At 70.3% G+C, this 115,343-nt stretch carries 96 protein-coding genes, 3 tRNA genes and 1 pseudogene (2 of these 100 only partly in view); 58 read left to right on the top strand and 42 right to left on the bottom strand.

Features of this window, described 5'->3' with window-relative positions; genetic code table 11:
* Positions 1-1,810 carry the 5' portion of an AfsR/SARP family transcriptional regulator gene (locus AC5L36_RS01555; protein WP_441215997.1) on the bottom strand. 1,208 nt of this gene lie to the left of the window's left edge, so 1,810 of the gene's 3,018 nt are visible here — the first part of the coding sequence; its start codon is at positions 1,808-1,810; its stop codon lies off the left edge, out of view.
* Between the two features lie 150 nt (positions 1,811-1,960).
* A complete protein-coding gene (locus AC5L36_RS01550; protein WP_494907260.1) occupies positions 1,961-2,743 on the bottom strand; it encodes a tetratricopeptide repeat protein in 783 nt (260 codons plus the stop codon).
* A 693-nt stretch (positions 2,744-3,436) separates the two neighbouring features.
* Here AC5L36_RS01550 and AC5L36_RS01545 point away from each other — a divergent pair.
* From AC5L36_RS01545 to AC5L36_RS01530, 4 genes are read left to right on the top strand one after another with little or no spacing between them, the layout of a single operon-like run.
* Positions 3,437-5,965, top strand: coding sequence for a putative bifunctional diguanylate cyclase/phosphodiesterase (locus tag AC5L36_RS01545; RefSeq protein ID WP_441215999.1), 2,529 nt, complete (start codon positions 3,437-3,439; stop codon positions 5,963-5,965).
* The gene (locus tag AC5L36_RS01540) at positions 5,962-7,236 is read left to right on the top strand and encodes a glycosyltransferase family 87 protein (RefSeq protein ID WP_441216000.1); all 1,275 of its coding nucleotides are present in this window, start codon (positions 5,962-5,964) and stop codon (positions 7,234-7,236) included. The genes AC5L36_RS01545 and AC5L36_RS01540 overlap by 4 nt, the downstream gene beginning before the upstream one ends.
* Complete coding sequence (locus AC5L36_RS01535) at positions 7,191-7,850, top strand: phosphoribosyltransferase (RefSeq protein ID WP_441216001.1); 660 nt, start codon at positions 7,191-7,193, stop codon at positions 7,848-7,850. Before AC5L36_RS01540 ends, AC5L36_RS01535 begins: the two co-directional genes overlap by 46 nt.
* 26 nt (positions 7,851-7,876) lie before the next feature.
* Positions 7,877-8,254, top strand: a complete 378-nt coding sequence (locus tag AC5L36_RS01530; protein ID WP_441216002.1) for a TFIIB-type zinc ribbon-containing protein — start codon at positions 7,877-7,879, stop codon at positions 8,252-8,254.
* Between the two features lie 54 nt (positions 8,255-8,308).
* Here the strand turns inward: AC5L36_RS01530 and AC5L36_RS01525 are convergent, their stop codons facing one another.
* Positions 8,309-10,963, bottom strand: a complete 2,655-nt coding sequence (locus AC5L36_RS01525; RefSeq protein ID WP_441216003.1) for a replicative DNA helicase — start codon at positions 10,961-10,963, stop codon at positions 8,309-8,311.
* Between the two features lie 366 nt (positions 10,964-11,329).
* On the opposite strand from AC5L36_RS01525, the gene AC5L36_RS01520 reads away from it, so the two are divergent.
* The gene (locus AC5L36_RS01520) at positions 11,330-13,336 is read left to right on the top strand and encodes a hypothetical protein (protein ID WP_441216004.1); all 2,007 of its coding nucleotides are present in this window, start codon (positions 11,330-11,332) and stop codon (positions 13,334-13,336) included.
* 544 nt (positions 13,337-13,880) lie between these two features.
* Here the strand turns inward: AC5L36_RS01520 and rplI are convergent.
* The 5 genes from rplI to AC5L36_RS01495 all read right to left on the bottom strand — a co-directional run bounded on the left by rplI (position 13,881) and on the right by AC5L36_RS01495 (position 16,587).
* On the bottom strand, positions 13,881-14,333 hold the full coding sequence (gene rplI, locus AC5L36_RS01515) for a 50S ribosomal protein L9 (RefSeq protein ID WP_441216005.1): 453 nt from the start codon (positions 14,331-14,333) through the stop codon (positions 13,881-13,883).
* A gap of 14 nt (positions 14,334-14,347) precedes the next feature.
* A complete protein-coding gene (gene rpsR, locus AC5L36_RS01510; RefSeq protein WP_173040721.1) occupies positions 14,348-14,587 on the bottom strand; it encodes a 30S ribosomal protein S18 in 240 nt (79 codons plus the stop codon).
* Positions 14,588-14,634: 47 nt separating this feature from the next.
* Positions 14,635-15,180: a single-stranded DNA-binding protein gene (locus AC5L36_RS01505; RefSeq protein ID WP_441216006.1), complete on the bottom strand. Its 546-nt coding sequence runs from the start codon at positions 15,178-15,180 to the stop codon at positions 14,635-14,637.
* Between the two features lie 73 nt (positions 15,181-15,253).
* On the bottom strand, positions 15,254-15,544 hold the full coding sequence (rpsF, locus tag AC5L36_RS01500) for a 30S ribosomal protein S6 (protein ID WP_441216007.1): 291 nt from the start codon (positions 15,542-15,544) through the stop codon (positions 15,254-15,256).
* 251 nt (positions 15,545-15,795) lie between these two features.
* Positions 15,796-16,587 (bottom strand): hypothetical protein, encoded by a 792-nt coding sequence (locus AC5L36_RS01495; protein ID WP_441216008.1) that lies wholly within the window; start codon positions 16,585-16,587, stop codon positions 15,796-15,798.
* 165 nt (positions 16,588-16,752) lie between these two features.
* Between AC5L36_RS01495 and AC5L36_RS01490 the strand changes: the two genes are divergently transcribed.
* Both AC5L36_RS01490 and AC5L36_RS01485 read left to right on the top strand, forming a co-directional pair.
* The gene (locus AC5L36_RS01490) at positions 16,753-17,529 is read left to right on the top strand and encodes a deoxyribonuclease IV (RefSeq protein WP_441216009.1); all 777 of its coding nucleotides are present in this window, start codon (positions 16,753-16,755) and stop codon (positions 17,527-17,529) included.
* Between the two features lie 11 nt (positions 17,530-17,540).
* The gene (locus tag AC5L36_RS01485; protein ID WP_441216010.1) at positions 17,541-19,625 is read left to right on the top strand and encodes a putative glycosyltransferase family protein; all 2,085 of its coding nucleotides are present in this window, start codon (positions 17,541-17,543) and stop codon (positions 19,623-19,625) included.
* Positions 19,626-19,643: 18 nt separating this feature from the next.
* Here the strand turns inward: AC5L36_RS01485 and AC5L36_RS01480 are convergent, their stop codons facing one another.
* The 3 genes from AC5L36_RS01480 to AC5L36_RS01470 form a co-directional block, all read right to left on the bottom strand.
* Positions 19,644-21,161 (bottom strand): glycosyltransferase family 87 protein, encoded by a 1,518-nt coding sequence (locus AC5L36_RS01480; protein WP_441216011.1) that lies wholly within the window; start codon positions 21,159-21,161, stop codon positions 19,644-19,646.
* A gap of 92 nt (positions 21,162-21,253) precedes the next feature.
* Positions 21,254-24,013: a transglycosylase domain-containing protein gene (locus tag AC5L36_RS01475; protein WP_441216012.1), complete on the bottom strand. Its 2,760-nt coding sequence runs from the start codon at positions 24,011-24,013 to the stop codon at positions 21,254-21,256.
* Between the two features lie 197 nt (positions 24,014-24,210).
* On the bottom strand, positions 24,211-24,690 hold the full coding sequence (locus AC5L36_RS01470) for a DUF5318 domain-containing protein (protein ID WP_441216013.1): 480 nt from the start codon (positions 24,688-24,690) through the stop codon (positions 24,211-24,213).
* A gap of 173 nt (positions 24,691-24,863) precedes the next feature.
* On the opposite strand from AC5L36_RS01470, the gene AC5L36_RS01465 reads away from it, so the two are divergent.
* Positions 24,864-25,499 carry a PadR family transcriptional regulator gene (locus tag AC5L36_RS01465; protein ID WP_441216014.1) on the top strand — a complete coding sequence of 212 codons (636 nt, stop codon included), beginning with the start codon at positions 24,864-24,866 and terminating at the stop codon, positions 25,497-25,499.
* 23 nt (positions 25,500-25,522) lie between these two features.
* Positions 25,523-26,602 carry an inositol-3-phosphate synthase gene (locus tag AC5L36_RS01460; protein WP_441216312.1) on the top strand — a complete coding sequence of 360 codons (1,080 nt, stop codon included), beginning with the start codon at positions 25,523-25,525 and terminating at the stop codon, positions 26,600-26,602.
* Positions 26,603-26,646: 44 nt separating this feature from the next.
* Here the strand turns inward: AC5L36_RS01460 and AC5L36_RS01455 are convergent, their stop codons facing one another.
* The 5 genes from AC5L36_RS01455 to AC5L36_RS01435 all read right to left on the bottom strand — a co-directional run bounded on the left by AC5L36_RS01455 (position 26,647) and on the right by AC5L36_RS01435 (position 30,069).
* Positions 26,647-26,826, bottom strand: coding sequence for a hypothetical protein (locus AC5L36_RS01455; protein ID WP_441216015.1), 180 nt, complete (start codon positions 26,824-26,826; stop codon positions 26,647-26,649).
* Between the two features lie 42 nt (positions 26,827-26,868).
* The gene (locus AC5L36_RS01450; RefSeq protein ID WP_441216016.1) at positions 26,869-27,075 is read right to left on the bottom strand and encodes a hypothetical protein; all 207 of its coding nucleotides are present in this window, start codon (positions 27,073-27,075) and stop codon (positions 26,869-26,871) included.
* Between the two features lie 45 nt (positions 27,076-27,120).
* Positions 27,121-27,600 (bottom strand): methylated-DNA--[protein]-cysteine S-methyltransferase, encoded by a 480-nt coding sequence (locus tag AC5L36_RS01445; RefSeq protein WP_441216017.1) that lies wholly within the window; start codon positions 27,598-27,600, stop codon positions 27,121-27,123.
* Between the two features lie 35 nt (positions 27,601-27,635).
* Entirely contained in the window at positions 27,636-28,514 is an 879-nt protein-coding gene (locus AC5L36_RS01440) for a hypothetical protein (protein ID WP_441216018.1), read from the bottom strand.
* A 109-nt stretch (positions 28,515-28,623) separates the two neighbouring features.
* A complete protein-coding gene (locus AC5L36_RS01435) occupies positions 28,624-30,069 on the bottom strand; it encodes a CCA tRNA nucleotidyltransferase (protein ID WP_441216019.1) in 1,446 nt (481 codons plus the stop codon).
* A gap of 38 nt (positions 30,070-30,107) precedes the next feature.
* Between AC5L36_RS01435 and AC5L36_RS01430 the strand changes: the two genes are divergently transcribed.
* The gene (locus AC5L36_RS01430; RefSeq protein ID WP_441216020.1) at positions 30,108-30,956 is read left to right on the top strand and encodes a hypothetical protein; all 849 of its coding nucleotides are present in this window, start codon (positions 30,108-30,110) and stop codon (positions 30,954-30,956) included.
* A gap of 1 nt (position 30,957) precedes the next feature.
* Positions 30,958-32,724: a murein biosynthesis integral membrane protein MurJ gene (murJ, locus tag AC5L36_RS01425; protein ID WP_441216021.1), complete on the top strand. Its 1,767-nt coding sequence runs from the start codon at positions 30,958-30,960 to the stop codon at positions 32,722-32,724.
* Positions 32,725-32,736: 12 nt separating this feature from the next.
* Here the strand turns inward: murJ and AC5L36_RS01420 are convergent, their stop codons facing one another.
* The gene (locus tag AC5L36_RS01420; RefSeq protein ID WP_441216022.1) at positions 32,737-34,308 is read right to left on the bottom strand and encodes a helicase HerA-like domain-containing protein; all 1,572 of its coding nucleotides are present in this window, start codon (positions 34,306-34,308) and stop codon (positions 32,737-32,739) included.
* Between the two features lie 286 nt (positions 34,309-34,594).
* Between AC5L36_RS01420 and AC5L36_RS01415 the strand changes: the two genes are divergently transcribed.
* The 6 genes from AC5L36_RS01415 to AC5L36_RS01390 all read left to right on the top strand — a co-directional run bounded on the left by AC5L36_RS01415 (position 34,595) and on the right by AC5L36_RS01390 (position 40,342).
* Positions 34,595-36,172, top strand: a complete 1,578-nt coding sequence (locus AC5L36_RS01415) for a protein kinase domain-containing protein (protein WP_441216023.1) — start codon at positions 34,595-34,597, stop codon at positions 36,170-36,172.
* Positions 36,173-36,181: 9 nt separating this feature from the next.
* A complete protein-coding gene (gene sigM / locus AC5L36_RS01410) occupies positions 36,182-36,826 on the top strand; it encodes an RNA polymerase sigma factor SigM (RefSeq protein WP_441216024.1) in 645 nt (214 codons plus the stop codon).
* Positions 36,823-37,701 (top strand): RsmA family anti-sigma factor, encoded by an 879-nt coding sequence (locus tag AC5L36_RS01405; RefSeq protein WP_441216025.1) that lies wholly within the window; start codon positions 36,823-36,825, stop codon positions 37,699-37,701. Before sigM ends, AC5L36_RS01405 begins: the two co-directional genes overlap by 4 nt.
* Before the next feature lie 84 nt (positions 37,702-37,785).
* Positions 37,786-38,739, top strand: coding sequence for a thioredoxin-disulfide reductase (gene trxB / locus AC5L36_RS01400; RefSeq protein ID WP_441216026.1), 954 nt, complete (start codon positions 37,786-37,788; stop codon positions 38,737-38,739).
* 16 nt (positions 38,740-38,755) lie between these two features.
* A complete protein-coding gene (gene trxA, locus AC5L36_RS01395) occupies positions 38,756-39,079 on the top strand; it encodes a thioredoxin (protein ID WP_441216027.1) in 324 nt (107 codons plus the stop codon).
* Between the two features lie 123 nt (positions 39,080-39,202).
* The gene (locus AC5L36_RS01390; protein WP_441216028.1) at positions 39,203-40,342 is read left to right on the top strand and encodes an N-acetylmuramoyl-L-alanine amidase; all 1,140 of its coding nucleotides are present in this window, start codon (positions 39,203-39,205) and stop codon (positions 40,340-40,342) included.
* Position 40,343: 1 nt separating this feature from the next.
* Here AC5L36_RS01390 and AC5L36_RS01385 read toward each other — a convergent pair whose 3' ends face one another.
* Entirely contained in the window at positions 40,344-41,003 is a 660-nt protein-coding gene (locus tag AC5L36_RS01385) for a GNAT family N-acetyltransferase (protein WP_441216029.1), read from the bottom strand.
* 246 nt (positions 41,004-41,249) lie between these two features.
* On the opposite strand from AC5L36_RS01385, the gene AC5L36_RS01380 reads away from it, so the two are divergent.
* Complete coding sequence (locus AC5L36_RS01380; RefSeq protein ID WP_441216030.1) at positions 41,250-42,566, top strand: aminotransferase-like domain-containing protein; 1,317 nt, start codon at positions 41,250-41,252, stop codon at positions 42,564-42,566.
* An 8-nt stretch (positions 42,567-42,574) separates the two neighbouring features.
* The gene (locus AC5L36_RS01375) at positions 42,575-43,528 is read left to right on the top strand and encodes a D-alanine--D-alanine ligase family protein (protein ID WP_441216031.1); all 954 of its coding nucleotides are present in this window, start codon (positions 42,575-42,577) and stop codon (positions 43,526-43,528) included.
* A gap of 68 nt (positions 43,529-43,596) precedes the next feature.
* Here AC5L36_RS01375 and AC5L36_RS01370 read toward each other — a convergent pair whose 3' ends face one another.
* The 9 genes from AC5L36_RS01370 to rpmH form a co-directional block, all read right to left on the bottom strand.
* Complete coding sequence (locus AC5L36_RS01370; protein WP_441216313.1) at positions 43,597-44,445, bottom strand: hypothetical protein; 849 nt, start codon at positions 44,443-44,445, stop codon at positions 43,597-43,599.
* Between the two features lie 2,100 nt (positions 44,446-46,545).
* Positions 46,546-47,586 (bottom strand): ParB/RepB/Spo0J family partition protein, encoded by a 1,041-nt coding sequence (locus AC5L36_RS01365; protein WP_441216032.1) that lies wholly within the window; start codon positions 47,584-47,586, stop codon positions 46,546-46,548.
* A gap of 34 nt (positions 47,587-47,620) precedes the next feature.
* Complete coding sequence (locus AC5L36_RS01360) at positions 47,621-49,063, bottom strand: ParA family protein (protein WP_441216315.1); 1,443 nt, start codon at positions 49,061-49,063, stop codon at positions 47,621-47,623.
* A gap of 282 nt (positions 49,064-49,345) precedes the next feature.
* Positions 49,346-50,107, bottom strand: coding sequence for a 16S rRNA (guanine(527)-N(7))-methyltransferase RsmG (gene rsmG / locus AC5L36_RS01355; RefSeq protein WP_441216033.1), 762 nt, complete (start codon positions 50,105-50,107; stop codon positions 49,346-49,348).
* Positions 50,108-50,111: 4 nt separating this feature from the next.
* Complete coding sequence (locus AC5L36_RS01350) at positions 50,112-50,696, bottom strand: Jag family protein (RefSeq protein WP_441216317.1); 585 nt, start codon at positions 50,694-50,696, stop codon at positions 50,112-50,114.
* Between the two features lie 169 nt (positions 50,697-50,865).
* Entirely contained in the window at positions 50,866-51,879 is a 1,014-nt protein-coding gene (yidC, locus tag AC5L36_RS01345) for a membrane protein insertase YidC (protein WP_441216034.1), read from the bottom strand.
* Positions 51,876-52,133, bottom strand: a complete 258-nt coding sequence (gene yidD, locus AC5L36_RS01340; protein WP_441216319.1) for a membrane protein insertion efficiency factor YidD — start codon at positions 52,131-52,133, stop codon at positions 51,876-51,878. Before yidD ends, yidC begins: the two co-directional genes overlap by 4 nt.
* A gap of 44 nt (positions 52,134-52,177) precedes the next feature.
* Complete coding sequence (gene rnpA / locus AC5L36_RS01335) at positions 52,178-52,582, bottom strand: ribonuclease P protein component (protein WP_441216035.1); 405 nt, start codon at positions 52,580-52,582, stop codon at positions 52,178-52,180.
* A gap of 31 nt (positions 52,583-52,613) precedes the next feature.
* Positions 52,614-52,751, bottom strand: a complete 138-nt coding sequence (gene rpmH / locus AC5L36_RS01330; protein WP_441216036.1) for a 50S ribosomal protein L34 — start codon at positions 52,749-52,751, stop codon at positions 52,614-52,616.
* Positions 52,752-53,286: 535 nt separating this feature from the next.
* Between rpmH and dnaA the strand changes: the two genes are divergently transcribed.
* The 5 genes from dnaA to AC5L36_RS01305 all read left to right on the top strand — a co-directional run bounded on the left by dnaA (position 53,287) and on the right by AC5L36_RS01305 (position 59,470).
* Positions 53,287-55,020 (top strand): chromosomal replication initiator protein DnaA, encoded by a 1,734-nt coding sequence (gene dnaA / locus AC5L36_RS01325; protein ID WP_441216320.1) that lies wholly within the window; start codon positions 53,287-53,289, stop codon positions 55,018-55,020.
* Positions 55,021-55,738: 718 nt separating this feature from the next.
* Positions 55,739-56,872 carry a DNA polymerase III subunit beta gene (gene dnaN, locus AC5L36_RS01320; protein WP_441216037.1) on the top strand — a complete coding sequence of 378 codons (1,134 nt, stop codon included), beginning with the start codon at positions 55,739-55,741 and terminating at the stop codon, positions 56,870-56,872.
* 61 nt (positions 56,873-56,933) lie between these two features.
* On the top strand, positions 56,934-57,809 hold the full coding sequence (gene gnd, locus AC5L36_RS01315; protein ID WP_441216038.1) for a phosphogluconate dehydrogenase (NAD(+)-dependent, decarboxylating): 876 nt from the start codon (positions 56,934-56,936) through the stop codon (positions 57,807-57,809).
* Between the two features lie 7 nt (positions 57,810-57,816).
* Entirely contained in the window at positions 57,817-58,944 is a 1,128-nt protein-coding gene (recF, locus tag AC5L36_RS01310) for a DNA replication/repair protein RecF (protein ID WP_441216039.1), read from the top strand.
* Complete coding sequence (locus AC5L36_RS01305; RefSeq protein ID WP_441216040.1) at positions 58,934-59,470, top strand: DciA family protein; 537 nt, start codon at positions 58,934-58,936, stop codon at positions 59,468-59,470. Before recF ends, AC5L36_RS01305 begins: the two co-directional genes overlap by 11 nt.
* 175 nt (positions 59,471-59,645) lie before the next feature.
* On the opposite strand, the pseudogene AC5L36_RS01300 reads toward AC5L36_RS01305, so the two are convergent.
* A pseudogene (locus AC5L36_RS01300) lies at positions 59,646-60,743 on the bottom strand (MFS transporter); the annotation flags it as partial.
* A gap of 160 nt (positions 60,744-60,903) precedes the next feature.
* The gene (locus AC5L36_RS01295) at positions 60,904-61,458 is read right to left on the bottom strand and encodes a hypothetical protein (protein WP_441216041.1); all 555 of its coding nucleotides are present in this window, start codon (positions 61,456-61,458) and stop codon (positions 60,904-60,906) included.
* Between the two features lie 470 nt (positions 61,459-61,928).
* Between AC5L36_RS01295 and gyrB the strand changes: the two genes are divergently transcribed.
* From gyrB to AC5L36_RS01260, 7 genes are all read left to right on the top strand, one after another.
* Entirely contained in the window at positions 61,929-63,872 is a 1,944-nt protein-coding gene (gyrB, locus tag AC5L36_RS01290; protein WP_441216042.1) for a DNA topoisomerase (ATP-hydrolyzing) subunit B, read from the top strand.
* Positions 63,873-63,964: 92 nt separating this feature from the next.
* Positions 63,965-66,487, top strand: a complete 2,523-nt coding sequence (gene gyrA, locus AC5L36_RS01285; RefSeq protein WP_441216043.1) for a DNA gyrase subunit A — start codon at positions 63,965-63,967, stop codon at positions 66,485-66,487.
* Between the two features lie 3 nt (positions 66,488-66,490).
* Positions 66,491-67,336, top strand: a complete 846-nt coding sequence (locus AC5L36_RS01280; protein ID WP_441216044.1) for a DUF3566 domain-containing protein — start codon at positions 66,491-66,493, stop codon at positions 67,334-67,336.
* A gap of 90 nt (positions 67,337-67,426) precedes the next feature.
* A tRNA-Ile gene (locus tag AC5L36_RS01275) sits at positions 67,427-67,503 on the top strand.
* Between the two features lie 48 nt (positions 67,504-67,551).
* On the top strand, positions 67,552-67,680 hold the full coding sequence (locus tag AC5L36_RS01270) for a DLW-39 family protein (protein ID WP_218577294.1): 129 nt from the start codon (positions 67,552-67,554) through the stop codon (positions 67,678-67,680).
* A gap of 29 nt (positions 67,681-67,709) precedes the next feature.
* Positions 67,710-67,785 (top strand) — tRNA-Ala (locus AC5L36_RS01265).
* Positions 67,786-67,813: 28 nt separating this feature from the next.
* On the top strand, positions 67,814-68,470 hold the full coding sequence (locus AC5L36_RS01260) for a TRM11 family SAM-dependent methyltransferase (RefSeq protein ID WP_441216045.1): 657 nt from the start codon (positions 67,814-67,816) through the stop codon (positions 68,468-68,470).
* Here AC5L36_RS01260 and AC5L36_RS01255 read toward each other — a convergent pair.
* Both AC5L36_RS01255 and AC5L36_RS01250 read right to left on the bottom strand, forming a co-directional pair.
* Positions 68,445-69,242 (bottom strand): endonuclease/exonuclease/phosphatase family protein, encoded by a 798-nt coding sequence (locus AC5L36_RS01255; protein ID WP_441216046.1) that lies wholly within the window; start codon positions 69,240-69,242, stop codon positions 68,445-68,447. The two genes, AC5L36_RS01260 and AC5L36_RS01255, sit on opposite strands and share 26 nt — an antisense overlap.
* A gap of 38 nt (positions 69,243-69,280) precedes the next feature.
* Positions 69,281-70,087, bottom strand: coding sequence for an alpha/beta fold hydrolase (locus AC5L36_RS01250; RefSeq protein WP_441216047.1), 807 nt, complete (start codon positions 70,085-70,087; stop codon positions 69,281-69,283).
* An 82-nt stretch (positions 70,088-70,169) separates the two neighbouring features.
* Between AC5L36_RS01250 and AC5L36_RS01245 the strand changes: the two genes are divergently transcribed.
* Both AC5L36_RS01245 and AC5L36_RS01240 read left to right on the top strand, forming a co-directional pair.
* Complete coding sequence (locus AC5L36_RS01245; RefSeq protein WP_494907240.1) at positions 70,170-70,940, top strand: SDR family oxidoreductase; 771 nt, start codon at positions 70,170-70,172, stop codon at positions 70,938-70,940.
* Positions 70,940-71,509 (top strand): YbaK/EbsC family protein, encoded by a 570-nt coding sequence (locus AC5L36_RS01240; protein WP_441216321.1) that lies wholly within the window; start codon positions 70,940-70,942, stop codon positions 71,507-71,509. The genes AC5L36_RS01245 and AC5L36_RS01240 overlap by 1 nt, the downstream gene beginning before the upstream one ends.
* Positions 71,510-71,512: 3 nt before the next feature.
* On the opposite strand, the gene AC5L36_RS01235 is transcribed toward AC5L36_RS01240, so the two are convergent.
* Entirely contained in the window at positions 71,513-71,938 is a 426-nt protein-coding gene (locus AC5L36_RS01235; RefSeq protein ID WP_441216049.1) for a CBS domain-containing protein, read from the bottom strand.
* A 28-nt stretch (positions 71,939-71,966) separates the two neighbouring features.
* Complete coding sequence (locus AC5L36_RS01230; RefSeq protein ID WP_441216050.1) at positions 71,967-73,673, bottom strand: proline--tRNA ligase; 1,707 nt, start codon at positions 73,671-73,673, stop codon at positions 71,967-71,969.
* Between the two features lie 75 nt (positions 73,674-73,748).
* Between AC5L36_RS01230 and AC5L36_RS01225 the strand changes: the two genes are divergently transcribed.
* The 3 genes from AC5L36_RS01225 to AC5L36_RS01215 all read left to right on the top strand — a co-directional run bounded on the left by AC5L36_RS01225 (position 73,749) and on the right by AC5L36_RS01215 (position 78,056).
* Positions 73,749-74,534, top strand: coding sequence for an SGNH/GDSL hydrolase family protein (locus AC5L36_RS01225; RefSeq protein ID WP_441216051.1), 786 nt, complete (start codon positions 73,749-73,751; stop codon positions 74,532-74,534).
* A 100-nt stretch (positions 74,535-74,634) separates the two neighbouring features.
* The gene (locus AC5L36_RS01220) at positions 74,635-76,746 is read left to right on the top strand and encodes a hypothetical protein (protein ID WP_441216052.1); all 2,112 of its coding nucleotides are present in this window, start codon (positions 74,635-74,637) and stop codon (positions 76,744-76,746) included.
* 23 nt (positions 76,747-76,769) lie between these two features.
* Positions 76,770-78,056, top strand: coding sequence for an aminotransferase class V-fold PLP-dependent enzyme (locus tag AC5L36_RS01215; RefSeq protein WP_441216053.1), 1,287 nt, complete (start codon positions 76,770-76,772; stop codon positions 78,054-78,056).
* Position 78,057: 1 nt separating this feature from the next.
* On the opposite strand, the gene AC5L36_RS01210 is transcribed toward AC5L36_RS01215, so the two are convergent.
* Entirely contained in the window at positions 78,058-79,299 is a 1,242-nt protein-coding gene (locus AC5L36_RS01210; RefSeq protein WP_441216054.1) for a YncE family protein, read from the bottom strand.
* A gap of 210 nt (positions 79,300-79,509) precedes the next feature.
* Here AC5L36_RS01210 and AC5L36_RS01205 point away from each other — a divergent pair, with 210 nt between their 5' ends.
* From AC5L36_RS01205 to AC5L36_RS01175, 7 genes are all read left to right on the top strand, one after another.
* Positions 79,510-80,106, top strand: coding sequence for a TetR/AcrR family transcriptional regulator (locus AC5L36_RS01205; protein WP_441216055.1), 597 nt, complete (start codon positions 79,510-79,512; stop codon positions 80,104-80,106).
* Positions 80,106-81,443 carry an acetyl-CoA carboxylase biotin carboxylase subunit gene (locus tag AC5L36_RS01200; RefSeq protein WP_441216056.1) on the top strand — a complete coding sequence of 446 codons (1,338 nt, stop codon included), beginning with the start codon at positions 80,106-80,108 and terminating at the stop codon, positions 81,441-81,443. The genes AC5L36_RS01205 and AC5L36_RS01200 overlap by 1 nt, the downstream gene beginning before the upstream one ends.
* Positions 81,444-81,573: 130 nt before the next feature.
* Positions 81,574-82,698: a hypothetical protein gene (locus AC5L36_RS01195; RefSeq protein WP_441216057.1), complete on the top strand. Its 1,125-nt coding sequence runs from the start codon at positions 81,574-81,576 to the stop codon at positions 82,696-82,698.
* 307 nt (positions 82,699-83,005) lie between these two features.
* A complete protein-coding gene (locus AC5L36_RS01190; protein ID WP_441216058.1) occupies positions 83,006-84,319 on the top strand; it encodes a chaplin family protein in 1,314 nt (437 codons plus the stop codon).
* Positions 84,320-84,461: 142 nt separating this feature from the next.
* Entirely contained in the window at positions 84,462-85,994 is a 1,533-nt protein-coding gene (locus AC5L36_RS01185) for an acyl-CoA carboxylase subunit beta (protein WP_441216059.1), read from the top strand.
* A gap of 14 nt (positions 85,995-86,008) precedes the next feature.
* Positions 86,009-87,148 (top strand): acyl-CoA dehydrogenase family protein, encoded by a 1,140-nt coding sequence (locus AC5L36_RS01180; protein ID WP_441216060.1) that lies wholly within the window; start codon positions 86,009-86,011, stop codon positions 87,146-87,148.
* 934 nt (positions 87,149-88,082) lie between these two features.
* On the top strand, positions 88,083-90,581 hold the full coding sequence (locus AC5L36_RS01175; protein ID WP_441216061.1) for an ATP-binding protein: 2,499 nt from the start codon (positions 88,083-88,085) through the stop codon (positions 90,579-90,581).
* Positions 90,582-90,846: 265 nt separating this feature from the next.
* Here AC5L36_RS01175 and AC5L36_RS01170 read toward each other — a convergent pair whose 3' ends face one another.
* The gene (locus AC5L36_RS01170) at positions 90,847-91,344 is read right to left on the bottom strand and encodes a MarR family winged helix-turn-helix transcriptional regulator (RefSeq protein ID WP_441216062.1); all 498 of its coding nucleotides are present in this window, start codon (positions 91,342-91,344) and stop codon (positions 90,847-90,849) included.
* 97 nt (positions 91,345-91,441) lie between these two features.
* On the opposite strand from AC5L36_RS01170, the gene AC5L36_RS01165 reads away from it, so the two are divergent.
* Complete coding sequence (locus AC5L36_RS01165) at positions 91,442-92,017, top strand: YceI family protein (protein WP_441216063.1); 576 nt, start codon at positions 91,442-91,444, stop codon at positions 92,015-92,017.
* A gap of 221 nt (positions 92,018-92,238) precedes the next feature.
* Positions 92,239-93,717 (top strand): glutamate-cysteine ligase family protein, encoded by a 1,479-nt coding sequence (locus tag AC5L36_RS01160; protein ID WP_441216064.1) that lies wholly within the window; start codon positions 92,239-92,241, stop codon positions 93,715-93,717.
* 671 nt (positions 93,718-94,388) lie between these two features.
* Here AC5L36_RS01160 and AC5L36_RS01155 read toward each other — a convergent pair.
* Complete coding sequence (locus tag AC5L36_RS01155; RefSeq protein WP_441216065.1) at positions 94,389-95,987, bottom strand: MFS transporter; 1,599 nt, start codon at positions 95,985-95,987, stop codon at positions 94,389-94,391.
* 114 nt (positions 95,988-96,101) lie between these two features.
* Between AC5L36_RS01155 and AC5L36_RS01150 the strand changes: the two genes are divergently transcribed.
* The gene (locus AC5L36_RS01150) at positions 96,102-96,722 is read left to right on the top strand and encodes a TetR family transcriptional regulator (RefSeq protein WP_441216066.1); all 621 of its coding nucleotides are present in this window, start codon (positions 96,102-96,104) and stop codon (positions 96,720-96,722) included.
* 52 nt (positions 96,723-96,774) lie between these two features.
* Here the strand turns inward: AC5L36_RS01150 and AC5L36_RS01145 are convergent, their stop codons facing one another.
* Positions 96,775-97,956: a hypothetical protein gene (locus AC5L36_RS01145; RefSeq protein WP_441216067.1), complete on the bottom strand. Its 1,182-nt coding sequence runs from the start codon at positions 97,954-97,956 to the stop codon at positions 96,775-96,777.
* A gap of 113 nt (positions 97,957-98,069) precedes the next feature.
* On the opposite strand from AC5L36_RS01145, the gene AC5L36_RS01140 reads away from it, so the two are divergent.
* On the top strand, positions 98,070-98,843 hold the full coding sequence (locus AC5L36_RS01140; RefSeq protein WP_441216068.1) for a PASTA domain-containing protein: 774 nt from the start codon (positions 98,070-98,072) through the stop codon (positions 98,841-98,843).
* 12 nt (positions 98,844-98,855) lie between these two features.
* On the opposite strand, the gene AC5L36_RS01135 is transcribed toward AC5L36_RS01140, so the two are convergent.
* Positions 98,856-99,935, bottom strand: a complete 1,080-nt coding sequence (locus AC5L36_RS01135) for a hypothetical protein (protein WP_441216069.1) — start codon at positions 99,933-99,935, stop codon at positions 98,856-98,858.
* Positions 99,936-100,035: 100 nt separating this feature from the next.
* Positions 100,036-100,323, bottom strand: a complete 288-nt coding sequence (locus AC5L36_RS01130; RefSeq protein ID WP_441216323.1) for a hypothetical protein — start codon at positions 100,321-100,323, stop codon at positions 100,036-100,038.
* A 488-nt stretch (positions 100,324-100,811) separates the two neighbouring features.
* Between AC5L36_RS01130 and AC5L36_RS01125 the strand changes: the two genes are divergently transcribed.
* The 4 genes from AC5L36_RS01125 (at position 100,812) to AC5L36_RS01110 (ending at position 104,658) form a co-directional block, all read left to right on the top strand.
* A complete protein-coding gene (locus AC5L36_RS01125; RefSeq protein WP_441216070.1) occupies positions 100,812-101,693 on the top strand; it encodes a helix-turn-helix domain-containing protein in 882 nt (293 codons plus the stop codon).
* On the top strand, positions 101,657-101,884 hold the full coding sequence (locus AC5L36_RS01120; RefSeq protein WP_441216071.1) for a DUF397 domain-containing protein: 228 nt from the start codon (positions 101,657-101,659) through the stop codon (positions 101,882-101,884). The genes AC5L36_RS01125 and AC5L36_RS01120 overlap by 37 nt, the downstream gene beginning before the upstream one ends.
* A 241-nt stretch (positions 101,885-102,125) precedes the next feature.
* Positions 102,126-102,605: a hypothetical protein gene (locus tag AC5L36_RS01115; protein WP_441216072.1), complete on the top strand. Its 480-nt coding sequence runs from the start codon at positions 102,126-102,128 to the stop codon at positions 102,603-102,605.
* Between the two features lie 178 nt (positions 102,606-102,783).
* On the top strand, positions 102,784-104,658 hold the full coding sequence (locus AC5L36_RS01110; RefSeq protein WP_441216073.1) for a S8 family peptidase: 1,875 nt from the start codon (positions 102,784-102,786) through the stop codon (positions 104,656-104,658).
* A 70-nt stretch (positions 104,659-104,728) separates the two neighbouring features.
* Here AC5L36_RS01110 and AC5L36_RS01105 read toward each other — a convergent pair whose 3' ends face one another.
* The 3 genes from AC5L36_RS01105 to AC5L36_RS01095 form a co-directional block, all read right to left on the bottom strand.
* The gene (locus AC5L36_RS01105; RefSeq protein ID WP_441216074.1) at positions 104,729-105,502 is read right to left on the bottom strand and encodes a 3-ketoacyl-ACP reductase; all 774 of its coding nucleotides are present in this window, start codon (positions 105,500-105,502) and stop codon (positions 104,729-104,731) included.
* A complete protein-coding gene (locus AC5L36_RS01100; RefSeq protein ID WP_441216075.1) occupies positions 105,499-106,857 on the bottom strand; it encodes a hypothetical protein in 1,359 nt (452 codons plus the stop codon). Before AC5L36_RS01100 ends, AC5L36_RS01105 begins: the two co-directional genes overlap by 4 nt.
* Before the next feature lie 90 nt (positions 106,858-106,947).
* A tRNA-Leu gene (locus AC5L36_RS01095) sits at positions 106,948-107,033 on the bottom strand.
* 150 nt (positions 107,034-107,183) lie between these two features.
* Between AC5L36_RS01095 and AC5L36_RS01090 the strand changes: the two genes are divergently transcribed.
* The 7 genes in view from AC5L36_RS01090 to pknB are tightly spaced (at most 35 nt apart) and all read left to right on the top strand, a layout consistent with a single transcriptional unit that may run on beyond the window.
* A complete protein-coding gene (locus AC5L36_RS01090) occupies positions 107,184-108,017 on the top strand; it encodes an FHA domain-containing protein (RefSeq protein WP_441216076.1) in 834 nt (277 codons plus the stop codon).
* 5 nt (positions 108,018-108,022) lie between these two features.
* Complete coding sequence (locus AC5L36_RS01085; protein ID WP_173057320.1) at positions 108,023-108,505, top strand: FHA domain-containing protein FhaB/FipA; 483 nt, start codon at positions 108,023-108,025, stop codon at positions 108,503-108,505.
* On the top strand, positions 108,502-109,959 hold the full coding sequence (locus tag AC5L36_RS01080) for a PP2C family protein-serine/threonine phosphatase (RefSeq protein WP_441216077.1): 1,458 nt from the start codon (positions 108,502-108,504) through the stop codon (positions 109,957-109,959). Before AC5L36_RS01085 ends, AC5L36_RS01080 begins: the two co-directional genes overlap by 4 nt.
* 35 nt (positions 109,960-109,994) lie before the next feature.
* A complete protein-coding gene (locus AC5L36_RS01075) occupies positions 109,995-111,491 on the top strand; it encodes an FtsW/RodA/SpoVE family cell cycle protein (protein ID WP_441216078.1) in 1,497 nt (498 codons plus the stop codon).
* Positions 111,488-112,993 (top strand): peptidoglycan D,D-transpeptidase FtsI family protein, encoded by a 1,506-nt coding sequence (locus AC5L36_RS01070; protein WP_441216079.1) that lies wholly within the window; start codon positions 111,488-111,490, stop codon positions 112,991-112,993. The genes AC5L36_RS01075 and AC5L36_RS01070 overlap by 4 nt, the downstream gene beginning before the upstream one ends.
* Positions 112,993-114,384, top strand: a complete 1,392-nt coding sequence (locus tag AC5L36_RS01065) for a serine/threonine-protein kinase (protein ID WP_441216080.1) — start codon at positions 112,993-112,995, stop codon at positions 114,382-114,384. Before AC5L36_RS01070 ends, AC5L36_RS01065 begins: the two co-directional genes overlap by 1 nt.
* On the top strand, positions 114,381-115,343 hold the 5' portion of the coding sequence (gene pknB / locus AC5L36_RS01060; protein WP_441216081.1) for a Stk1 family PASTA domain-containing Ser/Thr kinase. Its footprint extends 780 nt past the window's final position; the window shows 963 of its 1,743 coding nt (coding positions 1-963); its start codon is at positions 114,381-114,383; its stop codon lies beyond the right edge, outside the window. Before AC5L36_RS01065 ends, pknB begins: the two co-directional genes overlap by 4 nt.

Below are 115,343 nucleotides of genomic sequence, written 5' to 3'. Positions count from 1 at the left end.
GGAGCGCGGCCATGGCGGCCTCCCGCTGCTGCGCGTGATCGACGGCCTGGGTAAGGGCGTTGGCGTACTCGCTCATCAGGTCGTGCAGGCGGAACCGCCCCGCGTCGGGCTCCTCCACGAGATGGCGGTCGACAAGCTCGTCGATCACCTGCGCGGTCTCCGGCAGGGAGAGGCCGGACAGCGCCGCCGCCGCCTCGACCGGGAAGTGCTCACCCGGCCACAGCCCGAGAAGCCGGAACATCCGCTTCGTCGGCGAGCGCAGGGGAGCGTAGGACAAGCCGAACGCGCTGGCGATCGAGCGGTTTTCCGCGGTCAGCTCGGCGAGGACCGTCGCCTGGTGCCCGAGCCGGTCGGCGAGATCCGCAAGGCGCCAGCCCGGACGGTGGGCCAGCCGTGCGCCAGCCAGCCGGATCGCCAGCGGCAGGTATCCACAACGCGCCACCACCTGGCCGGCCGCCTGCGGCTCGGCCCGCACCCGCGCCGGTCCGACGGTGTTTGCCAGCAGCTCGACCGCCTCCTCAGCCGAAAGCTCGGGAAGCGACTGCGGATGCCCGCCCTCCATCGCGGCGAGGCGGCGCCGGCTTGTCACCAGGACCATCGACGCACCGGTCGTGGGCAGCAGCGGGGTGACCTGGTCGGTGCTCGCCGCGTTGTCGAGCACGACGACGGCGCGGTGCCGGGCCAGCTCGGTGCGCCAGAGGGCGATCCGGTTGTCGACGTCCGCCGGGATGCGGTCGCCCGAGACGCCGATCTGCCGGAGCAGGGTGACCAGCGCCGGGGCCGGCTCGACCGGGCTGCTTTCGCCGTGGCCCTGTAGGTCGATGAAGAGCTGCGCGTCCGGGTAGTGCCCGGCGAGCTGGTGCGCGACGTGGACCGCGAGCGTGGTCTTTCCGCTGCCGGCCATGCCGTCGATCACCTGGATGACCGGGTGGTCACCGGCCTCCCGCCCCGCGCCGAGCAGGCGCGCCACGAGATCCGCCCGGCCGGTGAAGTCGGCGACCCGGCGCGGTAACCAGCTCGCCACCGGCGCCGGCGGCTGGGTGGTCACGGCCGGACCTGGCTCCACGGCGGGCTTCAGCAGGTCTCGGTGCAGCCTGCGCAGGGCCGGACCCGGCTCGATGCCGAGTTCCTCGCCGAGTGCCCGCCGCGCCGCGGTGTAGGTGCTCAGCGCGCCGGGGACGTCGCCCGCGGCGGCCCGCGCCCGCATCAGCAGCCCGTACGCCCGTTCGCGCAGGGGGTGCATCTGGGTGTGGTCGCGCATCAGCCGGGCGGCCTCGGCCGGCTGGCCCAGCTCGAGGTGGACGTCGGCGAGATCCTCGGTGGCGACCAGCCGCTCCTCTTCCAGCGCCGCGCTACGGGCCGCGAGCACCGGGCCCTGCGTCACGCCGGCCAGCATCGAACCGCGCCAGCGCGCCAACGCACCGGCCAGCACGGTGGCCGCCTTGGCCGGCTCGCCTGCGGCCCGCAGCTCACGGGCGCCCTGGCACTCGTCGAGGAAAGCCTGAAGGTCGACGCCGGATCGGTCGGTCCGCAGCACATACCCGTCGCCCTGCCGGCGGATCAGGCCCCGGGCGGCGTCGGTGGCGTCGAAGAGCCGGCGTAGGTTGGCGGCGTAGGTGCGTGTGTTGGGCACGGCGGAGGCGGGCGGATCGTCCGGCCACAGCTCGTCGATCAGCTCCTCGACACCCACCACGCGACCGGCTTGGACCGCCAGCATCGCCAGCACGGTCTGCTGCTTTCGGGTGCCCAGCGGCAGCGCCGCGCCGTTGGCTCGCACCTCCAACGGCCCTAGGACCCGCACCTCCAACACCGTTTGTCTCCCAGAGAGAAGGATCGATATAGTGTCGGGCCTGCCTAACGCCTGGTCGAGCCGGACGCCGCGTTCCCGCTGATCATAGGCTGTGCCGCACAGAGGCGACCAAGCGTCTCGTCGCGCCGCCGGCCCGCATGAGCGCCGCGACTAGTCAAGACGCCGCTCGATGTCGAATTGCTCCGGAACCTTCATCTGTCTGAAGAGGACCAATGCCCGGCGGGCCTCGGCCGGATCGTCCTTTTCGATCCAGGATGCGATGCCGGCGAGCGCTTTCTGCTGTGCCTCGTGGAGGACCACCACCGCGTCTTCGGGGCGGCCCAGCCAGAGGTACACCAGGCCGAGGTTGGCGCGGGCGGTGCTCGCGCCGAGCGGGTCTCCGCTGCGCTCGTACAGCTCCAGCGCCGCCTTGAGGTGCTTTACCGCTTCCTGATGGCGCCCCATCCGCTGATGGCCCGAAGCGATGTAATTGTGCATGACCGCGGTGCCGAAAAGATCGTAAAGCCCTGCCTCGTCCGCCCGGTGTACGAGCGCGCGGATGTTGGAACGCAGGTAGCCGCACCGCCGGGCCACCTCGTCGGCCGCGCTCGGCTCGGCACCGACCCGATCGGATCCGACCACCTTGCCCAGGAGCTCGATCGCCTCATCGCGGGACATCACGGGCAGCGACTCCGGGCGTACGCCGTCGAGCGGCACGAGACGGCGGCGGCTGGTCTCCAGCGTCACCGACGGCCTGGACACCGGCAGAAGCGGACCGGCCTGCGCGCCGGTCGCCGCGATGTCACCTCCGCCGGCCAGCGCTGTCGCCGGCTTGGCCGGCCACCGCTCGTCGATCAACTCTTCGACGCTCGTGGCCCGACCGGCTTGGACCGCCAACCTCACCAACTCGGTCTGCTGCTTCCGGGTGCCCAGCGGCAAAGCGGCACCATCCACTCGGGCCTCCAACGGCCCCAGGACGCGCACCTCCAACACCGTTTGTCTCCCAGAGAGAAGCATCGATATAGTGTCGGGCCACCAACTATGCAGGGTAACCGGGACAGGGACGCGATCAAGGCGGCGGGTTGCGTTTTCGACCGGTTGCAGGCGAAGGCTTTGGCGCCTCTCGCCATAACGGGATGAAGGCCTAATCGATCTGATCAAATAACCGGCCGAACCGACCTTGCATCCGCATGTGAGAGCCGGCCCACAACACGCGAATCGGACGAGCCGCTATGGTGATAGCGCTTTGCGCGACAGCACGTGATCAGGCCATCTACAAGATCGAGTCTTCCGCCCGGCGACGAAACGCGTAACTGTAGATGGATCGGAAACGCTTCTGATAGAGGCGCCATCGCGCTCCGTCCGCAAACGGGGACAGCCCGTGACAATCCGGGCTAGAGTTACTGATACTGCGCATTACGACACTAATCCGTGTGAACCGCGCGACGTTTACCTTAGGCTCCTTCTCAGTAAGACGGGGGCCAGATCGGCACATAGCGGCGAAACAATTTTCCCGCTTAGTGCATCGAAAGAAGGGGAGACGTCATGCGCGGCAGCGACTGGCAGTGAAGTAGTCCCTGACATCCCCCGACCGAGTAGGCTACCCAGTCAGATCACCGGACTTCTCGGCACCGCGAGGATCTGGCTTTGGCCGACAGACTTCGACGTGACATTGGGACCGATCGGCGGCTGCTGCTGCTTGTCGGTCTCGTCGTCGGGTTTGCCTCCGCCGCGGTCGTGGCGGCTCTCTACCTAACCTCCCACCGTCCACCCGAGCACGCGTCCGACGTCGCGACGATCGTGGCCATCACCGGCCTGATCGCGGCCGGGACTGTCGTCAAGGTGCCCCTGCGCATCCGGTCGACCACGCACGCCATCACGTGGGTCGAGGCCGCCGTCATGATCGGCCTCGGTGTCGCACCGGCTGAGTGGGTGGTGCTGAGCACCGCCGTCGGCGTGGCGGGCGGCTCGATGTTCCTGCGGTTGTCGCCGCTCAAGACGGCGTTCGGCGCGGGAAAGAACGCGTTGGTCGCGGCCGCCGCCGGTGGAGTCCTCCATCTCTTCGGATGGCAGGGCGCCGCCGCCGAGCCGCTGGAGATGATCGTCCCGCTGGCCGCGGCGTACGCCGTCGCCGCTGTCGTCGACGACGTCCTCGCCATCCCCGTGATCGCGCTGGCCGCGCAGGCGAGCATCGTCCAAAAGTTCCGCAGCAACTGGGATCTGCGTCTCGCCGGGTTCGCCGTCCGCTTCGTCGTGGTGCTGTGCACGCTGGTGCCACTCCACGCCGACCGGCGCTTCCTCATCGCGATGCCGTTCCTGATCCTCAGCCTTCACCTCTCGTATTCCGCGCGGGTGCGCTACCGGGTCGAGCGCGAGGCGTGGCAACGGCTGGCACAGGTCACCGACGCGCTCAACGACGTCGACCTCGACGCGGTGCTGAGCAGCGCCGTCACCCGCGCCGCCGAGCTCTTCTCGGTCGACGAGGTCGAGGTGGAGCTGCACGACCGGCCCAGGCTCGTGCGGGGCAACGCCCGGGGCGTCACCTACGACGGGCCCGCCGACCGGGCACCGGCCACCACGGGCTCCGTCATCCCGCGCGCCCTGGAAGGGCACGACGGTCGCGCCGACGTCGGCGAGCTGCGGCTACGGGTGCGCGGCCAGGTAAAGCTCTCCGAGCGCGAGCGGTACACGCTGCGCACCTTCGCCTCCGCGCTCTGCACGGCCGTCCGCAACGCGTCGGCGTACGAGGAGCTGACCAGGGTCGCCGACGAGCACGCGCGGGCGGCCGCGCACGACGCGCTCACCGGGCTGGCCAACCGGCGTCAGCTGCTGGAGCACGGCACCGAGCTGCTCGCCAACCGCCACGCCGACGGGGTCACCGCGCTGGTGCTGATCGACCTCAACCACTTCAAAGAGGTCAACGACACGCTCGGCCACGCCGCCGGCGACCGGGTGCTCGTCGAGGTGGCGTCGCGGCTACGCCAGGAGGCCCGCCCCGACGACCTCGTCGCACGGCTGGGTGGAGACGAGTTCGCCGTGCTCATCACCGGGCTGCCCGCGCCCGCCATCGCGGCACACCGGGCCGAGGGCCTGCTCGCCGCGCTGCACGTTCCCATGGCGCTCGACGGCATGCGGATCAGCGTCGAGGCCAGCGGTGGCATCGCGGTCGCGCCGGGCAGCGGCGGGATGCCCGAGCTGCTGCGCCGCGCCGACGTCGCGATGTACCAGGCCAAGCGCTCGGGGCAGCGCACCGCCACGTACGCCCGGGCCCGCGACACCGCCGACGTCGGCCGCCTCGCGCTCGGCGGCGACCTGCCGCGGGCGCTGACCCAGCACGAGTTCACCGTGACCTTCCAGCCGATCGTCGACCTGGGCAGCGGGGAGGTGCTCGCCGCCGAGGCGCTGGCCAGGTGGCACCACCCCGACCGGGGCAACCTCGACCCCCTGCGCTTCCTGGAGACGGTCGAGCGCTCCGGCCTGCTGCCCGCGTTCGCCGACGCGGTGCTCGACCAGTCGCTCGTTGCGGCCGGCGCCTGGCGCGACGCCGGATTCGACCTGCCGGTCGCGGTCAACGTCTCGCCGCGCAGCCTGCTCGACCCGCGCTTCCCCAGCTCCGTGGTGGCCCGGCTGCGCGCACACGACCTGCCGCCCGACCGGCTCTTCCTGGAGCTGACCGAGACGCTCACGATCAGCCAGCTCGAAGTCGTCGACCAGGTGCTCGGCCAGCTGCGCGACGCGGGCGTGCGGCTCGCGCTCGACGACTTCGGCACCGGCTACTCGTCGCTGTCCGTGCTCTCCCGCATCCCCGTACACGAGCTGAAGATCGACCGCGGCTTCGTGCGTGAGATGGAGAGCTCGCCTGAGGCGGCGGCGGTCATCCGCTCCACATTGGACCTCGGGCGCAGCCTCAACCTCGTCGTGGTCGCCGAAGGCGTCGAGAGCGAGCCGCAGCGGCGGGCGCTGTGGGAGATGGGTTGCACCGCCGGCCAGGGCCACCTCTTCGCCCGCCCTATGCCGTCGGCCCGCCTGCTCGCCGCACTGCACCGCGGCTCCGGCGGCCGCCCCGGCACGCTCGCCCCCGCGCTGCACGACGAGGGCTCGGTCATCCGCCTCTCGCCCGGCCGCCGGGCCGGTGGACGCAACCGCGGTGATCGCCTGCCACACTTGCCCGCGTGAGTGCCGCTGCCAGGGATCGCACCCTCGTCGTCGACCTCGCGCTCTACGGGCTCTCGGCCGCTTTCGCCGCCGTCACCGCGGCCACCTCGACGCTGCTGCCACACCGCGCCTGGGGCGCGGTCGCCGCCGCCGGCTACGCGGTCGCGGCCATCGCCGTCGTGGTCCAGCTCGTCGCCCACCGATCGGGTACCCGGCAACGAGCGCTCATCGCCGGGTTCGCGTTCGTCACCACGGCGCTGCTGCCGATGGTGATCCAGGCGGTGCAGCGGGCCGGCGGGCGCACCGACCGGGCCCAGGAGGAAGTGATCGTCATCGAGCACGGCGGCCAGCGCCTGCTCGACCACGGCACGCCGTACCTGTCCAGCGACACCATCGCCACCCTGCCACCGGGTGAGCAGCTGCTCGGCTACCTGCCGTACCAGCCCGGGATGGCCCTCTTCGGCCTGCCCCGCGCGATTGCCGGCGACGCCTGGTGGACGGACGCACGCATCTGGTTCGCCCTGGTCACCATCGCCGCGCTGGGACTCGCGATCCAGCTGCTCGATCGGGGACCCGCGCTGCTGCGCGCCCTTCAAATCGGCACCGTCCTCCCACTCGTACCGCTCACGATGGCGACGGGCGGTGACGACGTGCCGGTACTCACGCTGTGTCTTTTGGCTCTGGCCTTGTGTGCCGCGCGCCGTTACGGCGCGGCGGGGATCGCGGTGGGACTGGCCGCCGCGCTCAAACTCTTCGCGTGGCCGGTCGTGGCCGTGCTGCTGGTCCACGCGCTGACCGCCGGCCGTCCGCAGGTGGTCCGGCTCGCCGCCGGCGCCATCGGCCTGCCTGCGCTCGCGCTGCTGCCCGCAGTGCTGGTGGATGCCACCGCGTTCGTCGACAACGTGATCCGCTTCCCCCTCGGCGAAGGCGTCGTCACGAGCCCCGCGCAATCCCCGTTCCCCGGCTATCTGATCGCCGACAACCTGCCCGGCGGCCGGGTCATCGCGGGCGCGCTCCTCGCCGTGGCGGCGGTGGCCATCGCCGTCTGGCTCACCCGCCGCCCACCCCGCACTGCCGCCGCGGCCGCCACCATCTGCGGGTACGGGCTGCTGGCCGCGATCCTGCTGATGCCCTCGACCCGGTTCGGGTACCTGCTGTATCCGGTCGCGTTCCTGGCATGGGTGCCCGCGCTGCGCCGCCCGTCCGCACCTGGCGTGGTCGCCGGCAACGGCGTACACCTAGAGGGATGGGAGCCGCCTACCGAGACCGGCGGACGGCCGGCGCGGCGCTAGCCGACCGGCTGTGGGCCTACGCCGGCCGGCCCGAGGCGGTCGTGCTCGGTCTGGTCCGCGGCGGCGTGCCGGTGGCCGCCGAGGTCGCGACCCGGCTCGGCATCCCACTCGACGTGCTCGTGGTGCGCAAGCTCGGCGTGCCGTGGGCACCCGAGGTGGCGTTCGGCGCGCTCGGTCCGCACGGTGTGCGCGTGCTCAACGACGACATCGCCGACCGGCTCGAGCCGCAGCAGATCGCCGAGGTCACCCGCAAGGAGGAGGCCGAGCGGTCGCGGCGCGAGGAGCGCTACCGGGCCGGCCGCCCACCCCTCGACCTGGCCGGCCGGGTCACCGTGATCGTCGACGACGGCCTCGCGACCGGCGCCACCGCCCGCGCCGCCGTGGTGGTCGCGCGCCGCCTCGGCGCCGAGCGCATCGTGCTGGCCGCACCGGTCGGCTCGGCGGATGCGTGCGCCGGCCTCGCCTCGGTGGCCGACGAGGTGGTCTGCCCGGTGTGCGCGAACGAGTTCGGCGCGGTGAGCCGCTATTACCACGATTTCCACCAGGTGACCGACGACGAGGTCGGCACGATACTCGCCCGCACCGGTTCGGGGGATCGTGCCTCAGAGCCGTGAGTGGCGTCACCCGGTACCGTCGAGGGATGCAGATGACCTGTCCGAAATGCCGCGGCGAGATGCGTCAGTATGAGCGCAGCGGCGTCACCGTCGACCAGTGCGGCGAGTGCCGCGGGATCTTCCTTGACCGGGGCGAGCTGGAGAAACTCTTCGAGGCCGAGGCCAACTGGAACCAGCAGCACACCGCGCCGCCCGCCGGCCAGCGCCCGCCGGCCCCGGCCAGCGGTGGATACGCACCGCCGCCCCCGCCGCCGCCCGGTGGCTACGCTCCGCCGCCTCCCGCGCCTGCCCACGGCTACCCCGCGCCGGCCCCGGCGTACGGGGGTGGTCAGCAGCACTACGGCTACCACGGCCACTACCGCCACAAGCGTCGCAAGGGCTTCCTCGGCGAGCTCTTCGACTGAGACCCACGCTCGTCGCCTCCCGGTCCGGCGCACGCCGGACCGGGATGGCCCGCGTCAGACAATCGCCATGTCGACGAAGCGAGACAGGTGAAGCTGGGCCGCCACCGTGACGGTGTCCGTCGGACCATTTCGATGCTTCGCCACGATGAAGTCGGCCTCTCCCGCCCGCGGCGACTCCTTGTCGTAGTAGTCGTCGCGGTGAAGCAGGAGGACGACGTCGGCGTCCTGCTCGATGCTGTTGTGGGTGGCGATGCCGTTCGCGATGAAGTTGTGAGTGCCCATCACCGTGGCGTCGTAGACCTCTCGCTCGCCGAGCGGCTCGATCGAGACGATCTCATCCCAGAAGACGTCATTTGTGGCGTGCAACTCCAGGTCTGCTGACTCCAGCACCGCCGCGATGCGGGCCAGCCGCTGTCGGCTCGGCGCGCGTTTCCGGACGGCGAACTGGCGGTGCGCCATCTTCTGCTCGGCGAGAACCTCCCGAACCCGTTGCCACACGTCCGTCGGCACGGTGTCGATGTTCGTATTGCCCGCCACGTCCTCGAGCACGGACAGCAGTCTCTGGCACGCGGCGCCCCAACCGCCGTGGACGCCGATCTCACGTAAGAAGCGCAGCTGGTCATCGCGCCCGGACACGTCGAGCGCGTACTGCGGTCGGTAGGCCACCGGTCGGATCTCTCGAAGGCGGGCGGTAATGCCGAACCTCAGCAACAGCCGTGCGACATCCTCGGCCATCCGGCGACTTGTCGAACCGAAGTAGATCCGTCCCGCACGACCGGCGGTCGTCACAGATCCATCTGTCGCCCACAGGTGCCGGAGAAACATCGACACCTGCTTCTTGGGCAGCGAGAACACCCCGGCCGGCACGAACTTCTCATGCGACCGCAGTCCGAACAAGCCGAGCGCGTCCAGCCACGCCGCGATTGGGTTGCGACGGCCCCGAGCCAGCCGATAGGGCGCTGGCAGCCGAAGCGTCGTCACCCTTGCCGCCGCGTACTCGTCACGGACGGCGGTGATGCCGAAGTGCTTTGCTGCCTCTGCGACCGCCCGCAGGTTTTCCTCGTCTACGCTCGCGTATCGGATCGGCTGCCGCCGGACGAAGGAACCGTCACCGAGGAGATGGGCCAGCAGCACTATTTCCTCGTCCGCCCAAGGCTTGATGGTCAGCGGGGGCGGGATATGCCGCGGCGTGGCGAGGCGCATCCCCGCCGCCAACTCGCCGAGTGGCCGCCACCCGTCGAACGTGAGGAATGGGTGGTTGGCGGTCGCTTCGATCTCCTTGCCGGAGGCGAGCCGAAGCTGAAAGACCTCCTTGCGCCCACTGGGGAACGCATGCGTCATGGTGCGGGGCGTATATCTCAGGCTCTCGTCCAAGGCCCATACAGGGACGTCTTTGGCGCCAGAGGAGAGCAACTCGCCGAGCGTGACCTCCGCGTTGGTGTCTGCACGAATCAGTCGGGTGTCAGCGGTCACACATCCCGACTCACGAAGATCGGACAGCTGGGGGCGCTTGTCGGTGCGCTGCTCGGGACCTCGGTTGAGCTGGCTCACCGCGATCACCGGGCACTCGACCTCTTTGGCCAGCAGCTTGAGGCCACGCGACAGCTCCGCGACCTCCTGCTGGCGGCTCTCGGTGCGCTTGGGCGAGGACATCAGCTGGAGGTAGTCGACGACGATCAGCTTGAGATCGTGGCGCTGCTTGAGACGGCGCGCCTTCGCCCGGATCTCCATGAGGTTCATGCTGGGCGTGTCGTCGACGTACAGCGGGGCCTCGCTGATCTCGCCCATGCGGCGGGCCAGCTTGGTCCAGTCGTCATCGGACAGTTGGCCGGAGCGGAGCACGTGCAGCGGCACCCGCGCCTCGGCCGAGAGCAGTCGCATCACGATCTCGACCTTGCTCATTTCCAGCGAGAAGATCGCGCTCGCGCAGTTATGCCTGATGGCGGCGTTTCGGGCAAAGTCCATAGAAACTGTTGATTTGCCCAGACCGGGTCGGCCGGCGACGATCACGAGCTGGCCGGCGTGCAAGCCGTTGAGCAGGCGGTCGAGGTCGGTGAAGCCGGTCGGCACGCCGGTCATCACGCCGCCCTGGGCGCCGACCGCCTCGATCTCGTCGAGTGTGGGCTGGAGCATGTCGGCAAGCACCGCGAAGTCTTCGCTGACCCGCCGCTCGGTCACGTCGTACACGGCCTGCTGGGCCAGGTCGACCACGTCGTCGACATCGCGCCCGGCACCGGACGCGGCGCCGTAGCCGAGCTGCACGATGCGGGTGCCGGCCTCGACGAGGCGGCGCAGCACCGCCCGCTCGCCGACGATGCGCGCGTAATACGCCGCGTTGGCGGCGGTCGGCACGCTGGCGATGAGCGTGTGCAGGTAGGGCGCGCCGCCGACGCGGCCGAGGTCGCCGGTGTCGGCGAGCGCGGCGGCGACCGTGATCGGGTCGGCCGGCTCTCCCCGCCCGTACAGGTCGAGGACCGCGTCGAAAATGGTCGCGTGCACCGGGCGGTAGAAGTCGCCGGGCTTGAGGATCTCGACCACGTCGGCGATCGCGTCCTTCGACAGCAGCATGCCGCCGAGCACGCACTGCTCCGCCGCCACGTCTTGCGGTGGCGTCTTGTCGAACTGCCCGTCGAATCCGCCTGGACCGCCGGGCGGCGGGGGATCGGCAGGTGGGCGGCCAGCCGGCCGCACGTCGTCGCTGACCGACACCCGTCCCCCCTCCCCCCACGTGATCGACTCCGCGCAAGCGAACCGCACGGGTACGACAGTTTGCACGAAGGCCGAGCGGACACCATACGAAAACCCTGGTCAGCACCTCAAATACGCCGGTGGACGAGTCTTGGGACAACCTGTGGACAGTCACCCGCGGGGGTGTGTGCAGCCTGTGCACAGGCTGTGTATAACCACTGGGGATTACCCGCCCGGTAGGGTGTGACGTGGGCGGACTCGGTCCCCAAGGTGTGGAGGAAGAATTCAGGGTCTGCCGAGGCCCTGATTACGGCATATCATGACCATCGACGGATGTGCCCAGGGGCCAGTTGCGGTCTGAAGACATCAGGAAAGGTCAGCTTGACCGTGGACTACCGGGACTGGGGGTTCGACTCTCGCGACCGGCGTGAGCGCCGGTCTGCTGACGAGGCTCGCCCCCAGAGCTGGGACTACACCGGCGAGAGCGGTGCGCACCGGGCCGATCTCGGCGGCGCTGGTGGCTACCCGTCTGGCGGCTCCTCCTCCTATTCGTCCGGCGCCTCCGGCAGCATCTACCGCGGCCGCCGCCGCCAGCAGGATGACGCCGTCGCCGACGACCGGCCATATGGGCGGCGCAGTGCCCGCACCCGGTGGCAGCAGGGCGACGAAGACAGCACCGGCACCTTCAGCCGCTACGAGGAGCCCGACGACCGCGGTGGCCGCCACGCGAGCGGGTGGTCACCCGAGGTCGCGCCGACGAGTGGCTGGACCCCGTCGTCGGCGCCGACGAGCGGGTGGGTCGGCGCGGCGAGCACGAGCGAGTGGACCCGCGAGGCCTACACAGGCGAGTGGACTCGGGGCGATTTCACCGGCGAGTGGCATCGCGACACCGGCGAGCCGCTCATGCCGTCCAGATCGGACAGTGGCCGCCGCGCCGCGCCGGACGGCCGCCGCCGGACCGCCCCCGACTGGCGCGAGCTGCCCGACGAGCCCAGCGGCTACGACGACCGGCGTCCGGCCGTTCCGCCGCAGCGTGACGGCTTCACCGACACCAGCGAGTGGGTGCCGCCCGCCGGCGAGCAGGCCGGCGACGGTCAGGCGTCCCGCCCCCGGCGGCCAGAGTGGGCGGTCGGCCTCGACCCGGCGTCGACGGGGCGCCGGCGCCGATCCTGGCAAGACCAGACCGAGGCGCGGTGGCCGAGCACCCGTTCTGACAGCGGCCGCGCGGAGGAGCCCTCCGGGTCGTGGTCGAGCAGCGCGCCGGTTTCCGGCCTGTCCAGCACACCCGGGTGGTCCGGCCGGAGCGAGGTGCCGGCGGCCCGCCTCTCCGACGACGACCCGCGGTGGGTTGGCATCCCGTCGTCAGCCCCGCGGTCGCCGGCGGTCGCGTTTCCGGATGAGCCCGACTACGACGACCGGCCCGGCGCCCGGAGCACACCCACGACCTTCCGCGGCGACGACCTCAGGGGAGCGGCACCGCGCCGCGACGACCCCCCGACGACCTATCGCGCCCGCGCCGAAGCACCACCGGCCGACTGGCGCGCACCCGCCACCCCGGAGATCGAGCGCGGCGTCGCCGACGCACCTACGCGCGACTGGCGCGCACCGATCGCCGCCCCGGAGATCGAGCGCGGCGTCGCCGACGCACCTACGCGCGACTGGCGCGCACCGATCGCCGCCCCGGAGATCGAGCGCGGCGTCGCCGACGCACCTACGCGCGACTGGCGCGCACCGATCGCCGCCCCGGAGATCGAGCGCGGCGTAGCCGACGCGCCCACCCGCGAGTGGCGGGCGGCCGCCGCCGCCCCCGAGATCGAGCGCGGCGTAGCCGACGCACCTACACGCGACTGGCGCGCACCGACCGCCGCTCCGGTGACCGAGCGGGGCGTAGCCGACGCACCTACGCGCGACTGGCGCGCACCCTCGACCGTCGCCGGTGCCGAGCGTCCCGCCGCCCTGGCGCCTGGCCGCGCGGCGGCGGCAGCGCCGGCCGGGTGGCGTGCACCAGCCGCTGACGCCGGCCGCGAGCGCGCCCTGGGTGCGGCTGTCCGGCGGGTAGCGACGCCCGACGAGCTCGAAGACGAGTACATCCGCGCACCAGGCGGTGTAATGGCGGCGATCCTGGCCACCCTCGCCTGGTACACGGTGCCGCTGCTCCTGTTCGCCGTCTACACGGTCGTGCAGGGCGAGGAGTCCCAGGTGCTGGGCTCGCTCTCCGGCGGCCTGACCCGCTTCGCGGCGGCCCTGGCGGTCAGCCTGGTCGTGGCGGTCCTGCTGCGCTGGGTCAGTAATACGTGGCGTTCGGTCAGCGTGGGTCTGGCGGCCGCCGTCGTGGGCGGCGGACTGTCCACTGTGCTGCTTTCCGCGATCAGCGGCCAGCCGCTCGGCGGCTAGCGCCCGCCGGAAACCAGCGGCCAGCCCTTCTACGGCTAGGGCGCGGCGGTGTCCCGCGACGACTGGAACACCAGTGCCGTTAAACCGCCGCTATAACAGCACTGGTGTTCCAGTCGCGCCGCCGCGGGGAGCGGCGCGGGCACGCCGCTCCCCGCTTGGCTCTAGGGCCTGTTTCAAAAGGATTGTCGAGGCGAGCCGGAGTCCAGGCCGCGTCCGGTGGTGGCGGGCGTAAGGTCGCATACCGGTGTTGTACGCGGCCCTACGCCCGACGCCGCTGGTCGTGTCTGGGCTCGGCGAGCCCGGCAAGGACTTTGTAAACAGGCCCTAGCGCCAGCCGGAAACCAGCGGCCAGCCGCTCGGCGGCCAGCGCCCGCCGGAAACCAGCGGCCCCCCGGCGGCCAGCGCCCCGCGGAAACCAGCGGCCAGCTCCCTCGGCGGCCAGCGCCCCGGCGGAAATCAGCGGCCAGCCCATAGGCGGCTGGCGCGCGGCGGACGAGTAAACGAAAACGGGGGCGCCGAAGCGCCCCCGTCTGTCGTGCGTGCCTTACTTGGCCTTGACCACCGTCAGGTCGAAGCGGGCCGTGACCTCCGGGTGCAGCTTGACCCGGATCTGGTGCGCGCCGAGCGACTTGATGTGCCCGGAGAGCTCCAGCCGGCGCCGGTCGAGAGCCGGGCCGCCCGCGGCGCGCACGGCCTCGACGACCTCGGTCGGGGTGACCGAGCCGAAGAGGCGGCCGCCGTCGCCGGCGCGAGCCGACAGGCTGACCTTGGTCAGCCCTTCGAGCTGGGCCTTGATCTCGTTGGCGTGGCCCAGGTCGCGGATCTCCCTGGCCTCGCGGGCCCGTCGGATCACGCTGACCTGCTTTTCCGCGCCCTTCGACCACGTGATGGCGAAGCCCTGCGGGAGGAGGTAGTTACGGCCGTAGCCGTCCTTGACCTCCACCACGTCGCCAGGGCTGCCGAGGCCGGACACCTCCTGAGTCAGAATGATCTTCATCGTGGTGCCTCCCCTCAGCGCGCCGTCGTGGTGTACGGCAGGAGCGCCATCTCGCGGGCGTTCTTGACCGCACGGGCGATCTGCCGCTGCTGCTGGGACGTCACCCCGGTCACCCGCCGAGCGCGGATCTTGCCGCGGTCGGAGATGAACTTGCGCAGCAGCGCCGTGTCCTTGTAATCGATGTAGGTGATCCCCTCCTTGTCGAGCGGGTTCACCTTCTTCTTCGGCTTGCGAAGTGCCGCAGCCTTAGCCATTGCTCGTGCTCCTGATGATCCTGTGCCGCCCCGTCGGGGTCCCGGCATTAAAACGGAGGCTCGTCGTCGAAGTTGCTGCCGCCGCCCGAACCGGAGCTGGACGAGGCTGGAGTCGCCGTGGCCCACGGGTCGTCGAAGTTTCCTCCGCCGCCACCGCCGCTCTGGCCACCGCCACCACCGGAACCGAAGCCGCCGCCGCTACCGCCGGAGCGCGACATCTTCTGCACCTTCGCCGTGGCGTACCGCAGCGAGGGGCCGATCTCGTCGACCTCAAGCTCGTAGACGGTGCGCTTCTCACCCTCGCGCGTCTCGTACGACCGCTGGCGCAGCCGGCCCGAGACGATCACGCGGGCGCCCCGCTGGAGCGACTCGGCGACGTTTTCGGCCGCCTGCCGCCACACGGAACAGGATAGGAAGAGCGGCTCGCCGTCCTTCCACTCGCCGGACTGGCGGTCCATGACCCGGGGCGTCGATGCGACCCGGAACTTGGCGACCGCCGCACCCGACGGGGTGAAGCGCAACTCGGGGTCATCGGTCAGGTTTCCGATGACCGTGATGATGGTGTCTCCTGCCATGACCAACTCCTCGCGCACTCATCGTTTGCCGGAAGGCTGCCAGAGCCGTACGACAACACGACGAGGCTGATCCGGGCGAGCCGGCGCCGCGTCAGCGGACGTCCGGCCGGATGACCTTGGTACGCAGAATGGACTCGTTGAGCCGGAGCTGACGATCCAGCTCTGCGACCGCCTCAGGGGATGACTGCAAGTCGATGACCGCGTAGATGCCCTCGGCCTTCTTCTTGATCTCGAATTGCAGTCGCCTGCGACCCCAGACGTCGAGCTTTTCCACCGAGCCACCCGCGGTGCGGATCACGTTGAGGTACGTGTCCAACGACGGGGCGACGGTGCGCTCCTCGAGGCTTGGATCGAGGATCACCATGATCTCGTAATGACGCAAGACGTGCTCACCTCCTCTGGGCTAGTGGCCACGGTCCGTCCGTGGCAGGAGGTCGTGCGTCTGTCCGCACAAGTGACGCCGTGGGATATGCCCACGGCGACGAGGCGAACCGAACCAGGATACCGGGCTGGCCCGGCATGAAGAGCCGCGGGGCGCCCTATCCGCTTCTTTGGGTGGGACCTGGGGAGGAACGACCACACCGACGAGGTTGGATAGAAGGCGCCCCGCGGAGCCTTGTGTTGACTTGTATATTACGCGACACCCGTCCGAGTTGCACGTTGAGCGATAATCGCCCGAATTGCACCGGCTGAGACGCCCACCACGCAAACTGAGGCGATCAGCGCTAGAAGTCCAATTGGTCCGCTCTTGCGCACCGGCTGCACCGAGGAGAGCGCTTCGGCCGCCACACCCTCGTCGGTACCTGATGTGTCGTCAACGGTAGCCACGGCCTCACCCGAGTCGCCACCGTCTTCGCTGGCCATCGCTGGTTCGGGTGTCTCCGTCACGGCGGGGGAGGGTGTCGGCGTCGCCGTCGGCTCGGCCTCCGGCCGCTCCTCCCGCTGGTCGCCTTCGCCGTCAGCCGGTCGCGCCGGCGAGCCGGGCCGTGGCTTGGAGCCAGGCGCCTTGGCGCGCGGCGCCGGGACGACCTCGACCCGCACCGCCGACTCGTCGGAGAGCATGCAGCTTGGCTTGAGTCCCAGCGTGACCGGCCCGCGGTGGAACACCACCGGCGCCGCCGCGCCGTCCGCGATCTCACCCTGCGCGGCGCCGTCCAGCATCAGCTTCGCCCGGTACCCCGTCTTGTTGACCACGCGCAAGGTGGTCTCCGCCGGGATCGTGACCGAACTCGTGCTGGGATTGGCCGCACAGGAGACGCCGAGGAGCCCTCGGTCGCCGCTGAAGACGACCTCCTTGCCGCTCTCCGCGGGAAGCTGGTCCGGCGCCGGCGCGGCCTGCGCGGCGGCGGTGACCAGCAGCGGCATGGCGGCGAAGAGCGCGGCGACCGCGGTGGCGGCGGCGCGGTGTCGTGCCGGCGGCGGCATTCACCATCTCCCAGGTCGGCGGCGCGCCCGGGAGGCCGCGCTGAGGGACCTCCCGGGCTGGGTCTACTCCGAGTAACGAATTGGGCGAGTCGCCGGTGACGGGTGATTTGTCAGGAACGGCCGCTCGATGACGGACCGTCAGACCACTTCAGTAGGCTCGGCCCCATGCGTATCGGAGCCCACGTCGATTCGACCGACCCGCTGGGCGCCGCGACCGCCCGCGACGCCGACACGGTGCAGTTCTTCCTCACCGATCCCCAGGCGTGGAAGGATCCGTCGCCGCGTGCCGACGCCGAGGCGCTGCGCGCCTCCGACGTCGACGTCTACATCCACGCGCCCTACCGGATCAATGTGGCGACGCTCAACAACCGCATCCGCATCCCCAGCCGCAAGCTGCTGATGAGCCACGCCAAGGGTGCGGCCGACGTCGGGGCGAAGGGCTTGATCGTCCACGGTGGACACGTCGACAAGGTCGAAGACATCGCCACCGGCTTCGACAACTGGCGCAAGGCATTCGAGTACGCGGCGAAGGAGGGCGGCTTTGCCACCCCGGTGCTGATCGAAAACACGGCCGGCGGCGACAATGCCTGCGCCCGCCGCTTCGACGCGCTGGCCCGGTTGTGGGACGCGATCGGCGACTTCGAGCCCGGCTTCTGCCTCGACACATGTCACGCGCACGCGGGCGGCGAAGACCTGCTGACCGCCGTCGACCGGATCAAGGCGATCACCGGCCGCATCGATTTGATCCACGCCAACGACTCCAAGGACGACTTCGACTCCGGGCGAGACCGCCACGACAACCTCGGGAGCGGCAGGATCGACCCCGAGCTCGTGGTCGCCGTCGTGCGCGCGGCCGGCGCGCCGGTTGTGGTGGAGACCCCGGGCGGCGTCGACGGCCAAGCCGCCGACATCACCTTCCTGCGCGACCGAGTCGGCCGATAGGACCCCATTCCATGAGTACGGAGCAGCCGCAGGTCGTCGATGACGATCCGACGGTTCCGGAGTCGAGCGCGGCGCCCGAGGCCGACCAGGCCAAGCGCGACGAGACCGCCGTCAGCGAGCCCAAGAGCGACAAGGCCACCGACGCCGAGGGGACCACGGTCACCCAGGCCGGCGAAAAGACCGAGGCTGACGAAAAGACCGACACTGACGAAAAGGCCAAGGCCGGCGAAAAGACCGAGGACAAGACAGCCGAGGCCGAGCAGGCCGGGGACAAGGCAGGCGACGCCAAGGGCGAAAAGGCCACGGTGGAGGGGCGGCCGCGCGACCCGTTCGCGGCGTTCGCGCCGGAGCCTGAGCTGCCACCGACCAGGCGTCAGCGGGTCGGGCGGGCGATCGGCCGGTTCCTGATCCACGAGTGGACCCTCGCCGTCCTCGGCTGCATCGTGCTCGCCGTGCTGATGACCTGGCCGACCCTGCGCTATCCGCTGCACACGCTCCCGCAAGACTTTCACGACCCGGCGCTACAGGCCTGGCAGATGGCCTGGTCCGGCCACATCCTGCTGAGCGACCCGGCCCACCTGTGGGATTCCAATACCTTCTTCCCGGAGCGGCTCACCTTCGCGTTCTCCGACACCCTGCTCGGATACGCGCCGGCCGGCATGCTGGGCGACGGCCCACAGGCGGCCATCCTCCGATACAACATCATTTTCGTGCTGGCCCACGCGCTGGCGACCTTCGGGGCGTATGCGCTGGTCCGCCAGCTCGGCGCGGGTCGCACCGGCGCGATCGTGGCGGGGGCCGCCTACACCTACGCGCCCTGGATGCTGGCGCAGGCGGGACACCTGCACATCGTCTCCAACGGCGGCATCCCGCTCGCGCTGGCGATGCTGGCCCGCGGGCACGGCTACTCGTTCGCGCACGGATATCGCGACGACCGGCGCCACGCGGGGTGGGCGCTCGCCGGCTGGCTCGTCGCGGCGTGGCAGCTCAGCCTGGGTTTCGGCATCGGCCTGATCTTCGCGTACGTGCTTGGCGCGCTCTCGCTCGTCGCCCTGTTCACCTGGTATTGGCGCAAGGCGTTGCGGTGGGCGGTCAGGCGGCGGTTCGGTGCGCGCCTGGCGCTGGCCGACCTTTTCGGCGGCCTGATCTTCGCGGCGACGGGAGTGCTGCTCGCCCTGCCGTACTTCGAGGTGGCACACCTGCACCCGGAGGCGACCCGCCGTGTGCAGGATCTGGAGGCGTACGCGCCGCCGCCAAGCGGCCTCTTCATCGCGCCGCCAGAGTCGCTGATCTGGGGTGACCTGCACGAAAACGTGCGCGACGGCCTCCGGTGGCCGGCCGAGATGGCCGTCCTGCCCGGATACGTGCTGTACGCGCTCGCCCTCGCCGGCCTGTTCTTCTCGATCTGGAAGGTGCGCCACCGGCTCCTGCTGCTCGGCGGCGTGCTGGTCACCGGCATCCTGGCGCTCGGCCCCAACTTCTTCGGCGGCAAGTACACGTATCTGCCGCTCTTCGAGTACCTGCCGGGTTGGGACGGCCTGCGTACGCCGGGCCGGCTCATGCTGTGGACGACGCTGCTGCTGGGCATCCTGGCGGCGGGTGCGGTGAGCGCGCTGGTGCGCCGGGTCAACGAGATCGCCGCCACGCGGTTGACGCTGCGCCCAGGCGTACTGCTCCGCATCGTCACGCTGGTGCCACTGCTGCTGGTGCTGGTCGAGGGCCTCAACACCACACCGCACCCGGCCGTGCCCCCGCAGCCCGCGGTGATGCGCACCGACCCCGGGCCGATCCTCGTGCTGCCCTTCAACCTGACCTACGAGCAGACCGTCATGCTCTGGTCGACCACGCGTTTCCAGCCGGTGGTCAACGGCGGGAGCGGATTCACGCCGGTGCGGCAGGAGCGCACGCGGGAGGCCGCCAAGACGTTCCCCGATCAAGCCAGCGTCGACTACCTGCGCGAGCTGGGCGTCAAGACGGTCGTGATGCTCCGCGACGAGCTCGACGGCACACCGTGGCAGGCGGCCGTCGACCTGCCCGTCGACGGGCTCGGCATCCAGCGCGAGGAGATCGGCGACACGATCGTGTACCGGCTCTGACCCCGGCTGGCCGGGAGCTCAGACGGTCACCGGCTCCCGGTCCGGCGGCGGCGGAGCCTCGCCGGCCTCGCGTCGCGCGCGCCATCGCACCAGCCACGGCGCGTCGTCCGCACCGTCGAAGACGCCACCGTCCGGGTCGTCCTCGTACGTCTGCCGCACCGGGTCGCGCTCGGGCGTCACGATGTCGCGCACGATCAGCCCGCACAGGACGGCGACGGTGACCAGCCGCAGGGTGGAGGCGAGCACGAAGACGCCCTCCGGGAAGACCGGCTTGCCCGAGGCGCCGAGCAGCTCCCCGTAGAACGAGACGAAGTAGAGCACCTCGGCGATCTGCCAGGCGAGGAACGCACCCCACCGCGGACGGGCGAGGACGGCGAGCGGAATCAGCCACAGCACGTACTGCTGGGACCAGACCTTGCTGAAGATCAGGAACGAAGCGACCACGAGGAACGCCAGCGCGGCGACGCGCGGCTTGCGGGGCGCGAAGAGGGCCAGCGCGGCGATCGCGAGGCAGGAGAGCCCGAACAGGCCGTACGTCAGGAGGTTGAGCTGCGGGACATGGTTGCTCAGCCACTGGAAGGGGCCTTGGTCACCCGGTGAGCCGGAGTTCCACTTGCCGTCGAGGTAACGGCCGATATACCACAGCGTGCCCCAGTCGATCGGCCGCTCGGTATTGAGCTCGAAGAAGCGGTCCCAGTTTTCCCGGTACGGAATCGCGGCCGGCAGGTTGACCGCGACCAGCGCGGCGAGCGCGGTGCCGGTGGCCACGAGCGCCTGCCGGAGCCGATTCGTACGCAGACCGAGCACCAGCAGTGGCCCGAGGATGAAGAGTGGCCACATCTTCGCGGCGCCGGCGAGTCCTAGGAGGATGCCGGCGACCACGGGATGTCGTTTGGCCCAGGCATACATGCCGAACGCGGCCAGCCCGATGGCGAGAAAGTCCCAGTTTACCGTCGCGGTGACGAATAGAGCGGGGGAGAGCGCGAACATCGCCGCGTCCCACGGTCGTCGCCGACGCACGGCCAGGATCGTGGCGACCGTCGCGATCGCGAGAGCACCGAGCACCAGGGCGTTGGCATCGTAGAACCACAGCGCCTGGTTGAGCTCCGGACGGCTTTCCCCGAGCGCGTGCACCGGCAGCCCGAGGGCGCCCATGAAGTAGCCGGTCAGCACCGGGTACTCGACCGGGTGGTCACGGTAGGGGACCTTGCCCTCGTTGAGCCCTTCGGCGTAGTAGAGCGCGAGCACGTCGGTGTAGCAGAACCGCGTGTACTGGATGTGGTCTGCCCAGGCACCGTCGCGGCACGGCGACTTTTGCACCCAGTGCAGGGCGAGCGTGAGGCAGGTCAGCGCGATGACGATGCGGGTGGCGGTCCAGAAGCGCCCGCCCCACTGCGCCTGCGGCTTGTCGGAGCCTGCGGCGTGCTCGCCGATCGGCCCCCCGATGGCCTCGGACAGCCCGCGCACGAACCCGTCCGACTGCGCCGGATGATCTACACGTTCAGATCCATCGATGTCGGTCGTGCGCACGCTCATAAAGAGGCATCATGCCCTATCGACGGCGGGATCCGCGCGGCCCAGCCGCGCGGATCCCAGCAATCGTCGAGTCGACACCCGGTCGGGAGAGGCTAACCCCCCGGGAGCGTGTTGCCCTGCTGCGGCGGTGGCGTGGTCTGAGTGCCCGGGTTGGGCTGCTCGTTGTCGTTGTCGTCGTCGTTGCCATTGCCGTTGCCGTTGCCATTGCCGTTGCGGTCGTTGTCCGGGCAGAGGATGTCAGGCAGCAGGCCACAGTTGCCATTGCCGTTGCCATTGCCGTTGTCCGGCCCCTGGGTCGGCGGCGGTGGCGACGCGCCGTTCGGGAACGGGCTGTCCGGATCGCCGGTGTTCTTCCGGTCTTCGAACCGCTTGACTTCCAGCGCCATCCGCTCATGCACCAGGTCCATGAACATTTCCCAGATCGAGGCGGGTGTGCCGGAGCCCGACATCTTCTTGGTGCCGCCCGGTTCTTTGATCGCCCGGCGTTTGCCCTCGGTGCCGACCCAGACCGCAGAGGCGATCTGCGGCGTCGCGCCGACGAACCAGGCGTCGCCGTTGTCGCTGCGGTCCTGGTTGAGCTCCCAGGTGCCGGACTTGCCGGTGGCCGGGCGGTCGCCCTTCAGATCCTTGTCGATGTTGTCGGGGATCTTCTGGAGCACGGCGTTGATGTCGTCGATCTGGTTGGCCTCGAAGCGCTGCTCCGGCTTGAGCTTTTCGCCCTTGCCCGGGACCGGCCCGAACTTGCCGGTCGCGTCGCGCTTCTCCACCTTCTTGATGAAGTGCGCCTTGTTGTAGATACCCCGGTTGGCGAGGGTGGCCACACCGTTGGCGTGGTCGAGCACCGTGATCGGGTACTGGCCGAACGCCACCTCGTTGTCGAACTCCGCCGGCGCCAGCTTCTCCGGGGCGGTCTTGGTGAGGTCGTGCGGCTTGCCCTTGTTGGTGTCGAACATCGTGCGGATGCCGGCATCGCGGGCCGCCTCGACCACCTTGGCCGGCCCGATACCGTCGGCGATCCAGTAGAACGGGACGTTGTACGACGAGATCGTCGACTGCTCGAGCGTGCAACTGCGACCGCACCTGATGTCACCGGCGTCGCGGCCCGCGTTCGAGATCTTCCGCCCGTTGTCGTCGTCCTTGAGGGCGTCCCAGCGCGAGTCCATCGGGATGCCCGCCTTCATCGCCGCCGCGAGCGTGTAGATCTTGAACGTCGAACCCGCCGCGTGACCGCCCGAGTTGCCGCCGTCGTTGAGACCGGCGTAGTCGTAGCCGGTGCCGTTTTCACCGCCGTAGTACGCCAACACCTGGCCGTTGGTCGGATCGATCGCGACAAGCGCTGCCTTGTAGTACTTCGGCAGCTTGTGCATCGGCGAGGTCGTGGACGCCCAGCGGGCCGCCTCCTCCGCCGACTTCTGCGCCTGCTGGTTGATCGTGGTGGTGATCCGGTAGCCGCCCTTCTTCCACTCGGCGGCCGGGATACCCATCTCTTCGAGCTCGTCGCGGACGTAGTTGACGACGTTGCCGCTCGGCTTGTCGATGCCGCAGCCGATGTTGCAGCTCTTCGCGTCGTACTTTTGCAGCGTCTTGGTCGGGTAGACGGACTTGGCCCGCTCATCGGCCGTCATCCACTTCTTCTCGACCATGTTGTTGAGGGTGTAGCCCCACCGCGCCTTGGCCTCTTCGGGGTTGGTCTGCGGGTCGAAGCCCTTGTGGCCGGTGGCCTTGTCGGGCTCCGGCTGCTTGATCACCGCGGCGAGGACGGCGGCCTCTTCCTTGGTGAGCGCGCCCTTCTTACCCGGCTGGACCAACACCGACTTGCGGAAGTACATCTGTGCGGCGGCCTCGATGCCGTGCGCGCCTCGACCGAAGTAGATCGCGTTGAGGTAGTAGCCGAGGATCTCGTCCTTTTCGAGGTCCTGCTCCAGCTTTCGGGCCAGCACCGCCTCGCGGATCTTGCGGTTGTAGTTGATGCCGCTGAGGTCGGCGGCGTGCCGCGCGTACTGCTGCGTGATCGTCGAGGCGCCTTGGGTGTTGCCGCCGGTGAAGTTGTTCCAGGCGGCGCGAGCGATGCCCTTGAGATCGATGCCCTCGTGATCGAGGAAGTTCTTGTCTTCGGCGGCCATCACGGCTTCCTTGACCACCGGCGAGATCTTGTCGGCCGGCACGACCGTGCGGTTGACCTCGCCGAGCTTGGCCAGCTCCTTGCCGTTGGAGTAGACGATCGAGGTCGCCTGGGCCTCGAATGTGTCGTAAGTCGGCACGTCGTCGTAGAACCAGGTCAAGGCGACCACGCCGGCGCCGGCCATCATCACGACGACGGCGAACGCGGCGACGATCCAGTTGATCCTCTTGCGCCGCTTGGCTCGCTTGATCGCGGCCGGGTCGCTGGGGCCTCTGCCACCCTTGGCGGCCCGGCGACCGGGGCCGGTCGGCCCGCTCGGCCCACCGGGACCCTCCAGCACGTCTGGCCGGCCGAACTCAGGCCCGGCCGGCGAGACCGGCCGCACCGCGGCGCGACCGACGGTGGCCCGGCCGGCCGCGCCGGCGACGGGCGGCCGCCCTGCCGTGCCCGGTGAAGCCGAGCCGACCGACGCGGAACCAACGGAGGCCCGGCCGGCGGAGGCCCGCCCGGACGATGCGCCGACCGATGCCCGGCCTGAGGAGCCGGCGGCCGCGCGGCCCGAGGTGGGGCGGGGCGCCGGCTCGGAGCCGTACCCGTCGCCGTTTCGGGCCCAGCCACCCTCGGAGCCGCCGCGTGCCGACCCACGGGCGCGGGGGGCCCCGTAGTCGTCGGACGGGCCTGAAACATTGGCCCGACCGCGCGCGGAACTAGGGTCGTCGTACGAGTTCATTCGTCACACCCTGCCGGTCGCGATGACGCGCTCTCGCGACGCCACCGTGTTGCGGTGAGTTAGGACACCTTCTGACGCCAGCCCGGCCACATGACCGAGCAAGGCTTCGCCCGACAAATTCGGACTTATCCGATTAACGAGTGATTGCTTGCCCCGCCACTTCGGGTCCTCCACCCCGTCGTTCGGGCAAGCATCGGTCACCGTCGGGCCTCTCGCCTTCGTTTGGTCGCCGGCGCCCCAACGCCGGTAGCGGATGAACCAGAAGTGGATGAGCCGACGGCAGCCGCCGTCTCTGCGGCGGGCTCATCGGTCAGCCCGTCGCGGCCGAGCAGGAACTGCTCGACGAGATGATTCCAGTCGCAGGCGCGGCACACCTCCACCACGTACACCTGGAACTCACGGAACGTCATCGCCAGCACCGGCAACTCCGTGCGGGTGCGGGCCTGTCCGGCCGACTGCTTGAGCTCATCGCCATAGATGTAATGGACGAGCGTCAGGTTTTCCCGGCGGCAGATCGGGCAGCGCCGGTCGGTGGGCTCGCCGTGGAAGCGGGCGGCGTTCTTCAAGTAGGGAGACGCATCGCAGACTTCGTACGTACCCACGCGGCCAGAAAGGACCTCACGCAGCAGCGCTCGCTTCTGGAGCGAGTAGTCGACAACCTGCCGCTGCGTGCGCATGCGGACGAGGGTACGCGGTTCCGGGCGAGGAGGCGACAACCGTCACTTTCTGCTACCAGACGACTCGATTCTGATGTTTGCCGTCCGGCCACCTCCGCGATACCGTGCGATGTATCGGGGCGATACATCGCACCGGTTAACGCGAGTACACCAGTGGGTAAGGAGGGTGAGACGTGCTCGAGCTCGCCATCCTCGGCCTGCTCCAGGAGTCTCCGATGCACGGCTATGAGCTGCGCAAAGAGCTCGCCACAAAGCTCGGCGCGATCCGCGCGGCGATCAGCTACGGCACCCTGTACCCCACGTTGCGGCGGTTGCAGGGCGTCGGCTGGATCACCGAGGCGGGGGAGGCGGCCGTCGGTGCCGAAGAGGTCCCGCCGCTGACCACCCGCCGCGGTCGCGTTGTTTACAAGATCACAGCGGAAGGCAAGGAGCGTTTCGCCGAGCTGCTCGCGCAGGCCGGGCCAGAGACGTATGACGATGCCGGCTTCGGCGTCCACTTCGCGTTCTTCGCGCGCACCGACCGCGCCACGCGGCTGCGCATCCTCGAAGGTCGCCGCCGAAAGGTGGAGGAGCGCCGGGAGGGTCTGCGCGACGTGCTGGCCCGGGCTACCGAGCGGCTCGACGCCTACACGCTCGAGTTGCAGCGCCACGGACTCGACGCCTGCGAGCGCGAGGTCCGCTGGCTGGAGGAGCTCATCGCCAACGAGCGCTCCGGCCGGGCGCCCGAGGGCAAGCCCTCGGCCAGCCCAACAGATAAAGACAGCCCGCCTCCGCCTGGACCTACCAGGGACATCCCGGAGCGGCCGTGATGAACAAGAAGGAGGCAAACGCGATGGGCTCCGTACGCGTGGCCATCGTCGGTGTCGGAAACTGCGCCTCGTCTCTGGTGCAGGGCGTGGAGTTCTACCGCAACGCCGACCCCACCGACCGCGTCCCGGGTCTCATGCACGTCACCTTCGGCGACTACCACGTGTCTGACGTGGAGTTCGTCGCGGCGTTCGATGTGGACGCCAAGAAGGTGGGTCGAGACCTCGCTGAAGCGATCGTCGCCAGCGAAAACAACACCATCAAGCTCTGCGACGTGCCGCCCACCGGCGTGCAGGTGCAGCGCGGCCCGACCTTCGACGGCCTGGGTCAGTACTACCGCGAGATCATCGAGGAGTCCGACGAGTCCCCGGTCGATGTCGTCAAGGCACTGCGCGACGCGCAGGTCGACGTCGTCGTGTCCTACCTGCCGGTGGGCTCCGAGGCGGCCGACAAGTTCTACGCCCAGGCGGCGATCGACGCGGGCTGCGCCTTCGTCAACGCGCTCCCCGTGTTCATCGCCTCCGACCCGGTGTGGGCCAAGAAGTTCGAAGACGCGGGCCTGCCGATCGTCGGTGACGACATCAAGAGCCAGGTGGGCGCCACCATCGTGCACCGCGCGCTGGCCAAACTCTTCGAAGACCGCGGCGTCGAACTGCTCCGCACGTACCAGCTGAACTTCGGCGGCAACATGGACTTCATGAACATGCTGGAGCGCAGCCGGCTCGTGTCGAAGAAGATCTCCAAGACGCAGTCGGTGACGTCCCAGGTGCCGCACGAGATGGCCAAGTCCGACGTCCACATCGGGCCGTCCGACCACGTGCCGTGGCTCGACGACCGCAAGTGGGCGTACATCCGGCTCGAAGGCAAGTCCTTCGGCGACACCCCGCTCAACGCCGAGCTCAAGCTCGAGGTGTGGGACTCGCCCAACTCGGCCGGCGTCATCATCGACGCCCTCCGCGCCGCGAAGATCGCCAAGGACCGCGGCATCGGCGGCCCGATCCTGTCGGCGTCGTCCTACTTCATGAAGTCGCCGCCGGTCCAGTACGCGGACCACGAGGCGCACGCCGCGGTCGAGGCCTTCATCAAGGGCGAAGTCGACCGCTGACCACCGCACGAAGACGGGCCGGGACGCGACGTCCCGGCCCGTTTTCACTCGATGACCCGTAGGTACGGGGCAAGTCGTCGTGTGACCTCGTCAACCGAATCGATCGCGCCGGTGGTGAGGTCGTCGGTGAGCTTGCTCCGGTCCGCGGCCGGCATCTCGAGCACCAACCCGACGCGTCCGAGACTTACCGCGAGCGCGCGCCAGGCCAGGCCCGCATTCGACATATCCAGTGGTTGCCACCGGATCACTCCGTGTTGCACCGAGGCTCATAGGTCGCCCAGCTCTCGGTAGAACTCTGCGTTTGCCTCCTCTTCACGGCGCAGGATGCGCAACAGCTCCTCTCTCCGCTGAGCGCGGTTCAGGTACCCCTCGATCGCCTCCTCCGCGAGCTTTTCTTTGTAGCGCTGCTCCTCCTCGGCCAGGTCCCGCAGGCGCTGCGCCACTTCTGGTCTGATCATCAGCTCTAAATCCATACAGATGTTCTACAAAGGACCTAGGGTTGGCTCAAGAACACCAACTCAGGAACCCCAAGAAAGCTGGAGGGCGACGCGGGCCTCCAGCTCCAGCAGGTAGCGCTTGCGGGGGAGGCCGCCGCCGAAGCCGACGAGCTTGCCGCCGGCGCCGACGATGCGGTGGCAGGGCACGATGATCGGGATCGGGTTGCGATTGCATGCGACGCCGACCGCCCTCGCGCCGCCGGGGTCTCCGACCGCGGCCGCGACCTCGCCGTAGGTGCGCATCTCCCCATAAGGAATCAGAGTCATCTGGTGCCACACCGCGCGCTCGAAGTCGCTGCCCCGGCGCACCGACAGCGGCAGGGTGAAGTCGGTGAGCTCGCCCGCGAAGTAGGCCCTCAGCTCCGCGACCGCGGCGTCGAGGCGGGGATCGCTCACCTCGGCGGCGTCGGCCACCGCGCCGAAGTGCACGCCGCAGACGCCCGTGTCGTCCACGGCGACGGAAAGCTCGTCGATCGGCGAGTCGATCACCACCCAACGCATCCACCTATTGTGGCCGCCGGGTGTGACAGCGACGCTCAGCTGACTCGCTCGTACTCGGTCGTGAGGAGCCCGGTGTTTTGCGTCAGCCGGTCGGTGGAGCACGTGTAACTCGACGAGTCGTCCTTGGTGTCGAGGACGTTGGGGACGTCGTACTCCTCGCCGCCGAGGGTGACCTTGCCGCTCACGTTCGACTCCACGTCGGTGACGTTGACCCGGCCGGCCCTGGTCGTGAAGTTGTAGGTCAGCCGGCCGGAAATCTCCAGCCGGACCGTCGAGCCGTTGAGCTCGCCGCTGTACTCGGTGCTGCTGCCGTAGTCGGTCTCGCCGGTGCCGTCGCGGTTGAGCCGCAGTGTCGCGCCCTCGCCGCCGGTGAAGGTGACGCTGTCTCCCTGGACCGCCACCGTCTCCTTGTGAGACGTCACCCGCCAGGTGCCGATCACGCACTCGTCGAGGTCGGAGCCGGGCGCGGCGCTCGTGCTCTCCACCGGGCCGCCGGTGGTCGGGTCGCCGGTCGGTCCGGCGATGGGGTCGTCACCGCCACCCCGCGCGGCCACCACGATCACGATCGCCACAACCAGGGCCACCAGCACCGAGCCGAGCGCGAAAAGAGGGACCATGTAGGACCGGCCGCGCTGCTGCTGCGGCTGCGGCGGATAGCCGGGGTAGCCGCCGCCGCTGGTCTGCTGGGCGTACGCCGGCGGCACGCTCGTCGGATATCCCGCCGGGGGCACGCTCGTCGGGTAGGCCGGCGGGCTCCCGGGCTGTGGATAACCGGGGTACCCAGGCGGGGGTGCCTGTGGATAAGCGGGTGGCGGTGGCGGCGGCTGCTGGGGAATCCCCCGGAACGTGCCGCACTGCGTGCAGTAGCCGGCGGCGTTCACCTGTACGCCCCCGCAGACCGCACACGGCTGCATCAGCTGCCTCCCCCTCACACACCCTCTACGGCCGCCGACCGGAGTCGGCTCACTTCGCGAGCGACGGTAGCCGAGACGCGCCACGGCTTGTAACCAACCAACCGGCTGGCTAGATCACACCTTCGTCGCGCGCCCAGCGCAGCAGCTCTGCCTCGGCCTCGTCCCGGTCGAGCGGGCCGCGCTCCAGCCGGACCTCCTTGAGATGCCGCCAGGCGCGGCCGACGATCGGGCCGGGCGGCACGCCGAGCAACTCCATGATCGCGTTTCCGTCGAGGTCGGGCCGGACCCGCGCGAGATCCTCGGCCTCCTGAATCTGCGCGATCCGGGTCTCCAGCGCGTCGTAGTCGGACGAGAGCTGGGCGGCCTTGCGCCTGTTGCGGGTGGTGCAGTCGGAGCGGGTCAGCTTGTGCAGCCGGGAGAGCAGGTCACCGGCGTCGGTCACGTACCGCCGCACCGCCGAGTCGGTCCACTCTCCCCGCCCGTACCCGTAAAAGCGCAGGTGCAAGGCGACGAGCTTGACCACGTCGGACGTCACGTCCTTGGGATAACGAAGCTCCTTCATGCGCAGCTTGGTCATGCGCGCGCCGACCACCTCGTGGTGGTGGAAGCTCACCCTGTTGTCCGGGCCGACCGCCTTGGTGGCCGGCTTGCCGACGTCGTGCATCAGCGCGGCCATCCGCAGGATGAAGTCGGGGCCCTCGCCGCTCTCCAGCCGCACCGCGTTGCTGACCACGGTGAGGGTGTGCTCGTACACGTCCTTGTGCTGGGCGTGCTCGTCGATCGCGAGCTTGAGGCCGGGCAGCTCGGGCAGGAAGCGGTCGGCCAGGCCGGTGTCGACCAGCAGCCGCAGCCCGGTCACCGGGTCGGCGCCGCAGAGTAGCTTGGTGAACTCGTCGCGGATCCGCTCGACCGTGATCCGGCCGAGGTCGGCGGCCATCGCGCCCATCGCCGCGACCACGTCCGGGTCGACGGCGAACCGCAGCTGGGCGGCGAAGCGCGCGGCCCGCAGCATCCGCAGCGGGTCGTCGCCGAACGACTCCTGCGGCGTGCCGGGTGTACGCAGGCGCCGGGCGGCGAGGTCGTCGAGGCCGCCGTACGGATCGGTGAACCGGTGCTCGGGCAGGCTCACCGCCATCGCGTTGACCGTGAAGTCGCGCCGGCGCAGGTCGTCCAGGAGGTTGTCGCCGTACTGGACGACCGGGTTGCGGGTCACGCCGTCGTACGCATCGGAGCGAAACGTTGTGATCTCCAGCCGCAGCCCATGCCGCTGCGCGCCGATCGTGCCGAACTCGCGGCCGGTCTCCCAGGTGGTCTCGGCCCAGCCCTCGAGCACCCGGAGGATGTCGTCCGGCCGTGCGTCGGTGGTGAAGTCCAGGTCGTCGCCGAGCCGGCCGAGCAGCGCGTCGCGCACGGATCCGCCGACCAGGTGCAGCTCGTACCCGGCCTTGGTGAAGCGGCGGCCGAGCTCGTCGGCGATCGGGGAGACGCGCATCAGCTCAGCCACGGCGTTGCGCTGCGCATCGGTAAGCCCCGTGGCGTTCGAAGTCTTGGACATGGGACAGCCAGCCTATCGGTGGGGCAGGATGATGCCTCGTGCCGGTACCCGACGCCCTGCGGACACTTTGCCACGACCCGGCGTTCTGGGCCGACTACTTTTTTCGCACCACCCCCCACGCCGATCCCGACCCCGCGGAGCTGCGCGCCACATTCCCGATCGCCGGCGGGTACGCGCTGGTGCTCGACCTCGACCGGCGGTACGGCACCTACGCACTCGGCCTGCGCACGCCCACCAGCATCGAGCCGATACCGATGGCGTGGGACGACCGGTCGCGGTGGCATCCGCACGGGCTGCTCTGGCCCGAGCTGGAGCTGATCGGCCAGGTGGTGGCGCTCGACGACCCGTCGCTGCCGCACCCCGGGCTGACGGTCGCGCTGCTGTGCCGGTTCGCGCCGATCACCGCCGAGGACGACGCCGTCGCGGTACGTGGCCTGCTCGGCGCGGCGCTGCGCTCGCTGCGGGTACCGGTGCCGCCGGCTGAGCAGGAGCCGCTGTTCCCGTACTCGCCACGGGTGCTGACCGAGGCGCAGGTGACCGACTACCTGGAGGTGCCCGGCGAGGGAGTGGCTGGCACGCTGCGGTACGCCGGCAGCGACGTCTTCCCCTTCGACGAGCTCGCCACGCTGGTGCGGTTGGCGCGCCGGCGGGTCGACCGGGTGGCCGCCGAGCCGTGGTGCACGGAGCAGGTCCGGGCGCTCGCCCGCCGCCGTGACACCGCCGCTCTCCTGGCCGCTCTGGAGTCCGCCGGCTGCGATCACCCGACCCTGCTCGACGCGCTGGCCGAGCCGGTCACACCCGCCGAAGCCGCCTGGGTCGCGGACGTGCTGGCAGGCGATGGCCCCGTACCCTTGCGCTGGTACGGCATCGACCAGAAGCGGGGTTGAGATGGGCGGCGGCCTCTATAAGAGCGCCAACGCGGGGCACAGCGCGCACCAGCAGTACCCGGACGGTGCCGTGCTGATCTCGACCCAGCCGATGCCGTACGGCATGCATCCCGCCCCCGGCGTGGAGTCCGCTCCCGACCTCGAGCCGGCCGTGGAGGTGGAGCAGGGGAGCGCGGCCAGCAACAGCGCCGTCATGGCGATCGGCAGCCTGGTCAGCCGCGGCACCGGCTTCCTGCGCACCGTCGTGCTCGCCGCCGCGCTCGGCGGCGCCGCGATCAACGACGCCTACACGACGGCGCAGGTGCTCCCCGGCATCGTGTACGAGCTGCTGCTCGGCGCGCTCCTGAGCAGCACGATCATCCCGGTGCTGGTGCGGCGGCGGAAGGCGGATCCGGACCGGGGCGAGGCCTACACGCAGCGGCTGGTGACGCTCACTGTGGTGGTGCTGGCGGCCGCCGCGCTGATCGTCACGGTGCTGGCCTCGGTGCTGACGCTCCTCTACACGAGCAGCGACCAGTCGGATGCCTTCAAGGGCCTGGTCACGAAGATCTCGTACCTGACGCTTCCGATGATCTTCTTCATCGGGCTCTCCGGGATCCTCACCGCCGTGCTGAACACCCGCGGGCACTTCGCCACGCCGATGTTCACACCGATCCTCAACAACCTCGTCGTCATCGCGACCGGCGGCGTCTACGTCCTTATCTACGGGGCGAAGGCGATCCGGCCGGAGCAGATGACCAACGGCCAGATCCTGCTGCTCGGCGCCGGCACGCTGCTCGGCGTGGTGATCCAGAGCCTGGGGCTGCTGCCCGCGCTGCGCAAGGTCGGCTTCCGCTGGCGGTGGCGCTTCGACTTCCGCGCGCTCGGCCTGCGCGAGCTGGGCCGGATCGGGGTCTGGGCGCTCTGCTACGTCATCGTCACCCAGATCGGCCAGATCGTCGCGTTCAACCTGCTCAACCGGGCCAGCGGCAAGGGCGCCGCGGGCCCGGCGATCTACAACAACGTGTTCCTGCTGATGTACATGGCGCACGGCATCATCTCGGTGTCGATCATCACCGCGCTGACCCCGCGGATGAGCGCGGCGGCGGCCGACCACCGGCACTCCGACATGGCCGCCGACCTGGCCCGCGGCACCCGCATGATCACGGCGGTGCTCACGCCGGTCGCCATCTGCTACGCGGTGCTGGCCGCGCCGATCGCGGTGGCGCTCTTCCGCCGCGGGGCGTTCACGCAGGAGGACGCCAACCGGACCGCCATCGTGCTGGTGGTGACCGCGGTGGCGCTCGTGCCGTTCTCGATCAGCCAGCTATTCACCGTCGGGCTCTACGCGCGGCAGGAAACCAAGACCGCGGCTCTCGTCAACCTGCCGGTGGTCGGCCTGCGGATCCTCGTGCAGGTCGTCATCTTCCTGCTGTTCTCGGCGGCGTTCGCGGCGCCCGGGCTGATGTTCGCCAACGCGCTGTCTTATGCCGCCTCCGGGCTGATCACCGCCATACTCATGCACCGGCGCATCGGGGCGATCGGGCTCGGCGGCATCCTCGTCACGGTCGTCAAAGTGGGCGTCGCCGCCGTCGGCGCGACAGTGGTGGGGCTCGCCGTCATCTACGTGCTGCCAGGCGGCTGGACACCGAGCATGGGGGAGGCCTTCCTCCAGCTGGCGGTCGGCGGGCTGGCGATCAGCGGCACCTACGTGGCCATCGCCCTCGGCCTGAAGGTCACCGAGATCAATAGCGTCTTCGCACTGGTCCGCCGCAAGATCCGCCGCTAGGAGCCTCCCGGGTCAGCGGCGGCGGCGCTTCGCGGTGCCGAAGATCTGGCGGGCGATGGCGGCGCCGGCGGCGGTGGCGGCCGCCCGGATGAACGACTTGGTAGCGCTGGAGCCGAGCACCTTCTCCATCATGTTCGGGCTCTCCTTCTCTCCGCGCGGTGCCTTCCGCTCCTGTGGATAACTCTGTGCGGGAGGCGTCTCGGGCGCGGGAGAGCCCTGTGGATAACCACCTGTGGACGGCGGCGCCAGCCGGGCGGCCAACTTCTCGTACGCGGACTCCCGGTCGACCGGCTCGGCGTACTTCGCGTGCAGCGTCGACCCCCGCACCACCGCCGTCATCGCCGCCGCGTCGGCCGCGGCCATCAGCGACTGGGGAGCGCGGAGCCGGGTCCAGGCGACCGGGGTCGGCGCGCCGTTCTCGGACAGCACGGTCACGATCGCCTCGCCGGTGCCGAGCTTGGTGAGCACCTCCTCCAGGTCGTACGCCGAGTGCGGGAACGTCGACGCGGTCGCCTTGAGCGCCTTGGCGTCGTCCGGCGTGTACGCCCGCAACGCGTGCTGGACCCGGTTGCCGAGCTGAGCGAGCACGTCGGGGTGTACGTCCTTGGGCGTCTGCGTCACGAAGAAGACGCCCACCCCCTTCGAGCGGATCAGCCGCACGGTCTGCGTGATCGACTCCAGGAAGTCCTTCGACGCGTCCTTGAAGAGCAGGTGGGCCTCGTCGAAGAAGAAGACGAGCTTCGGCTTGTCGACGTCGCCGACCTCAGGCAGGTCCTGGAAGAGGTCGGCCAGCAGCCACATAAGAAAAGAGGAGAAGAGCGCCGGCTGGGTCACGACTCCGGGCAGCTCCAGGATCGAGGCCACGCCCCGCCCGTCCGGCGCGGTACGCATCAGGTCGGCCGTGTCGAACTCCGGCTCGCCGAAGAAGTCGTCCGCGCCGGCGTCCGAGAACGCCACCAGCTCCCGCAGCAACACGCCGGCCGTCTGCTTGGAGAGCCCACCGAGCGAACGCAGTTGTTCGGCTCCCTCGTCGGAGACCAGGTACTGGATGACCGAGCGCAGATCCTTGATGTCCAGCAGCGGCAGCCCGTTCGCGTCCGCGAAGTGGAAGATCAGGTTTAGTGACGAGGACTGTACGTCGGAGAGCCCGAGCACCTTGGACAGCAGCACCGGGCCGAACGACGTGATCGTCGCGCGCACCGGGATGCCGGTGCCGCGCCCGCCGAGCGCGTAGAACTCCACCGGGAACGCAGCGGGCTGCCAGTCCTGCCCGATGTCGGCGGCCCGCGCACTGATCTTCTCATTCGGGCTGCCCGGGGCCGACATGCCCGACACGTCGCCCTTGATATCCACGAGGAAAACCGGCACTCCGGCCGCGCTGAGCTGCTCGGCGATCACCTGGAGCGTCTTGGTCTTGCCCGTACCCGTGGCGCCGGCGACGAGACCGTGCCGGTTGAGCATGCCGAGCGGGATGCGCACCTTCGCCTCGGGGTCGCCTCGATCGTCCACCACCAGGGCGCCCAGCTCGAGTGCCGCCCCCTCGAAGGCGTACCCGTCGCGCACCTGCCCCGCAAGATCAGACATGGCGAAAGCGTACCTATAACGCACTATTTGCAGGAGGCTTCAAACTGGGATGATTGCAACTTACCTCCCAAGGTCGACCCCGTTGACTCGCATCAGGCCGGCTGCCACGCCAAGATGACGTGTTGAGAGGTCGCATGACCCGGGTAAGGTCGCACTCGTCGGGTGCGGGTAGCGCCTACGCTATTAGTTGTGCCCGCCGCCGGGTTGCCGGCTGCGGCGAAGCGGCCAGATCACAGGCAGCACACACGGGTCCACTTGATCCAAACGATCACCGAGGGAGGACGGGGTGACCCAGGTCGGCGAAGGTCAGGAGGCGAGCGAGAGCGCGCCCCAGGTCATGACCTTCGGTGCGCCCACCGTCGGTGAGATCCTGGCCGAGAGGTACGAGCTCGCGGAGCACATCAACAACGACAGCGCCGGGCGGCAGGTCTGGCGCGGCGTCGACGTGGTGCTCCGGCGTCCGGTCGCGGTGGTGCTGCGCTACCCCGGCGGCGACTCCGCGATGGAGATGCTCCAGGCCGCCGTCGCGGCGAGCCGTGTGATCCATCCCAGCCTTGTCGGCGTCTACGACGCGATCGACGAGGCCGAGCGGGCCTACGTGGTGCGCGAGTGGGTCGACGGCGAGTCGCTGCGCGAGATCGTGGCCGAGGAGCCGCTCGATCCGACCCGCACCACCACGGTGGCCCACTCCGTGGCCGACGCGGTCGCCGCGATGCACGCCACCGGCATGGTCCACGGCAACATCCACCCCGGCACCGTCCTGATCGGCGACGACGGCCGCGTCGTGCTCGCCGACGCCCGAGCCGACAACGCCGACACGCAAGATACCGACGTGCGGGCGATCGGCGGCATCCTCTACTTCGCGCTGACCGGCCACTGGCCGCACACCGAGGCCGGCCGTTCGGCGCTGCCCGACGCGGTGCGCGACGCGAGCGGCGCGGTCGCGGCGCCCCGCCAGATCCGGGCGGGCGTCCCGGCCTACCTCGACGACCTCACGATGGACCTGCTCGACAGCCGGCTCGCGCTGCCCGCCGCCGATGTGCTCGCGGCCGAGCTGGGCCGCCTCGACAGCGCCGGCGACGAGCCGTATTACGAAGAGGCCGGGCCGCTGCGGTTCCTGTCCGGCCCGCGCGGCGACGTCGCGGCCACGGTCGACGCGGGCGTTGGGCGCCCCGAGCCCCAGCGGGCGACGATCCGCAAGATCGCCGCTGGTGTGGCCGGGCTCCTCGCGATCGCCGTCGCCGGCCTGCTCTTCGGGATCAGCGCGCTGGGCGACGGCGACGGCGACAACACCGCCGCGCCACCCTCCAACGCGCCGGCCACTTCCGGCAGCGATCCCACGACCGGCGGCGGCGCCGTCGCCGGCAAGCCGCAAAACTTCACGATCAGTGCCAACCAGGTGCGCATCGTCGACCCGCCGGACGGCGACCGCCAGGAGCTCGAGGGCGCCGACAAGGTCGTCGACGGCAATGAAAACACCGGCTGGGAGCCCAATGGCTACCGCACTGCCGACTTCGGCAACCGCAAGCCGGGCATGGGCATCCTGATCGATCTGGGCCAGCCCCGCACGGTCAGTTCGGTGCAGGTGACCCTCTCCGACAGCGGCGCCTCCGCGGAGCTGCGGGCGGGCACCACCGACCCGGGCAGCAGCGCGGCCGGCGACGAGCAAATCGTGAAGTCGTACAAGCGGGTGGGCGACCCGTTCGAGGCGTTCGACGCGACGAAGATGAGCTTCACCGACTTCGACCCCGACCAGAAGTACCAGTATCTGCTCTTCTTCATCACCGAGCTGCCCGAGACCAGCGACGGCCAGTGGCCGTTCAAGGTCGGCGTGCAGGAAATCGTGGTCGCCGGGCTGAGCTAGTGTGCAGCCGTGACCGACAGCTCGCGTAGCGACGCCGAGCTGCTGCGCGCCCATGTCGACGGCGATCGAGACGCCTTCGCCGAGCTGTTCCACCGGCACCGCGACAGGCTGTGGGCCGTGGCGCTGCGCACGCTCGCCGACCGCGAAGAGGCAGCCGACGCGCTTCAGGACGCGCTGCTGTCCGCCCACCGGGCGGCGGCCCGCTTCCGGGGCGAGTCGGCGGTCACCACCTGGCTGCACCGCATCGTGGTCAACGCCTGTCTCGACCGGGCCCGCCGGCGTCAGGCCCATCCCACCGTGCCGCTGCCGGACGGCAGCCGCACCGAGCCCGACCGGCCGGTGGCCGCCGAGCCCGCCGCGCCGTCGGTCGACCACGACACCGCTCTCGACGTGCGGCACGCGCTGGCCCAGCTGCCGGAGGAGCAGCGGGCCGCGCTGATCCTGGTCGACGTGCAGGGCTACCCGGTTGCCGAGGTGGCGGTGATCCTCGGTGTGGCCGAGGGCACGGTAAAGAGCCGGTGTGCGCGTGGCCGGGCCAAGCTGGCGGTTGTGCTGGGTCACCTCCGGGCCCGTGGGGGGAACCAGCAGTCCGGCGGTCGCGTCCGAACCAGTACGGCGCAGGCGCGCACGGCGAGCGTGGAGGACGAGAAGTGACCGGGCAGGAGTTCAGCGAGGTCGATATCGACCTGCTGGCCGACTATGTCGGCGGGGCGCTGGACGGCACGCCCGAGGAGGCCGTGGTGGCCCGGCGAGTGGCCGAGGAGCCGGCGTGGGCCGAGGCGCATTCAGCTCTCTCCGAGGCGACCGAGGGCGTGCGCGCCAGCCTGGCGTCCTGGGGTGCCTCGGCGGAGCCGATGCCCGCGGAGGTGGCGGATCGGATCACTGCCGCTCTGGCACAGGAGCCACACCGTCCAGCCCTCTCGCTCGTACCCGATGATCCAGATGGACCCCCACGGACCGCGTCTCGGTCGCGGCGCCGGCTGCCCGGATGGGCCGCTCCGGCGGCGATCGCCGCCGGTGTCGTCGCCATCGCCGGCCTCGGGTTGAGCCAGGCCGACCACCTCGGCAGCGGTGACGAAGGCAGCGCCGCCGGCACCGTGGCGGACGCGCCGGCAGGCACCGATAGCAACGCGGAGGCCGTGCCCAACGCGGTGCGAGGCGTGATGCCGGTCACGGTGAGCGGTCGAAATTACGGCGATTTGGCGAGTGCGGCCCCACCGGCGATGCCTGCCAGCGGTCCCGTGACGGCGCAGGACGAGGCGGAGCGCCAGTTGTTCGGCACGCTCACGACCCTCGACCGGCTGCGCGATCCCGCGGCGCGGGCCGCCTGCATCGAGGCCATCGCCACGGTCCACCCGCTCGGGGTGAGCAGCGTCGACGTGGTCGACCTCGCGTCGTTCCGGGGGTCACCGGCCGCGATCGTGTTTTTCACGGACAGTTCCGGGGCACGGTGGGTATGGGCGTCTGGTCCGGAGTGTGGCCTGGCGGCGCGGGGCGCGGACACCCGCGGCAGCGCGAAGATAGGGTGAGCTGACCCACCCGGACGAGGGGTCGGGAATCATCGCTGCCCGCGATGGGTTCTCCTCTGCGCACACACACTACGGGAGTCGGCAGTGGACGAGGTCCGTAATCTGATCATCATCGGCTCGGGGCCAGCCGGTTACACCGCCGCGGTGTACGCCGCGCGCGCCAGCCTCAAGCCGCTAGTCATCGAGGGTGCGCAGTCCGGTGGCGCGCTGATGACGACCACCGACGTGGAAAACTTCCCGGGCTTCCCCGACGGCATCATGGGTCCTGAGTTGATGGACTCGATGCGCAAGCAGGCGGAGCGGTTCGGCGCGGAGTTCCTCACCGACGACGTGACCCGGGTGGAGCTGGTCGACACCGGCGGGCTCGGCTCCGGCGCCACCCAGAAGGTGTATGTCGGCGAGACGGAGTACCAGGCGAAGGCGGTCATCCTCGCCACCGGTTCGGCGTGGCGGCCGCTCGGTGTCCCGGGCGAGCAGGAGCTGCTCGGCCACGGCGTCTCCTCCTGTGCCACATGTGACGGCTTCTTCTTCCGCGGCCAGCACATCGTGGTCGTGGGCGGCGGCGACTCCGCGATGGAGGAGGCCAACTTCCTGACCAAGTTCGCCGAGACGGTCACCATCATCCACCGCCGCGACGAGTTCCGGGCCAGCAAGATCATGGCCGATCGCGCACTCGCCAACCCGAAGATCCGCGTGGAGTGGAATTCGGTCGTCGAAGAGATTCTGGGAGACGACGGCAAGGTCGCCGGCGTGCGCCTGCGCAACGTACACACCGGCGAGAGCAAGGTGCTCGACGTCACCGGCGTTTTCGTCGCGATCGGCCACGACCCGCGCAGCGAGCTCTTCCGCGACACGGTGGAGCTCGACGAGAGTGGGTACGTCGTGGTGGACGCCCCCAGCACACACACCAGCGTGCCGGGCGTCTTCGCCGCGGGCGACCTGGTCGACCACACCTACCGCCAGGCCATCACCGCCGCCGGCACGGGCTGTGCCGCCGCGCTGGACGCCGAGCGGTTCATCGCATCACTGGAAGTCTGAGTTCAGGAGGGTCTTCGTGGGAACAACCAAGGCGGTCACCGACGCCAGTTTCACCAGCGACGTGCTGCAATCTGAGACGCCGGTGCTGGTGGACTTCTGGGCCGAGTGGTGCGCGCCGTGCAAGAAGGTCTCGCCGCTGCTTGAGGAGATCGCCGGCGAGATGGGCGACCGGGTGCGGATCGTCAAGGTAAACATCGACGAAAACCCGGAAACCGCGCGCGCGTACCGCGTCATGTCGGTGCCCACGCTGACCGTCTTCAAGGGCGGCCAGCCGGTGCAGTCGGTGGCCGGCGCCCGTCCAAAGGGCGACCTTGTCAAGCTCATCGAGGCCGCGCTGTAACGGCTGTTTGCTTCGGGGCGCTCCCATAGGGGGCGCCCCTTTTCTTGGGTGTGTTTTCGGGTGGCCGGCGGTGCGTCGCCGGTCGGGATAGGCTCCTGAAGCGTTCTCACAGAGGAGGTCCTCGTGCGTCCGATCCGGCGCGGCGACCGCGGCCCCGCGGTCATCGAGATCAACCAGATCCTCGCCGAGCTAGACCTCCTGACCGGTGGCGCCGACGAGTACGACAACGACACCGAGCGGGCCGTCCGCAGCTTCCAGCAGACCCGTGGCCTGTCCGTCGACGGTCTGGTGGGCGACGAGACCTGGCGCGCGTTGGACGCCGCTCGCTGGCGCCTGGGCGCGCGGGCGCTCTACCACGCGATCCCCGAGCCACTCGTCGGTGAAGACGTCCGGACGCTCCAGGAGCGGTTGCTGGAGATGGGATACGACGTGGGCCGCGCCGACGGCATCTTCGGCCCCAACACGGCGCGGTCGGTGGCCCAGTTCCAGCGCGAGGTGGGCCTCCAGCCAGACGGGGCGTGCGGGCCGCAGACCATGCACGCGCTCAAGCGGCTCGGCCGCAAGGTGGTCGGCGGGCGGCCGCAGTGGCTGCGCGAGGCGGAGGCGTTCCGCCGCTCCGGTCCCAACCTGATCGGCAAGGTCATCGTCATCGACCCCGGCCACGGCGGCTCCGACCCGGGCATCGTCGTGCCGGACGGGCCGCTGCGCTGGACCGAGGCCGACCTCGCCTTCGACATGGCCGCGCGGCTGGAGGGCCGGCTCGCGGCGGCCGGGATGCGGGTGCACCTGACCCGCGGGCCCGGTGGTGGGCCGGCGCTGACCGACCTCGCCCGCGCCGATCTGGCCAACGAGCTCGGCGGTGACCTCTTCATCTCGCTGCACATCGACGGCCACGACAACCCCGAGGCCGACGGCGTGGCCGCCTTCCACTACGGCACGGGCAACGGCGTGACCTCCACCGTGGGGGAGCGGCTGGCCGGGCTTGTGTTGCGCGAGATCGTCAAGCGCACGGGCCTGCGCAACTGCGCGACCCATCCGAAGACGTGGGAGCTGCTCCGGCTCACCCGCATGCCCGCGGTGCGGGTCGACGTCGGCTATCTGACGTCGCCGGCCGACCGGGAGCGGCTGATCGATCCGGCCTTCCGCGACCGCGTGGTCGAGGCGGTCGTGGCGGCGGTGCAGCGCATGTACTTCCCGATGGAGGCCGACGTGCCGACCGGTTCGATCGACGTGCGGAGCCTGCGCGCAGCCGCAGTGTCGTGATTTAGCCCGACGTTGATCGCGTAGCGGGGCGAACCGGACGTAGCAGGCTTTCCGGGCTCATCGATCCGAGCAGTTTCTCCAGCGCGTACTCCACATCGGACTTCCACGACAGGGCCGTGCGCAACTCCAGCCGCAGCCGGGGAAAGCGCGGGTGTGGCCGCACGGTCTTGAAGCCGACGGAGAGGAAAAAGTCGGCCGGTGCCAGGCAGCCGTCTTCGCCGTCGCCCGCCTCGCCGTACTTGGCGTCGCCGAACGCCTCGATCGCCTTGATGCCGCGCTTGGTGAGATCGCGCGCGACGCCCTGCACGAGCATGCGCCCCAGCCCGCCACCGGCGAACGCGGTGACGATGTGCGCCGTCATCAACAGCGCCGCGTCGGCCGAGACGGGGGACGTCGGGAACGCCATCGAGCGGGGCACGTAGGCCGGCGGCGCGTACATGACGAAGCCGGCGGGCATGCCGTCGACGTACGCCAGCTTGCCGCAGGAGCCCCACTCCAGGAGTGTCTGGGAGACCCACGCTTCCTTTTCCAGGCCGGGATCGCCGGCGGCGCACGCGCGCTCCGCGGCGACCGGATCCAGCTCCCAGAACACGCAGGCGCGGCAGGGACGGGGAAGATCCTCGAGAGTGTCGAGTGTCAGACTGACCAAGCGTCGCGACATCGCCGAATCCTCATAGCCTCGATTGCAGCCACGCGCCGCCTCCTTGCCCCCGACAGCAGATCGTACGCCGGAACTTCGCGTCAGGGGAGAGGTCGGGCAACCGGTCACCCTTGGGACCCGTCTGGTCGGCCCTTGGGCCCGGAATGTGGAACCAGCTGGGGAGGATTGTGCCCGAGGACTAGGATCGATCGGCCAGCAGTGTGGCTGGGCTCGGATGCGTGTTTGCACCCACGAGGCAGGTGAGTCATGACCGGCACGACGCTCGACGACTATACCGATCGCTACGCCCGGCGGGTGCGCGGCATGACGGCTTCGGAGATCCGCGCCCTCTTCGCCGTGGCCAGCCGACCCGAGGTCGTCTCGCTCGCCGGTGGTGCCCCCTACGTTTCCGCCCTCGCGCTCGACGCGGTGGGCGAGATGCTCGGCAAGCTCGCCACCGACCACGGTCACACCACCCTCCAGTACGGGATCGGTCAGGGCACGCTCGAGCTGCGCGAGCGGATCTGCGAGGTGATGGCCCTCTCCGGCATCGACGTCGGCTGCGGCGCCTCCCCCGAAGACGTCGTGGTGACCGTTGGCGGGCAGCAGGCCCTCGACCTTGTCGCGCGCATCTTCCTCGACCCCGGCGACGTGGTGCTCGCCGAGGGCCCCACCTACGTTGGCGCGCTCGGCGTCTTCCAGGCCGCGCAGGCGCAGGTCGTGCACGTGCCGATGGATGACGACGGCATCGTGCCCGAGGCGCTGGAGCTGGCGATCGCGGAGGTCGCCCGGTCGGGGCGGCGCGCCAAGTTCCTGTACACGATCCCCACCTTCCAAAACCCGGCCGGCGTGACGTTGACCGAGGAGCGGCGCGAGCGGGTGCTCGACATCTGCGAACGCGCCGGGTTGCTGGTGGTCGAGGACGACCCGTACGGCCAGCTCAGCTTCGACGGCGACGCGCCCGCCCCGCTGCGCTCCCGCCGCCGCGACGGGGTGTTCTACCTGAGCACGTTCTCGAAGACGTTCGCGCCCGGCATGCGGGTCGGCTGGATCCTCGCGCCGCACGCGGTGCGGGAAAAGCTCGTCATCGCCAGCGAGGCGCAGATCCTGTGCCCCAGCGCCTACGCGCAGGCGGCCGTCACCACCTACCTGGCCACGATGCCCTGGCGCGAGCAGCTGAAGACGTACCGGGAGATCTACCGCGAGCGGCGCGACGCGCTGCTGGGCGCTCTCGCCGACCTGATGCCCGCCGGCACCACCTGGACCGAGCCGAAGGGTGGCCTCTTCGTGTGGGCCACCCTCCCCGAAGGGCTCGACGCGAAGGCGATGATGCCGCGGGCCATCGCCGCCCGCGTGGCGTACGTTCCGGGCACCGGCTTCTACGCCGACGGCACGGGCGCGGGGCACATGCGGCTCAACTTCTCGTTCCCACCCCCGGAGCGGATCCGCGAGGGCGTGCGGCGGCTGGCCGGCGTGATGGAGCAGGAGCTGGCCATGCGGCAGGTGTTCGGCGCGATGACCGGGCTGGCCGCGCGCCGGCGGGGGCAGGCCGCGGCCGATGCCCCTGACCCCGGCTTGGCATGATCTGAGGCATGAATACGGACCTTCGCGTCCTCGTCCTTGCCGGCGGCCTCTCGTACGAGCGGGATGTGTCCCTGAAATCTGGACGTCGCGTGCTCGACGCGCTGCGCGGCGCCGACATCCAGGCCGACCTGCGCGACGCCGACGTCTCACTGCTGCCCGCGGTGCAAGCCGACCCACCCGACGCGGTGGTCATCGCGCTGCACGGCGCCACCGGTGAGGACGGCTCACTGCGCGGGGTGCTCGACCTGTGCGACGTGCCGTACGTCGGCTGCGACGCCCGCTCGGCACGCCTCGCCTGGGACAAGCCGTCGGCGAAGGCGGTGCTGCGCGAGGCGGGCATCCCCACACCCGACTGGGTCGCGCTGCCACATGACCGCTTCTCCGAGCTCGGTGCGGTGGCGGTGCTCGATCGTATCGCCGACCGGTTGGGCCTGCCGCTGATGGTCAAGCCCGCGCAGGGTGGTTCCGGCCTGGGCGCCGCGGTGGTCCGGGACGCGACGGCACTCCCAGCCGCGATGGTGGGTTGCTTCGCGTACGACTCCACGGCGCTCGTCGAGCGGTACGTCGCCGGCATGGACGTGGCGGTGTCGGTCGTCGACCAAGGCGAGGGACCGCAGGCGCTGCCAGCCGTCGAGATCGTGCCGCGCAACGGGGTGTACGACTACGCCGCCCGGTACACCGCCGGCCTCACCACATGGCACGCGCCGGCCCGGCTCGACCCGGACGTGGCGGCGGTGGTGGCCAAGACCGCGATCGCGGCGCACTCGGCACTCGGGCTGCGCGATCTCTCGCGCGTCGACCTGATCGTCGACCCGGAAGGCCAGCCGCACGTACTCGAGGTAAACGTGTCGCCCGGCATGACGGAGACGTCACTGCTGCCGTTGGCGGTGCAGGCGGCCGGGCTCGACTTCGGCAGGCTGCTGGCCACCTTGGTGGAGCAAGCGGCTCGACGCGGATCCTGAGCCTCCAGACACAAGCGCCCCCGTGCCGGGTAGTCCCGGTGCGGGGGCGCGTTGCTTGGTCGGTTGGTTCAGGTCGTGGCGCGCTGGTGTTCGGGTGTTCCTCCGCGGGCCTCGGACTGCTCGGCGGACCTGGCGGCCGGGACGGCGGGGGCGGGCTGGCCTTGGCGCGCCAGGTCGACGGTGGCGGCGTCTTCGTCGACGGTGGCTTCCGCCGGCTTGGCTTCGCCGGCTGGTGCCGGGTCGGTGGCTGGCGCGGCTGCGCTTGAGGTCGCCACTTGGGTTGCGGCCTTCCTGGTGAGGTCGGCGGTCGCGCCGTCGCGAGTCGCCTCGGCGGCGGTGTCCTCGGTGGTGGTGTCCTCGGCGGTGGTGGTGGCGGTGTCCTCGGCAGCAGTGTCCTCGGCGGTGGCGTCCTCGGCGGTGGCGTCCTCGGCGGTGGCGTCCTCGGCAGCGGTCTCCTCGTCGGCGGGTGCTTCGATGAGCGCCACTGAGGTGTCGTCGGCCTCGGCTTGCTGAGCGAGGCTGGCCGCCTCGGCCTCCGCTTGCTGCACCAGGCTCGACGGCGCCTGCCACTCGATCCGCGGCGGCTCGGCGAGCGGCCTGCCGCCGAACTCCGCCAACCACGCGGCGACGAGCGCGAGGTTTTCCCGCCACGTCGACTCGGAGATCGGCGGAAGGATGTCGTCCCACAGCGAGAGGAACGTGCCACGCAGTTGCAGCCGCCCGTACGGCCGGGCGAGGAACCACATGTGCAGGTGTGCCGACCCGTCTCCCCACCGGTTTACGTGGACGCGTGCCACGCCGTCGAGTGACCGGACAGCCCGCTCCAGCCGCACCGTCATCACGCCGAGCTCGGCCGCCAACAGGTTGGGCAGGTCGCCCAGATCGAGGTGCGAGCGGGACTCCAGGATGAGCACCATCGGCAGTCCGGTGGGCCGATCCATGGCGCGCACACGCCATCGCTCACTGACCCAGATGTACGACTCGTCGGGCGCGTTGCACGCGCTACAGTCCGCTGCGTCTTCGCCCTTGCGCGCCGGCTCGTTGTCCACCGGCGGGTCGAGTGGCTTGACCCGCAGGTCGCCCTCGAAAGGGAAGGAGGGCCACTTCGTGAAGTCAGGAACGGGGGATGCTGTGTCTGGCACGAGGCTGACCCTAACGGAGTTCAGGACCGCTGTCCTTCCCCGTTTCGGGCGGACGCCACCTTCTCTGTCCACAGGCAACCACCGTCCCCGACCGGCACTTTCTCTCGAATCTGGCCCGTCTGTGGATAACCTCTGTGGATTGTGCAGGCCCGTGGTTTCACGTGAAACGGGGGGCGCAGGCGGCGGCTCGTTTCCCGTGAAACATGAACCACGTGTTTGGTGATCGCCGGCTGGGGTGCCGTCCCTCGCAGGGCGATGGTTCCGCGCGAGGGAGGGGTCCTTCGTTCTCTAGGCGAGTCGTGGCGAGGCTGCTTCCATCGGGTGCGACGACGACCGGTGGAGGCGATGTTTCACGGGAAACATCGGTGATCGACTTCTCCTGTTCTCTGGTGACGCGGGGGCCCTCCGCTGGCGGTCGTGATGCTCTGCGACGGGCCGAGCCGTCCTGACTTCGCTCCCGCATCCTCTGGCGTCAGCCTCAGCGGCCGACGGGGATCGAGGCCGCTTGGTGGAGGACCATCGGTCGCCCAGATTTGGCAGGCCGCCGATGAGACCCGGCGCCCGTTCCGCGTGCGGGTGTCGATGGGCCTCGGCGTCATTTGGCGGCTGCGGTTTCGTGTGGTTCTCGGGGAGGCAGCCGGGTGGCGTTCCCCGCTCGGCGTCCCCGGCACATGCGATGGCGACCCGGCGGCGAGGGCCGATCTTCTTCGGTCACACGGTCTCGGTGCACCGCCGTGTCCGGCTCCCGAGATCGCCCCGGCGGTGGTGTCTCTATCGAGCGGGCTACAGCGACCGGCTCGCGTCTCGGCATTCGACTGAACCCGACCCAGTTGGACAGTTCCCTCACGACTGCCCGGACCCGGGGCGGGTGACCTCGCCTGCGCGGTGGAATCGCCGGCAGACCTGACGCCCCCGACGAGTCCGTCTCCGCCTCGGGCACACTGGCGCCGGCCCTCGGCCGTGGCGGTCAGCGCCGACGGCCGCCGCCGTTGGCTACTGGTGTCGCGGAGCCGGCCACAGATGCGCCGTTTCCCTAGAAGCCCGCCGCGGCCGAACCCACACCTCGGTGTCGCCGGGAAGACGGCGCTGACGGCTGGGTGCCCACGGGCCACACGGGGGAGCGGTTGCGAGACGGTGCTCCGAAGGCAACGGTGGCGCCCAAGGCCGTGTGCGGCCCACCCGTCTGGCCGCCGTCGCTGCCTCGGCCAGTCGCCATCGGCCTCCTCTGCCACCACCCGGAGCGCCGCCGTCCACACGCCGCCAGAAGCGCCACCCGCACAGCGCCGGAGCCACACCGCGGGCGCACCCGCCGCAGGGCGGCACTGCGACAGCGCCGCTGCCGCACCGCTACGGCGGCGTCGCCCTAACGCTCGGACTGCCACGCCGCATCACCGTCGGACTGCCAATACCGCACGACAACCGGAGCGCGCCATCACCGCGGCCGGCGCCGGCACCGCAACCGCCGCGCTGCCATCACCGCCGGGGAGTCGGGGAGCCGCCACCGCGACGTGGTCCCGCCGCTCCCGGAGATGAACCGCCGGCGAGATGGACAACGGGTGCGGATCGCGGCGCGTTCTCCACGGCCCGCCCACAGCTGGGCCATGTCCTCGGCTGCTCCTGCCACGGCCCAAGACGGCGCCCCAAGCCAACCGGCACGCGGTACCCGGACTCAGCAAACCTCCCGCGGGCGACCGCCGTTCGACCGGAGACCGCCACGAAGGGTCGAGCCTCGACCACAGCGCCTAGCCCACCGACCCACCCCGCCACGTCCGGCAGAGCGAGCAGCCCACGCCCGACCGTTTCACGTGAAACGACGGCGGCCGTGAACCCCCGAGTCGGGTTCACGGCCGCCACTAGACGACGGGGCGCTGCGGGCTACTCCGGTGGCTGCTCCGTCCGCTCCACTCCGATGATGCCCACGATCCGTTCGAGGTCGTCCACAGTGGCGAACTCGATCGTGATCTTCCCCTTACTGCGACCGATGTCGACCTTGACGCGGGTGTCGAAGCGGTCGGACAGGCGCTCGGCGAGATCGCTGAGTGCGGGTGCGTGTGCCTTGACGCGGCGCTTGGCCGGCTTGGCCGCGGGGCTCGGGCCCTCGGCGACGGCCAGCGCGACGAGCTCTTCGGTGGCGCGCACCGAAAGGCCCTCCGCGACGATCCGCAGCGCCAGCTCCTCCTGCGCCTCGTTGTCCTCCAGGCCGAGGAGCGCGCGGGCGTGGCCCGCCGACAGCACCCCGGCCGCCACGCGGCGCTGCACCTGCGCCGGAAGGTTGAGGAGCCGGATGGTGTTCGAGATCTGCGGGCGGCTCCGGCCGATGCGCTTGGCCAGCTCCTCGTGCGTCGCCCCGAACTCCTCCAGCAGCTGCTGGTACGCGGCCGCCTCTTCCAAGGGGTTGAGGTTGGCGCGGTGGATATTTTCGAGCAGCGCGTCCCGGAGCATCGCGTCGTCGCGCGTGTCGCGCACGATGGCCGGGATCGTGTCGCGGCCGGTCGCCTGGGCGGCACGCCAGCGGCGCTCGCCCATGACGAGTTCGTACTTCTCGCCGTCGAGCTCGCGCACCACGATCGGCTGGAGCAGCCCTACCTCCTGGATCGAGGTCTTGAGCTCCTCCATGGCCTCTTCGTCGAAGACGTGCCGTGGCTGCTTCGGGTTGGGCACGATCGACCCGACCGGGATCTCGGCGAAGCGGGCGCCGGGCACGGGGGCGAGGTGGCTCGTGGTGGCCCCGGGCGTGAAGGCCAGCTCGGCCGGCGACACGTGGGCAGGTGGCGCGCTCTCAGTGGCGGCAGCCTCTCCAGCACCGGGCGACGCCGTCGCGTCAGCCGCCTCTTCGCCACCCGACGGCTGTGCGGGCGCGGTGGGGATCAGCGCCCCCAGCCCGCGCCCGAGCCCGCCGCGCGGACGGTTCTTCATGCCGCACTCTCCCGATCATCGACGAACGGCTGCCTCACGCCGCTCCTCCCAGTTTGACCCCGCGCTCCGCGATTTCCTGAGCGGCCTCGAAGTAGCTCGTGGCGCCCCGCGAACCGGGATCGTAGGTCATGACCGACTGGCCGTAGCTGGGCGCCTCGGAGACGCGGACGTTGCGGGGGATGACCGCCTGAAGCACCTTGTCGCCGAAGTGGTTGCGCACGTCCTGCTCGACGGCGTCGGCCAGGCGGGTGCGGCGGTCGTACATGGTCAGCAGGATCGTGGAGACGTCGAGCGTCGGGTTCAGGTGCTGCTTGACGAGGTTGATGTTGTTGATCAGTTGGTTGAGGCCCTCCAGCGCGTAGTACTCGCACTGGATCGGGATCAGCACCTCCTGGGCCGCCACCAACGCGTTGACCGTCAGCAGCCCCAGCGAGGGCGGGCAGTCGATGAAGACGTAGTCGAACTTCTCCGGGTGCGCGGTGATCGCGCGGGAGAGCCGGGACTCGCGGGCGACCACCGAGACGAGCTCGATCTCGGCGCCAGCGAGGTCGATCGTCGCGGGAACACACCAGAGGTTCGGGATCCCCTCGACGGCCTGGGCGACGTCAGCCAGCGGCACGTTGTCGATCAAGCAGTCGTACACGTCCGGGATGCCGGCGTGGTGCGGCACGTTGAGCCCAGTGGAGGCGTTGCCTTGCGGGTCGAGGTCGACCACCAGCACCCGGTTGCCGTGGAGGGCGAGCGCCACGGCCAGGTTTACGGTGGTCGTGGTCTTACCGACGCCGCCCTTCTGGTTTGCCACGCACATGATCCTCGACCGGGCGGGGCGAGGCATGGTGACCTCGCCACTCGGGTTCAGGATCTGAACTGCGCGCATTGCCTCCATAGCCAACGGTGGATCATCCTCTTCACGCGACGGGGTTTCACGTGAAACGTACGCGTCAACCCCTCCTTCCTCCCCATAAGGCCCTGCTGCCGGCGCGGGCGTGTCGGAAGGTGGCGCTGGAGAGGGTGACGGCGCGGCGCCTGAGACAGGCTTTACCGACGCCGTGGCCCGAGCCGGCGCGGGAGCGCTGGCGGGGGAGACCGCCGGAGGAGCCGACGACGGCGCGGGCGGCTGCGGCCTAGGCGCCGGGTTGGGACGGCGATGCGGATCGTCGGGTGCGCCGGTCGGGTAGCCCGTCGGCGGCTGAGGCGTACGCTCTGGCACTGCTGACCTCCCGGTGGCCGGACCCGGCTCGCCGTCAGGGCGGGCGGGGCGGTCGTATCCGCTGCCGGCCCGCGGCTGTGGCACGGCGTGCGGATCGCTCCCTTGCCCGGGAACGGCGCGGCCGACGGACCAGCCCTCGTAGTCGGTTCCACGTGAAACAGCGGCACCGCCCGCGCGATAGCCGCCGGGGTGGCTCAACCCCGAATCGTCGTACCTACCGTTGTCCTGCACCGTGTCATCCCTGTCCACTTCGGATGGGTCGGCCATAACAGCACTCGCGCCCGGATGCCCCGGCGACGCGTGCGGCCCGACGGGCAGCGGGGGACGCTGCCGCACAGGAGCCGCCGCCGGTTCCACACTATCGACGCGCGGCCAGCCTACGGCCGATGGGCGCGAGAGGCCATTGGTGTCCGACACATGAGCCCGACTGGCACCCCGCGGCGGTACGACATACAGGAGAAAGCCGCATACACGCCGCAGTACACCGCCATATCTTGGTACCGCGTCCGGCGGCCATCCGATACCAACAGTTCGTGGCCGCCCAACCATCTAACCCCTCCGCGCTCTACCCCCGCGCGCGGTGCCACCGTCCGATGTAGACCGGCGGCTCGCCCCCCGCGATGCCTTTGACCGTGCCGGCCCGACGGCGCGCTCCCGGACGATCTCCACGACGGTCGTCGGCGGGTCGATGAGACCGACCCCGCATCGCCGTACGACCGGCGTGGCACCGCCCAGCCGACCGATCGCGTCACGGTGTGCCGCCACCTCGTCGGCGGCCGAGGCGCCCTTGAGCGCGAGCAGCCGCCCACCGATGGCGGCGAGGGGTAGACACCAGCCAGCGAGCCGGTCGAGTGGCGCGACCGCCCGAGCGGTGACGATGTCAGCGGGACTCCTCCCGGCGACCTCCTCGGCCCGCGCCCGGACCACCTCCACGGTCCGGTCGAGGTCGAGCTCCGTCACCACCTCCGCCAGGAAGGCGGTCCGTCGTGCCAGTGGCTCGACCAGGGTGACCGTGAGGTCAGGCCGTGCCACAGCAAGCACGATACCGGGCAAACCGGCACCGGACCCCACGTCTACGACAGAAGCCCCCTCCGGGATCAGTTCGGCAACTACCGCGCAGTTGAGCAGGTGGCGATCCCAGATGCGCGGCGCCTCGCGCGGACCGATGAGGCCGCGCACGACCCCTTCGGTCGCGAGCAGCTCCGCGTACGCCACGGCACGGTCGAGCCGGTCACCGAACAGCGCGCCGGCGGGCACAGGCAACGGCCCGGGTGGCGAACCACCCGGGCCGGAAGAGACGTCGCTGGGCACGTGGCTAGTCGGTGACCGGACGCACGACGATGCGCCGGTTGGGCTCGACACCCTCCGACTCGCTCTCCACGCCGGCGAGCGCGTTGACCACGTCGTGTACGCACTTGCGCTCGAACGCGGACATCGCCTCCAGGCGCACCGGCTCGCCGTACTCCTTCACCTTCTCCACGGCGTTCTTGGCGACGGCGGCGAGCTCCTTGCGCCTGTTGGCCCGGTAGCCCCCGACGTCGAGCAGCAGCCGGCTGGGCGTGCCGGTCTGCCGGAACACGGCCAGGCGGGTCAGCTCCTGGAGCGCCTCCAGCGTGGCGCCGCGCTGGCCGACCAGCGGCTGGAGACGCCCGCCGACCACCTCGACGACCGGCCGGCCGGCGGAGACCAGCTCGTCGATGTCGCCGTCGTAGTCGAGGATGTCCAGCAGGCCCTCCACGTAGTCCGCGGCGATCTCGCTCTGCCGGAAGAGATCCGTGTCGCTGGGGGCGGCGTCCGCCTCCTTGACGTCTTCGTCCTCGCCGTCCTCCACCGCATCCGGCTGGGCGTCCAACTCGTCGTCGAGGGACTGGTCGGTCTGGGGAACGCTGGTGTCGGTCACCGGTCTCATCTCCGTACTCGCTCGGCTGGACCGTCTCCGGTCCGCTGGTTTCCCGGGGCGGGCGAGTGCTTGCCTGCGTCCACGGGCACGTCTGTTGTTTGGGCCGCCATTCGCGGTCGCCGGGGGAGCGCCGCGGTGCCCGCCGGCCAGCCGGCGGGCACCGGTCGCGTCAACCCTGGCGCTTGGCGGGCTTGCGCTTCTTCGGATTCACCGGCTTGGCGCCGGGCCGCGGTGCGAGGGCCTTGCCGTCGACCGCCGGCTTGGTGTCTTGCACCGCGCCGTTGTTCTTGGAACGGCTGAACCGGCTCGCCGGCTTGTCCTGCTGCTTCGCCGGGGCCGCCTTGCGGGCGCCCGGACCGGGCACCGCCTTGCCGCTCTTGTTGTTGATCACCGGCGGCGGGTACTTGCGGAGCACCCACTGCTGCTGGCCGAGCGTGAACAGGTTGTTGGTCACCCAGTAGATGATCACGCCGATCGGGAAGATGCCGCCGGAGATGAGCAGCGAGGCCGGGATGCCGTAGAGCATGAGGCGCTGGATCATGCGCTGCTGCGGGTCTTCGGCCCAGCCGGTCTTCAGGATCATCTGGCGGCTGGTGAGGTAGGTCGTCGCGATCATGATCGCGACCAGGATGCCCGCGATGATCTTTACCGTCGTGCCGTCGGCGCCGAGGCCTTGCAGCTCGGACGACGAGGAACGGAACGAGGCGGCGATCGGCGCGGTAAAGAGCTTCGCGTGCACGGCGCTATCCCACTGCGCCTGGCTCCACCCGTAGATCGTCGTGTTGATCGTCTGGAACGGGTCGAGCCGACGGAGCACGTGGAAGAGGCCGAGGAAGACCGGAATCTGAAGGAACATGGGCAGGCAGCCCATGAGCGGATTGGCCTTCTCCTTCCGGTAGAGCTCCATCATTTCTTTCTGGAGCGTCTCCCGGTCACCCTTGTGCTTTTCCTGGAGGGCCTTGACCTGCGGCTGCAACGCCTGCATCGCGCGCTGCGACTTGATCTGCTTGACGAAGACCGGGAAGAGGATCACCCGGAGGGTGACCACCAGGAAGAAGATGGCGAGAATCCAGGCCCAGTTGGTGCCCAAGACGGTGCCATCCGGGATGCCGATCGTTTCCCACAGCGAATGCCAGCGCAGCAGGATCCACGAGATCGCCCAGTAGATCCAGTCGAGACTCAATTCGGGGCTCCAGTCACATCAGCACGACGGTGGCTCTTGGGTGGGGGCACGGGATCGTACCCGCCGGGGTGGAACGGGTGGCAGCGCAACAACCGCCAGGTCGCGAGGCCGGTCCCCCGCAAGGCGCCGTGTGTGGCGATGGCCTCGAGGGCGTACGCACTACATGACGGGTAGAACCGGCAGCGCGCCGGCAATGCCGCGCTTATCCAACGACGGTACGCGATGACCAGTGCGCTCAGCACCCGGGCCGCTATCCCGAGCCGGGGGCGTGGAGCCGGCTGGCCGTGCCGCTCGTCACTCACCGCCGCGCCCCTCTGCCACCCGGGCGGTCTCGGCCCGGCCTGCGGGCGGCGGCGAGTGCGGCGTCCAGGTCGGCGCCGAGCCTCTCGTAGGGCGCGGTGGCCGCACCGGGCTGGGCACGCACGACCAGGACGCTCCCCGGTGGCAGGGTGGCCAGGCGCTCGCGGACGAGGTGGCGAAGCCGGCGGCGCACCGTGTTGCGCGTCACCGCCCCGCCGACGGCCTTGGACACGACGAAGCCGGCGCGCACCGAAGAATCGTCGGTGGGCGCCGGCTCGGAAAGCTCGGTCTGCTGTGGGACGGTCAGGTGGACGACCACGGACCCGCGGCCGGCACGACGGCCGCCGCGTACCGCTGCGGCGAAGTCGCTGCTGCGCCGCAGTCGCTGCGCCGCGGCCAGCACGACTGCCTCACCTTCGACCTGCCCGCCGGGCTCAGGCCGACAGGCGGGTGCGCCCCTTCGAGCGACGGGCGGAGAGGATGGCACGGCCGGCACGGGTGCGCATGCGCAGCCGGAAACCGTGGGTCTTGGCACGCCGGCGGTTGTTCGGCTGGTAGGTGCGCTTGCTCACGTCTAATCTCCGTCTTCACTACCGGGTGCATTTTGCTCAGCACGAGGCGCTCCGTCAGGCCACGGAGCAGCCGCTCAAGCTTACGCAGACCGGCAATCACCGTCAAACGGTCGGGTCCGGGGAGGCATCGAGGAGGGCTTTCGGAACGGCGTGTGCTTCCCGCATCACCGTGGGCAGTGGCCTCAATGCGCGGTTTCGCGGCCACCGACAACGAACCGGTGTGGACAGCGGTTGAAGGGTTGTGGACAACGCTGTTAGCGTGCCCGATTGCCGGTCCGCGACAGGGGGTCACTGCCGCTACAAATCGGTGCAAAACCGGACGAGGCAGTCAGTCGTTCGGCACGGTGTACCGCTTCCAGCGTCGTCGCAGGCCGAGCGAGCTCCGCTGGAGCGTCAGGCTGGAAACCACAATCGGTCGGTACACAGGCTGTGGATAACTTGTGGACGACTGGCGGCAACGGGGGCAGCCCGGGGCGCTCGGAGGGCGAAGGGGGTGGCGCGAGGGGTGGCCGAGAATGATCTGGCCGTCGTCTGGATGGCGGCGACCGAGGAGCTGGCTGACGAGATCGTCTCGGCGCAGCAGCGCGCGTACCTCCGGTTGACCCGCCTTGGTGCCATCGTCGAGGACATCGCGCTGCTGTCCGTGCCGGACGCGTTCACCCGCGACGTCATCGAGTCGCGCCTGCGCCCGGCGATCACCGACGCGCTCTCCCGCCGGCTCGGCCGGCCGATCCAGGTGGCCGTGACGATCCGGCCGCCGGAAGACGGGCAGGGCCGCCCGGCCGGCACCATCTACGGCAGCCCGGCCGACCTCGACGCCGGCGACGACGGGTTCGAGGGCGCCTTCGTGGAGGAGGAGCCGACCGGCTCGGCACAGCACCCGATGTCGCCCGCGGCCGCGCCGGCGACCGGTTCCGCGTCCGTGCCCATGGCCCGCGACCCAGAGCAGGGGCAGGGCGCGCTCTTCTCCGCGCCGCGCCAGGCGACCGAGTCGCTCGGCGACACCGACCGGCTGCCCGTGCACGCCGAGGCCGTCCCCGACTACCGGGACGACATGCACCATCCGGACCTCACTCGCCGGGACGAGCCGACTACCCGAGACCTGCGCCATGACTCCGGGCCCGACAGCGGTCCCGGCCGCGCGGCGGCCATGTCCGACCGGGGCACCGCGGGGCGCGATCACCGTCCGGGCGGTCCCGCCCGCGACGACCGCCGGCCCGGTGGAGGTACCGAGTCGGGCGGCAACCGCCTCAACCCCAAGTACATGTTCGAGACGTTCGTCATCGGCTCGTCCAACCGCTTCGCCCACGCGGCGGCGGTCGCGGTCGCGGAGTCGCCGGCCAAGGCGTACAACCCGCTGTTCATCTACGGCAGCTCCGGGCTGGGCAAGACCCACCTGCTGCACGCGATCGGCCACTACGCCACCACGCTCGGCAACGCCCGCTCCGTGCGGTACGTCTCGACCGAAGAGTTCACCAACGACTTCATCAACTCGCTGCGCGACGACAAGACGAGCGCCTTCCAGCGGCGCTACCGCGACGTCGACATCCTCCTGATCGACGACATCCAGTTCCTGGAAAACCGGGAGCGGACGCAGGAGGAGTTCTTCCATACGTTCAACACGCTCCACAACGCGAACAAGCAGATCGTCATCACCTCGGACCGCTCGCCGAAGCAGCTCGCGACGCTCGAAGACCGGCTGCGTACCCGGTTCGAGTGGGGCCTGCTCGCCGACATCCAGCCGCCCGACCTGGAGACCCGCATCGCGATCCTCCAGAAGAAGGCCGCACAGGAGCGGCTGTTCGCGCCGCCGGACGTGCTGGAGTTCATCGCCTCGCGGATCGCCAACTCGATCCGCGAGCTCGAGGGCGCGCTCATCCGGGTGACCGCGTTCGCGTCGCTGACCCGCTCGGCGGTCGAGCTGTCGCTGGCCGAAGAGGTGCTGCGCGACTTCATCCCGGACGGCTCGGGGCCCGAGATCACCGCTGACCAGATCATGGTGTCGACGGCCGACTACTTCGGCGTGAGCCTCGAAGACCTGCGCGGCCACTCGCGCTCGCGGGTGCTCGTCAACGCCCGCCAGGTTGCCATGTACCTGTGCCGCGAGCTCACCGACCTGTCACTGCCCCGCATCGGGCAGGCTTTCGGCGGCCGCGACCACACCACCGTGATGCACGCCGACCGGAAGATCCGTCAGCAGATGGCCGAGCGCCGCTCGCTGTACAACCAGATCGCCGAGCTGACCAACCGGATCAAGCAGAACTCCTGACAGCCCGCCCCGGACCAGCGAGCCGTCGCCCCGACGGTCCGGGAACACACAGGCGTGCCCGCAGATCCTGGCCGAAAGTCTGCTTTCCACATCCGTCCACACGCGTCCACACGCTGTGTCCACTGTCGGTGGACAACACCTTGTGTTCTTGCGAAGGGTTACCCACAACCTGTGGACAACTCCTGGGGAAACCGCTGTGGACGTGTACGGCGGGTAACAAGACTGTCCACGACCGATGGCGCAGGTGTGTACGAGGTGTTGAAGGTTCTGGGGAAAAGTCGTGGGGGACCTCCACCACGCTCTCCACAGACCTGGGGAGAAACCCGGGGGATAGCCGGTGGATGACCGGTGGACAGAGGTGGACAACCATTGCTCGATCGCCAACCTGTGGAGGGACGGCCCGCTTCCTACCCTGCTTCTCCACAGCCAAACCACCGGTGGATAACGGCCTGGCCAGGGGAGACGCCCGTCCTCCACAGTTCACACAGGCCCTATGAAGACGATGAACTTGATCCTTCTAAGACAACAAAAATCAATCACCGGCGTTGTGCGTTCTGTGGACCGGCTCCCGCCGGGCCAACCTAGGTATCTGATCGGGCAAACCACCGGGGGTGGGCGTACGCCGCCGGCCGGGGAGCCCTATGGTCGGTAGGGCGGTTCTGCGCCGGCGCTCACGGCCCGGACCGCCACACCACCGAGTCGACGCGGAGGCACAGGCATGAAGTTCCGAGTTGAGCGCGACGCGCTCGCCGACGCCGTGGCGTGGACGGCGAAGAGCCTGCCCAACCGGCCTTCGGTGCCGGTGCTCGCCGGAGTGATGATGCGGGTGACCGAGGGGCAGCTCAACGTGTCCGGCTTCGACTATGAGGTCTCCAGTCAGGTGAGCGTCGACGTGCAAGGTGACGCCGACGGCGCGGCCCTCGTGTCCGGCCGCCTGCTCGCCGAGATCACCAAGGCGCTGCCCGCCAAGCCGGTCGACATCGCGGCCGTCGGTGCGCACCTGGAGCTTGTCTGCGGCAGCGCCCGCTTCACGCTGCCCACCATGCCCGTCGAGGACTACCCGACCTTGCCCGAGATGCCCGACAGCGCCGGCACGGTCGACGCGGCCGAGTTCGCCTCCGCGGTGGCCCAGGTCGCGATCGCCGCCGGCCGCGACGAGACGCTGCCGATGATGACCGGCGTCCGCATCGAGCTCAATGGCAGCTCGCTGGCGATGCTCGCCACCGACCGCTACCGCCTCGCGATGCGCGAGATGCAGTGGCGCCCGGAAAACCCCGACCTGAGCATGAACGCGCTCGTGCCCGCCCGCACTCTCGCCGATACCGCCAAGACGCTCGGCCCGCTCGGCGGCGACGTGACGATGGCGCTCGCCCACGGCGGCGCCGGCGAGGGCATGATCGGTTTTGTGGGTGGCGCGCGGCGCACCACCAGCCGCCTGCTCGACGGTGCCAACTACCCGCCGGTGCGTTCACTCTTCCCGGCCTCGCACAACGCCGAGGCCCGTGTGTCGGTCGCCGCCCTCAACGAGGTGGTCCGCCGCGTCGCCCTCGTCGCCGACCGCACGACGCCGGTCCTGTTGAGCTTCAGCGACGAAGGGCTGGTGGTCGAGGCCGGCGGCACCGAGGAGGCGCGGGCCAGCGAGGCGATGGAGGCCGCCTTCACCGGCGAGCCGCTGACCATCGGCTTCAACCCGCAGTACCTGCTCGACGGCCTCGCCGCGCTCGGTTCCCCCACCGCGATGCTGTCGTTCGTCGACGCCTTCAAGCCGGCCGTGATCTCGCCGGCGGGCGAGGATGGTGAGATCGTCCCTGGCTACCGCTATCTGATCATGCCAATCCGGGTAACCCGCTGATCGGGCTATCCGGCGCGACAGCAGGCACAACTAGCCGGGACAAACAGGGGGGATCAGAGTCATGCAGCTAGGGCTTGTGGGCCTTGGCCGGATGGGCGGCAACATGCGTGGGCGGCTGCGCACTGCCGGCCACGAGGTCATCGGATACGACCGCAACCCGGACGTGTCCGACGTCGCCAGCCTGGCCGAGCTGGTCGAGCGGCTGGCGCCGCCGCGTGCCGTGTGGGTGATGGTGCCGGCCGCGGTGACCGACGCGGCGATCGAGGAGCTGGCCACCCTCCTCGCCGAGGGCGACCTCATCATCGACGGCGGCAACTCCCGCTTCAGCGACGACGCGCCACGCGCCGAGCGGCTGGGGCGGCAGGGCATCGGCTACATGGACGTCGGCGTCTCCGGCGGCGTCTGGGGCCTGGAAAACGGGTACGCGCTGATGGTCGGTGGCGACCCCGAGCACGTGTCGCGGCTGGAGCCGGTCTTCGAGGCGCTCAAGCCGCAGGGCCAGTTCGGCTTCGTGCACGCCGGCCCGGTCGGCGCCGGCCACTACGCCAAGATGGTCCACAACGGCATCGAGTACGGCCTGATGCACGCGTACGCGGAGGGCTACGAGCTGCTCACCGCATCCGAGCTCGTCACCGACGTGCCCGGCGTCATCAAGTCCTGGCGGGACGGCTCGGTCGTCGAGTCGTGGCTGCTCGACCTGCTCGACCGGGCGCTCGACGAGGATCCGGATCTGGCCAACCTGAGCGGCTACACGGAGGACACCGGCGAGGGGCGCTGGACCGTCGAGGAGGCGATCCGGCTGGCCGTCCCGATGAACGTGATCGCCGCGTCCCTGTTCGCCCGTTTCGTGTCCCGGCAGGACGACTCGCCGGCCATGAAGGCGGTCGCCGCGCTGCGCCAGCAGTTCGGCGGGCACGCGGTCCGCAAGCGGCCGTAGCCGCCCGATGTACGTCAAACGGCTCGAGCTTGTCGACTTCCGCTCGTACGAGCGGGTGGAGGTCGATCTCGAGCCGGGCGGGTCGGTGCTGGTCGGCCACAACGGCGTCGGCAAGACCAACCTGATCGAGGCGCTCGGCTACGTCGCCACGCTGGGCAGCCACCGCGTGGCCACCGACGCTCCGCTGGTCCGGGCCGGCGCGGCGGCAGCGGTGATCCGCTGCATGATCGTCCACGATGGACGCGAGCTGCTGGTCGAGCTGGAGCTCGTGCCGGGCAAGGCCAATAGGGCCCGGCTCGGCCGCTCGCCGGTGCGGCGGGCGCGCGACGTGCTCGGCGCGCTGCGGCTCGTCCTCTTCGCGCCGGAAGACCTCGAGCTGATCCGCGGCGACCCGGGCGAGCGCCGCCGCTACCTCGACGACCTGCTCGTCGCGCGGCAGCCGCGGTACGCGGGCGTGCGCGCCGACTACGACCGGGTGATCAAGCAGCGCAACGCGTTGCTCCGCACGGCGTACCTGGCCCGCAAGACCGGCGGCAGCCGGGGCGGCGATCTGTCCACACTCGACGTTTGGGACGCACACCTGGCCCACCACGGCGCCGAGCTGCTGGCCGGCCGCCTGGAGCTGGTCGCCGCGCTTGCCCCGCACGTGACGAAGGCGTACGACGCGGTGGCGGCCGGCAAGGGCAGCGCGTCGATCGCGTACAAGGCCACCGTGCCGGTCGACCCGCCCGACCGTGAGGCGCTCCAGGCCGCGCTGGCCGCCGCGCTCGTCGAGTCGCGATCGTCCGAAGTGGAGCGTGGCGTCACGCTGGTCGGCCCGCACCGCGACGACCTCACGCTTACGCTCGGCGACCTGCCCGCCAAGGGCTACGCGAGCCACGGCGAGTGCTGGTCGTACGCGCTGGCGCTCCGGCTCGCCGCGTACGACCTGCTGCGCACCGAGGGCATCGAGCCCGTACTCGTGCTCGACGACGTCTTCGCCGAGCTCGACGCCGGCCGCCGCGCCCGCCTGGCCGAACTTGTCGGTGGCGCGAGCCAGCTGCTGGTAACGTGCGCGGTTGCCGAGGACGTGCCGGCGGTTCTCCGCGGGTCACGCTACGAGGTGGCGGAAGGACGGGTGCACCGTGTCGGATGAGCCCGAAAGCCCGAAGGCCGGACCGGAGTTGGCCCGTGCCGTTCTCGACGCGGCAAAAGCGCGCCGGCAGGCGGCCGCACCCCGCCGGCGTACTCCGTCCAATGGGGACGACGGGCGACCGGTGGTCGGCGGCCGGCGCGCGCGGGGATATTCCGGACCGGGGCCCGACCCCCGCGACCCGCAGGTGTTCGGCGACGTGCTCGCCAAGCTTGTCAAGGCACGGGGGTGGCAGCGGCCGGCGGCGGAGGCCACGGTCTTCGGGGCCTGGGAGCGCGTGGTCGGTCCAGACATCGCCAAGCACAGCCGCCCGATCAAGCTCGACGACGGCGAGCTGACCGTGGAGGCGGAATCTACCGCGTGGGCGACCCAGCTGCGGCTGCTGGCCGCGTCCTTGCTCCGGCGGATCGCCGCCGAAGTCGGCCATAACGTGGTGCGCAAGCTGCACATTCACGGACCGGCCGCGCCGTCCTGGTCACGCGGCGCCAGGCGGGTGCGGGGCCGTGGCCCGCGGGACACATACGGCTGAGTGCCGCGTTCGCGCGCAGCCGCGCGGCGTTCAGGCCGACCGACTCGCGCAGCGTTATCCGCACCTCGACCGGGCGCACCGGCCGGCCGTATAAGCGGGCCAGCGCCACACCGGTCGCGGCGGACGCGATCGCGGCGACCGCGCCGGCCAGCACGAGGGTCTGCCGCGGGCCGACGTGCTCGGCCAGCCAGCCGAGCAGGGGGGCGCCGACCGCGCCGGCCACCGACCCCGTAATCGTCAGTGCGGCCAGCACCCGACCGCGCATCTCCTCCCGGGTGTCGAGCTGTACCCGGGCGGAGACCGTCGTGTCGATCAGGACCGCGGCCGCCGCGATCGGCAGGATCAGCGCGGCAAAGCTCCACACGCCGGGCATCAGCCCCGCGCCCAATTGCAGCGCGCTGGCGAGCAGGCCGGCGCCGACCAGCGTGCGGTAGCCCAGCGACGGCCGCCGGGCCGCGGCGAAGCCGCCGACCACCGTGCCGACCGCGAAGACGGTGGAGAGTGCGCCGTAGCCGCCGGCGCCGCCGCCGAGCGGCCCGCCGCTCATCGCGGCCATCGTGATCTGGTAGTTGCGACCGAGGCTGCCGAGCACGAACGCCAGCGCGAGCGCAACGAGTACGACAGGTTGGCGGATCAGGTACGCGAAGCCGGCGCGCACGCCGCCGTCCTGGGCTGGTTCCGGCGCGGCCGCGTGGGCCGGGCGCACGGCCAGGAGGGCACCGACGACCGCGACGAAGCTCACCGCGTTGACCGCGAACAGCGGGGCGGGTCCGGCGGCGGCCACCATCGCGCCCCCGGCGCTCATGCCGAGGATGCGGCCGGCCGAGTTGGTCAGCGAGCCGAGCGCCAGCGCGTTGCCGAGGGTGTCGCGGTGCACGAGCTGTGCACCGAACCGGCCCATCGCCGGTCCCTCCACGGCCGAGACCACGCCGCCGAGGAGCGAGATCGCGTACACCGCGGGAAGGCCACCGGCGGACGTCGTGGCGATCACCGCGAGAGCCGCCGCGAGCGCGGCGTGCGCGAGCTGGGTGGAGAGCAGCAGCGGGCGGGCCGGCAACCGGTCGGCAAGCGCGCCGCCCCAGGAGGCGAGCAGAAGCACGGGCAGCGCCTGGAGCAGCACCGCGAACCCCATCCGGGCGGCGGATCCGGTCTGTTCCAGGACGTACCAGTTGACGCCCAGCACCTGCATCCACGTGCCCGCGACCGAGACGAACCCCGCACCCGCCCAGATCCGGTAGTCCCGATGTCGCAGGGCGGCGAACGTCGTGCCCATGAAGTGCTGTGCTCCTGCCGTGACTCTCCGTCACCACCGGCTGGTGGCGCGGGCAAGTCTGGCTACTTCAAGGCGGATTTAGCCCGGTCCGGTGAGCGACTTCACGTAGCTCAGCGTGATGATGGGCCGTCCGGACGAGGCCGGAGAAGAGGATCGGCTGTCAGAAGTCGGCGTAGACGGCGAAGCCGCGGTCGGCGCACCGGCGGTAGAAGCGGGACAGCACGCCCAGCTCCGAGCGGGAGAAGCTCCACTGCGGCGCGCCCCCGGACTCGTCGCGCAGCCCGTCGAGGCGGTTGTCGAGCCAGCGCAGCTGCTGGTCGGCCAGGCGGCCGCCGGCGAGGGCCGCGCGCAGCACCGCGCCCACCGTGTCGAACGTGACCGCCTCGCCGTGCTCCCGATGGCTTTCCACGAACCGCTCCAGGCCGCCGGCGATCCAGGCGCAGCCGTCCGGGTCGATCACTGGGTCTTCGTCTTCAGCCGCGGCCTCTGTGGCGTACAGCACACCATCCAGGCCGAGGAGCAGGTCGACCAGCTCCGTGTACGCCGTGGCGCGCACCGTGCCGGTCTTCGCGATGTGGCCGGCGAGCGCCGCGGTCGGCGCAGAGACCTGCGGATCGTCCGCGAGCTCGGCGAAGTCGACGAACTCGGCGGGGGCCACGGGGTCGTAAAAGCGGCCGGTACGCGGCCATTTCACGGCGACGTTGTCCAGCCCCATCGTGGGGTCACCCTCTCCTGTAGCGCAGCGTGACCGTGCGCCTGCTATGTGCAAAAGGCGCCCGGTGGTTCAAACGGCGCCGGGCAAAATTACGACACGGTGTGCCCTTTGCGCGACCCCCGAGTGGGCACTCCCGTAGTTTCGGTCCCGCTGGGCGGTCTTCCGCGTCGGGGCGCCCCGCGTGTGGGGGGAGTCGCGACCGGCGCCATTCGGCCCGCTATGAAGGTCTCAGGTGCCCGCATGGGGTGCCGTGTACCCGGTTTCCGGCCTCCGCACAGTAAGATTGGAGGCGACGAAGACGCCGGTGCATCCGGCGCTCGGAGTGAACGTGATCCGCGGGCGACCGCGGTGACTGGAGCGCCCGCCACAGCATACGTTGCGGTGGCGCGCGCCCCTGCCGCCGTGACAGCCCGCCATACCCCGCGCCCCCGCGCCGACCAGCGCTGGGCAGTGCGAGAAAGTGGCCGAGGGTGGCAGCGCAGAAGAAGCAGGAATACGGCGCCGAGTCGATTACCGTCCTTGAGGGCTTGGAGGCGGTCCGCAAGCGCCCCGGTATGTACATCGGATCCACCGGTGAACGGGGCCTGCACCACCTGGTCTGGGAGGTCGTCGACAACGCGGTCGACGAGGCGCTGGCCGGCTACTGCGACACCATCGACGTGGTCCTCCTCGCCGACGGCGGGGTCCGCGTGGTCGACAACGGCCGCGGCTTTCCCGTCGACCTGCACCCCAAGCTGAAGAAGCCCGGCGTCGAGGTGGCGCTGACCGTCCTGCACGCCGGCGGCAAGTTCGACGGCAAGGCATACCAGGTTTCCGGTGGCCTGCACGGCGTTGGCGTCTCGGTCGTCAACGCGCTGTCGGCGCGGATGGAGCTGGAGATCTGGAAGGACGGCTTCACCTACCGCCAGCAGTACCACGACTCCAAGCCGACCCCGCTGGCGAAGGGCGAGACGACCAACCGCACCGGCTCCTCGGTGGCGTTCTGGCCGGACCCGAAGGTCTTCGAGACCACCGAGTTCATGTTCGAGACGATCTACCGCCGGCTTCAGGAGATGGCGTTCCTCAACCGTGGGCTCACCATCCACCTGCGTGACGAGCGCACGATCGAGGAGGACGGCAAGCCGCGCGAGGTGACCTTCCTCTACAAGGGCGGCATCGCCGACTTCGTGCGGCACCTCAACAACACCAAGAGCGCGATCCACAAGACGGTCATCGAGTTCGGCGCCGAGGACGACGGCATGTCGGTCGAGATCGCGATGCAGTGGAACGAGTCGTACGGCGAGTCGGTCTACACCTTCGCCAACACGATCAACACGCACGAGGGCGGCACCCACGAGGAAGGCTTCCGGGCGGCCCTGACCACCGTGGTCAACAAGTACGGTGCGGACAAGAAGCTCCTCAAGGGCGACGAGAAGCTTTCCGGCGAGGACATTCGCGAAGGGCTCGCCGCGATCATCTCGGTGAAGCTGGCCAACCCCCAGTTCGAGGGCCAGACCAAGACCAAGCTCGGCAACACTCCGGTGAAGAGCTTCGTGCAGAAGGTCTGCAACGAGTGGCTGACCGACTGGCTGGAGCGCAATCCCGCCGAGGCCAAGATGATCATCTTGAAGGCGACCGCCGCCGCTCGCGCCCGGATCGCGGCGGCGCAGGCCCGCAAGCTGGCCCGGCGCAAGTCGCTGCTGGAGTCCGGCTCGATGCCCGGCAAGCTGGCCGACTGCCAGTCGACCGACCCGCGCGAGTCGGAGGTGTTCATCGTCGAGGGCGACTCGGCGGGTGGCTCGGCCAAGCAGGGCCGTGACCCGCGCACCCAGGCGATCCTTCCGATCCGCGGCAAGATCCTCAATGTCGAGAAGGCCCGGATCGACCGGGTGCTCAAGAACAACGAGGTCCAGGCCCTGATCACCGCACTGGGCACCGGCGTGCACGAGGACTTCGATATCGAGAAGCTGCGTTACCACAAGATCATTCTGATGGCCGACGCCGACGTCGACGGCCAGCACATCCAGACGCTGCTGCTGACGCTGCTCTTCCGCTTCATGCGGCCGCTGGTCGAGCTGGGCCACGTCTACCTCGCCGCGCCGCCGCTGTACAAGATCAAGTGGAACAAGAAGGGCGATGACGCGCAGTATGCGTACTCGGACCGCGAACGCGACGGGTTGATCCGGCTCCGCCAGGAGAAGAAGCCCAACGCCAAGCCGGATGACATCCAGCGGTTCAAGGGTCTCGGCGAGATGAACTACCCGGAGCTGTGGGACACCACGATGAACCCGGCCACCCGTACGCTGCGTCAGGTGACCCTGGATGATGCCGCAACGGCGGACGAGCTTTTCAGCGTCCTGATGGGGGAGGACGTGGAGGCGCGTCGCTCGTTCATCCAGCGGAACGCGAAGGACGTGCGCTTCCTGGACATCTAGCGCGGCCCCACAACGTTATCCACAGCTTTTGCAGTTTCCACAGCCGTTGTCCACAGGCTTTATGCGGCTTTTAGTCTGATAAGGGTTTGATTGTGACGGACACTCCATTCGACAGCGAACCGGACGACTCGAACAGCGCCGACGAAAACGGCGAGGGCGGCAACCGCCTTCGGGTCGAACCGGTCGGCCTCGAGGTGGAGATGCAGCGCTCCTACCTCGACTACGCGATGAGCGTGATCGTCGGCCGAGCGCTGCCGGATGTACGCGACGGCCTCAAGCCGGTGCACCGCAAGATCCTCTACGCGATGTACGACTCGGGCTACCGCCCGGACCGCGGCTACGTGAAGTGCTCCCGCGTCGTCGGCGACGTCATGGGTCAGTTCCATCCGCACGGCGACTCCGCCATCTACGACGCGCTCGTGCGCATGGCCCAGCCGTGGTCGCTGCGCTACCCCTTGGTCGACGGCAACGGCAACTTCGGTTCGCCGGGCAACGACCCGGCCGCCGCCATGCGATACACCGAGTGCAAGCTCGACCCGCTGGCGATGGAGATGCTGCGGGACATCGACGAAGACACCGTCGACATGCAGGACAACTACGACGGCCGGGCCAAGGAGCCCACAATCCTGCCGTCGCGGATCCCCAACCTGCTGATCAACGGTTCCGAGGGCATCGCGGTGGGCATGGCCACCAAGATCCCGCCGCACAACCTGCGGGAGATCGCCGCCGCCGTGCAGTGGTGCCTCGAGCACCCGGAGGCCGACGAGGCCACCACGCTCGACGAGCTGATCCAGATCGTCAAGGGCCCCGACTTCCCGACCTACGGCCTGATCGTCGGCATGGCCGGCATCCAGGACGCGTACCGGACCGGCCGCGGGTCGATCCGGATGCGCGCGGTGGTCGAGGTCGAGGAAGACAAGAAGGGGCGCGCCTGCCTCGTCGTCACCGAGCTGCCCTACCAGGTCAACCCGGACAACCTCGCCGAGCGGATCGCCGAGCTGGTCAAGGAGGGCAAGCTCGCCGGCATCGCGGACATCCGCGACGAGTCCTCCGGTCGCACGGGCATGCGCATCGTGATCGTGCTCAAGCGTGACGCGGTCGCGAAGGTCGTGCTCAATAACCTGTACAAGCACACGCAGCTCCAGGAGACCTTCGGCGCCAACATGCTGGCGCTCGTCGACGGGGTGCCGCGCACGCTCAACCTGGCCCAGTTCATCCGGTACTACGTCGAGCACCAGATCGACGTGATCCGCAGGCGCACGGCGTTCCGGCTGCGCAAGGCCGAGGAGCGGGCGCACATCCTGCGCGGTCTGGTCAAGGCGCTCGACGCGCTCGACGAGGTGATCGCGCTCATCCGGCGTTCGCCCACCGTGGAGGAGGCCCGCACCGGCCTGATCCAGCTGCTCGACATCGACGAGGTGCAGGCCACGGCGATCCTCGACATGCAGCTGCGCCGGCTGGCCGCCCTCGAACGCCAGAAGATCATCGACGAGCTGGCCAAGATCGAGCTGGAGATCGCCGACCTCAAGGACATCCTCGCCAAGCCGGAGCGGCAGCGGAAGATCGTCTCGGAGGAGCTGGCCGAGATCGTCGCCAAGTGGGGCGACGACCGCCGCACCAAGATCGTGCCGTTCGACGGCGAGGTCTCGATGGAAGACCTCATCGCCCGCGAGGACGTGGTGGTCACCATCACCCGCACCGGGTACGCGAAGCGCACGAAGGTCGACCTCTACCGCTCGCAGCGCCGGGGCGGCAAGGGGGTTAGCGGCGCCTCACTCCGCCAGGACGACATCGTCAGCCACTTCTTCGTGACCTCGACGCACTCCTGGATCTTGTTCTTCACCAACAAGGGCCGGGTCTACCGGGCCAAGGCGTACGAGCTGCCCGAGGCCAACCGGGTGGCCAAGGGCCAGCACGTCGCCAACCTGCTGGCCTTCCAGCCGGAGGAGCACATCGCGCAGGTGATCGTGATCTCCAATTACCAGGTCGCGCCCTACCTTGTGCTCGCCACCAAGAATGGGCTCGTGAAGAAGACCCGGCTGGAAGAGTTCGACTCCAACCGCAGCGGTGGGATCATCGGGATCAACCTGCGCGACGAGGACGAGCTGGTCGGCGCCGCGCTCGCCGGCCCACAGGACGACCTCCTGCTGGTGTCCAAGAACGCACAGGCCATCCGGTTCAACGCCACCGACGAGGCTCTGCGTCCGATGGGTAGGGCTACCTCGGGTGTGATAGGCATGCGATTCAGTGAGGACGACGTGCTCCTCGCGATGGAGGTCGTACGCGAGGGCATGGATGTTTTGGTGGCGACCAACGGCGGGTATGCCAAGCGCACACCCATCGAGGAGTACCCGGTGCAGGGTCGCGGCGGCAAGGGCGTGTTGACCGCCAAGATCACCGAGCGTCGTGGTGGACTTGTGGGTGCGGTCGTCATCAACCCGGACGACGAGCTCTTCGCTATCACAAGTAACGGCGGAGTTATCCGGACTCCGGTGAAGCCTGTACGCCGCACTCGCGATCGGAACACAATGGGGGTCAAGTTGATGGACCTGCCAGACGGTGTAACCATCGTGGCCATTGCTCGCAATGCCGACGAGCCTGACGAACAGGACTAGTTGATGACGGAGACACAGGCGAAGTCGGGGGCTGCGGGGACCTCGACCAACCCGGTCGAGGAGGAGGCCGCCCAAGGCGGCACACCGGCGACCGGCCGCGCGGTCGTGGGCCGGGCGGCAGTCCCCGCTGAGGCGCCGTCCCCGAAGTTCACGCGGGCTCCCGGCATGCCTCCACCACCGGAGCAGCCGGGCGACGGGCAAAAGCCTCAGGGCGCGCCGGGTCCGGCCACCCAGGTGGTCTCCGGCAAGGCTCCGGTGAGCTCGCCACCGGCAGGCGCCACGCAGGTGACGCCGGGCCCCGCTCCCGGAGCGCCGGCCATGCCGCCGGGCGCGGGGGCACGTCCGGGTGCCGGGCGGGCCGCAGCTGGCGGGGCCTCGGTGCGCACGGTCGGTGCCGCGGGGTCTGCTGCCGTGGGCGCGGCCCGGGTCGGCGAGGCGGTGCGCGCGGCACGCAGCACGGTGGCGTCCGCGGCATCGCGCGGTCCGCGACGGGCCAAGCTCAACGTAAAGCGCATCGACCCGTGGTCGGTGATGAAGTTCTCCTTCGCGGTCTCGCTGGTGCTCTTCATCGTGGTGATCGTGGCCACCTCGGTGCTCTACCTCGCGCTTGACGCGATGGGCGTCTTCGAGAGCGTCAACAGCAGCCTGACCGACCTGGTGAGTGCCGGCGGCGGAGACGACGGGAGCACGTTCCGGATCACCGCCAAGGGCGTCATCGGCACGTCCGCGCTGATCGGAGCGGTCAACGTCGTGCTCTTCACAGCACTGGCCACGCTCGGGGCGTTCATCTACAACGTCTGCGCCGACCTGGTCGGCGGCGTCGAGCTCACCCTGGCCGAGCGGGACTGATCGGGCATCTGGGGCGCTCGGCGTGGCGGGCGCCCCAACTTGGGAGAAGCTTCCCGGGTACGGTAACCTTGCTCGTCGCCGCACGCGCACGGGGCTATAGCTCAGTCGGTTAGAGCGCAGAGCTGATAACTCTGAGGTCGATGGTTCGATTCCATCTAGCCCCACCATGCGTCCAGCACCATCGGCCGAGACTCAACCTGGAGGGCGATCACCCCATGTGGAAGAAGATTCTTATCATCGCCGGTGTGATCGGTGCGGCGGCCCTGATCGCCAAGAAGGTCAAGGAGTCCAACGACGAGCGCGCCCTGTGGCACGAGGCCACCACCGCGCCCGACCTTCGCTAGTCCACCCGTAGGCGGCCGCGCCGCCAGCGGGGGCCGTAGCTCAACTGGCAGAGCACTGCCTTTGCAAGGCAGGGGTTAGGGGTTCGAGTCCCCTCGGCTCCACCATGGAGCGCTGCGGTCGGATACTGGCGCAGTGAAACCCTGGCTGTACCTGAAGGCGACCGACCTGATCGCGCAGCGCCCGGAGGGCGCCGACGAAGACGTGCACTACCCGGAGGCGCTGGTCGAGGCCGCGCTGGAGGAGTACACGTCACCGGGCGACCTGGTGCTCGACCCGTTCGCCGGCTTCGGCACCACGCTGGTGGTGGCCGAGCGGATGGGGCGCCGGGCGATCGGTGTCGAGTTGCTCGACGAGCGCGTCGACCTGATCCGGGGCCGGTTGGCCGGTGGCGATGTCAGGGTCGTGCAGGGCGACGCGCGCAATCTCGCCGCCCTCGTCGACGGGCCGATCGACCTGTGCATGACCTCGCCGCCGTACATGACCGCGACCGACCATCCGGAAAACCCGCTGACCGCGTACGAGACGCTGGACGGCGACTACGTGACTTACCTGGCCGAGATCGGCGATGTCTTCCGGCAGGTGGCGGGGCTGCTGCGGCCGGGCGGCCGCGCGGTGGTCAACGTGGCCAACCTCGAGGACGACGGGTTCATCACGCCGCTGGCCTGGGACATGGGGCGGGTGCTCTGCCGCCATCTGGTGCTGCGGCAGGAGACGTTTCTGTGTTGGGACGCGCTGCTGCCCGGTCTGAGCGGCGACTACTGCCTCACGTACGAGAAGGCCGCGGGCTGAGGTCGGCCACCACGCCGAAGTGGTCGCTCGCCCACACGCCATCCACGGAGTCGGCGAAGAGCGGCTCGCACCGGTCGACCCGCAGCGTGGGCCCCTTGGCCTCGCAGCGCACGAAGACGTAGTCGATCCGCCGGTCCCAATCCCAGCGCATCAGCGGGTTTCGGGTCGCGAACGTGTATCCCGGCTCGCCGGGGTGTGCCTGCTCCCAGGCGTCCCGGTAGCAGACGCTCAGGCCGTGCAGCGACTGCTTGCCGGACCAGAAGCGAATGCTCGCCGCCTCGGGCGTGGCGTCGAAGTCGCCGGCGAGCACCACGTGTCGCTGGCCGGAGCCGAGCAGATCCTCCACCATGCGGGCCGTGGCCACCGCCTGGAGCTCCCGCTCCAGCTCCATGTGCAGTGGGTACGAGGGTTTGTGGTTGACGAAGAGCAGCGGCTCCGGGCCGTCGACCTCGGCGGCGTACACCCGGCCGATCCACGGCTCGGCGGGGTCGACGCGCGAGGTGACGCTGAGGTCCCGCTCGTGCAGCTTCGTCACCGGCCAGCGGCTGGCGATCGTCGTGCCCGCGCCGTCGTGCGGTGTGCGGGCGCCGCCGTGGTGGATCTCATAGCCATCGCCCAGCAGGTCGGCGATCTGGTCGTAGTCGTCCGTGACGATCGACTCCTGAAACGCGATCAGGTCCGGCCGCAGTTCGCGGAAGCCGTCCGCCAGGACCTTCCGCCGCGTGGGCCAGTCGCCGCGCCGGCACCAGAGGTTGAGCGTCGCAACGCGCATGCCCGCCATCATCACGCCGGCGGCGGGCGTCCGCACGGCTACAACCGGCCGAAGACCTTGGCCGCGAACGCGAGCACCGCCGGATTGACCAGGTCGGGCGAGTCGGCCTGCGGGTAGTGGCCGGAGTCGGGCACCAGCAGGAGCTCGCCGCGCAGGCGCTCGGCCGCGAAGCGGGCCTCGGCCGCAGGGTCGGGAAAGTCCGGGTCCTTTTCGCCCATGACGATCAGCGCGGGCACGCGCACGTCGTCGAGGCGGGCCTCGACCGGGGCGTGGCTGGTGGCCGTCGTGCGCACGAACGAGCGCCAGTGGTCGCCGCGCCCCATGCTGGCGCCGATGCGGTCGAGGTGGGCGGCCAGATCGTCGGGGCGGCGGCCGGGGTAGAGCGTCTTGTAGAACGCCCGCCACGCGGCCGGGCCCCACGGCTTGACCAGCATCAGGCGCTGCACCAGGCGCATGACCGGGTTGGGCTTGGGGTCGCGCACCCACGGGCCCAACAGGGCGAGGCCGGCGACAAGCTCGGGCGCCTCGGCGGTCGCGATGATCGACGCCGCCGCGCCCATCGAATTGCCGACCAGCAGCGCCGGCCCGCCGAGGTGGGTGACCAGGGCGCGGATGTCGGAGGCCACCGCGGGGTCGTCGTACGCGCTGAAGCCGTCGTCGCTCTCTCCGTGGCCGCGCAGGTCCATCGTCGCCACCTGGTAGCCCGCCTCGAGCAGCGCCGGGACGGTGAAGCGGAATGCGGAGCGCAGGTCGCCCATGCCGGGCACGCACACGGCCAGCGGCCCCTCGCCGTGCACCTCGTAAGCGATCCGACCCTCGCCGCGCTCCAGGTAACTACTTGTCATAGCTAAAAAGCTAACAACATTAGCTAGCGTCGTCAAGTCACGTTCGACCCGCCCCGCTCGTCCACACGGCATGAAGGTTCTCGTGACGGGTGCGAGCGGGGTACTCGGGCAAGCCGTGTTGCCCCGGCTCGAACAGGACGGCCAGGACGTGCGCCGGACCAGCCGCAGTGCCAGGCCGGGCTGGGTGCGGGCGGATCTCGCGACCGGAGAAGGCCTGGCGGAAGCGGTCGCCGGCGTGGACGCGGTGGTCCACTTGGCTTCCGCGACGACGCAGTACCGCAAAGCGGGCGAGGTGGACGTCGCCGGCACCCGGCGGCTCGCGACCGCGGCCGAGCGGGCCGGCGTGCGGCACCTCGTGTACGTCTCGATCGTCGGCATCGACCGGATCCCGTTCGGCTACTACCGCCACAAGCTGGCCGCCGAGAAGGTGCTCCAGGCTGGCCCGGTGCCCTGGTCGATCCTGCGCGCCACCCAGTTTCCACAGCTTGTGGACGAACGCTTCCTGCCGGTCGCGAGCCGCCTGGGCGTACTTGTCGCCGACCCCGGCATCACCGTGCAGCTAGTGGACCCGCGCGACGTCGCCGACCGGATCGCGGGGCTGCTGGCGGCCGGGCCGAGCCGGCGGGTGGAGGACTTCGGTGGGCCGGAGGTGCGGACCTCCGAGGAGATCGTGCGCTCCTGGCTGCGCGCGACGGGCAAGCGCCGGCCGGTGCTGTCGCTTCGCCTGCCCGGCAAGACACTGCGAGCGATGCGGGAGGGCGCGCTCACGACCACCGCCCAGCCCACTGGCACGCGGACGTGGGAGGAGTACCTCGCCGAGAGGTACAAGCCGGTGCGAGACTCGCAGGCGTGATAGGGACCTTGAAGACCGAGCCGGCCCGCAGCCGCCCGGACCTCCTTGCCGCGTCCACCGCCGCCGCCCTCGACGCCTGGCCCGCAAACGCGCCGGTGGGCGTCGACGAGGTGCTGGTGGCGCCGATCGACCCGACGCTCGCGGACACGGCGGCGTTCTGCGAGGCGTACGAGGTGGGCCTGGACATCTCAGCGAACTGCGTCGTCGTCGCCGGCAAGCGCGAGGGCGTGACCCGCTACGCGGCCTGTGTCATCCTGGCCACCACCCGGGCCGACGTCAACGGAGTCGTGCGCAAGATGCTCGACGTGCGCAAGGCGAGCTTCGCGCCGATGGCGGAGGCGGTGGAGCTGACCGGCATGGAGTACGGCGGGATCACTCCGATCGGCCTCCCCGAGGACTGGCCGGTCCTCGTCGACTCCCGCGTGGCCGCCGCGGGGTACGTGATCATCGGCTCTGGTGTGCGGCACAGCAAGATCGCACTGCCCGGGACCGCGCTCAGCGCACTGCCCCGCGCGCAGGTCATCGAAGGTCTAGCCAAGGCCGTCGATACCGTTGCACGTGAAACCTGAAGATCAATTATTGGGCGAGGCCTCGCTGATGTCGCTCAGGACGGACGACGGGTCCAGACGCATGGCCAGGTCGCCGAGCGAGACGACGCCCACGAGCTGGCGGTCGGCGTCGCACACGAGCAGCCGCCGCACGGCCCGCTCGCGCATCAACCGGACCGCCTCCTGAGGGCTGGCGTCCTGCTGGATCATCACCAGGTCGGTGCTCGCGATCGAGCCGACGGTCATCTGGCCGGGGTCCTGCCGCTCGGCGACGGCTCGCACCACGATGTCGCGGTCGGTCAGGATGCCGGCAAGCGCCGGCCCCTCCGTCACCACGACGTCGCCGATGTCGGCCGTGCGCATGGCCTGAGCGGCCTCGTCCACAGTGGTCTCGGCGGGCAGGTAGACGACCTGCCTGGTCATCACGTCGCGCACAGTCAGGGTACCCATGAGCTATTCGTACCCGGATGGGCCGCCGCTACACGTGGTCGAGCGGCACCTCGGTGCGTTCCCCGGTGGCCCGGTCGCGCCACTCGACGTACCCCTCGGCGAAGCGGCGGCCGACCACGACGGCCTCGGGGATGCCGATCAGCTCGGCGTCGGTGAACTTCACCCCGGCGGAGACCTGTGCCCGGTCGTCGACCAGCACCCGCCGCCCACGGGCGGCGAGGCGACCGCCGAGCTCGACCGCCGCGGGACCGAGGTCCTTGCCGGCCGCGACCACATGCACGTCGAACGGCGCCACCTCGCGCGGCCACACCAACCCGCGCTCGTCGTGGTGCTGCTCCGCGATGGCCGCCACCGCACGCGACAGGCCGATGCCGTAGCAGCCCATCAACGGCCGCACCGGCTTGCCGTCCCGGCCGAGCGCGTCCACCTGGAACGCGTCGGTGAAGTGGCGGCCGAGCTGGAAGATGTGGCCGATCTCGATGCCGCGGCGCATGGTGAGCGTGCCGGAGCCGCAGCCGGGGCATGGGTCGCCGGCCCGCACCTCGGCCGCCTCGATCGTGCCGTCCGGGGTGAAGTCGCGGCCACACACCACGTTGACCGCGTGGCGCCCGGGCTCGTTCGCGCCGGTCAGCCAGGAGGTGCCGGGGACGACCCGCGGGTCGACGAGGTAGCGCTGGTCGAGCTTTTGCGGCCCGATGTAGCCGCGGACCAGGTCCGGCCGGGTCGACCAAGCGTCGAACATGGCCACCCCCGCCGGATGCAGCGCGGCCTCCGCCCGCTTGAGATCCACCTCGCGGTCGCCGGGCACGCCGATGACGAGAAGGTACGGGTCGGCGCCGGGTGGTGTGACCGTTACCACGACGTTTTTGAGGGTGTCGGCGGCCGTCCAGTCGGCGCGCCCACCCAGCCGGCGGGCGTTGGCGAGCTCCACCAGGGTGTCGATCGTGGGTGTGTCCGGGGTGTCGTGGACCTCCAGGGCCGGGCGGATCGCGGGATCGCTCGGCGCCGGCGCGGGCGTGATCACCGCCTCCGTGTTGGCCGCGTAGTCGCAGTGGGTGCACCCCACGAACGTGTCCTCACCCACCGGCGAGGCGGCCAGAAACTCCTCGGACGCCGACCCGCCCATCGAGCCGGACATCGCGGCCACGACGGTGTAGTCGAGCCCCAGCCGGTCGAAGATCCGCTGGTACGCGCCGCGGTGCTTGTCGTACGCCTCAGCGAGGCCGGCCTCGTCCAGGTCGAAGGAGTACGCGTCCTTCATCAGGAACTCCCGCCCGCGCAGCAGGCCGGCCCGCGGCCGCGCCTCGTCGCGAAACTTGCTCTGCACCTGGTAGAGGATCACCGGGAAGTCCTTGTACGAGTTGAGCGTGTCGCGTACGAGCAGCGCGAACATCTCCTCGTGGGTGGGCGCGAGCAGGTACTCGGCGCCGCGGCGGTCCTTGAGCCTGAAGATGTCCGCGCCGTATGCGGTCCAGCGGCCGCTCGTCTCGTACGGCTCGCGCGGCAGGAGGGCCGGAAACGACAGCTCCTGGCCGCCGATCGCCGCCATCTCCTCGCGGACCACCTGGGTGACCCGGTCGAGCACCAGCTTGCCCACCGGCAGCCAGGTGAACCCGCCCGGAGCGGCCCGCCGGATCATGCCCGCCCGCAGCAGCAGCCGGTGGCTCGGCACCTCGGCGTCGGCGGGGTCCTCGCGCAGCGTACGAAGAAAGAGCGTGGACATCCGCAGCAACATGAGCGCAGCGTAGGCCCCGTCACTGTCCGGGGCACCGGGATTACGCCGTCCCGGGATGGTGCGAGACTTGCGGTCGTGAGATGGCGCAGCTTCGTGGCGGTCGGGGACAGCTTCACCGAGGGGATGGACGATCCGTACCCGCAGGGCGGTGTCTACCGTGGATGGGCGGATCTCGTGGCGACCCGGCTGGCGGCCGAGGTCGGGCCGGACTTCCGCTACGCGAACCTGGCGATCCGGGGGCGGCTCTTCCCCGGCGTGGTGGCCGAGCAGGTGCCGGCGGCGCTCGCGATGCGCCCCGACCTGATCAGCTTCGCGGCGGGTGGCAACGACATGTTGCGCCGCAACTTCGACATGGGTGTCTTGATCGAGCGCTTCCTCAAGGTGATCGCGGAGCTGCGCGGCGGTGGCGCCGACGTGATCCTCTTCCGGTTTTCGGACGCGTGGGTCACCCGGCTGCCCGGCTCGCGGATCACCCTGCCGCGCGGAAATCAGCTCAACCAGGCGGTCGAGCAGGCCGCCGAGGCGACCGGCGCGACCCTGGTCAACCTCAACCATGACGAGGCGTTCCACCACCCTCTTATGTGGAGTGTCGATCGCCTGCACCTGTCCGAGCTCGGCCACCGGCGCGTGGCCGGGCACGTGCTGAACGCGCTCGGCGTCGGCTGCGACGAGGAGTGGCTGCTGGTGCCGCCGCGCCCGGAGCGGACGCCGTGGCTGGCCGCCCGCGCGTCCGACCTGCGGTGGGCCGGGCGCTACCTGGCGCCGTGGGTCAAGCGCCGCCTCACCGGGCGGTCCTCGGGTGACTTCATCAGTGCGAAACGCCCCACACTCGCCCCGGTAGAGCAGGAACGCCAGGCTTAGCCGCATTGTCCATAAGGGATCGCGCACAGTCATACCCGCTCTGTACCCTCCCCCCACCGCTGGCGCAGTTGGGGTAGCCGGCGCAGTTCGGGGAGGTTCGATGCGCTCTTTTTGGAGGCTGGTCGCCGCCGCGGCCACGCCCGTCCTGACCGCCGGAGCCCTGGTCGCGACCGCGCAGCCAGCGGCCGCGGTGGGCACGACCACGATCACCCGGGTGTCGTGGGCATCCGTCGACGCCCGCCATCCACACCGAATCACGATCGACGGCGCGGGAGACGCCCCGGTCGGTACATGGCGCGACGACCAGGGCCGCCGGCACAGGTCCCGGGCCTACTTCACGTTCGACATCAGCCGTTTCCGCGGCACCACGATCGAGTCGGCGATGTTCGTCGGCGCGCAGACAAAGGCCGAAGACTGCACGCAGCGCCCGCCGATCGAGCTGTGGCGCACCGAAGACTTCACCGAGCGGTCGAGCTGGCGGCGGCCGCCCGCGTCGCTCGGCCTGCTCTACACGACAACGTATCCGCGGCCGTGCCCGGCGCCGCGCATCGAGTGGGACGCGGTCGAGGGCCTGCGCCAGGCGGTGGCCGAGGGGCGCCAGACGCTGACCCTCGCGGTGCAGCTGCCGTCCGATGTGGAGCGTGATCCGGCGCAAGGGATCTGGCTGGCCAGTGGCGCCCGCCTGACGGTGCGGTACAACACGTCGCCGGAAGTGCCGACCGACCTGATGGTGCACACCGACTGGCCCTGTGAGCCGCAGGCCCCAGGCCGGCTGCACGGTGACACCGATGTGGCGCTGTCGGCCCGGATCGTGGACCCAGACCACCAGGCCGGGTTCCCCGACCGGGTCGAGGGACAGTTTGCGGTGTGGCCGGTCGACCGGCCGGAGGAGCGCATGGTCCGGCTGGGCAACGCGGGCACCGCGGTGCGGACGGCGGTCTACCCGAAGACCTTGCTGGCGCACGGCCAGACGTACGCGTGGCAGGTGCGCGCGCTCGACCCGCAGACGTCCTCGGCTTGGACCGAGCCTTGTTACTTCACAATGGACCTCCAGCGCCCGGCCGCGCCCAGTGTGTCCTCATCGGACTATCCGAGCGATGGCCAGCTGCACGGCGGTCCCGGCATCGAAGGCGCCTTCACCTTCACTCCCAACGGCACGGCCGACGTCGTCAGCTATCGGGCCAGCTGGGATGGCGGGATCACGTTCACCTCCGTCCCGGCGGAGAGTACGGGCGGCCCGGCCACGTTCCGGTTCACGCCGACCGCGTGGGGGAGCAAGCGGCTGACGGTAAACAGCATCGACGCCGCCGGAAACCGTTCACCGGCCACGGAATACTGGTTTACGGTCAGCCACACCCTGCCCGCGGTCACCGGCGAGATCGGCATGCTGGGGCAGGCGAGCCGGTTTACGTTCGAGCCGACCACCGAGGGTGTCCTGGCCTACGACTACCGGCTCGATGACGGCGCCACCGAGACGGTGACGGCCGGGGCCGACGGGGGCGCGGAGGTGTCCATCGTCGTCAACAGCGGCGGGCAGCACACGCTTCGCGTCACGACGGTCACGGCCGCCGGCCGGCTCGGCACCGTGACGTACACGTTCCAGGTGAAGACCGGCCCCGACATCACCGCGACCGTCTACGCGGACGGCCAGACGAGCGGCGGCCAGGGAGTTCCCGGTGTATTCACGTTCGCTCCGCGCCTGCCCGACGTGGTGGCATACCGCTACACCTTCGGCACGGAGGCGGCGCGCACGGTCGCCGCGGAAGCTGACGGCCGCGCCTCGGTGACCTGGGCGCCGACCGGAGCCGGCCCGATCACGCTGTCGGTGGTGAGCGTCGGTGCGGACGGCACCGAGTCGGAGCCGGCGACCTACTCGTTCAGCGTGGTGGATCTGCGGCCCAGCGTGTACTCCGACGTCTACCACGAGTGGTTCCCGACCGGCGGTCCAGGCGTCGAGGCGACCTTCTACTTCTGGTCCGGCCTGCCCGACCTGGTCCGCTTCACCTACCGCGTCGACGGCGGCCCCGAGCAGACGCTCGACGTGACGCCCGGCAGCCAGCAGGCGACCGTCGTCATGGCGCCGACCGCGGCGGGCGAGATGACCGTGACCGCGCGGGCGCACACAGCCGACGGCACGGTGTCGCCCGAGCGGACCGCGCTCTTCCTGGTCGAGGAGCCGCTGCCGCCGGAGGAAGGCGCGTCCGGATTGTGACCTTCACAGCGCAGGCTGGTCGGATGAGACGGCGAAGCCTGCTGGGAGTGGCGGCGGCCGCGGGGTTTGTCGGTGCGGCCGCCGCCTGTGACGACGAGCCGGCGGCGGCGCCCGCACCCGCGGGCGCGCCGCCCTTGATTCCCACGGACTGGGCCAGCGTACGTGCCCAGTTCGCGGTGAGCACCGAGATCGCGCATCTGTCCACGTTCGTGTTCGCGCCGCACCCGGCGCCGGTGCGCGCGTCGATCGAGCGGCACCGGGCCGGGCTCGACGCCGACCCGATCGGCTACCTGCACGAAAACGAGGCGCGGCTGGACGAGCGGGTGGCGGTGGCCGCCGCGGATTACCTCGACGCAGGGCTCGACGACATCGCGTTCACCGACTCGACCACGATGGGGCTCGGCCTGCTCTACACCGGCCTGCGGCTGGAGCCCGGCGACGAGGTGCTGACCACCGAGCACGACTTCTACGCCACGCACGAGTCGCTCCGGCTGCGGGCTGAGCGCGACGGCGTCACCGTGCGCCGGGTGCGGCTCTACGCCGACTCCGCCAAGGCGAGCACCGACGAGATCGTGGGCAACCTGACCCGCGCGGTGACCGGACGTACCAAGGTGGTGGCGGTGACCTGGGTGCACTCGAGCACGGGGGTCAAGCTGCCGATCCGGGCGATCGCCGACGCGCTGCGTGGCCGCGGCGTGCTGCTCTGCGTCGACGCGGTGCACGGCTTCGGGGCGGAGGACGTCAGCCCGGGTGACCTCGGCTGCGACTTCCTCGTTTCCGGCTGCCACAAGTGGCTGCTCGGCCCGCGCGGCACCGGGCTGGTCTGGGGCTCGGCCGACGGGTGGGCCCGGTTTACCCCGGTGATCCCGACATTCGACGGGCGCAGCATCGGCGCGTGGCTCGGCTTTGACGGCGGCGCGAGCCCGCCCGGTCCGGCGGCCACCCCGGGCGGCTACCACAGCTTCGAGCACCGGTGGGCGCTGGCCGAGGCGTTCGACTTTCACAAGGCGATCGGACGCGAGCGGGTCGCGGCGCGTACCCACGATCTCGCCACCACGCTCAAGGACGGGCTCGCTGGCATCGGCGGGCTTCAGCTCGCCACGCCGAAGAGCCGTGATCTGTCCGCCGGCGTGGTCTGCTGCCAGGTGCGCGACGTCAGCGTCGACGAGGCCGTGGCTCGCCTGCGCGGGCTCAAGGTGGTCGCCAGCGCCACGCCGTACCGGCCCACGCTGCTCCGGTTCGGCACGACGATCGTCAACAACGAAGCCGACGTGGAGGCCGCGCTGAAGGCGGCCCGTACCCTCGCGTAGGTCAGCGGGCGACGGCCTGGCGCACCGAAACGAGGCCGGGCACCACCGTGCGTGACAGCAGCCCGCCGGTGGTCAGGTCGTGGGCGGTGACCGCGCCGTCCTGGCCGACGTAAGCGCGCTCGGCGCCGTCGAGCAGCGCCAGGCCGCGCACCTGGGATCCGGGCGACCACCGGGTGGGGGAGCCGGAGCCACCCAACGGCATCACCACGACCTTGTCGCCGCCCCCGACGACGAGTCGCTGCCCGTCGGCGGTGACCGCGGCGGTCGCCGGCCCGTCGCCGGTCGGTGCGGACAGCGGCATCGTGCGCACCACGTTGAGGCCCTCAGGGTCGATCACGGCGACCGTGCCGGTGACCGCGTCGACCACGCACAGCCGAAGCCCGTCGCCGCTCAACGCGATCGCGTGCCGCTCGGCCGCCCGCACGCCGAACGGCTCGGGCAGGTCGATGCAGAACGCCCAGCGCTGGCCCAGGTGCAGGGTGTGGACGAACGCGTGCACGTGCGGCGCGGAGTCCCGGGCACCGGCGAGCAGGTCGCGGCTGTGCAGGTGGTCGGGCTGGTGGGTGTAGAGGGTGAAGAGCTGCTGCCGCTTGGTGTCGTACACCGCCTGCCGGCCCTGGCCGCGCATCTCCTCCTCGGCACCTGGCGGCAGCACCGCCTTCGCGCGGTTGAGCAGGGGCTCCACCTTGCCGGAGTGCAGGTCGAGGGCGCGTACGCGGTAGCGGTCCGGCGCGGTCGGCGGCAGGTAGTCGAGGACGAACAGGTACTGCCCGGTGACGTCGAACGCCTCCGGCTCCAGGTTGCCGATCAGGTCGACGCGGATCCGCTCGCCGCTGCCGTCGGCGACCGCGATGGTGGTACGGCTGCGCGGGCCGGCCGGCGAGGCGAGCGCGACCAGCCGCCCGTCGGCGCTGACCACCCGCGCGTCCAGCTTGTCGCGGATCACGCCGCCGGCGACCACCTCGCCGCCGGGCAGCCGGTATGTGGCGAGCTTGGTGCCCTTGCCGGTCCACTCGGTGCGTACCAGGCGGGTGCGGTCGCCGGTGATGATCGAGGGCGCCGCCGGCACCATGGCTTTGCCGGTGCCCGCCTCCACGACCGAGAGCCCGGCCTTCGTCTCCACGATGAGCAGGTCACCGGGGGTGGCCTTGGGCTTCGCCGCGGTGCCGGAGTCGCAGGCGCCGAGCACGGCGCCCGCGCCGGTGAGCCCGGCGAGCTGGAGGACTGTGCGCCGATTCGTCATGCCGGGAAGAGGCGTGACGGACCGTGATGGTTCCAGGCCGATGCCGTGCCGGCCCGGCACGCCTTCGACCTCGGGCCGGGTGTCCTCTGTGGACGGCATGTCGGTCGACGCGCTCGCCGCGGCCCTGGCGAGTCTTCTCTCTCAGCGCTGGTGGAGAGAGGGCGCCGATCGCATGATATGCGTGTGTTGACAATTCGTTACGCTGACCCGGTGACGGTGGAGCAGCAGACGTCGTCGGCGCCGGCCCGTAGGCGGACCCGGCGCGACGAGATAATCGAGATCGCTGTGGGCCTCTTCGCGGCCCGCGGTTACCACGGCGTGTCGATGGACGACATCGGCTCAGCCGCCGGGGTCACCGGGCCAGCGCTCTACCATCACTTCGCCGGCAAGGAAGCGATGCTCGTCGCGGCTTTGATCCCGGTCAGCGAGGGCCTCCTCGAGGGTGGTCGGGCCCGCGTGGCAAGCCACCCTGACGACGCCCGCGCCGCGCTGGAGTCGCTGATCGACTTCCACGTCGAGTTCGCGCTCGCCAACCCGGCCGTGATCGCGCTGCACCTGCACGAGCTCGATCGGTTGCCCGAAGAGCCGCGGCGCCAGATCCGGCGCCTCCAGCGGCTGTACGTGGAGGAGTGGGTCAGCGTCCTGACCAACCTCCGCCCCGAGTTCGTGGCTGGCGAGGCCCGGGTGCTGGCGCACGCCGCCTTCGGCCTCATGAACTCGACGCCGTTCCTCGGCGGTGAGGTCGAGCGCGAGCGCCGTGCGGCGCTGCTGCGCGACGCCACGCTGGCAGCGCTGGTCGGGCAGTGATGATCGAGTCACTCCTCGTCGCCAACCGGGGCGAGATCGCTCGCCGGGTCATCCGCACCGCCAAGCGCCTCGGTGTGCGTGCCATCGCGGTGCACTCCGAGGCTGACGCCGGGCTGCCGTTCGTGGCGGAGGCCGACGAAGCGGTCAACGTCGGCCCGGCCAATCCCGCGTTGAGCTACCGAAACACCGAGGCGATCCTGTCCGCGGCCAAGGCGACCGGCGCCCAGGCGGTGCACCCCGGCTACGGCTTCCTGTCGGAAAACGCCGACTTCGCCCGTGCCGTCGAGGCCAGCGGCCTGATCTGGGTCGGGCCCGGCGCCGAGGCGATCACGGCGATGGGCGACAAGATCAATGCGCGAAACCTGATGGCCGCGGCCGGGGTGCCGGTCGCGCCCGGCACCACCGACCCGGCCGCGACGGCCGAGGCCGCCGTCGAGGCGGCCACCTCGATCGGCTACCCCGTGATGGTCAAGGCGGCCGCCGGCGGCGGTGGCATGGGCATGGGCGTAGCGGCCGACGAGGCGGCGCTGCGCACGGAGTACGACAAGGTGCGCGGCTTCGCCGAGCGGATGTTCGGTGACGGCTCCGTGCTGATCGAGCGTTACTTCCCGCGCGTGCGCCACATCGAGGTGCAGATCCTCGGGCTGGCCGACGGCCGCGTCGTGGCGCTCGGCGAGCGCGAGTGTTCGGTGCAGCGCCGCAACCAAAAGCTGCTGGAGGAGTCGCCCTCACCCGCGGTCTCACCCGAGCTACGCGAGCGGCTGCTGGCCGCGGCGGTGCGAGCGGGCGAGGCGGTCGGCTACCGCAACGCGGGCACGGTCGAGTGCCTCTTCGACCCGGGCAGCGGCGACTTCTTCTTCCTGGAGATGAATACCCGGCTCCAGGTCGAGCACCCGGTCACCGAGTTCGTGTACGGGTTGGACCTTGTCGAGGAGCAGCTGCGCGTGGCCGCCGGGCTGCCGCCGACGTTCGACCCGGACGGGCTTGTGCCGCGCGGGCACGCGATCGAGCTGCGGGTCAACGCGGAAGACCCGAAGCGCTTCCTCCCCGGGCCGGGCGCGATCACGGCGTGGGTCGAGCCCTCCGGCGAGGGCGTGCGGGTCGACTCGGGATACGCGGCCGGCACGACCGTCACCCCGTTCTACGACTCGCTGATGGCGAAACTGATCGTGTATGGCGACGACCGGGCGACAGCCATCGAGCGGGCCCGCGCGGCGGTCGCCGGTTTCGAGATCGCCGGTCCGAAGTGCAACCTACCGTTCTTCGCCGAGATCCTGGACAACGACGAGTTCATTTCCGGCGACTACGACACGGGCATCGTCTCCCGGATGCGTTAAAAACACTTTTCCCGAAATACGCCGCGTGACCCACACGCGCCCGTATCGTTACCAATTACGAGCGGCGGTCAAACCGGTCCGAATAGATCGGATCGCCGCCACGAACGGGTAACGCAGGGGAAGGCGGGACATGACGGGGTCGGGAGTCGAGCGCACTCAGCGCACGGCGACGCGACCTGCGCATGTCCGCCTCGGCCTGCGCGTGCTGGCCGTCGGCGGTCTGGCGGGAGCGGCCTGGCTCCTGTCCGCCGCCTCGGCACACGCCGCGGAAGGCGCCCTGCCCGCCGAGGACGCACCCACCGACCTGTCGGTGGTCTCGCTGGTCGACGGCTCCGGACAGTCCACTCTCGTCTCGCCTATCGCGGAGACGCTGGACACCACGCTGGTCGCGACCGATCTGGTACACGTAGGGCGGGCTAGCACGGTCGTGCTGCCCAGCGCCACGGCCGCGTCCTCCGTCCCGGTCACCGCGCAGCCGGCCACCCGGCCGGATGGCGACCAGGACAGCACCGCCCGCGTGGCGGCCGGCGAGCCGGCGGGTGCCCAGGCGCCCACCGCCCAGCCGCGCACCACGCGGGACCGGGCCGGCTCCGGTGACGGAGCCTTGCTCGGCGCGGTCCGCGGCCTGACCACGCCACTGGGTCTCTCCAGTGCGTTGGCCGGGCCGACGGGCCTGCTCACACCGTTGACCCGAGCGGTCGACCCGGTGGTCGCCCCGCTGGACGGGGTCCTGCGTCCGGTTGCCGGCGTGCTGCTCACCGCGGCACAGCCGGTCACCTCGACGCTGGGCTCGGTCACGCGCGCGGCCTTCGGTGCCGACCCGACGGGGCAGCGGGGGTACGAGTTGATCCCGGGGGCCACACCAGTCCCTGGAGTCGGGGTGCAGCCGGCCGAAGCCAGTTCGGCGGCCGGGCCCGGCACGCGGACAGTGGGCCTCGCCGAGGTCGACACCGATTCATTCTCCGGCGACCGGCGCTATGCCGGCACGGAGCTGCGCTCGGCCGAATCTCCGGACGAGCGCCCGGGCAGCGGAAACCTGCCCGATCGGCACTTCCCCGCGCCCCTTCGGGCGTACCTCGGGGCGGGTGCCGGGATCCCGGCCGGTGGGCCAGGATCCCACGCGGAGGGCGGCGCGTTCGCCGTCGTTCCCTCATCGGTCGTGCAGAGCACGGTGGCGTTCCACCGGCTGCCGGTCACGACTGACGTCGCGGTCCTGCGGCACGATGCCGAGGCCCCGACCGTCTCACCTGACTAAGTGGTGTCCCGTGCCGGTCGCGTGTCGATCGGCCGGGAAGACGCCCAGCCCCATCCGGCTCTCCGGATAGGTGGAGAAGTGCGGACGAATCCCAGGAACCGCTCTCACTAGCGGTGGATCTCCCGTACACCGATCACTGAATTGGGCGCAAGTCGACAGGTGGGATCAGGGTCGAACAGCCATGGCTCCATCGCGCCCGAATACCGGACGGCGAGCGTGTTCGTACGGTCGCTCGCAACAAATAGCAAAATCGACAATCGAATAGCAGTGCCATTTTCATGACAATTACCGAAGGGCAATTCTTCTCATGAAGACTTGGGTTCGCAAGACGCTCAGCGTCGGTGTGCTGGCCGCGGGTGCGCTCCTGTTCGCGCCGTCGGCCGTGCAGGCCGACACCGCTCAGGTGTCGATCGACAACAACGGCATCGCGAACGGCAACCAGGCCTACGCGCCGATCCAGATCCCCGTGAACGTCTGTGGCAACGGCGTGGGCGCGGTCATCGGTGTCGGCGTCGGGATCAACGGGGCGTGCGTGAACGGCGCCGCCCAGGACGTGGACCACCGCGAGTCGGCCCGCACCGAGTCGTCCCGCAAGAACGCGAAGCGCACCGAGGACACCCTCCAGTTCAGCTGGGGCAACGACGGCATCGCGAACGGCAACCAGGCCTACGTGCCGGTCCAGGTGCCGGTCAACGTCTGTGGCAACGGCGTGGGCGCGGTCATCGGTGTCGGCGTCGGCGTGAACGGCATCTGCGCCAACGGTGCCGCTCAGGACGTCGACCACAAGGAGTCGAAGCGCACCGAGGACACCGCCCAGGTGTCGGGTGACAACGACGGGATCCTGAACGGCAACCAGATCTACGTGCCGGTCCAGGTCCCGATCAACATCTGTGGCAACGGCGTGGGTGTCCTGGGTGTCGGCGCCGGCATCAGCGGCGCCTGCATCAACAGCGCGGCGCAGGACGTCGACCACAAGGAGTCGTCCCGCACCGAGGACACCCTCCAGTGGAGCGGTGACAACGACGGGATCCTGAACGGCAACCAGATCTACGTGCCGATCCAGGTCCCGATCAACATCTGCGGCAACGGCGTGGGCGTCGTCGGCGTCGGTGTCGGCGTCAGCGGTGCCTGCTTCAACGGGGCCATCCACGACGCGGACATCGAGGAGTCGAAGCGCACCGAGGACACCGCCCAGGTGTCGGGTGACAACGACGGGATCCTGAACGGCAACCAGGCCTACGTGCCGATCCAGATTCCGATCAACGTCTGCGGCAACGGCGTGGGCGTGGTCGGCGTCGGCGTGGGCATCAGCGGTGCCTGCGTCAACGGTGCCGCCCAGGACGTCGACGTGGACGACGACGACGACAACGGTCACCACCACTACAAGGGCAAGAAGAGCGACAAGGGTGGTGACCACGGCTACTACAAGAAGGAGTCGCTGCCCCTGGTCGGCGGCCTCGCCGGGACGCTCGCGGGTGGCCTGCCCACCGGCGGCCTGCCCACCGGTGGCGACACCTCCTCCCTGCCGGTCGCGGGTGACCTCGGCAGCGGCGTGAAGACCAGCAAGGTCAACGTCGCCGGCGTGGACCCGATGGGCCTGCTGAACCAGGTTCCCGCCTGAAGCGTGGGGATCTTCTGATCCGCTGAAGCACCACAATGGGCAGGGCCTCCGCAACCAGCGGGGGCCCTGCCTTCATGCGTACGCTGGCCTTCTCCGCGCGCCGCGAGGTGATACCCTAACGATCGTTCAGGAAGGGGTTGGCGTGACGCTCGACGGTGAGGCGCTCGAACGGCTGCGCAAGCGCGCCCTCGCGGGCGGTGCCGAGAAATACCACGCGGCCAACGCGGCCAAGGGCAAGCTCTTCGCCCGCGAGCGGGTAGCGCTGCTGGTCGACGAGGGGTCGTTCGTCGAAGACGGGCTGTACGCGAACGCGCTGGCCGATGGCCTCCCCGCCGACGGCGTGATCACCGGACAGGCCACCGTCGACGGCCGGCCGGTCTGCCTGATGGCCAACGACTCCACGGTCAAGGCCGGGTCGTGGGGCGCCCGCACGGTCGAGAAGATCATCCGAATCATCGAGCGGGCGTATGCGACCGGCGTGCCGATGATCTACCTGGTCGACTCGGCCGGCGCCCGGATCACCGACCAGGTCGACCTCTTCCCGGGCCGTCGGGGCGCCGGCAAGATCTTCTGGAACCAGGTGCGCGCCTCGGGCTCGATCCCGCAGGCCTGCGCCCTCTTCGGCCCGTCCGCCGCCGGCGGTGCGTACATCCCGGCGTTCTGCGACGTCGTGGCGATGGTCGAAGGTAACGCGAGCATGTACCTCGGCTCCGACCGGATGGTCGAGATGGTCACCGGGGAGAAGACCACGCTGGAGGCGATGGGCGGCGCGGCGGTGCACACCCGCGAGTCCGGCGTCGGCCACTTCCTCTGCAAGACCGAGGTCGAGGCGCTGGAGACGGTCAAGCGCTACCTCTCGTACCTACCGGACAACTGGACGCAGCAGCCGCCCGTGGCCGAGCCGGCAGCGGCGCCGTCCAATGTAGACCTCGCCGCGCTGGTGCCGGAGAGCGAGCGGCAGGCCTTCGACATGCGGCGGTACGCGCGCGGCCTGCTCGACGAGGGCAGCTTCTTCGAGATCCAGGCGCTGTGGGCGCGCGAAGTGACGGTCGGCTTCGGCCGGCTGGCCGGCGAGGTGGTCGGCGTCGTGGCCAACAACTCGATGTTCAAGGGCGGCGTGCTCTTCGTCGACTCGGCCGACAAGGCGACCCGGTTCATCCAGCTCTGCGACGCGTTCAACGTGCCCCTGCTCTTCCTCTCCGACGTGCCCGGCTTCATGGTCGGCGCGGCGGTGGAAAAGGAAGGCATCATCCGCCACGGCGCCAAGATGATCACGGCGGTGTCCGAGGCGACGGTGCCCAAGATGTGTGTCGTGGTGCGCAAGGCGTACGGCGCGGGCCTGTACGCGATGGCCGGTCCGGGCTTCGAGCCGGACGCGACGATCGCCCTGCCCACCGCGAAGATCGCGGTCATGGGCGCGGAGGCGGCGGTCAACGCCGTCTACGCCAACAAGATCGCGGCCATCGACGACCCCGAAGAGCGGGCCGCGTTCGTGGCCGCCAAGCGCGCCGAGTACGAGCGCGACATCGACATCGTCCGCCTGGCCAGCGAGCTCGTGGTCGACGCGGTCGTGGAGCCGCACGAGCTGCGCGACGAGCTGGTCCGCCGGTTCGCCGCAGCGCGCGGCAAGGAACGGCATTTCTCCAAGCGCCGCCACGGCGTGACGCCCGTCTAGCAAAGGAGTCGACCATGCTCACGCAGGAGCACGAGGCGTTGAAGGAAAGCGTGCGGGAGTTCGCGCGCGAGGTGGTCGCGCCGGTGATCGGCAAGTACTACGAGCAGCACGCCTTCCCGTACGACATCGTGCGGCAGATGGGGCGGATGGGCCTGTTCGGCCTGCCTTTCCCCGAGGAGCACGGCGGCATGGGCGGCGATTACTTCACGCTCTGCCTCGCGCTGGAGGAGCTGGCCCGGATCGACTCGTCGGTCGCGATCACGCTGGAGGCGGCGATCTCGCTCGGCGCGATGCCGATCTACCGCTTCGGCACCGAGGCGCAGAAGGCGGAGTGGCTGCCCCGGCTGACCAGCGGCGAGGCGATCGCCGCGTTCGGGCTGACCGAGCCGGGCTTCGGTTCGGACGCCGGCGGCACGCAGACCCGCGCCGTGCTCGACGGCGACGAGTGGGTGATCAACGGCTCGAAGGCGTTCATCACGAACTCCGGCACCGACATCACCGCCATGGTCACCGTCACCGCCGTGACCGGCACAAACCCCGACGGGTCGAAGGAGCTGTCGGCCATCATCGTGCCCTCCGGCACACCCGGCTTCACCGTGCAGCCCGGGTACTCCAAGGTGGGCTGGTGCGCCTCGGACACGCACGAGCTGACGTTCAGCGACTGCCGCGTGCCGGCGGCCAACCTGCTCGGCGAGCGGGGGCGGGGGTTCGCCCAGTTCCTCCGGATCCTCGACGAGGGGCGGATCGCGATCGCGGCGCTCGCGGTGGGCCTGGCACAGGGATGCGTCGACGAGTCGGTCAAGTACGCCAAGGAGCGACACGCGTTCGGGCAGCCGATCGGTGCGTTCCAGGCGATCCAATTCAAGATCGCCGACATGGAGGTACGCACGCACACCGCCCGCCTCGCGTACTACGACGCGGCCGCGCGCATGCTGGCCGGCGACGACTTCAAGCGGCAGGCGGCGATCGCCAAGCTGCACGCCAGCGAGATCGCCGTGACCAACGCCCGGGAGGCGACCCAGATCCACGGCGGCTACGGCTTCATGAACGAGTTCCCGGTAGCCCGCTTCTGGCGCGACTCCAAGATCCTTGAGATCGGCGAGGGCACCTCGGAAGTCCAGCGGATGATCATCGCTCGCGACCTAGGGCTCTAGACTTCCCGAGCCAAGATCAAAATCCATTGAGCTACCGCGGCGTCCGTCGTGGTCCAGACCGCTGCTCCCGCGGCCTCACCCTCCGCGCTGGTCGCGGTCACCCCGGCGGCTGCGCCGGGCCGTGGGCCGGGTAGCCGCGCCGGTGGCTGCTGTGTCGCGGTCCCCGTAGCGGCCGGCCGCCCGGCTCATGGTGACAACAAATCCCTGATTTGCGGGCTTCCCAAGCAGGCGGTCGGAGGCAACAAAATCAGGGATCTTGTCATGATCTTGCCCGCGCGAGCGTGACGGGCGGCGGACGGGTGAGCCGCGGGAGCGACGGTGGACCCAATGCCGCTCGCCCTAAGTCGATCAAGAACTGGCCTGGACATTCAAGGCGCGTGGGTGACAGGACCGGCCGGGTCCACGGCACCACATGGTTTCCTGCCCGCGCACGATGGGTCGGCCTCGCCCGCCACCGTCTGTGACGCAGCGTCAGCAGGCTCAGGTAAGAACTTCCAGATCTAGGACAGTCAGGGTTGATATGGCGCCCTAACTCTCCAAGATTTCGAATATCGGGCCGCGCGCACGGCGACGGCGGTTACTCAGGGCGACGAAGCCCGGTTCCGGGTCTCCCGCCGCCTGGTCGGCAACAGGCATTGTGGACAAACGGCGCGCATCCGGTGGGGCAAAGGGGTTGACCGCGACCAGCGGCGGACGGGTGAGGCCGCGGGAGCGACGGTCTGGACCACGATGGACATCGCGGTAGCTCGAAATCTCAAGATCTCAATCAAACTGGATCGGCGCGCTTCGACCTCGGCCTGTAGGGGCGCGATCACCGAATGAGTGGGACTTTCGGGTCGTCGAGGGCCGTTCTGTCGGGTATCCGAAGGTCCACCGGTCGGCGAGGCGACGCATCGCTCCCCAAGGTTGCTACCGATGCGTACTCTTCCTGGCCATGACCCCGGATCATGGCCCTGACCAGGGCAACACCGCGTTTGACGCGCTGCTGCGCGCCAGGCGGCTGGCGGCCGGCCTCACCCAGGCCGAGCTCGCCGGGCGGGCCGGCGTGGGTATCCGGACGGTGCGCGATCTTGAGCGCGGACGGTCCCGCCCGCAGCGTACGACTGTGGAGCTGCTCGCCAAGGCGCTCGGCCTCACCGGTCGGGAGCGGGCCGACTTTCTCGGCGCGGCGCGGGGGACGAGCGTGGAGGTCGGGTCGTCCGGGCCGGCCGGCGTCGAGCTGCCGGCGGCGGGCGAGCTGATCGGGCGTGATCGCGACATCTCGGAGCTGGCCGGGCTGCTCGCCGGGCTGGACAGCCGCACGGTGAGCCTGGTCGGGCTGGCCGGGGTCGGCAAGACCGGGCTCGCGCTGGCCGTGGCCCATCGTGTGGCGAACGTCCACCCTGCCGGGGTCGCCGGGATCCTGGTGTCGGACGTGTCGACGCCCGACGACGTGCTGGCCGCGATCGCGTCGGTCTTCGGCGTCGGCCGTGCGGCCGACCTCGCGGGGCGCCTGGCCGGTGCGCCGGCCCTGCTCATGGTGGACGCGGTGGAGCGGGCGCCGGACGCCGTCGCCGTGGCGCTGACCTGGCTCGCCGGGGCCGCGCCGACCCTTCGGGTGCTGGCCACGGGGCGGCACCCGATCGGTGTTCCCGGGGAGCGGGTGTGGCCGGTGGCGCCGCTGGAGGTGCCGCCGGCCGACGTCCAGGCGGACCTCGACGCCGTCGCCGGCTACCCGGCGGCGGCGCTGTTTCTGGCTCGGCTCAGGCAGGTGCGCCGCGAACCACTGGAGCCGGACGAGGTCGGCGCGCTCGTCGGCCTGGTCCGCAGGCTCGGCGGCCTCCCGCTCGCGCTGGAGCTGGCCGCCGCCCGCGGGCGGGTGCTCGACCTCAACGAGATCCTCAACCGGTACGGCGACCGCGTGCTCGACCTGGCCGGCCCGGCTTCGGGGCCGGCGCCCTCCGACGCGCGGAGCGAGCCGGCGGTCACCGTCACCTTGCGGGACGCGGTCGCGGCGAGCTACCGGCTGCTGGAGGCGGACGAGCGGCGGGCGCTTCGGCGGCTCTCCGCGTTTCGCAACCGCTGGTCGGTCGACCTCGCCGAGTCGATGCTCGCCGACGAGACCGGCCAGGTCGCCGGCGGAGACCCGGTCGAGTTGCTCGACCGGCTGATCGCGCTCGGGCTGCTGAGCGTCCGCGGCTCGGGCCCCTTTCGCTTCCGCCTCCTCGACGTGGTGCGTGACTTCGCCACCGAGCGGGCCGCGGCAAACGGCGAGTTGGGCCGGATCCGGCGGCGGCACGCGGTGGTCTTCTCCGCCTTGCCCGCGCGGACCGCACCCGAGCTGGCCGGCGGCAACTTCTCGGCGTCGGTCAGCCGCCTCGACGACGTGGCCAGCGACCTGTGGGCCGCGCTGGCGTACTCGGCCAACGACGACCCGCACACCGCTCTGCGCCTCGCGGCGGGGCTGCCGCGGTGGTGGCGCTTCCGTGGCCGTGACGTGCCGGGGCGGCAGTGGCTGCGGCGCCTGCTGGACGACCCGCGTACCGCCGACGCCGACCCGCTCGTACGGGCCTGGGCCGGCGTCGGGGTCGGCCAGCTCGCCGCCGAGCACGGGGGTGGCGCGGAGGAGCTGCCGGCGGCCGAGGCGGCGCTGGCGGAGTTTCAGCGCGCCGGCGACCTGACCGGTGAGCTCGCCGCGCGCAGCCTGCTCTGCGCGCTGTGGATGACCACCGGCGGGTACGACGAGGCGCGCCGCCACGGCGAGGCGGTGCTGGCGCTGGCCAGCCGGGCGGGGCGGATCCGGGACATGGCGGTGGCCCAGAACAACCTCACCTGGCACGAGATCCGGGCCGGCGACCTGCGGGCCGCGCGGCGCCGGCTGGCCGCGGTCGACCGGCTCGCGGAGCAGTGCGGCGAGCACCGGCTGCGCGCGCTGGCCCGGGCCAACCTCGCCGAGGTCGCCCGGCTCGACGGCCGGTACGCGGAGGCCGAGGCGCTGGGCCGGCGCGCCATCACGGCTTTGGCCGAGCTCGGCGATCCGGGTCACCGTCGGCGGGTGCTCGGCACGATCGGGCGGGCACACGCCCAGGCCGGCCACGTCGACGAGGCGCGGGCGGTGCTGGCGGAGATCCGGCAGCTCGTCGCCGCTTCCGAGCCGGTGACGCCGGAGCGCCTGGCACTGGGCCGGGGGGAGTCGGGCGAGGCGGCCTCGATCGAGGCGATCCTGGCGTTCAACCGGGGCGACAAGGAGTCCGCCGCCGAGTGGTTCAACGCCGCGGCACAGGCGTACGCCGGCGGGCACGACCTGCGTGACGTGGCGGAGGCGCTGGTCTGGCTCGTGGCCAGTACCGAGGACCCGGAGGCGCGGCGCGCGGCCGTGGACTGGCTGACCTCGGTCTGCAAGGAGGGCGGCATCACGCTGCTGCCCCGGGAACGGGCGCTGATCAGCGGCTGAACGCGTGATCAGGACGCCATTCAAACCGGCGCGAGTCCGACTTGAAGGACGCCCTGATCACTTCGTAGGCGGCGCGAACGGAGACGCCCCCCGACTCGGGTCCCCCTCGACCCGCCCGCGCCGCACCCCCGTGGTGCCCCTCCCGTGCGCTGCACGCTAGCCACTTCTACGGGGATATTTGTCCGCTTAGGACCTAGTTGCAGGAGTCGTCAAATCACTTCTGCCGGTCTTTCTGCCGGTCACGCCTGATTGGTATCTCTCTGCGTCACACCTCGACCACGACGTGCTCGGACGGCGCGGAACCCGCGGTGGCACCCGGGTGGACCGCGTCACGAATCGTGCGCAGCGCGTCGAGGAAGGTGGACAGCTGACCGGCCGGCAGCTGACCGGTGAACCACCGCTCGATCAGCGCGAGGTGCTCGGGGAGGATCGCCTCCAGCTTGCCCAGGCCACTCTTCGTGATCACCGCGTAGGAGCTGCGGCGGTCGGACGGGCAGGCGCGGCGGGTGATGAAGCCATCTCGCTCCATGCGGTCGACCACCCGCGTGACGCCGCTGGTCGAGAGCGACGTCTGGGAGGCCAGGTCGGTCATCCGGAGCTGGTGGCCCGGAGAGCGGGCGAGGCGCATGAGGACCTCGAACTCGACCGGCGACAGACCGTGCTCGCAGAGCTGCACGGCGAGCCGGGCGTTGAGCCCCGTATGCACCTCGAAGAACAGCCCGGCGGCGGTCAGCCGTGGGTCGCCAAGGAGGTCATCGGACACCTGTACAGCGTAGCACCCCTTGACACGTGGAATATTGCCGTGCGTATAGTTGCTTGAGCAAAGATAGAACCGTCAAGAACCTCCTGAGGAGCATCCCATGACCGACACATCGCCTGTAACGCGGCAGTTCGAAGGCCTGACCATCCCCGCGCCTGGCACCTACGAGCTCGACCAGGCACACAAGGTGGTCGGCTTCGTCGCCCGCCACATGATGGTGAGCAAGGTGCGCGGTGTGTTCGACCAGGCGACCGCCACGATCACCGTCGCCGAGGACCCGCTGGAGTCGTCCGTCGTGGCGACGATCCAGGCCGCGAGCATCAACACCGGCGCGCCCGACCGTGACAACCACCTGCGCAGCGGCGACTTCCTGGAGTCCGAGAAGTACGAGACCCTGGAGTTTCGCAGCACCGGCGTAAAGTCGCACAGCGGCAACGAGTTCGTCCTCAGCGGCGACCTCACGATCAAGGACGTCACCCGCTCCGTCGACCTGAAGGTCGAGTTCGAGGGCGTCGGCCGCAGCCCGTTCGGCCAGGACATCTTCGGGTTCACCGCGAGCACCGAGATCGACCGCGAAGACTTCGGCCTGACCTGGAACGTGGCGCTCGAGACGGGCGGTGTGCTGGTCGGCAAGAAGATCAAGATTGAGCTTGAGGGCGAGGCCATCCGCCAGTAGCTTTTGCCCCGAACATGCCCCGGTAGCCGGTTTCGCGGTTACCGGGGCATATTGCTTAGGTGGACTAAGCGCGCTCCCATGCTCACGACCGGTGATAAGTGCCTGTTTTGTCCCTAGCCCAAGCGGCGACCTCGCTCCTAACGTGAAGGTCACCGCGCCGACCGGGGGGCCACGTGTCTTTGTGACGGCGCCCGTATCGCCGTGCGCGCCGGGAGGGCCACATGGGGAAGGACGTCTCACAGGGTGCGTTCTCCCGGGAGGACCGCGCCCGATATCGGCAGAAGGTCCGCCGGTGTCTGGACGTCTTCGCGCTGATGCTCGACGATTTCGGCTTCGACGCCGAGCGGCCCACCACCGGCCTGGAGATCGAGCTCAACCTTGTCGACAGCGAGGCCGAGCCGGCGATGCGCAACGCCGAGATCCTGGCCAACCTGGCCGACCCGACGTTTCAGACCGAGCTCGGGCAGTTCAACCTGGAGCTCAACGCCCGGCCGCGCCTGATCGAGGGCGACGGCTTCGCCGACTACGAGGAAGACCTTCAGGCGAGCCTGGGCCGAGCCGAGCACCGCGCGGTGAAGGCGGACTCCACGATCATCCTGATCGGGATACTTCCCACGTTGACGTCGCACCACCTGGTGCTCGACAACATCTCCACCAACGACCGCTACCGCGTGCTGAACGAGCAGATCGTGGCGGCCCGGGGCGAAGACATCGAGCTCGACATCCGTGGTGTGGAGCGGCTACAGACCTACACCGACTCGATCGCGCCCGAGGCGGCCTGCACGAGCGTGCAGTTCCACCTCCAGGTCTCGCCGGAAAACTTCGCCAACTACTGGAACGCCTCGCAGGCGATCTCGGCCATCCAGGTGGCCGTCGGGGCGAACTCCCCTTTTCTGTACGGCCGGCGGCTCTGGGCGGAGACCCGTATCGCGCTCTTCGAGCAGGCCACCGACACGCGGCCGGACGAGCTCAAGGCCCAGGGGGTACGCCCGCGCGTGTGGTTCGGCGAGCGGTGGATCACGTCGATCTTCGACCTGTTCGAGGAGAACGTGCGCTACTTCTCGCCGCTGCTGCCCATCTGCGACGACGAGGACCCGGTCGAGGTACTGCACGCCGGCGGTGTGCCACACCTTGGTGAGCTGCGGCTGCACAACGGCACGGTCTACCGGTGGAACCGCCCGGTGTACGACGTGATGAACGGCCGGCCCCACCTGCGCGTGGAAAACCGGGTGCTGCCGGCCGGCCCCACGGTCGTCGACATGCTCGCCAACGCCGCGTTCTACTTTGGACTGGCGCGCGAGCTGGCCGAGGCGGACCGGCCGATCTGGTCGCAGCTGACGTTCAGCGCGGCCGAGGAGAACTTCCACGCCGCCGCCCGCCGCGGCATCGAGGCCACCGTCCACTGGCCCCGGGTCGGCGAGATCCGGGTCACCGACCTGGTGCTGGAGTCGTTGCTGCCCAAGGCGTACGCGGGACTCGACCGCTTCGGCGTCAGCCCGGCGCTCCGCGACCGGCTGCTCGGCATCATCGAGCAACGCTGCCTGCTCCAGCGCAACGGCGCGGTGTGGCAGACCGAGGCGGTGGCCGCCGCCGAGCGCCGCCGCGACCTCGACCGCGGTGAGGCGCTGCACGACATGCTCCAGCGGTACGGCCGCTTCCAGCGCACCAACGAGCCGGTACACACCTGGCCGGTCGACTAGTTCGGGGTTGTCGCAGCCGTCATGACCTTTTTAGCTAGATTTGCCCGCGTCCGTGTCGGTTGTAGACCGTATGCTCCCGCGGGCACCGCTCCGGTCGGGGTTTCGGCGTCGCTGGCGCTCGCCGAAACCCCGACGCTCCGCTGCCGGGTCCGCGGTCCAAGGGCCTAGTTGAAGACCTTCGCGGCCCCTTGCTCTGCGTCCCCCGGGTTGGAGACGCCGGCAATTTCAGCTGACCGGACGGGGTGGCCACTCCAGGGGTGCAGAGCAACGCACCTCGCGCACACCGACCTGGTCGGGCCCCGCCGGGGCCCGGCGCAGCCGTTGGGGTGGACGCGACCTCGGGCCAGTCGCAGGCGCCTACCTGCGACATCCTGACGTAGCGTCACCAGCGTCGGGAGCCGGACTGTGAGATCTAGGAGACTTTGGGCCGATATGGCGCCCTAACTCTCCAAGATCTGGCATTGGACGCGGTTCACGTCGCTGCGGGCAGTTACACGCGGTGAACAGCGCCTCGATTCGGTCCGTTGCCGTCGCTCAGCAAGGTGCATTGCAGACAAAGCCGACCCTGCGGAGCATGACCCGGGTGGAGCTATCCCAATCCCGAAAGGTCTCTAGACGGGAGTGATCGGGGCGCCCCGCCGCCCGCGGAGCGCCCCGATGGGGAGGGTTGATCAGACGCCTGCGTGTGCTCCGGCGGCAGTGCTTTCGCCCTTGCGCACCAGCAGGGCCGCGAACGCGGCCAGCACCGCGATGACCGCGCCCACCGTGAGTGCCGTCTGGAATCCCGTCATGAAGGCCAGGTGGCTGCCGGTCGTGATCGCGTCGGCCAGGGGTTGCGGGGCGCCGGGTGGCACCGGTGCGACGCCCTGCGCCACGTAGTCTTCGGCCGCGGTGAAGCCGGGTGCCATGTCGGCCGGCACTCCCGCGCCGGTCAGCTTCTCCACCAGCACGTCGCCGACCCGGGTGGCCAGGATCGTGCCGAACACGGTGGTGCCGAGCACGCCGCCGAGCTGGGCCGCGGTCTGCTGGATGCCGCCGGCGAGGCCGGCCAGGTGCACCGGCGCGTTGCCGACGATGGCCTCGGTGCTGCCGACCAGCACCATGCCGAAGCCCATGCCGATCACGATGAACCAGGGCCAGAGCGACAGGTAGTCGGCCTGCACGCCGATCCGCGAGAGCGCGAAGAGCGCGACCGCGGTCAGCAGCATCCCGACCACCAACGGCGGGCGCGGGCCGTATCGGGCGGTGAGCGCACCGGCGACCGGCGAGGCCACGATGAACGTAGCGGTCATCGGCAGCAGCCGCACGCCGGCGTCGACCGGGCTCATGCCGTGCACCTGCTGTAGGTACAGGGTCAGGAAGAAGAACGAGCCGAAGAGGGCGAAGAAGCCCAGCATGGCCAGGACCGTGCCGGCGGAGAACGAGCGGTTGCGGAAGAGACCGAGCTGCATCAGCGGGTGGCGGGCGGTCCGCTCGCGCAGGATGAACGCCGTGCCGAGCACCGCCGCGCCGGCGAAGAAGCCGAGCGGGAGGATGTCGCCGAAGCCGTACTCCTGTGCCTTGATCAGGCCCCACACCAGGCTGAACAAAGCCGCGGACAGCAACGCGACGCCGGGCAGGTCGAACGAGCCGGCGGCCTCTGGGTCGCGTGACTGCCGCACTACCCACAGGCCAAGCAGGATCGCCACCACGGCGACCGGGCCGTTGAGGAAGAAGACCCACTCCCAGCTCGCGTTTTCCACGAGCAGGCCGGCCACGATCGGGCCGCTGGCGATGGCCAGGCCGGAGGTGCCGGCCCAGATGCCGATCGCCATGTTGAGCTTTTCGGCCGGGAACGTGTTGCGGAGGATCGCGAGGCTGGCCGGCTGGAGCAGCGCGCCGGCGAAGCCTTGGACCACCCGCCAGAAGATCACCATCTCGATCGAGCCGGAGAGGCCCACCGCGACCGAGGCGACCGCGAAGCCCGCCACGCCCACGAGGAAAACGGTCTTCCGGCCGAACCGGTCGGCAAGGCGTCCGGCGACGATCAGCGAGACCGCGAGGGCGAGCAGGTAGCCATTGGTAACCCACTGGAGCTGGGCGAAGTCGGCGCCGAGGTCGCGCGCGATCGCCGGGTTGGCGATGGCCACGACCGTCGCGTCGAGGCCCACGACCATCACGCCGAGGGCTACGGCCAGCAGGGTCAGCCAGGGGTGACCATGGCCGCGGCGGCTGGACCGCCGTAGGTCGGTGTTCGGCCCACCGGGCCGGGTCAGGGTTGCCTGTGACATGAGAGCGAATCTGTCAGTGCATGACAGATGTCGTCAACCGACTTACGTCTGATAGTGACTACTGTCATGCGGGGAATAAAGTCTGAGCTGGACACCAGCCGTATACTTTGCCGCATGTCACCGAGCACGACCGGCCTCCGCGAGCGCAAGAAGCAGCGCACCCGCGAGGCACTCATCGATGCCGCCTTCGAGCTCTTCAGCACCAAGGGTTTCGAGGCGACCACCGTCGACGAGATCTCGGACGCGGTCGAGGTGTCGTCCCGGACGTTCTTCCGCTACTTCGGCTCCAAGGAAGACGTCGCGACGTCCATCCAGCTACAGCAGTTTCTCGACGTCTACCAGGCCCTCGAGGCCCGCCCCGCGCACGAGCCGGTGGTCACCGCCCTGCGCCACGCGGTCGTCGACGTGCTCCGGGCGTACGAGGAGGGTGGCGCGGACGCGTTCCAGTTCGCGTGCGTGATGGAGCTCGTGCAAAACAGTCCGGCCGTGCTGGCCCGCAGCCTGGAGATGTGCACCGAGCAGCTCGACGAGCTGGCCCGGCATGTGGCGGCGCGGATGGGCGTCGACGCGGTCGCCGACCCGCGGCCCAAGCTTGTCGCGTCGGTCGCCAGCGCCGCTCTACAGGTCGCCGTGCGCGCCTGGCGCGAAAACGAGCCCGACGAAAAGATCTCCGACCTGGCGGACCGGGCGTTCGCGCTGCTGGAGGCCGGGATCAACTATCCGGCGGCAGGCTAGGGCCTGTTTCAGCCTGGACTCCGGCGCAGCCGGCAAGGATTTGAAACGGGCGCTAACGACGCCTGGGCTTCTTCTTCTCCGGCTCGGGCCAGAGCGGGGCGGCGACTGATGCCTGACCGCGGGCCGGCTCCGGTGTCGCGGCCGAGTCGGTGGCCGGCGCGGAGTCGGAGACGTAGGCACGGGCCGGTGCGTACGCGTCGTCTTCGAGGTCTCCGCTGGACGCCTGCGCCGGCACAGGCACGCGATCCACATCCGTCTCCGGCTCGCGGTCGGTCTCCGGCTCGGGCTCGCGGTCGGCCCTCGGCTCCGGCTGGTCTGGCCATTGCAGGAGTGCCAGCTCTTCCTTCTGCCGTGACTCGCGGCGCTGGCTGATCGCGGTCACCAGGACTGAGCCGGCCAGGCCGGCGATCACCGCGTACGGCGCGAGCAGGTGTGCGGAGAGCTGCTCGGCACGGATGCCGACGAGCGTGGGCGCGGCCAGGAAGTACGCCGCCGCGACCAGGAGCGGGCCGACGCCGCCGGACACCGCGGTGCCGACCCTGCCGTCGAGCCGCTTGGCGGCCGGCCACGCGGCGAGCGCGCCGATCACCAGCGCCGAGCCGAGGGTCAAGGCCGCGCCGGGCAGGTAGATATTGCGGAACCAGAAGCGGTCGGCGTCTGAGGTGATCTGCCAGACGCCCAGCTGGGCGGAGGCGAGCCCGCGCCCGGTGGCGACCCCGTCGATCACGGCGATCACGGCGAGCAGCCACAGCCAGCTCGCGGTGGCGATGACGTTGGCCGCGACCGCCCGGGACGCCACCGCCCAGAGCGCGACGAGCAGCCCGACGATCACACCGATCGCGGCGTATCCCGCGGCGATGGTCTGCGGGGTGAACGTGTCTGCCCGAGCCGCCTCGCGGGCCGGCACGGCGACCAGCGCCACCGTCGCCAGGGCGCCGACCGCGGCGGCCACGGCGATCGCGCCCCGGGCAAGTGCGCTGGACAGCGTGTCTCTGCTGTCCACTATGGAGGCACTCATCCGGTCGGCGCAGATTGCCCCGATGATCGTGGACGTGGCCGCGATCCAGGTCGCCCATGCCAGGCTGGCCACCCAGGTGGCCTCGTTTCCGCCGTTGGGCGACGGCAGCCACGCGATGATGCCGAGCCCATAGCCCAGCCCCAACTGCGCGGCGCTTGCGCCTGCGGCGATGCCGATCGCGGTCGCGATCGATCCTCCCCAGCCTCGAACGGCCATGCCGGGCAGCGTAGCTTCCTTGCGCTATCGCGTCTGTGCGGGGCGACGCGCCACCGGGCGAATCGCCCGATAAGTTGACCGCGAAGAAAGTACTCGCCGGGGAGGACGACGCCATGGCCGACGACCGCGATACGGACGGTCCTGGTCCCGACTCCGATGACGCTCCCGATCAGACCCGGGAGTTCGACCCGTTCGCGGACGAGGAGCCGGCTCCGGCGGCTGGCACCGACCCCGACCGGACGACTCAGCTCCCGGCGGCCGGCGACGAGACGAGGCAGATGCCCGCGGCCGACGAGACCAGGCAGATGCCCGCGGCCGACGAGCCGGAACAGCCGGCCGCCTGGTCTGGTCGTGCGGGTGTGCCACCACCGGACTCGACCGTCGTGCGCGAACCGGTCCCCACCGAGTGGGCGCCGCCTGAGGACGGCGGCGGCAAGTGGTGGATGCCGATCGTTGTCGGGATCGTGGCGCTGCTCCTCGTCGGCGCCCTGATCGCGGGCATCTGGCTGATCTACAACGCCAACAAGGTGGAGCCCAGTCCGACGCCTTCGCAGTCACCGACGCCGGCGCCGACCTCCGCGCCCGCCACCTCGGCCGCGCCGACCACCAGCCCACCGCCTCCGCCGACGACCGCGCCGGCCGATGTACCGGTGCCGCCGCTCGCCGGGCTGACCAGCGAGCAGGCGCGGGACGAGCTCGACCGGCTCGGCCTGAGCTACCGGCTCGTGTACCGGCCCGCGGAGGAGCCGGCCAACACGGTGATCGAGACGCAGCCGGAGGAAGGGGCGGTCGTGCCGCCGGGCACCGAGATCACTTTGGTGATCGCGAGCCCGCTGACGCCCACCGCCGCACCCACGGCCACGCCGACCGTGGAGCCGACCTCCTGAACAAGGGCCGCGTCACCAGCGACGGCGGCGCAATCCCACCATCGTGAGGCCGATGGCGGCCAGCCCGAGCCCGATAAGGCCTGAGTAGATCAGCGTCTGGTGGTACCTGCCGGCCGGCGTCGAGTCCGCCTCCAGGGCCTGGCGCGGCTCGGCGACCGCACTCGCTGTCGGCTCCGGTGTCGGTGTCGGCTCGTCGACCGTCTCACCAAGGTCAAGGTCGTCGTCCGGACCGGCGGCCACCGGGTCGCGTTGCGGCGGGTCCACAGTGGTCGCCCCTGGCCCAGGTCCGCTCGTCGTGCCACTCGGGGTTGGCGCGTCCGGCTGCTCGTCCGGCCCGGTCGGGTCTGGTGCCGGCCCGGTGCTCGTCGGTGGACCGGTCGGGGTACCCGGTGTCGGGTCGGTCGGGTCGCCAGGAGTTGGTGTCCAGCCGGCGCCGGGTGCCGGGTCGGTCGTGGGCGTCACCGGCGGCTCCCAGTCGTATCCGCCATCCGTCCGGGCCGGAAGTGGCGCGCCCGGATGGGGCCAGTCGTCGCCCGGTTCGGGCTGTTCACCCGTTGCCTGGCCGGAGCCGGGCCAGGACGGATCCGTCCAGTGGTGGTAGAGGTGCCAGTCGTCCGGCGGACCACCGGCGGAGCCGCCGCTCGGGGCACCCGGTGAAGCGCTCACCGCCGGCACGACCCCGTGGGGCGGGCCGTCGCCGGCCGCCGAGGTGCCATCACTGGCCGGGCCGACCGCCGGCCCACCTCCCGCGGGGCCGCCGTGGCCGCCGCTGCTCTGGCCGCTCGTGCCCCGGCCACCCGGGCCTACGCCGTCCGGGCCTTGACCGTCTGGGCCTTGACCGTCCGGACCTACGCCGCTCGTGCCCTGGCCGCCGGGGCCTGCGCCGCCCGCCGGCTCGCCGTCGGCGAGGATCGCCGAGTCGCTGGCTGGCTGGCGCCCGTCGGCGGACGATGCCCCGACCGGCCTGCCGCCGGTGACGGCGACCGCGAGGCTCGTCAGCATCACGCCGAGGAGCAGGACGCGCAGGCTCAGCCCACGGGTGGAGTAGGGATGCCGAGATGCCGGCTGTAGCTCGGTCGGCTCAGTGATCATGCCGTCCCCCAGGCTCGGGGTCCGGATCACAGGCGGGGTCGGCGGGTGTCTTCGAGTCTAGGCGAGCGCGCGGGCGGCCGGACGGTGAACGGCCAACCCGTCACCGCGACCGCGCGCGCACCCCCGCGGGCCGAGCGGCGGGGTGCCGCGCATTGCGCTGGCGGATGTCCGGGGCGGACCCGACCGTGCGCAGGCCACTGATCTTTACGAAGATCGACCTGCGCTCGACGGCCTCGCCGCCGCCATTGAGCTCGTAACCGTCGAGCCAGACCCAGCCGTCGTAGGTGGGCCAGTCGTGGACCCTGATCACCCGAAAGAGCATCGGATCGGCGAACTGGACGCTCGCCTCACGGGTCACATGGAGGACGTCACCGGACCGGGGTAACACATCGACTCCTGTCCCAAAACTGCCGATTTCAGCCAAAGTTTGCCGGACTATGTGCTTCGCGGCTCACCTCGGGGGTCACCCGCTGGGTGTGTCTCCGCCGACGCCGGACTACGCCCCTGGCTGCGGCGGCGCCGCAACCTGCCCGGCTGGCTGGAGACGGTAAGTGACCCGAGCCATACGGACAGGGTGCACCATGAACATGATCAATGCAAGTTGCAACTTCGGGCCGATCCGGTCTGGTCATCCGAGGGCGGATCGTGGCTTGATGTCCCGCTCGGAAACGCGCAAACTGAACGCGGTGACCGGCCGACGTGCCGGTGCCTTTGCATGTCAGCGCGAGCGAACGATACGCCCCGCGTAACCGCGGACCGGGTTCGCCGCGATGTCGCAGCTCCGTCATAGCATGCGTCCGCCGTGACGGGTACCCGTGACGCCGAATCGCGACAGACTCGCTGGCCCTTGGGGACGCAACTTGCGGAGGTGACCCCGTGACGGAGCGTCGGAGTCCGACAATTCGCCGCCGACGGCTGGGAGCCGAGCTGCGCCGCCGGCGTGAGGCTGCGGGAGTGACGATCGAAGGTGTCGCCGAGCGTTTGGAATGCTCTGCGTCCAAGGTGTCGCGAATCGAAACCGGCCACACCACGGCCACCCCCAGAGATGTCCGCGACATGCTCGAGATCTACGGCGTCCGCGGCGACGAGTGCGAAGAACTCGTGCAGATCGCTCGTGAGGCCCGGCAGAAGGGCTGGTGGCACGCGTACAGCACGGTGCTCACCGGTGCCTATGTAGGTCTCGAGCAGGCAGCGGAATCGGTTCGAGCCTACGAACAGCAGGTGATGCCCGGGTTACTACAGACTGAGGAATACGCGAAGGCAATGATCCGTGCCGCACGGCCGGACATCACGCCTGACGAGGTGGAGCGCCGGGTACGTGTCCGGCTCAACCGTCAGTCGTTACTGACACAGGAAGACCCGGTCGACCTGTGGGTGGTCCTCGACGAAGCCGTGCTGAGTCGCCCCATCGGCGGCGATGACGTCATGTGCGCTCAGCTGGAGCGACTCGTCGGGGCCGCGGAGTTACCCAATGTGACACTTCAGGTTTTGCCCTTCGAGGTCGGCGCGCATGCCGGCATGGACGGTACCTTCACAATCCTCAGCTTCTCGGAGCCCAGCGATCCGGGGGTGGTTTTTGCCGAAAATGCCACCGGAGGACTGTTCTTGGAGAAGAGTGAGGAGTTGCGGAAGTACATGTTCATTTTTGATCACATCCGCGCCGCGGCCCTCCGCCCGGAGGAGTCCGTGGCACTCATCCGAAAGTTGACAAAGGAGCCGTTGTGGAAGTCGAGACAAAGGGGTTCCGGCTGGACCTGAGCCGCGCTGTGTGGCAGAAGAGCTCGCGGAGCGGTCCCAGCTGCGACAACTGCGTCGAAGTGGCTTTCGTCGACCAGGCGATCGCCGTGCGGGACTCGAAGAACCCGACCGGTCCGGTGCTGATCTTCACGGCTGACGAGTGGGACGCATTCGTCGGTGGCGCCAAGGACGGCGAGTTCGACCTCGGCTGACAGCACTCCGTTTCCTTTAGTGGTCTGGCGGGAAGGCGTGGCCCTCTAGCCCACCGACGGAGCGGATGGCGCAGTCTGGCGCGCAGCCGTGTCGCCATGCGTAGTGGCGGCGCGGCTGTGCGCACGCGCCCTAAAGGCGCGCGTCTTTATATGTATGACGTTATCCGTACCGTGAGTGAGTATACGGTAGCTCGCGCGCAGTAGCCAGAGTCGCGAGCCAATAAACCTCGTTGTACCGGTCATGACGATTGGACCTGACGAGCGCGCGAATGGCCCGGTGAGCACCCAGGAGCGGTTTCCGCCGGAGCCCGTCGACCGGTACGCGACGGCGCCGGCCGGGTATCGCACGGACGGGCGCGACGCCCTGGGCGGGCGGGACGCGATGCCCGTGCGCGAGGCGCACCCGGGTGAGCGCCTGGCCCATCCTGGCGAACTGGGCCACCACGGCGACCTCGAGCCCGAGCACGACCTGCCGTCGCACGGCCGTAACGGCTCCGGCGGGCTCGACCTCTCCGGTCTCACCGAGCCGGTCTTCTCACCGGCCGCCTGGCTGGACGGCCCGGCCGGCACGCTCGCCGATCATCCGCTGCTGCGCGGCCTGCTCCTGGAGCTCCCGCCAAAGGGGACCGTGCCGCCGCCCGGCTGGCTGGACCGCTGGTTCGAGGCGGCCCGGTCCATCCTGGAGCTCCTCTACCTCCAGCAGAGCGGTCGCCAACGATAGGCGCCGGTACCTATCGCCGGTGATATAGAAAGTTCAACATCTGTCGCTGGCTGACATAACCACATAACGTCTCCCCCGATCGGCAAACATCTCTGCCCGATCCGGCCGTCACAAGCGGCCGGACGGCCGCGGACGTGGGGCCGGTCAGAGGGGAGGACGGGAGATGACACTCCCGCGTATGCGTCGCCGCCTGGCGACGCTCGGCATGGCCACCGTCGGTGTGACGGTGGCCGTCGCAATGGCGGCGCCGCCGGCGCTCGCGCAGGAGCCGTCCGGCGCGATCCGCAACGCCGGTGGCGACACCGCCATCGCCGACAGCTACATCGTCGTGTTCAAGGACAGCTCGGTCACCCGGGCGGGCGTCGACAAGGCCGCCCGCGACCTCGCGGCCAAGCACGACGGGGCGGTCGGGCGTACGTACCGCGCCGCGCTGCGTGGCTTCGAGATCAAGGCCACCGCCGCCCGCGCCGCCCGCATAGCGGCCGATCCGGCGGTGGCGTACGTCGAGCAGAACCACACGGTCCGGATCCAGGACACCCAGAACAACCCCCCGAGCTGGGGCCTGGACCGCATCGACCAGCGCAACCTGCCGCTCAGCGGCTCGTACACGTATCCGTCGACCGCTCCGACGGTGCGCGCGTACATCATCGACACCGGCATCCGGTTCAGCCACAGCACGTTCGGCGGCCGGGCGACCAGCGGCTTCGACGCGGTCGACGGCGGCAGCGCGGACGACTGCAACGGCCACGGCACCCACGTGGCGGGCACGGTCGGCGGGTCGGCGTACGGCGTGGCAAAGGCCGTGCAGCTCGTCGGCGTCCGCGTGCTCAACTGCGGTGGCAGCGGCACCAACGCCCAGGTCATCGGTGGCATCGACTGGGTGACCGCCAACGCGGTCAAGCCGGCCGTGGCCAACATGAGCCTCGGCGGCGGCGCGAACTCCGCGATCGACACCGCCGTTCGCAACTCGATCAACTCCGGTATCACGTACGCGATCGCGGCCGGCAACGGCGACCTGCTGGGCCGGCGGGTCGACGCCTGCGGGGTCTCGCCGTCCCGCGTCGCCGAGGCGATCACGGTGGGCGCCACCCAGAACAACGACGCCGCCGCGAGCTTCTCCAACTTCGGCACCTGCGTCGACATCCTGGCGCCGGGCGTGGGCATCACCTCGTCCTGGTACACGAACGACACCGCGACGAACTCGATCAGCGGCACGTCGATGGCCACCCCGCACGTGGCCGGCGCCGCGGCGCTGGTGCTCGCGGCCAACCCCTCGTGGTCGCCTACCCAGGTGCGTGACTACCTGGTCAACAACTCCACGCCCAACGTGGTCACGAACCCGGGCACCGGTACCGCGAACCGGCTGCTCTTCGTGGTCAACGACGGCACGCCGCCGGCCAACGACTTCTCCGTGTCGGTGTCGCCGACGTCGGGCTCGGTCGCGGCCGGCAGCTCGGTCACCACGACCGTCAACACGGCCACCACGGCCGGCTCGGCGCAGTCGGTGAGCCTGTCGGCCAGCGGCCTGCCGGCCGGCGCGTCGGCGAGCTTCAGCCCGGCGTCGGTCACCTCCGGTGGCTCCTCGACCCTGACGATCTCCACGACGGCCTCGGTGACGAACGGCACGTACCCGATCACGGTCACCGGCACGGGCGCGGCCGGCACCCGGACGGCGACGTACACGCTGACCGTGACCGGTGGGAGCACCGGTAACTGCACGGGTACCAACGGCACGGACGTGGCCATCCCCGACCTGAGCACCGTGACCAGCACGATCACCATCGCCTGCGGTCGCAACGGCTCGAGCAGCTCGACGGTGGCGGTCAACATCGTCCACACCTACCGTGGCGACCTGGTCATCGACCTCGTCGCACCGGACGGCACCGCGTACCGGCTGAAGAACAGCTCCGGTTCGGACAGCGCCGACAACGTCAACGCGACCTACACCGCGAACCTCTCCAGCGAGGCGGCGAACGGTACCTGGACGCTGCGCGTACAAGATGTGGCGCTCTTCGACACCGGCCGCATCGACACCTGGACGCTGACTGTGTAGTCGGCTCGCGAACCCGACCTGGGGAGGTCGGCGGGGCTCCCACGCCGCTGGGCGTGGGAGCCCTGTTGCGTCAGAGGGTGCGTAGGTGGAAGCCGCCGTCGACGTCGATGACCTGGCCGGTGCTGAACGGCAGCAGGTCGGTCGCCACGGCCACCACCGCCTTGCCGACGTCCTCCGGCCGGCCCCAGCGGCGGATCGGCGTGAGCCCGTGGTTGAAGATCAGATCGTCGTACTTCTCCCGCACGGTCCCGGTCATGTCCGTCTCGATCACGCCGGGCCGGATCTCGTACACGTTGATGCCGTGTGGTGCGAGCCGCGTCGCGTAGAGCTGGGCGACCATCGCGAGGCCGGCCTTGGTGACGCAGTAGTCGCCGCGGTTGGTGCTCGCCGCGTACGCGCTGATCGACGAGATGATGACGATCTTGGGGTTGCTCAGCGTGCCGGCCTCGACCTGCTCGACCATGTGGCGGGCCACGAGCTGGGTGAGGAAGTACGGCCCCTTGAGGTTGATCGCTACCAGCCGGTCGAAGGACTCCTCGGTGGCGTCGAGGATGTCGGCGCGGACGTCGGGCGCCACGCCCGCGTTGTTGACGAGCAGGTCGATCCGGCCGAACGCGCCCACCGCCTCATCGACGAGCCGCTGCCGGTCGGCCGCCTGCCCGATGTCGGCCTGCACCAGGTGGGCCCGCTGGCCGGCCTCGGCGACTCGCTCGGCCACCTCCTTGGCGGCGGACGCGTTGCGGGCGTAGTTGACGACCACGTCGTACCCGGAAGAGGCGAGAGCGAGCACGACGCCGCGTCCGATGCCCCGCGAGCCGCCGGTGACGACGGCGGCGAGGCTCATTCCGGGCTCCCGAAGAATGTGTAGTACGGCTCGTCGCGCGCCACCCGCTGCACGTAGAGCGCGAGCTCGCGGGCGTGGTAGTCGCCCCACATGCTGGACTCGCCGTTGGGGACCCGCTGGCCCTCCGGCACGTGGTCCCAACCGTTCGGGCGGTGGTAGACGGAGTGGAGGATCAGGCCCTGGTGGCGGGCGTCCGTGCTGAGGTAGGGCTCGCCGAGGAGCGTGTCGCACACCGTCAGGCCGGCCTGCCAGTAGCGCCGGCCCTCGTCGGCCCGTCCGCGGCCGATCAGGTAGCGGCCGAGCCGCAGCAGGCCCTGCGCGCCGATCGCCGCGGCCGAGGAGTCCACGGGCTCGTGCGCGTTGTACGGGTCGGCCGGCCGGTCGAGGTAGTCGCCGAGGTGCACGAGGCCGGGGGCGCCGGTGTCCCAGTACGGGATGCCGTCGACCGGAGTGTGCGCGAGGTAGAAGTCACATGTGGCCATTGCCGCCTCGAGCATCGTGTCGGCGAGCCCTTCTGGCGCGTCCTCGACCGTGTCGAGCCACTCCAGCTGCTCCGGGAAGCCGAGCATCGCCCAGGCCAGCCCGCGCGTCCAGGTGCTGAAGGGTGAGTAGCCCTGCTGGGTGCTCGGGCACCGGTAGCTGCCGTCGTTGACGTTGAAGATCGACTCGTGGGCCGTACGCCCGCGGATGTCGTAGGTGTCCCGGCCCTCGCCGTAGAAGACGTTCCACCGGGCGGTGTTGGTGGCGTGCTGGGCCAGCCGGTCGAGCAGCGAGATCCGCTCGTCCCGCTCGCCCATCAGCACGTGGCCCAGCTGGTGGGACACCGCCAGCGCCCGGCAGGAGCGGATCGTGTCGACGAAGAGTGACTGTGGCCCGTTGAACGAGTAGATATAGCCACTGCCGTCCGCCGTGTCCCGCCACCGGGCCGCCTGTACCGCCCCCGTGATCTTGAGAGCGAGCTCGTAGAAGTGGAGGTCGCCGTCGTCGACGCGGCCCTCCCGGGTGAGCCGCCACAGGTTGCCGTACGTGCTGATGTTGTTGAACCCGTGGTCGTGCACGCCGATGTGGCTCACGTGGCTCGCCATGACCTGGACCGTGAGCTCCCGCCCGAGATCCAGGAAGCGCCGCTCGCCGGTCGCGTCGAACTGGAGCAGCGCCGAGCCGTACTGGAAGCCCTGGGTCCACTCCGTCCAGCCACGGGCGGTGTAGCGGCCGTCCACGGTGAACACGGGCGAGGGGGAGCCGGGTGGGCAGGTCTTCTCTATCGAGTCGAGCTTCTCCGCCGAGGCGTCCCAGAGGCGCTCGATCTTGGGCAGCAGTCCGGCGGGCTCCAGCCCGTCGTCGATCCTCATCATGCGCCCAGCATAGGAAAGCGCATTCCTATAACGAAAGGCTTGCAAAAGTTTTGAGGGCCCGTCCGCCTGGACGAGCCCTCAAAATTAACCTGGTGGGGAAGGGGGGAGTTGAACCCCCACGCCCTTTCGGGCACACGGACCTGAACCGTGCGCGTCTGCCATTCCGCCACTCCCCCGGACCAGGGGTATCCCCTGGACACGATGCGGCCACATATTACGCTGTGCGTGGCTGCACCCGCGAGCAGGTTACCTGCCCGTGGCGCGTGGGAAGAGTAGCACGGCAACACCGGCCACCCGAGACAGGCCGGCAGCAGGCCGGTACGTCGGTGCGCAACCTGCGCGTGCGGCGGCCGGATACCATCATGTCCTCGGAACCCGAGGAGGAGCCGGTGAGCGTGCTGCAACGCTTCGAGAAGCGGTTGGAAGGCCTGGTCGAGGGGGCCTTCGCGAAGGTGTTCAAAGGGGTAGTCCACCCGGTGGAGATCCTCAACGCCATGCAGCGGGAGGCCGAGGCGCACAAAGCGATCCTGGCCGGTGGGCGCACCCTTGTGCCCAACCGCTACGTGATCGATCTTTCGCCGTACGACCACAGTCGGCTCGCGCCGTACGCGGCCGCGCTGGCTCAGGAGCTCGCCCAGTCGCAGGCTGAGTTCATCGGCGAGCAGGCGTGGACGGTCTACGGTGACGTCATCGTCGAGATCGAGCGCGGTGACGGGCTGGACACGGGCATGTTCCGTGTTACGGCCGAGGTCTACACCGGTGGCGAGGTGGCCCCCGTCCAGCAGCCGGCGTATGACGCGCCGGCGCCCCCCGCCTATCCCCCGTACGACCAGGCACCCGGTGGCTACGGCCCTCCGCCGCAGCATGGCGGTGGCGGGCGCAACGTGCGCCTGGTCTCCGGCGATGGGCGCACCTATCCGTTGCAGATGGGTTCGACCGTCATCGGCCGGGGTGACCAGGCCAACCTGCGCCTCCCCGACGTCGGCATCTCCCGCCGCCACGCCCGGCTCGACTTCGACGGTGCCCAGGTGGTGCTCACCGATCTGGGATCGACCAACGGGACGATGGTCAACGGTCAGCGCGTGTCCGCCGTGGCTCTCAACCCCGGTGACATGATCCAGCTCGGAACGACCACACTCACGTTCCGAGTGGATGGCTAAGGACGTTGCCTGAGTTCGTCCTCACCGTTGCCCGGTTCGGCTTCCTCATCCTGCTGTGGATCTTCGTGTTCACAGTGGTGGGAGTCATCCGCCGGGACCTGTTCGCCGGGGCCAGGAGCAGTCGCCTCGTCGCCGCGCCGCGGGGGGTTGGCGCGTCGACGGGGCACTCCCGCCCGGCGAAGGTGAAGCGGGGCCGCGCGGCACATCAGCTGGTGGTCACCGCCGGCCAGCTGGCCGGCACCCGCATCACGCTCGGTGAGGCTCAGATCACCATCGGTCGAGCCGAAGACTCCACCCTGGTGATCACCGATGACTATGCGTCCGCTCGACACGCCCGGCTCGTCCCCCGCGCCGGGCAGTGGTTTATCGAGGATCTCGGCTCGACCAACGGCACCTACCTGGATCGCGCTAAGGTCACTGGACCAACCCCCGTACCCCTCGGCGTGCCGATCCGCATCGGCCGCACTTCTCTTGAGTTACGGCCATGACTCTCACCTTGCGTTATGCGGCTCACAGTGACCGCGGTCTGATCCGGGACGGAAACCAAGACTCCGTCTACGCCGGTCCGCGCCTGCTCGCCGTTGCCGATGGCATGGGCGGCATGGCCGCCGGTGACGTCGCCAGCAACATCGTCATCGCCGCGATGGCTCCCCTCGACGAGGACGTACCGGGCGATGCCCTGGTCGACGCCCTCCGTGGCGCGGTCGACACGGCCAACCAGCAGCTTCGCGACACCGTCGACGCCAATCCCCATCTGGAGGGCATGGGCACCACGCTCACCGCGGTGCTCTTCTCCGGCAGCAAGATCGGGATGGTCCACATCGGTGACTCGCGGGCCTACATGCTCCGCAACGGCGAGTTCAACCAGATCACCAAGGACGACACGTACGTCCAGATGCTGGTGGACGAGGGGCGGATCAGCCCGGAGGAGGCGAGCAGCCATCCCCAGCGCTCGCTGCTCACCCGGGCGCTCGACGGCCGCGACATCGACCCGGAGTACTCGGTCCGTCAGGTGCTGCCCGGCGACCGCTACCTGATCTGTAGTGACGGCCTGTCCGGCGTCGTCAGCGCGGAGACCATCGCGGAGACGATGACCGAGTTCGCCGACCCCCAGCAGTGCGTCGAGCGGCTCATCCAGCTCGCCCTGCGCGGCGGCGGGCCCGACAACATCACCGTTGTCGTCGCCGACGCCACCGACCAGGACATCCTGGAGGCCGCCCCGATCGTCGGCGGTGCCGCCGCCCGCGACCGCGGCATGGCGACGTCGGCCGACGAGTCGACACCCGCGGCCCGCGCCTCGGCACTCCAGGCGGCGGTGCCCCGCGCGGCCGCGCCGGAGCCGAGCAACGGCTCCAACGGCGGCGGCCACCACGACGAGCCCGACCGCCCGCGCCGCCACCCGGCCCGCACCGCGCTGCTGCTCGCCGGCCTCCTCGCCATCCTGGGCGGCGGCCTGTGGGTCGGCTGGAGCTACACCCAGCGGCAGTACTACGTGGGCGCGACCGACGAGGGCCAGCTCGCCGTCTTCCGCGGCGTGCCGGGCCACATCGCGGGGCTCAGCCTCTCGAGCGTGCACGAGACCAGCGGCACCCGGCTCGACGACCTCACCGTGGTCGCCCAGGATCGGGTCAAGCAGGGCATCCAGGCCGACGACGAGCCCGACGCGCAGCGCCGGCTCGCCGAGCTGACGTCCGACACGCCCGCCAACCCCAATCTGAAGCCCACGTGCCCGCCCACCCCGACGCCGTCGACGAGCCCGAGCGCCAGCCCGTCGCCGACTACTCCGCCGCCGGCCACTCCCGCCACTGCCTCCGGTGCCCCGCGCACCACGCCGCCCGCTACCAGCTCACCCGCCGGCTCGGGACCGGCCACCACGCCTGACGCCCCGCCCACCGACTCGGACCCGCCGGTCGACCCGACCGGGTGCCGAGCGGCGGACTGACCCGTCCTCGATACAGGAACCGCAGGGATTTAGTCGTGACCGCCCCAGCAGTGCCGGCACCCACGCCCGCTACCACGGGTGAGATGCCCCGTGTCCGCGAGTCGAGCGGCCGGCGCAATGCTGAGCTGGCGCTGCTGATCTTCGTAATGCTGCTGGTGCTCGCCTACGCGGCGACGGTCGAGGCGACCGCGCTAGACACGATCACCAGCGACTTCTGGGTGCCGGTCGCGCTGGTATCGGCCGTGTTCCTCGCCCTGCACGTGGTGATCCGCTTTCTCGCGCCGTACGCCGATCCGGCGATCGTGCCCGCGGTGGCCCTGCTCAACGGCCTCGGCGTGGCGTTCCTGCGCCGCATCGACCTCGCCTTCGCCGAGGCGAACGAGCGCGCAAACCTGCCGATCTTCTCCGGCGTCGGCGGGCGGCAGCTCGCCTGGACCCTCATCGCGGTGGTGCTCGCCGCCGGGCTGCTGATCATCGTGCGCGACCACCGGGCCGTCTCCCGGTACGCGTACACGCTGGGCCTCGTCGGCATCGTGCTGGTGATGATCCCGGCGGTGCTGCCCGGGCGGTTCTCCGAGATCAACGGCGCCAAGCTGTGGATCAAGCTGGGCGGCTTCCAGATCCAGCCGGGTGAGTTCGCCAAGCTCGCCCTTGTCTCGTTCTTCGCCTATTACCTGGTGCGCAAGCGTGAGGTGCTCTCGCTCGCGAGCCGGCGTTTCCTCGGCATCGACTTCCCGCGCGGCCGCGACCTCGGGCCGGTCGTCGCGGTGTGGCTGCTCAGCCTCATGGTCCTCGTCTTCGAAAAGGACCTGGGCACCGCGCTGCTCTACTTCGGCATGTTCGTCGTGATCCTGTACGTCGCGACCGAGCGGGTCAGCTGGCTGATCATCGGTCTGCTGCTCTTCTTCGGCGGCGCCTTCCTTGCGTACACGCTGGGCGCCAGCGTCGGCGGGCCGTTCGCCAACTTCTACCAGCGCGCCGAGATCTGGTTGGACCCCTTCGCCGATCCGTACGAGGACGGCTTCCAGATGGTCCAGTCGCTGCTCGGCCTCGGCACCGGCGGCCTCTTCGGCGCCGGGCCTGGCGGCGGCCAGCCCAACAAGATCCCGCTCGCGGTCAGCGACTTCGTCTTCGCCGGGCTGGGCGAGGAGATCGGCCTCTTCGGCCTCTCCGCCCTCCTGGTCGTCTACCTCCTGATCGTCGAGCGTGGCCTCCGCGCCGGCCTGGCCGTGCGTGACTCGTTCGGCAAGCTGGTGGCCGGCGGCCTCGCGTTCACGCTGGGCCTCCAGGTGTTTGTGATCGTCGGCGGCGTCACCGGCCTGATCCCGCTCACCGGCCAGACCACGCCGTTCCTCTCCGCCGGCGGTTCTTCGCTGATGGCCAACTGGTTGATCATCGCGATGCTGCTACGGATCTCCGACGCCGCGGGCCGCCCGGTCACCGGCGCCTCCGGTGGTCGCGCGAGCGGCCCCGGCGGTGGTGGACCTCCGGCCCAGCTGCATGGCGCCCCGACGGAGGTGATCAGGTCGTGAATGCTCCGCTGCGCCGCGCCGGCGTGGTCGTGATGATCCTCTTCGGCCTGCTCTTCGCCAACCTCAACTGGGTGCAGGCGTACAAGGCCGACGACTACCGCACGAGCCCGTACAACGCGCGCGTCCAGGTCGACGAGTACAACCGCCCGCGTGGCGTGATCGAGGTGGGCGGCAAGGCGCTCGCCGAAAACAAGGTCACCGACGGCGAGCTCAAGTACCTTCGCACCTACCCGTTCAAGAGCAAGTACGCGCACGTCATCGGGTACAAGCCGGTCAACATCGGGGCCACCGGCATCGAGCAGGCCGAAGACGACTTCCTGTCCGGCACGAGCGACCGGCTCTTCGCCGACCGGTTCCGCGACATGTTCACCGGCGAGGACACCGCCGGTGGCAACGTCGTGCTGACCCTCTCGACGCGTGCCCAGGACGCGGCGATCCAGGGCCTGGCCGACAATCCGGTGGGCTCGACCCGCGGCGCGGCGATCGCGCTCGACCCGAAGACCGGCGCGATCCAAGCGCTCGTCTCGATGCCGAGCTTCGACCCCAACCCGCTGGCCAGCCACGACACGCAGGCGGCGCAGGCGGCGTACGACAAGCTGAACGCCGAGAAGGAGGGCCCGCTCAAAAACCGGGCGCTCGGCGAGGTGCTCCCCCCGGGTTCCACGTTCAAGGTGATCGACGCCGCGGCGGCGCTGGAGGCCGGTCTGACGCCGCAGACTTCCATCAAGGCGGGTCCGAGCTACACGGCGCCGACGTCCGGCACCCCGATTCGCAACTCCGTCGCCAGCACCTGCCCCGGGGCACAGGTCACGCTCCTCGAGGCGCTCACCGACTCGTGCAACACCGGCTTCGCCCGCTTGGCGGTCGAGCGGATCGGCGCGGAGAAGCTCAAGGAAAAGGCGAAGGCGTTCGGCTTCGAAGACACCGGCCTCAAGGTGGGCAACCTCGACGGCGGCGGGCTCCCGGTGGCGGCGAGCCGCACCGGCGACATCCAAAACCCGGACGGCAGCGAAGACAAGGCCGCGCTGGCGCAGTCCGGCATCGGGCAAAACAACGTGCGGATGACCCCGCTCCAGGGCGCCATGATCGCGGCGACCGTCGCGAACGGCGGCGAGCGGATGCGCCCCTACCTGGTGCAGCAGCTACTCGGCCCGGACCGGCGCACGATCGGCACGGCTTCGCCGAAGAAGCTCAACAACCCGATCTCCGGCGACGTCGCCGCCGACCTACAGCAGATGATGGTCAGCGTCGTCGAAAACGGCACCGGCAAGCGGGCCCAGATCGACGGGTTCACGGTCGGCGGCAAGACCGGAACGGCACAGGATGGGGATGATGAGCGCGACCACGGGTGGTTCATTGGCTTCGTGCTGAAGGATGGCGAGCCGATCTCCGCGGTCTGCGTGCTGCTGGAGCGGGCGGGCGTGTCCGGCGGTAGCTCCGCCGCGGCGGAGATCGGCGGGCAGATCATGCAGGCCGTGATCCGCGACCGGGGGGCCGACTGATGCTCAGCCGCGGCGTCCTGCTGGGCGGTCGCTACCGCCTCGACGAGCGCATCGCCAGTGGTGGCATGGGCGATGTGTGGCGCGGCACCGACGAGGTGCTCGGCCGCACCGTCGCCGTGAAGATCCTGCTCCCGGCCCTGCTGGAGGAGCCCGGCTTCGCCGAGCGCTTCCGCGGCGAAGCGCGCACGATGGCGACCATCAACCATCCGGGCGTCGTAGACGTGTATGACTACGGCAGCGATCAGCAGATCGCTTTCCTGGTCATGGAGTACGTCGAGGGAGATGCCCTGTCGCGCACGTTGAGCCGGGTGGGCCGGCTCACACCGGCCCGCACGATGGCGTTGGTCGCCCAGGCTGCCGACGCGCTCCAGGCCGCCCACGAGAAGGGCATCGTCCACCGCGACGTAAAGCCGGGCAATCTTCTCGTACGCCCCAACGGCACGCTGGTGCTCACCGACTTCGGCATCGCCCGCTCCGCGATGGTCGGGCAGCTCACCGCGGCCGGATCGGTGCTGGGCACGGCGTCGTACATCTCGCCCGAGCAGGCGGCGGGTGGCACCGCCACGGCGGCGTCGGACATCTACGCGTTAGGCGTGGTCGCGTACCAATGCCTCTCCGGTCACCGCCCATTCGAAGGCGACAATCCGCTCGAAATCGCCATGAAGCACGTGCGGGAGCAGGCCCGTCCGCTGCCCGGCGACATCCCGCCCGCGATCCGGCGCATCGTCGACCAGTCGATGGCGAAGGACCCGGCCGCCCGCTTCCAGACCGCCGCGATGCTCGGGGCGGTCGCCCGCCAAGCTGCGGCGACCCTCGGCGCCGCGCCGCCGAGCCGTCCCGCCTCTCCGCCCGCGCAGCACCCCTCGTCACCAGCGCCAACCTCGTCCCCGGGGCCGGGCAGTACACCCGCCCCGCCGCCACCCCGCACCTCACCCTCGTACCCGCCGGCTCCCGCCAGCCCGGTCGCGGCTCCGCCCGCACCGGTGTCCCAGCAGCCGTACCGGCCAGCACCCGCGGCGCAGGGCGGTTACCGTCCCGGCGCGGCGCACATCCCGCCCAACCGTCCGGTCGTCCCAACCACTGGGCCGCCAACCCGGCCGGGTCAGCCCTACGGCTACCCGCCCGCCCAGCCCGAGGACAGTTCGACCAACCGGCAGATCCTCATCGTGCTGGCGGTGGTGCTCGGGGTTCTGGTGCTGCTGTGCGCCGGCCTCATTTCCTATCTGGTGGGACAGCAGGGCAACCAGAACAACGCCAGCTCGGTTCCAACCGGGTTGCAGATATGGGTGCGCCCGGACGCTCCGTTGGCACGCCCCGTACCGTCGGGTGGGGCAGGCTCTGCAACCCGCCCGGGTGACGCATACACGAGCGAAGGACGACAGACGAGATGACTGCGCAGGCCCGCCTGCTCGGTGGCAGGTACCAGGTCGGCGAGCTGCTCGGCTATGGCGGTATGGCTGAGGTCCACCGCGGCCGCGACCTTCGGCTCGGCCGTGACGTGGCGATCAAGATGCTCCGCACGGACCTCGCTCGTGACCAGACGTTCCAGATGCGCTTCCGGCGGGAGGCGCAAAACGCCGCCTCGCTCAACCACCCGGCCATCGTCGCGGTCTACGACACCGGCGAGGAGATCGCGCCGACCGGCGAGACGCTGCCGTTCATCGTCATGGAGTTCGTCAACGGGCGCACCCTCAAGGAAGTGCTCGCCGCCGAGGGGCGGCTGATGCCCCGGCGCGCCCTGGAGATCTCGGCCGACATCTGCGCGGCGCTGGAGTTCAGCCACCGGCACGGCATCATCCACCGGGACATCAAGCCCGGAAACGTCATGCTGACCCAAAACGGCCAGGTCAAGGTCATGGACTTCGGCATCGCCCGGGCCCTGGCCAGCGGCGCCACCACGATGACGCAGACCAGCGCCGTGATCGGCACCGCGCAGTATCTGTCGCCCGAGCAGGCGCGCGGCGAGGCGGTCGACGCCCGCTCAGACGTGTACGCGGCCGGTTGTGTGCTCTTCGAGCTGCTCTGCGGCCACCCGCCGTTCGTCGGCGACAGCCCGGTGAGCGTGGCGTACCAGCACGTGCGGGAAGACCCGCGGGCGCCGAGCGAGATCAACCCCGAGGTCAACCCCGACATCGACGCGATCGTGCTCAAGGCGCTCGCGAAAAACCCGCTCAACCGTTACCAGAGCGCCCAGGAGATGCGGGCCGACCTGCTCCGGGCAGCGGCCGGCCGGCCGGTCATGGCCACGCCGGTGCTGCGCGACGCCGAGACCGTCGCGATGATGGGCCAGACCGCGGTCACCCGCCCGATCAACGCCGCGGTCACCCGCCCGACCGCCCGCGTCGGTGAC

Source organism: Phytohabitans sp. LZ39, assembly GCF_059359075.1.
This window is presented reverse-complemented; position numbering and strand designations above follow the sequence as displayed.

What these genes read in the sequence shown, in the direction of transcription:
- AC5L36_RS01115 (WP_441216072.1), top strand. Translation starts at nt 102,126, where the DNA reads ATGACGATTGGACCTGACGAGCGCGCGAATGGCCCGGTGAGCACCCAG.
- AC5L36_RS01140 (WP_441216068.1), top strand. Translation starts at nt 98,070, where the DNA reads ATGGCCGACGACCGCGATACGGACGGTCCTGGTCCCGACTCCGATGAC.
- dnaN (WP_441216037.1), top strand. Translation starts at nt 55,739, where the DNA reads ATGAAGTTCCGAGTTGAGCGCGACGCGCTCGCCGACGCCGTGGCGTGG.
- AC5L36_RS01420 (WP_441216022.1), bottom strand. Translation starts at nt 34,308, where the DNA reads ATGTCTGATCTTGCGGGGCAGGTGCGCGACGGGTACGCCTTCGAGGGG.
- AC5L36_RS01145 (WP_441216067.1), bottom strand. Translation starts at nt 97,956, where the DNA reads ATGGCCGTTCGAGGCTGGGGAGGATCGATCGCGACCGCGATCGGCATC.
- AC5L36_RS01220 (WP_441216052.1), top strand. Translation starts at nt 74,635, where the DNA reads ATGCGCTCTTTTTGGAGGCTGGTCGCCGCCGCGGCCACGCCCGTCCTG.
- AC5L36_RS01270 (WP_218577294.1), top strand. Translation starts at nt 67,552, where the DNA reads ATGTGGAAGAAGATTCTTATCATCGCCGGTGTGATCGGTGCGGCGGCC.
- rplI (WP_441216005.1), bottom strand. Translation starts at nt 14,333, where the DNA reads ATGAAGATCATTCTGACTCAGGAGGTGTCCGGCCTCGGCAGCCCTGGC.
- AC5L36_RS01460 (WP_441216312.1), top strand. Translation starts at nt 25,523, where the DNA reads ATGGGCTCCGTACGCGTGGCCATCGTCGGTGTCGGAAACTGCGCCTCG.
- AC5L36_RS01485 (WP_441216010.1), top strand. Translation starts at nt 17,541, where the DNA reads ATGAGTACGGAGCAGCCGCAGGTCGTCGATGACGATCCGACGGTTCCG.
- AC5L36_RS01365 (WP_441216032.1), bottom strand. Translation starts at nt 47,586, where the DNA reads ATGAAGAACCGTCCGCGCGGCGGGCTCGGGCGCGGGCTGGGGGCGCTG.
- AC5L36_RS01380 (WP_441216030.1), top strand. Translation starts at nt 41,250, where the DNA reads ATGACCGGCACGACGCTCGACGACTATACCGATCGCTACGCCCGGCGG.
- AC5L36_RS01480 (WP_441216011.1), bottom strand. Translation starts at nt 21,161, where the DNA reads ATGAGCGTGCGCACGACCGACATCGATGGATCTGAACGTGTAGATCAT.
- AC5L36_RS01210 (WP_441216054.1), bottom strand. Translation starts at nt 79,299, where the DNA reads ATGACGAATCGGCGCACAGTCCTCCAGCTCGCCGGGCTCACCGGCGCG.
- AC5L36_RS01360 (WP_441216315.1), bottom strand. Translation starts at nt 49,063, where the DNA reads ATGGCCGACCCATCCGAAGTGGACAGGGATGACACGGTGCAGGACAAC.
- rpsR (WP_173040721.1), bottom strand. Translation starts at nt 14,587, where the DNA reads ATGGCTAAGGCTGCGGCACTTCGCAAGCCGAAGAAGAAGGTGAACCCG.
- AC5L36_RS01385 (WP_441216029.1), bottom strand. Translation starts at nt 41,003, where the DNA reads ATGTCGCGACGCTTGGTCAGTCTGACACTCGACACTCTCGAGGATCTT.
- AC5L36_RS01195 (WP_441216057.1), top strand. Translation starts at nt 81,574, where the DNA reads ATGACGGGGTCGGGAGTCGAGCGCACTCAGCGCACGGCGACGCGACCT.
- AC5L36_RS01530 (WP_441216002.1), top strand. Translation starts at nt 7,877, where the DNA reads ATGCAGATGACCTGTCCGAAATGCCGCGGCGAGATGCGTCAGTATGAG.
- AC5L36_RS01470 (WP_441216013.1), bottom strand. Translation starts at nt 24,690, where the DNA reads ATGCGCACGCAGCGGCAGGTTGTCGACTACTCGCTCCAGAAGCGAGCG.
- AC5L36_RS01455 (WP_441216015.1), bottom strand. Translation starts at nt 26,826, where the DNA reads ATGTCGAATGCGGGCCTGGCCTGGCGCGCGCTCGCGGTAAGTCTCGGA.
- AC5L36_RS01445 (WP_441216017.1), bottom strand. Translation starts at nt 27,600, where the DNA reads ATGCGTTGGGTGGTGATCGACTCGCCGATCGACGAGCTTTCCGTCGCC.
- AC5L36_RS01295 (WP_441216041.1), bottom strand. Translation starts at nt 61,458, where the DNA reads ATGGGGCTGGACAACGTCGCCGTGAAATGGCCGCGTACCGGCCGCTTT.
- gnd (WP_441216038.1), top strand. Translation starts at nt 56,934, where the DNA reads ATGCAGCTAGGGCTTGTGGGCCTTGGCCGGATGGGCGGCAACATGCGT.
- AC5L36_RS01105 (WP_441216074.1), bottom strand. Translation starts at nt 105,502, where the DNA reads ATGAGCCTCGCCGCCGTCGTCACCGGCGGCTCGCGGGGCATCGGACGC.
- dnaA (WP_441216320.1), top strand. Translation starts at nt 53,287, where the DNA reads ATGGCGGCGACCGAGGAGCTGGCTGACGAGATCGTCTCGGCGCAGCAG.
- AC5L36_RS01135 (WP_441216069.1), bottom strand. Translation starts at nt 99,935, where the DNA reads ATGATCACTGAGCCGACCGAGCTACAGCCGGCATCTCGGCATCCCTAC.
- AC5L36_RS01250 (WP_441216047.1), bottom strand. Translation starts at nt 70,087, where the DNA reads ATGACAAGTAGTTACCTGGAGCGCGGCGAGGGTCGGATCGCTTACGAG.
- AC5L36_RS01180 (WP_441216060.1), top strand. Translation starts at nt 86,009, where the DNA reads ATGCTCACGCAGGAGCACGAGGCGTTGAAGGAAAGCGTGCGGGAGTTC.
- AC5L36_RS01215 (WP_441216053.1), top strand. Translation starts at nt 76,770, where the DNA reads ATGAGACGGCGAAGCCTGCTGGGAGTGGCGGCGGCCGCGGGGTTTGTC.
- AC5L36_RS01490 (WP_441216009.1), top strand. Translation starts at nt 16,753, where the DNA reads ATGCGTATCGGAGCCCACGTCGATTCGACCGACCCGCTGGGCGCCGCG.
- AC5L36_RS01155 (WP_441216065.1), bottom strand. Translation starts at nt 95,987, where the DNA reads ATGTCACAGGCAACCCTGACCCGGCCCGGTGGGCCGAACACCGACCTA.
- AC5L36_RS01065 (WP_441216080.1), top strand. Translation starts at nt 112,993, where the DNA reads ATGCTCAGCCGCGGCGTCCTGCTGGGCGGTCGCTACCGCCTCGACGAG.
- AC5L36_RS01370 (WP_441216313.1), bottom strand. Translation starts at nt 44,445, where the DNA reads ATGGTGCTCATCCTGGAGTCCCGCTCGCACCTCGATCTGGGCGACCTG.
- AC5L36_RS01535 (WP_441216001.1), top strand. Translation starts at nt 7,191, where the DNA reads ATGGGAGCCGCCTACCGAGACCGGCGGACGGCCGGCGCGGCGCTAGCC.
- AC5L36_RS01280 (WP_441216044.1), top strand. Translation starts at nt 66,491, where the DNA reads ATGACGGAGACACAGGCGAAGTCGGGGGCTGCGGGGACCTCGACCAAC.
- AC5L36_RS01475 (WP_441216012.1), bottom strand. Translation starts at nt 24,013, where the DNA reads ATGAACTCGTACGACGACCCTAGTTCCGCGCGCGGTCGGGCCAATGTT.
- AC5L36_RS01110 (WP_441216073.1), top strand. Translation starts at nt 102,784, where the DNA reads ATGCGTCGCCGCCTGGCGACGCTCGGCATGGCCACCGTCGGTGTGACG.
- AC5L36_RS01375 (WP_441216031.1), top strand. Translation starts at nt 42,575, where the DNA reads ATGAATACGGACCTTCGCGTCCTCGTCCTTGCCGGCGGCCTCTCGTAC.
- murJ (WP_441216021.1), top strand. Translation starts at nt 30,958, where the DNA reads ATGGGCGGCGGCCTCTATAAGAGCGCCAACGCGGGGCACAGCGCGCAC.
- AC5L36_RS01175 (WP_441216061.1), top strand. Translation starts at nt 88,083, where the DNA reads ATGACCCCGGATCATGGCCCTGACCAGGGCAACACCGCGTTTGACGCG.
- AC5L36_RS01230 (WP_441216050.1), bottom strand. Translation starts at nt 73,673, where the DNA reads ATGTTGCTGCGGATGTCCACGCTCTTTCTTCGTACGCTGCGCGAGGAC.
- AC5L36_RS01165 (WP_441216063.1), top strand. Translation starts at nt 91,442, where the DNA reads ATGACCGACACATCGCCTGTAACGCGGCAGTTCGAAGGCCTGACCATC.
- AC5L36_RS01100 (WP_441216075.1), bottom strand. Translation starts at nt 106,857, where the DNA reads ATGATGAGGATCGACGACGGGCTGGAGCCCGCCGGACTGCTGCCCAAG.
- AC5L36_RS01080 (WP_441216077.1), top strand. Translation starts at nt 108,502, where the DNA reads ATGACTCTCACCTTGCGTTATGCGGCTCACAGTGACCGCGGTCTGATC.
- AC5L36_RS01190 (WP_441216058.1), top strand. Translation starts at nt 83,006, where the DNA reads ATGAAGACTTGGGTTCGCAAGACGCTCAGCGTCGGTGTGCTGGCCGCG.
- AC5L36_RS01495 (WP_441216008.1), bottom strand. Translation starts at nt 16,587, where the DNA reads ATGCCGCCGCCGGCACGACACCGCGCCGCCGCCACCGCGGTCGCCGCG.
- AC5L36_RS01235 (WP_441216049.1), bottom strand. Translation starts at nt 71,938, where the DNA reads ATGGGTACCCTGACTGTGCGCGACGTGATGACCAGGCAGGTCGTCTAC.
- AC5L36_RS01160 (WP_441216064.1), top strand. Translation starts at nt 92,239, where the DNA reads ATGGGGAAGGACGTCTCACAGGGTGCGTTCTCCCGGGAGGACCGCGCC.
- AC5L36_RS01435 (WP_441216019.1), bottom strand. Translation starts at nt 30,069, where the DNA reads ATGTCCAAGACTTCGAACGCCACGGGGCTTACCGATGCGCAGCGCAAC.
- AC5L36_RS01200 (WP_441216056.1), top strand. Translation starts at nt 80,106, where the DNA reads ATGATCGAGTCACTCCTCGTCGCCAACCGGGGCGAGATCGCTCGCCGG.
- AC5L36_RS01440 (WP_441216018.1), bottom strand. Translation starts at nt 28,514, where the DNA reads ATGCAGCCGTGTGCGGTCTGCGGGGGCGTACAGGTGAACGCCGCCGGC.
- recF (WP_441216039.1), top strand. Translation starts at nt 57,817, where the DNA reads ATGTACGTCAAACGGCTCGAGCTTGTCGACTTCCGCTCGTACGAGCGG.
- AC5L36_RS01150 (WP_441216066.1), top strand. Translation starts at nt 96,102, where the DNA reads ATGTCACCGAGCACGACCGGCCTCCGCGAGCGCAAGAAGCAGCGCACC.
- AC5L36_RS01255 (WP_441216046.1), bottom strand. Translation starts at nt 69,242, where the DNA reads ATGCGCGTTGCGACGCTCAACCTCTGGTGCCGGCGCGGCGACTGGCCC.
- AC5L36_RS01450 (WP_441216016.1), bottom strand. Translation starts at nt 27,075, where the DNA reads ATGGATTTAGAGCTGATGATCAGACCAGAAGTGGCGCAGCGCCTGCGG.